General features: G+C 62.2%; 107 protein-coding genes, 1 tRNA gene and 5 pseudogenes (2 of these 113 running past the window's edge). 37 read left to right on the top strand and 76 right to left on the bottom strand.

The genetic code is table 11. The annotated features are described in order from the left end of the window. The 6 genes from O4H62_RS20530 to O4H62_RS20505 form a co-directional block, all read left to right on the top strand. On the top strand, positions 1-597 hold the 3' portion of the coding sequence (locus O4H62_RS20530) for an IclR family transcriptional regulator domain-containing protein (protein ID WP_269390680.1). 255 nt of this gene lie to the left of the window's left edge; only the last 597 of its 852 coding nucleotides appear in the window; its start codon lies beyond the left edge, outside the window; it ends in the stop codon at positions 595-597. A gap of 34 nt (positions 598-631) precedes the next feature. Further along, positions 632-2,143, top strand: a complete 1,512-nt coding sequence (locus O4H62_RS20525) for an amidohydrolase family protein (RefSeq protein ID WP_269390678.1) — start codon at positions 632-634, stop codon at positions 2,141-2,143. A gap of 96 nt (positions 2,144-2,239) precedes the next feature. Continuing rightward, positions 2,240-3,100 carry an extradiol ring-cleavage dioxygenase gene (locus O4H62_RS20520; RefSeq protein WP_269390676.1) on the top strand — a complete coding sequence of 287 codons (861 nt, stop codon included), beginning with the start codon at positions 2,240-2,242 and terminating at the stop codon, positions 3,098-3,100. Continuing rightward, on the top strand, positions 3,097-3,462 hold the full coding sequence (locus O4H62_RS20515; RefSeq protein WP_269390675.1) for a hypothetical protein: 366 nt from the start codon (positions 3,097-3,099) through the stop codon (positions 3,460-3,462). The genes O4H62_RS20520 and O4H62_RS20515 overlap by 4 nt, the downstream gene beginning before the upstream one ends. 540 nt (positions 3,463-4,002) lie before the next feature. Further along, a complete protein-coding gene (locus tag O4H62_RS20510; RefSeq protein ID WP_269390674.1) occupies positions 4,003-4,197 on the top strand; it encodes a hypothetical protein in 195 nt (64 codons plus the stop codon). Between the two features lie 182 nt (positions 4,198-4,379). Then, positions 4,380-5,282 carry a hypothetical protein gene (locus O4H62_RS20505; RefSeq protein WP_269390672.1) on the top strand — a complete coding sequence of 301 codons (903 nt, stop codon included), beginning with the start codon at positions 4,380-4,382 and terminating at the stop codon, positions 5,280-5,282. Positions 5,283-5,388: 106 nt separating this feature from the next. On the opposite strand, the gene O4H62_RS20500 is transcribed toward O4H62_RS20505, so the two are convergent. The 4 genes from O4H62_RS20500 to O4H62_RS20485 all read right to left on the bottom strand — a co-directional run bounded on the left by O4H62_RS20500 (position 5,389) and on the right by O4H62_RS20485 (position 11,361). Beyond that, the gene (locus O4H62_RS20500) at positions 5,389-5,961 is read right to left on the bottom strand and encodes a hypothetical protein (protein WP_269390670.1); all 573 of its coding nucleotides are present in this window, start codon (positions 5,959-5,961) and stop codon (positions 5,389-5,391) included. Between the two features lie 76 nt (positions 5,962-6,037). Further along, on the bottom strand, positions 6,038-7,210 hold the full coding sequence (locus O4H62_RS20495; protein ID WP_269390668.1) for a hypothetical protein: 1,173 nt from the start codon (positions 7,208-7,210) through the stop codon (positions 6,038-6,040). Positions 7,211-7,263: 53 nt separating this feature from the next. Further along, complete coding sequence (locus O4H62_RS20490) at positions 7,264-8,058, bottom strand: RICIN domain-containing protein (protein WP_269390666.1); 795 nt, start codon at positions 8,056-8,058, stop codon at positions 7,264-7,266. A gap of 33 nt (positions 8,059-8,091) precedes the next feature. Next, complete coding sequence (locus tag O4H62_RS20485) at positions 8,092-11,361, bottom strand: hypothetical protein (RefSeq protein WP_269390665.1); 3,270 nt, start codon at positions 11,359-11,361, stop codon at positions 8,092-8,094. Positions 11,362-12,028: 667 nt separating this feature from the next. Here O4H62_RS20485 and O4H62_RS20480 point away from each other — a divergent pair. Further along, positions 12,029-13,201 carry a hypothetical protein gene (locus O4H62_RS20480; RefSeq protein ID WP_269390663.1) on the top strand — a complete coding sequence of 391 codons (1,173 nt, stop codon included), beginning with the start codon at positions 12,029-12,031 and terminating at the stop codon, positions 13,199-13,201. A gap of 49 nt (positions 13,202-13,250) precedes the next feature. Next, positions 13,251-14,054, top strand: a complete 804-nt coding sequence (locus O4H62_RS20475; RefSeq protein WP_269390661.1) for an SH3 domain-containing protein — start codon at positions 13,251-13,253, stop codon at positions 14,052-14,054. A 323-nt stretch (positions 14,055-14,377) separates the two neighbouring features. Here O4H62_RS20475 and O4H62_RS20470 read toward each other — a convergent pair whose 3' ends face one another. Genes O4H62_RS20470 through O4H62_RS20430 form a run of 9 tightly spaced genes read right to left on the bottom strand, consistent with a single transcriptional unit; the run spans position 14,378 to position 22,644 of the window. Next, on the bottom strand, positions 14,378-15,145 hold the full coding sequence (locus O4H62_RS20470) for an SDR family NAD(P)-dependent oxidoreductase (RefSeq protein WP_269390659.1): 768 nt from the start codon (positions 15,143-15,145) through the stop codon (positions 14,378-14,380). Beyond that, the gene (locus O4H62_RS20465) at positions 15,142-16,647 is read right to left on the bottom strand and encodes an amidase (protein ID WP_269390657.1); all 1,506 of its coding nucleotides are present in this window, start codon (positions 16,645-16,647) and stop codon (positions 15,142-15,144) included. The genes O4H62_RS20470 and O4H62_RS20465 overlap by 4 nt, the downstream gene beginning before the upstream one ends. Then, the gene (locus O4H62_RS20460; RefSeq protein ID WP_269390654.1) at positions 16,605-17,444 is read right to left on the bottom strand and encodes a polysaccharide deacetylase family protein; all 840 of its coding nucleotides are present in this window, start codon (positions 17,442-17,444) and stop codon (positions 16,605-16,607) included. The genes O4H62_RS20465 and O4H62_RS20460 overlap by 43 nt, the downstream gene beginning before the upstream one ends. A 19-nt stretch (positions 17,445-17,463) precedes the next feature. Beyond that, entirely contained in the window at positions 17,464-18,204 is a 741-nt protein-coding gene (locus O4H62_RS20455) for an SDR family NAD(P)-dependent oxidoreductase (protein WP_269390652.1), read from the bottom strand. After that, a complete protein-coding gene (locus tag O4H62_RS20450) occupies positions 18,201-18,914 on the bottom strand; it encodes an ABC transporter ATP-binding protein (protein ID WP_269390651.1) in 714 nt (237 codons plus the stop codon). Before O4H62_RS20450 ends, O4H62_RS20455 begins: the two co-directional genes overlap by 4 nt. Further along, positions 18,907-19,689 carry an ABC transporter ATP-binding protein gene (locus O4H62_RS20445; protein ID WP_269390650.1) on the bottom strand — a complete coding sequence of 261 codons (783 nt, stop codon included), beginning with the start codon at positions 19,687-19,689 and terminating at the stop codon, positions 18,907-18,909. Before O4H62_RS20445 ends, O4H62_RS20450 begins: the two co-directional genes overlap by 8 nt. Beyond that, on the bottom strand, positions 19,686-20,594 hold the full coding sequence (locus tag O4H62_RS20440; RefSeq protein WP_269390649.1) for a branched-chain amino acid ABC transporter permease: 909 nt from the start codon (positions 20,592-20,594) through the stop codon (positions 19,686-19,688). The genes O4H62_RS20445 and O4H62_RS20440 overlap by 4 nt, the downstream gene beginning before the upstream one ends. Before the next feature lies 1 nt (position 20,595). Beyond that, complete coding sequence (locus tag O4H62_RS20435; protein ID WP_269390648.1) at positions 20,596-21,477, bottom strand: branched-chain amino acid ABC transporter permease; 882 nt, start codon at positions 21,475-21,477, stop codon at positions 20,596-20,598. A 15-nt stretch (positions 21,478-21,492) separates the two neighbouring features. Continuing rightward, entirely contained in the window at positions 21,493-22,644 is a 1,152-nt protein-coding gene (locus O4H62_RS20430; protein WP_269390647.1) for an ABC transporter substrate-binding protein, read from the bottom strand. Between the two features lie 110 nt (positions 22,645-22,754). Between O4H62_RS20430 and O4H62_RS20425 the strand changes: the two genes are divergently transcribed. Continuing rightward, positions 22,755-23,516, top strand: coding sequence for an IclR family transcriptional regulator (locus tag O4H62_RS20425; protein WP_269390645.1), 762 nt, complete (start codon positions 22,755-22,757; stop codon positions 23,514-23,516). A 287-nt stretch (positions 23,517-23,803) separates the two neighbouring features. On the opposite strand, the gene O4H62_RS20420 is transcribed toward O4H62_RS20425, so the two are convergent. Next, positions 23,804-24,202 (bottom strand): hypothetical protein, encoded by a 399-nt coding sequence (locus O4H62_RS20420; protein ID WP_269390930.1) that lies wholly within the window; start codon positions 24,200-24,202, stop codon positions 23,804-23,806. Between O4H62_RS20420 and O4H62_RS20415 the strand changes: the two are divergent. Continuing rightward, positions 24,144-24,315, top strand: a pseudogene (locus O4H62_RS20415) (ATP-binding protein); the annotation flags it as partial. The gene O4H62_RS20420 and the pseudogene O4H62_RS20415 overlap by 59 nt on opposite strands. 145 nt (positions 24,316-24,460) lie before the next feature. Here the strand turns inward: O4H62_RS20415 and O4H62_RS20410 are convergent. The 6 genes from O4H62_RS20410 to O4H62_RS20385 form a co-directional block, all read right to left on the bottom strand. Then, entirely contained in the window at positions 24,461-25,219 is a 759-nt protein-coding gene (locus tag O4H62_RS20410; RefSeq protein ID WP_430538495.1) for an ATP-binding cassette domain-containing protein, read from the bottom strand. 61 nt (positions 25,220-25,280) lie between these two features. After that, positions 25,281-26,378, bottom strand: coding sequence for an ABC transporter permease (locus tag O4H62_RS20405; protein WP_269390642.1), 1,098 nt, complete (start codon positions 26,376-26,378; stop codon positions 25,281-25,283). A gap of 65 nt (positions 26,379-26,443) precedes the next feature. Beyond that, positions 26,444-27,388, bottom strand: coding sequence for a sugar ABC transporter substrate-binding protein (locus tag O4H62_RS20400; protein WP_269390639.1), 945 nt, complete (start codon positions 27,386-27,388; stop codon positions 26,444-26,446). Positions 27,389-27,644: 256 nt separating this feature from the next. Continuing rightward, a complete protein-coding gene (locus O4H62_RS20395; RefSeq protein WP_269390638.1) occupies positions 27,645-28,484 on the bottom strand; it encodes an intradiol ring-cleavage dioxygenase in 840 nt (279 codons plus the stop codon). Positions 28,485-28,872: 388 nt separating this feature from the next. Next, entirely contained in the window at positions 28,873-29,160 is a 288-nt protein-coding gene (locus O4H62_RS20390; RefSeq protein ID WP_269390636.1) for a YciI family protein, read from the bottom strand. 393 nt (positions 29,161-29,553) lie between these two features. Further along, a complete protein-coding gene (locus O4H62_RS20385) occupies positions 29,554-30,222 on the bottom strand; it encodes a GntR family transcriptional regulator (RefSeq protein ID WP_269390634.1) in 669 nt (222 codons plus the stop codon). Between the two features lie 567 nt (positions 30,223-30,789). Here O4H62_RS20385 and O4H62_RS20380 point away from each other — a divergent pair. From O4H62_RS20380 to O4H62_RS20365, 4 genes and pseudogenes are all read left to right on the top strand, one after another. Further along, positions 30,790-31,575, top strand: coding sequence for an SDR family NAD(P)-dependent oxidoreductase (locus O4H62_RS20380; RefSeq protein ID WP_269390633.1), 786 nt, complete (start codon positions 30,790-30,792; stop codon positions 31,573-31,575). Continuing rightward, a complete protein-coding gene (locus O4H62_RS20375) occupies positions 31,572-32,345 on the top strand; it encodes an SDR family NAD(P)-dependent oxidoreductase (RefSeq protein WP_269390631.1) in 774 nt (257 codons plus the stop codon). The genes O4H62_RS20380 and O4H62_RS20375 overlap by 4 nt, the downstream gene beginning before the upstream one ends. A 121-nt stretch (positions 32,346-32,466) precedes the next feature. Then, positions 32,467-33,528 (top strand): ketopantoate reductase family protein, encoded by a 1,062-nt coding sequence (locus tag O4H62_RS20370; protein WP_269390629.1) that lies wholly within the window; start codon positions 32,467-32,469, stop codon positions 33,526-33,528. Positions 33,529-33,696: 168 nt separating this feature from the next. Further along, a pseudogene (locus O4H62_RS20365) lies at positions 33,697-34,592 on the top strand (IS630 family transposase). A 205-nt stretch (positions 34,593-34,797) separates the two neighbouring features. On the opposite strand, the gene O4H62_RS20360 reads toward O4H62_RS20365, so the two are convergent. The 13 genes from O4H62_RS20360 to O4H62_RS20300 all read right to left on the bottom strand — a co-directional run bounded on the left by O4H62_RS20360 (position 34,798) and on the right by O4H62_RS20300 (position 50,771). Next, on the bottom strand, positions 34,798-36,249 hold the full coding sequence (locus tag O4H62_RS20360; protein WP_269390628.1) for an NAD-dependent succinate-semialdehyde dehydrogenase: 1,452 nt from the start codon (positions 36,247-36,249) through the stop codon (positions 34,798-34,800). 26 nt (positions 36,250-36,275) lie between these two features. Beyond that, positions 36,276-37,433 (bottom strand): iron-containing alcohol dehydrogenase, encoded by a 1,158-nt coding sequence (locus O4H62_RS20355; RefSeq protein ID WP_269390627.1) that lies wholly within the window; start codon positions 37,431-37,433, stop codon positions 36,276-36,278. Positions 37,434-37,458: 25 nt separating this feature from the next. Then, positions 37,459-39,408 (bottom strand): sodium:solute symporter family transporter, encoded by a 1,950-nt coding sequence (locus O4H62_RS20350; protein ID WP_269390625.1) that lies wholly within the window; start codon positions 39,406-39,408, stop codon positions 37,459-37,461. Beyond that, entirely contained in the window at positions 39,405-39,830 is a 426-nt protein-coding gene (locus O4H62_RS20345) for a hypothetical protein (RefSeq protein WP_269390624.1), read from the bottom strand. The genes O4H62_RS20350 and O4H62_RS20345 overlap by 4 nt, the downstream gene beginning before the upstream one ends. 58 nt (positions 39,831-39,888) lie before the next feature. Continuing rightward, positions 39,889-41,595 (bottom strand): flotillin family protein, encoded by a 1,707-nt coding sequence (locus O4H62_RS20340; protein ID WP_269390623.1) that lies wholly within the window; start codon positions 41,593-41,595, stop codon positions 39,889-39,891. A gap of 69 nt (positions 41,596-41,664) precedes the next feature. Beyond that, positions 41,665-42,366, bottom strand: a complete 702-nt coding sequence (locus O4H62_RS20335; RefSeq protein WP_269390622.1) for a bacteriorhodopsin — start codon at positions 42,364-42,366, stop codon at positions 41,665-41,667. A gap of 63 nt (positions 42,367-42,429) precedes the next feature. Then, a complete protein-coding gene (locus tag O4H62_RS20330) occupies positions 42,430-43,797 on the bottom strand; it encodes an ABC transporter permease (protein ID WP_269390916.1) in 1,368 nt (455 codons plus the stop codon). 2 nt (positions 43,798-43,799) lie between these two features. Further along, positions 43,800-45,230: an ABC transporter permease gene (locus O4H62_RS20325; protein ID WP_269390621.1), complete on the bottom strand. Its 1,431-nt coding sequence runs from the start codon at positions 45,228-45,230 to the stop codon at positions 43,800-43,802. Then, positions 45,227-47,104, bottom strand: a complete 1,878-nt coding sequence (locus tag O4H62_RS20320) for a sugar ABC transporter ATP-binding protein (RefSeq protein ID WP_269390620.1) — start codon at positions 47,102-47,104, stop codon at positions 45,227-45,229. Before O4H62_RS20320 ends, O4H62_RS20325 begins: the two co-directional genes overlap by 4 nt. An 86-nt stretch (positions 47,105-47,190) precedes the next feature. Further along, positions 47,191-48,360 (bottom strand): ABC transporter substrate-binding protein, encoded by a 1,170-nt coding sequence (locus O4H62_RS20315; protein ID WP_269390618.1) that lies wholly within the window; start codon positions 48,358-48,360, stop codon positions 47,191-47,193. A 128-nt stretch (positions 48,361-48,488) separates the two neighbouring features. After that, positions 48,489-49,319, bottom strand: coding sequence for an AttM family quorum-quenching N-acyl homoserine lactonase (gene attM / locus O4H62_RS20310; RefSeq protein ID WP_430538494.1), 831 nt, complete (start codon positions 49,317-49,319; stop codon positions 48,489-48,491). Between the two features lie 152 nt (positions 49,320-49,471). Then, the gene (locus tag O4H62_RS20305) at positions 49,472-50,320 is read right to left on the bottom strand and encodes an alpha/beta fold hydrolase (protein WP_269390615.1); all 849 of its coding nucleotides are present in this window, start codon (positions 50,318-50,320) and stop codon (positions 49,472-49,474) included. A 61-nt stretch (positions 50,321-50,381) separates the two neighbouring features. Further along, on the bottom strand, positions 50,382-50,771 hold the full coding sequence (locus O4H62_RS20300; protein ID WP_269390614.1) for a hypothetical protein: 390 nt from the start codon (positions 50,769-50,771) through the stop codon (positions 50,382-50,384). 157 nt (positions 50,772-50,928) lie between these two features. On the opposite strand from O4H62_RS20300, the gene O4H62_RS20295 reads away from it, so the two are divergent. Continuing rightward, a complete protein-coding gene (locus O4H62_RS20295; RefSeq protein WP_269390613.1) occupies positions 50,929-51,750 on the top strand; it encodes an IclR family transcriptional regulator in 822 nt (273 codons plus the stop codon). 459 nt (positions 51,751-52,209) lie between these two features. Here O4H62_RS20295 and O4H62_RS20290 read toward each other — a convergent pair. The 15 genes and pseudogenes from O4H62_RS20290 to O4H62_RS20220 all read right to left on the bottom strand — a co-directional run. After that, a pseudogene (locus O4H62_RS20290) lies at positions 52,210-52,862 on the bottom strand (IS5 family transposase); the annotation flags it as partial. A 218-nt stretch (positions 52,863-53,080) separates the two neighbouring features. Next, entirely contained in the window at positions 53,081-53,776 is a 696-nt protein-coding gene (locus O4H62_RS20285; protein ID WP_269390914.1) for an ABC transporter ATP-binding protein, read from the bottom strand. Continuing rightward, positions 53,776-54,528, bottom strand: a complete 753-nt coding sequence (locus O4H62_RS20280; protein WP_269390611.1) for an ABC transporter ATP-binding protein — start codon at positions 54,526-54,528, stop codon at positions 53,776-53,778. The genes O4H62_RS20285 and O4H62_RS20280 overlap by 1 nt, the downstream gene beginning before the upstream one ends. Then, the gene (locus O4H62_RS20275; RefSeq protein ID WP_331284476.1) at positions 54,525-55,820 is read right to left on the bottom strand and encodes a branched-chain amino acid ABC transporter permease; all 1,296 of its coding nucleotides are present in this window, start codon (positions 55,818-55,820) and stop codon (positions 54,525-54,527) included. Before O4H62_RS20275 ends, O4H62_RS20280 begins: the two co-directional genes overlap by 4 nt. Positions 55,821-55,825: 5 nt before the next feature. After that, positions 55,826-56,776 carry a branched-chain amino acid ABC transporter permease gene (locus tag O4H62_RS20270; protein ID WP_269390608.1) on the bottom strand — a complete coding sequence of 317 codons (951 nt, stop codon included), beginning with the start codon at positions 56,774-56,776 and terminating at the stop codon, positions 55,826-55,828. A 99-nt stretch (positions 56,777-56,875) separates the two neighbouring features. Continuing rightward, complete coding sequence (locus O4H62_RS20265; RefSeq protein ID WP_269390607.1) at positions 56,876-58,126, bottom strand: branched-chain amino acid ABC transporter substrate-binding protein; 1,251 nt, start codon at positions 58,124-58,126, stop codon at positions 56,876-56,878. 82 nt (positions 58,127-58,208) lie between these two features. Further along, on the bottom strand, positions 58,209-59,102 hold the full coding sequence (locus O4H62_RS20260; protein WP_269390606.1) for an SDR family NAD(P)-dependent oxidoreductase: 894 nt from the start codon (positions 59,100-59,102) through the stop codon (positions 58,209-58,211). A 40-nt stretch (positions 59,103-59,142) separates the two neighbouring features. Further along, positions 59,143-59,509: pseudogene (locus O4H62_RS20255) on the bottom strand (hypothetical protein). Positions 59,510-59,528: 19 nt separating this feature from the next. Then, positions 59,529-61,133: a carboxylesterase/lipase family protein gene (locus O4H62_RS20250; RefSeq protein ID WP_269390603.1), complete on the bottom strand. Its 1,605-nt coding sequence runs from the start codon at positions 61,131-61,133 to the stop codon at positions 59,529-59,531. Beyond that, entirely contained in the window at positions 61,117-62,613 is a 1,497-nt protein-coding gene (locus tag O4H62_RS20245) for a sugar ABC transporter ATP-binding protein (protein WP_269390601.1), read from the bottom strand. The genes O4H62_RS20250 and O4H62_RS20245 overlap by 17 nt, the downstream gene beginning before the upstream one ends. Continuing rightward, the gene (locus O4H62_RS20240) at positions 62,610-63,653 is read right to left on the bottom strand and encodes a hypothetical protein (protein WP_269390600.1); all 1,044 of its coding nucleotides are present in this window, start codon (positions 63,651-63,653) and stop codon (positions 62,610-62,612) included. Before O4H62_RS20240 ends, O4H62_RS20245 begins: the two co-directional genes overlap by 4 nt. Positions 63,654-63,655: 2 nt before the next feature. After that, on the bottom strand, positions 63,656-65,785 hold the full coding sequence (locus tag O4H62_RS20235; RefSeq protein ID WP_269390599.1) for an ABC transporter permease: 2,130 nt from the start codon (positions 65,783-65,785) through the stop codon (positions 63,656-63,658). Between the two features lie 77 nt (positions 65,786-65,862). Further along, positions 65,863-66,852, bottom strand: a complete 990-nt coding sequence (locus O4H62_RS20230) for a sugar ABC transporter substrate-binding protein (protein ID WP_269390598.1) — start codon at positions 66,850-66,852, stop codon at positions 65,863-65,865. A 28-nt stretch (positions 66,853-66,880) separates the two neighbouring features. Further along, on the bottom strand, positions 66,881-67,888 hold the full coding sequence (locus O4H62_RS20225) for an ABC transporter permease (RefSeq protein WP_269390597.1): 1,008 nt from the start codon (positions 67,886-67,888) through the stop codon (positions 66,881-66,883). A 4-nt stretch (positions 67,889-67,892) separates the two neighbouring features. Continuing rightward, positions 67,893-68,840 (bottom strand): 3-keto-5-aminohexanoate cleavage protein, encoded by a 948-nt coding sequence (locus O4H62_RS20220; RefSeq protein WP_269390595.1) that lies wholly within the window; start codon positions 68,838-68,840, stop codon positions 67,893-67,895. A 239-nt stretch (positions 68,841-69,079) separates the two neighbouring features. On the opposite strand from O4H62_RS20220, the gene O4H62_RS20215 reads away from it, so the two are divergent. Beyond that, positions 69,080-71,017, top strand: coding sequence for a helix-turn-helix domain-containing protein (locus O4H62_RS20215; protein WP_269390593.1), 1,938 nt, complete (start codon positions 69,080-69,082; stop codon positions 71,015-71,017). Between the two features lie 168 nt (positions 71,018-71,185). On the opposite strand, the gene O4H62_RS20210 is transcribed toward O4H62_RS20215, so the two are convergent. The 5 genes from O4H62_RS20210 to O4H62_RS20190 all read right to left on the bottom strand — a co-directional run bounded on the left by O4H62_RS20210 (position 71,186) and on the right by O4H62_RS20190 (position 76,255). Further along, positions 71,186-71,262 (bottom strand) — tRNA-Arg (locus tag O4H62_RS20210). 212 nt (positions 71,263-71,474) lie between these two features. Beyond that, positions 71,475-72,953: a sensor histidine kinase gene (locus O4H62_RS20205; RefSeq protein ID WP_430538484.1), complete on the bottom strand. Its 1,479-nt coding sequence runs from the start codon at positions 72,951-72,953 to the stop codon at positions 71,475-71,477. A 26-nt stretch (positions 72,954-72,979) separates the two neighbouring features. Next, the gene (locus O4H62_RS20200) at positions 72,980-74,410 is read right to left on the bottom strand and encodes a dihydrolipoyl dehydrogenase family protein (RefSeq protein WP_269390592.1); all 1,431 of its coding nucleotides are present in this window, start codon (positions 74,408-74,410) and stop codon (positions 72,980-72,982) included. Between the two features lie 52 nt (positions 74,411-74,462). Continuing rightward, entirely contained in the window at positions 74,463-75,242 is a 780-nt protein-coding gene (locus O4H62_RS20195; RefSeq protein ID WP_269390591.1) for a TVP38/TMEM64 family protein, read from the bottom strand. A gap of 203 nt (positions 75,243-75,445) precedes the next feature. Further along, positions 75,446-76,255, bottom strand: coding sequence for a DUF547 domain-containing protein (locus O4H62_RS20190; RefSeq protein ID WP_269390590.1), 810 nt, complete (start codon positions 76,253-76,255; stop codon positions 75,446-75,448). Between the two features lie 361 nt (positions 76,256-76,616). Between O4H62_RS20190 and rpmH the strand changes: the two genes are divergently transcribed. The 4 genes from rpmH to yihA are packed head-to-tail and all read left to right on the top strand — an operon-like array spanning position 76,617 to position 79,756. Next, the gene (rpmH, locus tag O4H62_RS20185; protein ID WP_007199880.1) at positions 76,617-76,754 is read left to right on the top strand and encodes a 50S ribosomal protein L34; all 138 of its coding nucleotides are present in this window, start codon (positions 76,617-76,619) and stop codon (positions 76,752-76,754) included. Positions 76,755-76,788: 34 nt separating this feature from the next. Then, complete coding sequence (rnpA, locus tag O4H62_RS20180; RefSeq protein ID WP_269390589.1) at positions 76,789-77,232, top strand: ribonuclease P protein component; 444 nt, start codon at positions 76,789-76,791, stop codon at positions 77,230-77,232. A 3-nt stretch (positions 77,233-77,235) separates the two neighbouring features. Continuing rightward, a complete protein-coding gene (yidC, locus tag O4H62_RS20175; RefSeq protein ID WP_269390588.1) occupies positions 77,236-79,056 on the top strand; it encodes a membrane protein insertase YidC in 1,821 nt (606 codons plus the stop codon). A 22-nt stretch (positions 79,057-79,078) separates the two neighbouring features. Then, positions 79,079-79,756, top strand: a complete 678-nt coding sequence (gene yihA, locus O4H62_RS20170) for a ribosome biogenesis GTP-binding protein YihA/YsxC (RefSeq protein WP_269390586.1) — start codon at positions 79,079-79,081, stop codon at positions 79,754-79,756. A gap of 19 nt (positions 79,757-79,775) precedes the next feature. Here the strand turns inward: yihA and msrB are convergent, their stop codons facing one another. The 4 genes from msrB to O4H62_RS20150 form a co-directional block, all read right to left on the bottom strand. Continuing rightward, positions 79,776-80,282: a peptide-methionine (R)-S-oxide reductase MsrB gene (msrB, locus tag O4H62_RS20165; protein ID WP_430538483.1), complete on the bottom strand. Its 507-nt coding sequence runs from the start codon at positions 80,280-80,282 to the stop codon at positions 79,776-79,778. A gap of 193 nt (positions 80,283-80,475) precedes the next feature. Next, positions 80,476-81,042 (bottom strand): fasciclin domain-containing protein, encoded by a 567-nt coding sequence (locus O4H62_RS20160; protein WP_269390584.1) that lies wholly within the window; start codon positions 81,040-81,042, stop codon positions 80,476-80,478. 124 nt (positions 81,043-81,166) lie between these two features. Next, complete coding sequence (locus tag O4H62_RS20155) at positions 81,167-81,868, bottom strand: anti-sigma factor (RefSeq protein ID WP_269390582.1); 702 nt, start codon at positions 81,866-81,868, stop codon at positions 81,167-81,169. Further along, on the bottom strand, positions 81,865-82,404 hold the full coding sequence (locus O4H62_RS20150; protein WP_269390580.1) for a sigma-70 family RNA polymerase sigma factor: 540 nt from the start codon (positions 82,402-82,404) through the stop codon (positions 81,865-81,867). The genes O4H62_RS20155 and O4H62_RS20150 overlap by 4 nt, the downstream gene beginning before the upstream one ends. A gap of 211 nt (positions 82,405-82,615) precedes the next feature. Between O4H62_RS20150 and argB the strand changes: the two genes are divergently transcribed. Then, complete coding sequence (gene argB, locus O4H62_RS20145; RefSeq protein WP_269390579.1) at positions 82,616-83,512, top strand: acetylglutamate kinase; 897 nt, start codon at positions 82,616-82,618, stop codon at positions 83,510-83,512. Between the two features lie 28 nt (positions 83,513-83,540). Here the strand turns inward: argB and O4H62_RS20140 are convergent. Further along, positions 83,541-84,020: pseudogene (locus O4H62_RS20140) on the bottom strand (methylated-DNA--[protein]-cysteine S-methyltransferase); the annotation flags it as partial. A gap of 275 nt (positions 84,021-84,295) precedes the next feature. Here O4H62_RS20140 and O4H62_RS20135 point away from each other — a divergent pair. After that, positions 84,296-84,682: a MerR family transcriptional regulator gene (locus O4H62_RS20135; RefSeq protein ID WP_269390578.1), complete on the top strand. Its 387-nt coding sequence runs from the start codon at positions 84,296-84,298 to the stop codon at positions 84,680-84,682. Continuing rightward, the gene (locus O4H62_RS20130) at positions 84,679-85,098 is read left to right on the top strand and encodes a carboxymuconolactone decarboxylase family protein (RefSeq protein ID WP_269390577.1); all 420 of its coding nucleotides are present in this window, start codon (positions 84,679-84,681) and stop codon (positions 85,096-85,098) included. The genes O4H62_RS20135 and O4H62_RS20130 overlap by 4 nt, the downstream gene beginning before the upstream one ends. 49 nt (positions 85,099-85,147) lie before the next feature. On the opposite strand, the gene O4H62_RS20125 is transcribed toward O4H62_RS20130, so the two are convergent. From O4H62_RS20125 to O4H62_RS20115, 3 genes are all read right to left on the bottom strand, one after another. Continuing rightward, on the bottom strand, positions 85,148-86,419 hold the full coding sequence (locus O4H62_RS20125; RefSeq protein WP_269390911.1) for an alpha/beta hydrolase: 1,272 nt from the start codon (positions 86,417-86,419) through the stop codon (positions 85,148-85,150). Positions 86,420-86,503: 84 nt separating this feature from the next. Then, positions 86,504-87,406, bottom strand: a complete 903-nt coding sequence (locus O4H62_RS20120; RefSeq protein ID WP_269390574.1) for a DMT family transporter — start codon at positions 87,404-87,406, stop codon at positions 86,504-86,506. Positions 87,407-87,564: 158 nt separating this feature from the next. Next, entirely contained in the window at positions 87,565-88,380 is an 816-nt protein-coding gene (locus tag O4H62_RS20115; RefSeq protein ID WP_269390573.1) for a GGDEF domain-containing protein, read from the bottom strand. Between the two features lie 150 nt (positions 88,381-88,530). Between O4H62_RS20115 and O4H62_RS20110 the strand changes: the two genes are divergently transcribed. Next, a complete protein-coding gene (locus O4H62_RS20110; protein WP_269390571.1) occupies positions 88,531-89,238 on the top strand; it encodes a pyrimidine 5'-nucleotidase in 708 nt (235 codons plus the stop codon). Between the two features lie 141 nt (positions 89,239-89,379). Further along, positions 89,380-89,997: a hypothetical protein gene (locus O4H62_RS20105; RefSeq protein ID WP_269390570.1), complete on the top strand. Its 618-nt coding sequence runs from the start codon at positions 89,380-89,382 to the stop codon at positions 89,995-89,997. Positions 89,998-90,064: 67 nt separating this feature from the next. Here the strand turns inward: O4H62_RS20105 and O4H62_RS20100 are convergent, their stop codons facing one another. Next, positions 90,065-90,919 carry an LOG family protein gene (locus tag O4H62_RS20100; protein WP_269390569.1) on the bottom strand — a complete coding sequence of 285 codons (855 nt, stop codon included), beginning with the start codon at positions 90,917-90,919 and terminating at the stop codon, positions 90,065-90,067. Positions 90,920-91,066: 147 nt separating this feature from the next. Between O4H62_RS20100 and dapD the strand changes: the two genes are divergently transcribed. From dapD to O4H62_RS20075, 5 genes are all read left to right on the top strand, one after another. Continuing rightward, the gene (gene dapD / locus O4H62_RS20095) at positions 91,067-91,921 is read left to right on the top strand and encodes a 2,3,4,5-tetrahydropyridine-2,6-dicarboxylate N-succinyltransferase (RefSeq protein WP_269390568.1); all 855 of its coding nucleotides are present in this window, start codon (positions 91,067-91,069) and stop codon (positions 91,919-91,921) included. Between the two features lie 6 nt (positions 91,922-91,927). Continuing rightward, positions 91,928-92,308: a DUF805 domain-containing protein gene (locus tag O4H62_RS20090; RefSeq protein WP_269390567.1), complete on the top strand. Its 381-nt coding sequence runs from the start codon at positions 91,928-91,930 to the stop codon at positions 92,306-92,308. 201 nt (positions 92,309-92,509) lie between these two features. Then, a complete protein-coding gene (locus tag O4H62_RS20085) occupies positions 92,510-92,749 on the top strand; it encodes a hypothetical protein (RefSeq protein WP_269390566.1) in 240 nt (79 codons plus the stop codon). Between the two features lie 94 nt (positions 92,750-92,843). After that, positions 92,844-94,052: a succinyl-diaminopimelate desuccinylase gene (dapE, locus tag O4H62_RS20080; protein ID WP_269390564.1), complete on the top strand. Its 1,209-nt coding sequence runs from the start codon at positions 92,844-92,846 to the stop codon at positions 94,050-94,052. 2 nt (positions 94,053-94,054) lie between these two features. Continuing rightward, positions 94,055-94,657 (top strand): hypothetical protein, encoded by a 603-nt coding sequence (locus O4H62_RS20075; RefSeq protein ID WP_269390563.1) that lies wholly within the window; start codon positions 94,055-94,057, stop codon positions 94,655-94,657. A 95-nt stretch (positions 94,658-94,752) separates the two neighbouring features. On the opposite strand, the gene O4H62_RS20070 is transcribed toward O4H62_RS20075, so the two are convergent. The 5 genes from O4H62_RS20070 to def all read right to left on the bottom strand — a co-directional run bounded on the left by O4H62_RS20070 (position 94,753) and on the right by def (position 100,305). After that, positions 94,753-95,229 carry a chemotaxis protein CheW gene (locus O4H62_RS20070; protein ID WP_269390562.1) on the bottom strand — a complete coding sequence of 159 codons (477 nt, stop codon included), beginning with the start codon at positions 95,227-95,229 and terminating at the stop codon, positions 94,753-94,755. After that, entirely contained in the window at positions 95,229-97,712 is a 2,484-nt protein-coding gene (locus O4H62_RS20065; protein ID WP_269390560.1) for a methyl-accepting chemotaxis protein, read from the bottom strand. The genes O4H62_RS20070 and O4H62_RS20065 overlap by 1 nt, the downstream gene beginning before the upstream one ends. A gap of 305 nt (positions 97,713-98,017) precedes the next feature. Further along, on the bottom strand, positions 98,018-98,782 hold the full coding sequence (truA, locus tag O4H62_RS20060) for a tRNA pseudouridine(38-40) synthase TruA (RefSeq protein ID WP_269390559.1): 765 nt from the start codon (positions 98,780-98,782) through the stop codon (positions 98,018-98,020). Then, positions 98,782-99,720 carry a methionyl-tRNA formyltransferase gene (fmt, locus tag O4H62_RS20055; RefSeq protein ID WP_269390557.1) on the bottom strand — a complete coding sequence of 313 codons (939 nt, stop codon included), beginning with the start codon at positions 99,718-99,720 and terminating at the stop codon, positions 98,782-98,784. The genes truA and fmt overlap by 1 nt, the downstream gene beginning before the upstream one ends. A gap of 66 nt (positions 99,721-99,786) precedes the next feature. Beyond that, complete coding sequence (gene def / locus O4H62_RS20050) at positions 99,787-100,305, bottom strand: peptide deformylase (RefSeq protein WP_269390556.1); 519 nt, start codon at positions 100,303-100,305, stop codon at positions 99,787-99,789. A gap of 112 nt (positions 100,306-100,417) precedes the next feature. Here def and O4H62_RS20045 point away from each other — a divergent pair, with 112 nt between their 5' ends. Both O4H62_RS20045 and O4H62_RS20040 read left to right on the top strand, forming a co-directional pair. Beyond that, positions 100,418-101,695: a DNA recombination protein RmuC gene (locus O4H62_RS20045; RefSeq protein ID WP_269390910.1), complete on the top strand. Its 1,278-nt coding sequence runs from the start codon at positions 100,418-100,420 to the stop codon at positions 101,693-101,695. A gap of 102 nt (positions 101,696-101,797) precedes the next feature. Beyond that, complete coding sequence (locus O4H62_RS20040; RefSeq protein ID WP_269390555.1) at positions 101,798-102,697, top strand: ribokinase; 900 nt, start codon at positions 101,798-101,800, stop codon at positions 102,695-102,697. A 5-nt stretch (positions 102,698-102,702) separates the two neighbouring features. Here the strand turns inward: O4H62_RS20040 and O4H62_RS20035 are convergent, their stop codons facing one another. After that, positions 102,703-103,641, bottom strand: coding sequence for a nucleoside hydrolase (locus O4H62_RS20035; protein WP_269390553.1), 939 nt, complete (start codon positions 103,639-103,641; stop codon positions 102,703-102,705). A gap of 164 nt (positions 103,642-103,805) precedes the next feature. On the opposite strand from O4H62_RS20035, the gene O4H62_RS20030 reads away from it, so the two are divergent. Next, positions 103,806-104,237, top strand: coding sequence for an Hsp20 family protein (locus O4H62_RS20030; protein ID WP_269390551.1), 432 nt, complete (start codon positions 103,806-103,808; stop codon positions 104,235-104,237). Positions 104,238-104,292: 55 nt separating this feature from the next. Then, complete coding sequence (locus O4H62_RS20025; RefSeq protein ID WP_152010663.1) at positions 104,293-104,550, top strand: DUF1150 family protein; 258 nt, start codon at positions 104,293-104,295, stop codon at positions 104,548-104,550. A gap of 190 nt (positions 104,551-104,740) precedes the next feature. Here the strand turns inward: O4H62_RS20025 and ptsN are convergent, their stop codons facing one another. The 6 genes from ptsN to lptC all read right to left on the bottom strand — a co-directional run bounded on the left by ptsN (position 104,741) and on the right by lptC (position 109,979). Next, positions 104,741-105,205, bottom strand: coding sequence for a PTS IIA-like nitrogen regulatory protein PtsN (gene ptsN, locus O4H62_RS20020; RefSeq protein WP_269390548.1), 465 nt, complete (start codon positions 105,203-105,205; stop codon positions 104,741-104,743). A 124-nt stretch (positions 105,206-105,329) separates the two neighbouring features. Further along, positions 105,330-105,902 carry a ribosome hibernation-promoting factor, HPF/YfiA family gene (hpf, locus tag O4H62_RS20015; RefSeq protein WP_269390547.1) on the bottom strand — a complete coding sequence of 191 codons (573 nt, stop codon included), beginning with the start codon at positions 105,900-105,902 and terminating at the stop codon, positions 105,330-105,332. 246 nt (positions 105,903-106,148) lie between these two features. Next, a complete protein-coding gene (gene rpoN, locus O4H62_RS20010) occupies positions 106,149-107,702 on the bottom strand; it encodes an RNA polymerase factor sigma-54 (protein WP_269390546.1) in 1,554 nt (517 codons plus the stop codon). 237 nt (positions 107,703-107,939) lie between these two features. Further along, a complete protein-coding gene (gene lptB, locus O4H62_RS20005) occupies positions 107,940-108,719 on the bottom strand; it encodes an LPS export ABC transporter ATP-binding protein (RefSeq protein ID WP_269390909.1) in 780 nt (259 codons plus the stop codon). A gap of 23 nt (positions 108,720-108,742) precedes the next feature. After that, positions 108,743-109,297 (bottom strand): LptA/OstA family protein, encoded by a 555-nt coding sequence (locus tag O4H62_RS20000; RefSeq protein ID WP_269390545.1) that lies wholly within the window; start codon positions 109,295-109,297, stop codon positions 108,743-108,745. A 1-nt stretch (position 109,298) separates the two neighbouring features. Continuing rightward, positions 109,299-109,979, bottom strand: coding sequence for an LPS export ABC transporter periplasmic protein LptC (lptC, locus tag O4H62_RS19995; protein ID WP_269390543.1), 681 nt, complete (start codon positions 109,977-109,979; stop codon positions 109,299-109,301). Between the two features lie 260 nt (positions 109,980-110,239). Here lptC and sppA point away from each other — a divergent pair, with 260 nt between their 5' ends. From sppA to O4H62_RS19980, 3 genes are all read left to right on the top strand, one after another. Beyond that, positions 110,240-111,223 (top strand): signal peptide peptidase SppA, encoded by a 984-nt coding sequence (gene sppA, locus O4H62_RS19990; protein ID WP_269390542.1) that lies wholly within the window; start codon positions 110,240-110,242, stop codon positions 111,221-111,223. After that, positions 111,220-111,510 carry an integration host factor subunit beta gene (locus O4H62_RS19985; protein WP_269390540.1) on the top strand — a complete coding sequence of 97 codons (291 nt, stop codon included), beginning with the start codon at positions 111,220-111,222 and terminating at the stop codon, positions 111,508-111,510. The genes sppA and O4H62_RS19985 overlap by 4 nt, the downstream gene beginning before the upstream one ends. A gap of 169 nt (positions 111,511-111,679) precedes the next feature. Next, positions 111,680-112,030 carry a LapA family protein gene (locus O4H62_RS19980; RefSeq protein ID WP_269390539.1) on the top strand — a complete coding sequence of 117 codons (351 nt, stop codon included), beginning with the start codon at positions 111,680-111,682 and terminating at the stop codon, positions 112,028-112,030. Positions 112,031-112,085: 55 nt separating this feature from the next. Here the strand turns inward: O4H62_RS19980 and O4H62_RS19975 are convergent, their stop codons facing one another. Together O4H62_RS19975 and O4H62_RS19970 are read right to left on the bottom strand one after the other, a co-directional pair. Continuing rightward, complete coding sequence (locus tag O4H62_RS19975) at positions 112,086-112,775, bottom strand: glutathione S-transferase family protein (RefSeq protein ID WP_269390537.1); 690 nt, start codon at positions 112,773-112,775, stop codon at positions 112,086-112,088. A 147-nt stretch (positions 112,776-112,922) separates the two neighbouring features. Further along, on the bottom strand, positions 112,923-113,336 hold the 3' portion of the coding sequence (locus tag O4H62_RS19970) for a cation transporter (protein ID WP_269390535.1). Its footprint extends 291 nt past the window's final position; the window shows 414 of its 705 coding nt (coding positions 292-705); its start codon lies off the right edge, out of view; its stop codon occupies positions 112,923-112,925.

Genomic DNA, 113,336 nt, shown 5'->3' with positions numbered 1-113,336 from the left:
CTGCGCCCGAAAATTATGGCGCTGAGTTCCGGGTTCTATTATTCCGCCCAGATCGACGAGGTTCTCCAGCCGCATCTGCGCGAACTGGTGGCGAAATTCGGCGACGCCTCCTCGGTCGGCACGCTCGAGCAGCGCGACGTCATCTACATCGCCCACAATTCGGTGCAGCGCGCGCGCCGTGCCGCAGCCGTGGTCGGTGCCCGCTATCCGGCTTGCGCGACATCGCTCGGACGCGTGCTGCTTGCCGGGCTGAGCGATGGCGAGCTCGACCGCTATTTCGACGGTCTCGTCATCGAGCCGCTGACATCCAAGACGATCGTCGACCCCGTGCAGCTGCGTGAGGAAATCGAGCAGGTGCGCCGGGACGGCTATTCGACCACCGTCGATCAGCTCGATTACGGCATCACCGCGCTGGCCGTGCCGATACGGGCGCTCGATGGCCGCACGATCGCGGCGCTCAACACGTCAGGCTACAGCGGCATGGTCGACGCCGATTTCCTGATCGCCAACCGCCTGCCCGAACTGCGGGCCACAGCATCCCGAATTGCCAATGCACTGACGCGATATCCGATGCTCGTTTCCATCATCGGATCCTGAATCCACGAGAATACTCACGGGAGGAGAAACCAGAATGTGCCGACTTTGCGATCCGAAACGACCTCAGCTGCCCTGCCCCACGCGGCGGGATTTTCTCACCGTGAGCGCCGTCGGCGGAGCCGCCGCAACCTTGGGGATGGGATCGACCGCAACGGCACGGGCTCAGGAAGCGGCGGCAGCCACGCTGCCCGAAGGCCTCGGCACGCCGGGGCGCCGGGTTCTGATCAAGGGCGGGGCTGTTCTTTCCGTCGATGATGCCGTCGGCAACTTCCCGGTGGGCGACGTGCTCATTGACGGAAAGACCATCGTCGAGGTGGGTGCGAACATCGATGCACCCGACGCGGTTTTGATAGATGCAACCGGCAAGATTGTGATGCCGGGCTTTGTCGACACCCATCACCACCAGTTCGAAACGGCGCTGCGCAGCCAGCTCGCCAACGGCATCCTGATCAATGACGGTCGCCCGGCCAACGCCTCGAACTATTACGAGACGGTGCTGCAGGGCTTCTCGATGGTCTACCGGCCCGAGGACGTCTACATCAACGAACTCTATGGCGGCATCGCGCAACTGGATGCGGGCGTCACCACGGTGATGGATGTGAGCCAGATCCACCATTCGCCGGAGCATTCGGATGCCGCGATCGAGGGGCTTCGGGATGCGGGACGCCGCGGCGTCTTCGGCTATTTCGAGGGCTGGGGCGACCGGGCCAAGTACCCGCAGGATGCCGCACGCATCAAGAGCCAGTATTTCTCCTCGGACGACCAGCTGACCACGATGGTCATGGGCGGCGAGATCTATCTTCCCGGTTACGAGGAAGCGTGGAAGATTGGGCGCGAACTGGGCCTGCCGATCGCGCTTCACGTCGTGGGCACTTTCGGCATGCAACCGACCTTCGACGAGCTGGGTGCGGCCGGCATGTTTGGCGAAGACAACATCTTCATTCACATGACCGGCATGTCGGATGCCGGCTGGAAATATGCCTCGGATGCCGGCGCCCATGTTTCCCTGTCGGTGCCGATCGAAATGCAGATGCGCCACGGCACGCCGCCGATCCAGAAGGCCATCGATCTCGGCATGGAGATGTCGCTGTCCACCGACGTCGAATGCACCATGACCGCCGACTTCTTCACGCAGATGCGCAGCCTTGTGACTCTGCAGCGGATGTTCGTGAACGAAAAGGCCCTTGCCGGCCAGGAGTACCCGGAACTGATGACCACCATGCAGGCGATCCGCCAGGCAACCATAGGCGGCGCCAGGGGGCTGAAGCTCGACCGCAAGATCGGATCGCTGACCCCGGGCAAGGAGGCGGACATCATCCTTCTCGACGCCGAGGCCATCAACGTCGCGCCGCTCAACAACGTGCCCGGCGCGGTGGTCACGCTGATGGAGCGGACCAATGTCGACACGGTCATGGTCGCCGGCCAGGTGAAGAAATGGCGGGGCCAGATCATGGGCTTCGACATGGACCGCCTGCGCAGCGAGCTCGAAGCAAGCCGCGACTACATTTTCGAAGCCGCCAAGATCGAACGCAACCTGTTCGCCTGAGGCTGATCAAATCCCGGTCCCGGCAGCCTGCCGGGACCGCAGCAAGACAACCACGCCTGCGGGCTTACCGCAAAGATCAAGAAGAGGAGTAGGACCTTGGCTCAGCTCGTTGCCACTTTGGCCTCCACACATCACCCGTTCTACCTCAAGGCGACAACCATGCCGCCCGAGCAGCAGATGCCGCAGGCGCCGGAGTGGAAGCGCAAGGTCGAGGCCTACCGGGAAACCCTGGCCAAGACCAAGCCGGACATACTGGTGATGATCGGGTCGGACCATTTCCACCAGATCTTTCTCGACAACTGCCCGCAGTTCCTGATCGGCAAGGCGCCGCGCTACGACGCCACCTTCTACAACGAGGAGCGCGAGTTCGGCATTCCGAAATACGTGCTCGAGGGTGACGAGGCGATGTCGCGCTTCATGCACCAGCACCTGATGGACCAGGATTTCGACTTCGCCTTTTCCAACGAGCTGAAGATCGACCATTCAATCATCTGCCCGATCATCACGGTCAGGCCGCAGAACGACCTGCCGGTGGTGCCGATCTACACCAACATCTTCGCCCCGCCGCTGCCGAGCCCGCGCCGTTTCTACAATCTCGGCCGCGCCATCCGGAAGGCGATCGACGATTACCCGTCCGACAGCCGCGTCGCCGCGATCGGAACCGGCCACCTGTCGCTCGAGCTCGGCGGACCGCGCCAGTTCATGGAGACCGGCCCGGACCCGGTCTTCGACCGTCAGGCGATCGAGTGGCTGCGCAACGGCGACATTGAGGCGATCCTCGACAACGTCACCCACGAGAGCATGATCAAGAGCGGCAACGCCACCCAGGGCTTCCTCAACTTCATCCTGATGCTGGGCGTGGCCGGGCCGGAAAATGCAGACTATGTCGACAATCTCGACCTTTTCCACACCATGGAAGCCTATTTCACCTGGTATCCGAAGGAGCAGGCCGCATGAGCAAGTATTATGTCAACAAGTTCCTCTTCACCGTCGACCGGGACCCGGAATACCTCAAGCGCTACATCGAGGATCCGAAGTCCTTCGTCGCCACGTGGGAACAGTCGATCGGGCCCAAGCTCAACGATGCGGAGCGTTCCACCGTCAACAGCCTGACCGATGCCGAGCGGGAAGCGCTGGTCAATCACGACTATGTCGCCCTGTTCGAAATGGGCGCACATTTCTTCCTCAACCTGACCATGTATATCGGCATCTATGACGAACCCTATATGACCCGGTCGGGGCCGCTGTCGTTCCAGCGGGAGTTTGCCGCCAAGCTGCAGCACTGGCGCGACAAGGATTATCCGAGCGTGGAAACCTGAACGACCGGCCCAACGCCTCCGGCTCGCCCCCCGGACAAAATCCGCGGGGGGGGGGGGCGAGCGCATTTGCATGAACCGGACCAATCTCCCTCACCCCTGTCGGCAGACCCGGAACCCCTTGGTTCTCAGACAATCCCGGCTGCCGGCGTCCCTGCAAACGCCAATCCCGGTCGCTGCCTCCGGTCGGTTGTTGCCGTCATCTCAACCAGCATCTGCAGCGCGTGAGGGGCCGGCGAACACCGGGAAAGGGGCAGAGAAGCGTTTGAATGGCGCCGCATTCGGCAATGCGTTTTCGTCCCCCATGATCACTGCCCCGCCCGCGGCCAGCCCTTACCCCGCAAGCACGCTTCGAACCCGCACAAGCACCCGCCCGACCGCAGGTGGACGCGGGATGTGAATGCCATGCAGATTGCAGGAAGCTGTGCACCCGGAACGGGCAGGAAAAAATGGCGCACTTCTGAGGATAAATACACGAACATTTATGTCATTGACATATATCGATAATATCGCAGGCAATAGATCAATCAAGGCGGCTCTCTGATGAGCATTTCTTTCCGAATTCACTCCATCCGTTCAGCCTGCATCGCCGAAATCTACGTCCAATCCGAAGCCGTGCCAATTGCATGCCGTTTACGTGACAACGCCCTGCCAAGCGACAGCACATCACCTTGGCACATCGCCATGCCTTTAGGGATGGACGGCGACGCCCCATCCGCCAAGGGACATAACTCTTGAGAACATCACAACAATAGGCAATTATATGTTCAGTGGCTTTCCAGATACGGCAAGCTGATCTGCCGTCGGTTGCGCCAGATATTCTTGGCTTCCGCAGAGTCCACGTGTTGCTTTCGAGCGTATTCCCGGCGTTGTCACGTATCGGGAAGACAAATCAGCCTGAACGTAAACGGGAGAGAAAAATGCCTGTTCGAAAACGCAAATCCGCACTCATGGTCTTGGCATTGCTCTTGTCAGGTGGAACCGCGCCCGCCTCCGCCAGTAGCAGCAGCACGATCTGGAACGTCTATGTTTCGTCCGAAGGGGCCCGGCTCAACTATATCCATTCCGCCTCGTTTCTCGGCAGCGAGGAGGTCAGCCGCAAGCAATTGTTTTCCGCCATTTGCAACCCCAACCAACCCACGCCTTACATAACCACGGTTATCCAGCCCCGCGGCGGCGAAACGCTCTATCCCAGCCAGAACCTGAAAGTCCGCCTCGAGGACGGAAACTACATGTTTCTTCTTGGCAACATCGATCAGATCGCGACCGTCAACGCCGGCGATCAATTGACCCGATACGGCGTTTCAATCCCAGTGGATTCGGTCTTTTTCCGGACCCTGATGCAACCTGGCTCACGCTACGAACTGCGCATCGACGCGGATCCGGGAAATGGCGGAGTTCCGTTGCGGGTAACCGACAGAGATCGGGAGAGGATTGGCGCATTCCTGCAAACCTGCACCAACTACGGCGCGGGCAGTTCCCAGACCGTCATGAACGCCGAGCCACCCTACGCCTGTCGAGATTTCCTGAACGGTCCCAACCAGTATGCGGGAAACCAGTCCGTGACCTATGAGCCGGGCATCATTGACAGGGTGTGCGGCGACATGCGCATGGATGTTCGGCCGGCGAACTGCATGCACTACGTGATGAGCGGCAATGTCGCCTGGGACCGCCAGGGCAATGCGGCCTGGCAGCCCGCCAATGCGGCCGATCTGTGCAGCCAGAGCACGGATATCGGCGCGCGCATTCAATGCTTCAACATCCAGATTGCCCACGGCGCCGATTGGTACAGCAGCATCCAGGCATGCAGAAGCGTGAATTGACTGTTCTGATTGGAAAGAGATAGCCCGAGGTCGCTTTGAAAACGGGTTGACGGATGCAGACCAGATTGGCTGTGGCGCTCACGCAGGGCTTGCCGCCGTCACTTCATCACTGCGTGTCGGTCCGCGCCACCGGCGCAGCGTCTTCAACCGGATAGATTTGCTCGATGATTTCACCCGGGACAATTCCCAGTGCGAACATCGATCCGGAGATGGCCAAGTCCTTCATGAGTTCCCGCGGATTTGGCCGTAACCTTGCGGCCGCGGTTGTCAGCTTCTTGTAGGATGGCTTCGGTAATTTGCGAAGTCCCTTGGGCAGCAGGTTGAAGCTGGCCGCCTTGGGGCCGACCTTCGCAAGGGCGCCCGGCCTGGGGGGCGGAACAGCCTTGAGCGCTGTGGTCACACTGCCCAGTCTCGGGAACGCGGAGGGCTTGGGCATCCTGAGACGCGGCGTCGGAACATTGCGCAGGAATTTGAGCGCGCTTGCCTGGGCGACCTGATAGCCGCCCTGGCCACCAAGCGCGAGGCGCGGTCCCATCGCGGGCACATCGACCGACAATGTAGAAACATGCGTTTGCGTTGCAGCCGTGTCCGCCGGGCCGATCTTTGGCAACGCAGCCGAAGCAATCGAAGGGCCGCCAATCAGTGGCAGCAGCACGAACAGGAGATATCTCGATCGCATTCTGGCCCTTTCAAATGTTCCGCCCGGGATGCCGGTCAAATCGGGAGGCGCTACCGGCGTGATGCCGTACTGCTTCTCAGTTTCCGTTCACAAGGCCCATGATGCTCGACTCGACTTCGTCGAACGCGTTCTTGACGTCATCGCCCATATCGACCACCTCGCCGCGTTCCAGCCCGAAAACAGTGCCCGCTCCGGCCAAGAGAACGAGCGTCGTCGCAGCGGTCCCGACGACGACCTTGAGCGCCTTGGGGGTGCTCTTTTTCGGACGCATCTGCGCGCGTTCGGGAACGTAGAAATCACCTTCCACGACGATGGCGTCGTCATTGCGCCGGAGAGGAACACCGCCTTGCGCGCCGGCATTCGCCTGCCTGGCAGGTGGCAACTGGTTGCCGCCCAGATTGTTCTGGTTACGTGGCGGAAGCCGGCCGCCATTGACGCCGGCCTGCAGGCCGTTGCCGTTATTTCCCACGCCCCCGAACGGCGGCAGGGTGCCAGGCGGCGGCATATCGACCCGGTCGTAGATATTCGCATTCTGGTTCCTGGGCGGCAAAACACCGGGATCGTTCGGCCTGAGGCCGCCTCCATTGTTGCCCACGCCCCCGAACGGCACGGCATTGCCGTCCAATGGCTGGTTCGCGCTCTCGTAGATGCCATTGTTGTTGGGCGCCGGATTTGCCGGGCCACCGGGCGGAGGCAGGGCGCCCGCGTTCTGATTGGGGCCGACCGGGCGGCCAACTCCCGGCGCGCCCGGCGCGAGATCATAATTGCCGCCGGGCGGAGGCAAATTCGCCCCCCCGACAGGCGCTGGCCCGTATACGCCGCCCGGAGGCGGCAATCCGCCTCCCACAGGCGCGGCAGGCGCGGCCGTGTACTGTCCCGGCGCAGGCAGGTTCGGCCCACTTGGCGCAGGGGCCGGTCCGTACTGGCCAGTGGGTGCAGGCAGCGCCTGGGCCGGCGGCAGCGCGTTAGGACCCAGATTCGGCGCGGGGCCATAGGTGTTGTTGCGCAACGGGATACCCGGTTGCGGCAATTGCCCCGGCGCGGAGGGCTTCTTTCTGAAGACATTCCTGATCTTCTTGCCCAGACCGTCGGCTACCATGTAGCTGCCGTCGTCGGTCAGGCTTGATATGGACGGCTCCCGATCCACTGCCGCGCCTGCGGGATCACCCGGCAGCATGGCGTGGGACGCGCCGGAATGGAGCGCAACGAGAATGATGGCGCTCGCAGTGTAAAGAACCCGATCAATCATGCCTTCTGTTCCTTCTCGTTGTCTTGCCCAGCGGTCGCGGTTTTCGCCAGCGATCAGCGCCCGTCGGGATATCTTATCACCTGCAGGTTCTGCCCCGACAACTGGTAATCCCCGACCCACTGGTCGTTCTGAGCCAGGCTCCATGTCGCTCCGGCCGGTGACTTCTGGCGAAGCTGCTGGCCCGGTCCAACAGTCTGCACATAGGCGGGATCATTGCCCGGAATGTCGATGAACACATCCAGTGGCGCCGCCGAGAAATTCTGCACGTAAAGCTCGACGGCTGGCTGACCTGTCGCCTGCTCGATCGTGACCGAGGCCGGCTGCGTGTTGGACGGGGGCAAAGTCGTTGGCGCGTTGACCACCGGCAGCGAGCGCTGTGCCGCCTGGGTCGCCTGAAACGACCACATCGCCGACCACCAACCCGGTTCGATCGATCCAACGGAAACGCGCCCGGCCTCATCGGTCATGATGTACTGATCCGGCTTCCAACGGTTCTGCAAGCGATAGAACTGTCCCTCGACGTTCTCCAGCGCCCACATCGCCGACCACCAGCCCGGTTCGATCTGGCCTTCCTGCAAGGGGCCGTTTTCGACATGCAGGTATTGCCCGGTCGCAAGGCTGCGAAGGCGTACGAATGGCTCACCGGGGAGTTGCTCGAAGTCCCAGCCCGAATTGGGAGACGCGACATCCGGCGACAGCTGGAATCCGTTCCCCGCCAACAGGTAGCCGGAGGTCCATCGATTCTGGATCGTCGCGGCGTCGGACCAGGCCTGCGCCACGGTCGCCAGGAGCACGAGCGCTATTGCCATGCCTCTCTTGAGCCAGTCGAGCGGATCAATCATCTTCATACTCCTTCCAGAACCTGCGAGAGGTTCCACCCATTATTTTACGTCCGAGCAGATCGGATGATTGTACGCCACCACGATGTCTGCCACGCCTGTCGGGTCGAGCGACGTCCAGGGGAAATCTTCAGCCGGATTGCTCTGTTCGGCCCCCTCGATCGCTGCGGCGACAGCGGCATCGATGACCTTCGGGTCGATTTCACCGCCGACTGTATAGGATCCATCGAATGCATCCCTTACCTGCTGGCGCATGGCTGCCTTCGCTTCGGCGGAGTAATCGGCGTAGATCGCGCCGGAAATCACAGCCGAAAGGGCGATGTCAAGCGTAAGGTCCTTGACCACTGCCTTGGTCGCGGCGTTCGTCGCAGCCTTGGACAGGGCCGCGACCACCTGTTGCCTGAATGCCGCCTGCGCTGCGACACGGCTCGTGGATTTGGCCGCCAACTGTCCGCCTGCCTTGCCTGCGGTCGTGGCGGCCGTCTTGGCAGAGTTCGCGGCAGCCGTCGCGCCGGAGGCGGCACCCGCGGTGACGGCAATCAGCGCCACACTTGCAGCGGTCATGATCGGGCCTGTCACCTGGTCGGTAACAGTCAAAGCGCAGTCATTGGACGAGGCAGCGCAGGCCGCGCCGCAATTGACCGGCAACTTGGCCGGGCAGCTGTTCCAGCACACAGGGCCGACGCCGGTATAACCGGCCTCGCACTTGTCGTAGCAAAGTCCGGCGTCGCGCTCCTTTCCGCCGCTGCAGGACATCAGGTTGCCGACGCCGCGGTCATAGGTGACCTTCTGGCAGGAAACGCCGATATCGATCATGGAAGGCGGGCAGACGGGCGTGCACAGGTTGGTGAGAAGCGGCGCCGTCTTGTAGCCGCTCGGGCATTTCGAATAGACGATGGTGTTGGAATTGTATGTCCCGCATCCGTATTTCTTGCCGTAGCTGCTCTTGCGGCACCGCGCGCGCGCATCGTCAAGGCTGAACGGCGTATCACCCAATTTCCAGGGAAACGCAGCGCGCTCCACGGGCGCGGGCTTGAGGCAGTGCAAGCCGGTATCGGTAAAACCGGCCGGACACGCATTCGGAATGCACATCGTGACGAAGGGCTTGTAGCCGGGCTTGCAATTGTCGTAGCAAAGGCCGGCGGTGTCTTCCGACTGACCAGGAGGGCAGTTTCGCGGCACCGTGCCGACGCCGCGTCCATAGGTCGCTTTCCAGCAGAACCGGGTCTTCGATTTTTCCTCTTCAGCGAGGCGGACGTTTTCTACCGCGATCTTTGCCATGACCGCCTGCAACTGCGCATTTGTCAGCAGCATGCATTTTCCGGGATCGCTGTCCGCGCCTGTCGGAGCGCGGACGGATTGCTGCGCATCGCGGGACGTCTGGAACATGCCGCCGACCCATTCGCGTGTCTCCGGCGACGAGAAGCCGAGCATTGTGCAGGGCGGGGATTGAAAGACAATCGTTTCACCGGCGGCGACCCCGCCGATCACCGAGGCGCTGCTGGAATCCACGACGCTGATTTCGAGCGGCTCGCCGCTGGTGTTGGTGATGCGCGTGGTCACTGCTCCATTGGTTTCGCCATAGATCAGCGGCAGCGGCGCCGAGATCTGCTGCCCGTTCTGAGCCAGAACGGTGTAACTGCCGCCGACGATCAGGCCATTCTCATCCGAAAAGCCGATCTTGTTTCCGGCACCCGCCAGCACATCCACCGAACCGCCCGCTGGCAGGGTTCCAAGGAATTCCGGAGGCTGCGACACGTCGTGCGACAAGGCAAGCACTGCGAGGGATCGCCCTGACTGGTTGGCGACGCGCACCGTGAATTGCCCGTTTCCGGTCCTCAACGGCAGCGGCACCTGAAACGACTGCCCCGAGGTTTGCGATATGGTCAGATTGCCGCCGACATAGGGGCCGCCCGGCGAGAATGCGAAGATCATTCCCGGATCCGCATCGAGCCGCACCGTTTCGCCGGACGTTACCGAGCCGACTGCTTCGGACTGACCATCCGCGATCCTGTAGATGCCGAGCTCTACCGCGCCGGAATTGGTGATGCTGGACGCAATCGCGCCATTTCCGGCACGGAAGCTCTTTTGCAGCGGCAGGGAAATGCTCTGGTTGGCAGCGGACCCGATCGTATACAGTCCGCCGTACCAGTCACCGCCCGGTGAGAAGCCGATCTGGTATCCGCTCTGGGCCGGCAGAACCAAGGTTTCGCCAGGCTCGATCGCGGCAACCAGCTGGCTTTCGACGCCGTCAGGGGGGACGATGTAGACCCCCATCGCCTCATTTGCCGGATTGGCGATGTTAACCAGGATCGATCCGTTCCCTACCTGCCCCGCCAAGGCGACCTGACTGACCGGCAACGGCAGAGACAGGGTTTCCGAACCACTCCCGTTCACCACGTATTGGCCGCCGGTCCAGTCGTTTCCGTCCGACACGCCGATGATGGCGCCAGCCTGCGCCCGGATGTCAAGAGCCGAGCCTGACGCGATTTCCGCAACCAGCGGCGCATCGCTGCCGTCGTCCAGAATATAGTGAATGAACAGGGTCGTCGGCGTCGGGTTCTCAAGCCGCACCACGGCCGATCCGTCGCCGATCTGCGGCGGTTGCTCAGCCGTACCGTCAGCATTCTGTCGCGCGGCCGCAACGGGTAGGCTCACCACTTCCGGGGCGATGCCGGTGACCTGATAGGTTTCCCCCACCCAGCCGGTGTCATCGGCGATGCCGATCTCCGCGCCAGCCTGGGCCGGGATGTCGATGAAGAAACCGGAATCGACTTCTGCAACCAGAGGCGCGCTGCTTCGGTCGGGCAGGATGTGATGGATGCGCAAGACCCGGTCGGACGGATTTTCAAAGCGGACAATCACCGACCCGTCGCCGATCCGCGGCGCCTGGGAGACCGCACCGCCTTCCTGGTCAGCGCCATCGTTCGTGATCTGCCCGTCGCTCTGGACAGGCAAGCTCACCACTTCCGGGGCGACGCCGGTGACCTGATAGGTTTCCCCCACCCAGCCGGTGTCATCGGCGATGCCGATCTCCGCGCCAGCCTGGGCCGGGATGTCGATGAAGAAACCGGAATCGACTTCTGCAACCAGAGGCGCACCGCTTCGGTCGGGCAGGATGTGATGGATGCGCAATACCCGGTCGGACGGGTTTTCAAAGCGGACAATCACCGAGCCGTCGCCGATCTGCGGCGCCTGCTGAGCATCGTCGCCAGCGACCTGTGAGTTGTCCGGACCCGAGTTGCCGTTGTCCGCGATTGAAGGAGAGAGCACTTGTTCCGGGGCGTCGGTTACATCGTAGGGGCTTCCCACCCATTCATTCTGGTTTGCCAGTTGGATACGCCACCCTTGCCTGACCTCAACATTAACAAAATAACCGCTATCAACCTGCCCTATCTGATCTGGCTGCCTGTCCACCGAGCTGAATGCGAAAATACGCAGGGATTGCGCTGTCGGGTTTTCCACGCGCAACACACGGTCTTGCTGCTGCGCGAAAGACTGCGGAGCCACAATGAGGAAAGTTGCAAGAAGCGAGAGGCAAAGGGCCACAAGGCGCTTGGAAAACCAGTTTATCACGCAGACCAACCTTTTCCAGTTATCAGTCGTTCGGCTCCGAAAGCTTGCTGCGCCGCAGACTTATGATGATCCTATGTCCCTGGTCCAGCTACAGAAAGCCCACTGAGCCATGAGATTTCAATCCAGATCAAGCCGCAGCAATATCGGAACACAAGCATGCAGCTTCTAAATGCAAGTGAAAGTAGAGGGGAGTTTCCGTCTTGAGTCAAATAGTTTTCCCGCGGAGTATTGCTTGCGTGATATTCGCTTGACGAATGCTTATTGATGGCTTTTCATCTTCGCTCATCCATCAAATTCGGCGGTTCCGTTCACGGACCGCACCGCGCTGGATTGCGAATGACACATCAAATCGGGGCCGTGGCCGTTCCGTAATCTTCGTCTCGGGAGCCCTATGCAAATGCGCATGTTCATACTGGCCGTTTTCCTTGGGTTCACTTCATTACTTCCCGCGAAGCCGTCAATGGCGTTGTCGATTGTCAGGCCGGAACTGGTGAGCGTGCGGTTCATCAACGCTACCGGGCAACCTGTGGATTACTATCTGATCGATCCTGCCGATGGCTCGATCAAGCCTTACTCCACGATAGTCGCCGGCGGCTCGGTTGATCAGGAATCCTGGGAGGGACAGGTCTGGGTCTTCGGACAGAACCAAGCGGAAATAACCCGGTACCAGACAACCGCCGACGCCCGGCAAGCATTCACCATTGGTGCGAACGGCGGCGCTGTCACACCGGTAGAAGACGCTGGCGGCCGCGGCCCGCCCGGTGCGGACCCGATGCTGCAGCCGACATCGCTGTCAAGCCCTGCGTTCGGTGATGGCTTCAGTTGGACATATGCCCGGTATATCGACGATTATACCAATTTCGGCCCCACCGCGACGCTGTCATTTTCGGTTCCCGAAACCGACAATGCGCAGTTTGGCGCCACCTGCAGCCGCGGCAGCGGCGGAATGATCGATATGACGATCGCCGCCCGGGTCAACCCCGCCACCGCAGGGTCCGAGGTCAGCGTGGCATTCTCCTCCGACAAACGATCCACGACTGTGAACGGAGTTATCCTCGTCCCAGAATCAAGCGAAGCTTTCACCGGCTACGGGTTCCAGTCCGATACTCGGGCGCCGGTCTGGAACCTTTTCCGCGAAGCGGCCGAGGTACGGTACGGGATTCAAGGCGGCGAACTCGTCAACATCCGAACCACGGGCATTGTGCAGCCTCTCGACGCCTTCATTCGCGATTGCGCGACATTTGCGGACGAAGCTGCCGATCCGGCGCGCGCCGCCCAGTTGGATCCGTTCTGCGGCTATCAGGGCACCCGGCGCTCGACCGGAGGGCAACCCCTGACGCTCAGGCTCATCAATGCGACGGGCGAGTACCGGGCTCTATACTGGGTGGATGGCAATGGGCAATTCGTGCAGATTTCACAACTCAATGACGGCGAGTATCTGGAAGTGCAGACATCGACCGGCCATGTCTGGGATTTCACCGATGGTCCGGGGAACTGCATCGAGGCGTTCAGGCCCAAGCAGGGTCAAGCCACTTACACCATGACACGGCAAAGTCCTGGCTTTGGGCCGGAATGACCGTGCCTGAGCGCTTGACGTCCCGCAGGGAAAGGCAAGGAAACCAATTATGATGTACCTTCGTATCCCATGCATGATCCTGGCAGCGTTTGCCATTGCGCTTCCGGCCGACGCCCAGCAGCAACCGCTGGGAACCCAGCAGCCGCTTGGCAAGCAGCAACCGCTCGGCCACGGGCAACCAGGCGTGGTTGGAGGACAAATCGGAACATCGCAATCCCAGAGGTTGTCGCAGGGCGGCTCGTCAACCCCGGCCATGCAGCCGGTCGGAGCGGCAAAGCTGCGAGTGACAAACTCGCTCGCTCAACCGGTCGACAGCTACCGTTTCGACGACACGGCCCAGCAGATGGTGTCGGTCGCCACAATTGCGCCGGGCGCATCCCAGGAATACGATGTCCGGCAGAATCAGGTCTGGGTATTCGGCGTCAATCAGAGCGAAGTCCAGCGCTATGTCGCTAGCGCGGCCCCGCAACAGACCGTGACGATCGGCAGCGCGTCCCAGGTGCAGCAACCCGACCAGTCCGGTCAGCCAGCCATGGCCAACTCCGGTCCTGTTATCGCACCCGTGATTGTCACGCAGCCGACGCCACTCAATCCGCGGCAAGGCGACAGAGGATCATTCCCGCCGGCAAAATCATGGGGTGGTATCGTCCGCTCGGGACCCGGTCTCGAATACGACAAGCTGGGAAGCGTGGCCGAACGTACTCCAATCGAAATTCTCGCCAGAACCGGCGATATCATGAATGGGTATCCGTGGTTTCAGATCAGGTTCGGCGACGGTGTCGGATACCAGTGGGGCGGGATCATCTGCGGCGTCAATCAACCGATAGACGGCGCCTACGAGGTTTGCAACTGAACGCTTCCGCATGCACGATGGGCGGTGGATTGCCCCAAGGAGTATTGCGGCAGTCTTCCACAACGGCGACGGTATGAGCCCGTCGGCGGCGGCCGAGGTCGGTTTAGTTATCTTTTATGGCAATGCACCGAATGGGGATCGACATAAGCAACTTCGATTTTTCCCGCCTAAAGAAACCGGGCAGACACACCATCAGGATTAACAGGTCTTATGCTCACAACACCAAATTCTCTTGAGAGGTCCATTGCATAGTGATGCTGCTGAAGCGTCGGACAGCCAATCCTTAGGAAAACGCCCAAGCGTTGGCCGAAATTTATCGAAGCTTACGCTAGGCGACCGCCATCCACCGGCAACGCGACACCGGTGGTAAAACGCGCCATGTCGCTCAGTAAGAAGACAATACTTTGCGCAACTTCTTCCGGTGTGCCCAGCCGCCCCATCGGATGGGCCGCAATGACGTTCTTCCGCCGATCTTGCCGGGCCTTCTCATCAAGGCCGGGCAGTGCAATCGACCGGTCCGTCATGGGGCCTTCTATGGTCCCGGGGCAGATGCTGTTGATTCGTATGTTGTCGGCTGCGTGATTAAGCGCCAGGTTCCGCGAGAGCATTATCACCGCCGCCTTCGTAACGGAGTAGAGATTGAGGCTGCGTGAAGCTTCCAGTCCTGCCGTGGATGACAAGAGGACCACGGAGCCCTCTTTGGCGGCCTGCATTTGCGGCAGAACCGCGCGGCACAGAAGCCAGAGGGCCCGGGTGTTGAGAGAAAACGTCATGTCGTATTCCTCCTCTGTGACATCCATCAGCTTCTTTACAGGCCCCAGCATCCCGGCGGCCCCGACGAGCCCGTAGACCGGACGTTCGAACGCTTCGCGCGCATAATCGGCCAGGGCTTGGACTTCAGTGGCGACGGTCACATCAAGACATCGGCCTCGTGAGCGCGGACAAAGGGCAAGCGTCCGATCGAGGCTTTCCTGATCGATGTCGGCCAGAACTAGATCCGCGCCCTGTTTCGCCAACACCACGGCAGTGGCCCTCGCCAGTGCCCCTCCTGCTCCCGTGATGAGCACGGTTCTGCCGGCAAAATCCATCATGCACCCCTGCTTGTTCTCTCCATTTCCGCCAATCGCGGGAATTGTGCGGCGTCCTTCCACAGGCGGCTTTTCTCCAATTGGCCCGAAAGCGCCAGGACGATGTCATCGCGGCCGAAATGCCCGATCAGTTGAACCCCGACCGGCAGCCCCTCATGACGCCACATTGGCAGGCTCGCTGCCGGCTGGCCGGAGGCGTTTATAATCGCCAGAAAAGCGGTCAGCTTGCCGGCATTTTCACGGAACTCCTTGAAGCTCCGTACTTCGGTCGAAATAGTCCCGAGCTTCACCGGCAAGGACGTGAGCGTGGGGCTTATGATGATGTCGCATTCCGACATCATCTCCACCATCATTCGTCCAGTGGCATGAAGCAGGTTTATCGCCTGGACATAGCTTCCTCCCAAGGTGGAACGGCCTAGATTATAGCCGTCGAGGATCGCAGGCTCCAAGTCATCTTCCGTCACCATACGCCCGCTGCCGGCCAATTTCTTGTCCACCGAGGCAGCAATATTCACCGACATGATCGTGATGATTGCCGCAATGAAGGCGGGATAATCAAAAACGGGGGGCTGCAGCCGGACAACATAATGACCGAGCGAACGACAAGCCTCGGCGGTTGCCTCCGCCGCGGCCAGACAAGGCGCGTCCACATCCAGTCCCCACGGGTCAGTCCAGAGCCCGATACGCAGGGGTGGTACGGAACCATTCCGAACGGCATCTTCAAAGCCGCCGCGAAATGACGGACTGGCATAAGGCGCGCCAGGTTCCATGCCGCCGACGAGATCCATGACGCGCGCTGTATCCCGAACACTGCGGGACAGAACGCCGTCGCATGCCAGCCCCCCCCAGCCCTCTCCACGGAATGGACCCATGGGCACAAGGCCGCGGGACGGTTTGAGGCCGAAGATTCCGCAGCTGGCTGCGGGAACCCGTATAGAGCCGCCACCGTCGCTGCCATGGGCAATCGGTACTACGCCAGCTGCAACCGCGACCGCTGCCCCGCCTGACGACCCGCCTGAGGAACGGGTCAGATCAAACGGATTTCTGGTCGGCCCGCCATTGCAGAGCGCCTCCGTGGTCGGAGCCATGCAGAATTCGGGCACGGCGGTTCGCGCAAAGCTGATGAATCCAGCCTTCCGGAAACGCTCTGTCAGCGTAGCGTCTCGGGCAAAGCTTGTGTTTTTAAGCAAGCGAGAGCCCGTGCTCGACTGCAGGTCCGTAGAGGCAAGTCCCGAATCCTTCAACAGGAAGGGCACCCCGTCGAAGCGTTCCCCGCCGGGGGTGCATTTTTCCGCGTCGACCATCGCCGCCGCGTACCTGCGATAAGTGATCGCATTGCAGACGCGGTCCACGACTTCGGCCGCATCCTGCGCCAGCCGCATGGCGTCCTTAGGAAGCAGTTCGCCCTTGGACAGCGCAGCCGCGAGGGCGATGCCATCCATGCTCCGGTATTCCGAGAAGTTCATTCCGAGGCCGCCAGTGCCGAGCCGCTGCTGCTCAGCCATGCATCACATACTTCATGACCACGGGCAAACCAGACATCGGGGAACTGCTGGAGCCATTCGATCATTTCCCGCAAAAGCCGTATCCGCGAAGGACGACCAGTAAACTGGGGGTGCATCGTGAGATTGAACACACCGCCCCACTCACGGATTTCCTCAAATTCCGCCTGCCAGATCTCCAATAGGTGGGAATTGGTCATGATTGTCCGGGGAGTCCGGGTGGAAAACATGGTGAACGGGGCGTCGTCCAGGCTCCAGTGCACGGGTATCTCAACCACCGACCTGCCGGTTGTCGAATGCAGATAGGGGTGCACCGTGTCCATTAAGGAACTGTCGTAGTGAAGCCCGTATTTTGCCAGGAGCGAGATCATGTTGGGGCTGGTTTCCCAGGCCGGCGAGCGAAATCCCCGGGGCTCGATTCCCTTGGCCCGCAGCGCCTCGAGCCCGCGCACGAACGCTTCTTCTTCCTTTTCCGGTTCCCGCGGATCGATCCATTCGTGGAGATAGCCGTGATGGCCGATCTCATGGCCGTCCTTCAGGATGGCGTCGGTTCGATCCGGATAGGTTTCAGCCGTCCAGCCCGGGACGAAGAACGTCGCCGGAACACCGGCCGCCTTGAGGGTTTCGAGGATTTTCGGAACGCCCACCTTCGCGCCATACTGGCCCTGGGACAACGTCCCGGGCCGCAACGCATTTTCAGGGTCGCGGGACAACCAAAGCGTATCGGCGTCGAAATCGAAAGTGAGCATGACGGCGACCCGTTTGCCGCCGGGCCACGTAACTGGAGCGAATTCGTGCATGGTAGTCCCTTTCATGAATTCAGTTGGGTCCGCGGACCGCCAGCCATCCGCCATCGACCGCGAGAATCTGGCCCGAGACGAAGCGCGCGCGATCCGAGGCAAGAAAGAGGATAACGTCGGCCACGTCCTCGGCCGATCCGATCCGCTTGAGCGGTGTTCCGCCGATCATTGTGCGCTGGTATTCCTCGTCATTCTCGATCTTGTCGCGCGTCATGGCCGTCAGGATCACGCCTGGCGCCACGGCATTCACCCGAATGCCGTGCGGGCCGAGATCGGCGCACAATTGGCGGGTGAGTTGCGACACTGCGCCTTTGCTTGCCGCATAGGCGGCGGTGCCGGCACGGCCGACATGGCCAAAGACCGAAGTCACGTTGACCACTGATGAACCGGAACGCATATGAGGAATCAGGTCCCGAGTAATCCGCATCACCGATCGGAGGTTGACCCCGAGGATCCGGTCGATCAAGGCGTCATCGCTATCGGCCAGCGAGCGGGAGCCGCCGATGCCCGCGCAATTGGCCAGTATATCCAGGCCGTTCATTCGCTCGGCGGCATCCCTGATCACAGATGGCGCTTCCTGCGATGCCACATCCAGCCGGATTGCGGTGCACTTGCGGGTCGACATGACATCGTCATTGAGGTCAACGGCAAGCACATGCGCGCCGGCAGCGACAAAACCATCCAGCGTCGCCAATCCGATCCCGCTGTTTGCGCCGGTCAAGACCACAGACCGGCCCTCAAAGTCATCGCTCCAGCTCATGCCCCGCTTCCCAGGTAATAGGCCTTGAGGTCACTTGTATCGAAATCAGGCCCATTGAGGCGAGAATGGGCAATGCGGCCTTCCCTGAGTATGTGAATCTCCTCGGCGAGTTCCACGGCCATGGACACGTTCTGCTCCACCAGCAGCATGGTCAGGCCTGTCTCCCGGAGACCACGAAGGATGTCCGAAATCTCACCCACGACCTTTGGGGCCAGAGCGGCGGATGGCTCGTCCAACAGCAGAAGCTTGGGGCGCGACATCAGAGCCCTGCCCAGGGAGAGCATCTGGCGTTCGCCACCCGACAAGACGCCCGCCGCGGCCTTGCGGCGAACCTTGAGTCGCGGAAACTGGGAGTAGACCCGGTCCAGGTCCTCTGCGATTCCGCTCTTGTCCTTGCGCCGGTGAAAGGCGCCGATGAGGATGTTCTCCTCGACCGACATCCCCGCCAGGACTTCCTTGCCTTGCGGCACAAGGCACATTCCGTGCTCGGTCATTGCATTCGCCGGCAGTCCGTCGATCCTCTTGCCGTCGAGGGTGATCTGGCCTTTGACAGGGGTGACGAGGCCCGCCAAGGTCTTCAACGCGGTCGACTTGCCCGAGCCGTTACTGCCCAGGATGGCGCTGAGCTGGCCTTGCCGCACCGTGAGATTGAGATCGTGCAGGATCATGACTTTGCCGTAGCCCGCGTCCACATTCGTGCATTCAAGCATTTTTTCCGCGCCCCAATCCGATGTAAGCTTCAATGACCTCGGGCTGGTTGACAACCTCCGCCGGGGGGCCGTCCGCAATCTTCTGGCCGTAATCGAGCACCACCACCCGGTCACAGACCGATTGGACGACGCGCATGACGTGCTCGACCAGGAGAATGGTGACGCCGAACTCATCCCGCATGCGGCGTATCATCTCGATGAGGCGGTCGACATTGTGGGGCGCAAGCCCAGCCGCGGGCTCGTCCAGAATGAAAACCGTCGGTTCGGAGGCCAGGCCGCGGGCCAGTTCGACCATGCGACGCTGTCCGATTGACAGGTCCGCGGCCAAATCTGAGGCTTTCTCCTCCAGATCAAAGAGTTTCAGCATTTCGCGTGCCGTAACGCCCGCTGCGGCGCGCTGCCGCCGCGCGGCTGGCGTTCGAAAGAACGAGGAAACGTAACCTGGCCCCTCCTTCTGCTGCAGGGCCAACGCGATGTTGTCTTCGACGGAGAGAGTTCCGAACAGCCGGATCATCTGGAAGGTGCGGGCGACACCCCGGCGGGCCATCTGGTGGGCAGGCGCACCCGTGACATCCTGTCCGCGCATCACCACCTGGCCGGAAGTGGGAACCAGGACCCCGGAAATCAGATTGACCACCGTCGACTTGCCCGACCCGTTCGGGCCAATCAGTCCTGCGATCTCTCCCTCGTTCACCGAGAACGACAGATTGTCGAGAGCCACCATGCCGGCGAACGACTTGCTCAGCCCTCTCGCCTCAAGAATCGGCGGGGTCATTTCGCTTTCCTTCCAGTCAGGGCTCCGACTACGCCTTGCGGCATAACCATGATCATGAAGATCAGGAGAGCGCCGTACATAATGTGCTTGTATTCGGCGAGGTCAGACAGCACCTCGGGGAGGATGGTCAGGATCAGTGCCCCCACGATGGGTCCCCAGAACTTGCCGCGCCCGCCGAGCACGACCATGGCAACGATGGTGGCCGAAGTCATGACGGTGTAATCGTTGGGCGTGACGCCACGGATGTGGTGCGCCATGAGGACGCCTGCGCCACCGGCCAGGGCCGAGGAAATCGCGAAGGCGACGATCTTGATGACATTCGTGTCCATGCCGATGGTGCGGGCGAGTGTCTCGTCGTCGCGGATCGCGGTCAGAGTATCGCCGAACCGGGACTGGGTCAGGAACCAGACGAACAGGCAAGCGACAAGGGTGCAGCCTAGCGTCACGAAGTAGAAGGTCGAGACATTGCCAAGCTCCGGGCTCACCTCGACGGGCAGGCCGTAATGCCCCCCGGTGAGGTCCGTCCATTGCGCCAGCACCAGATAGACAACCGTCTGGAATGCTATGGACATGATTGCCAGAAAATGTCCCTGGAGGCGGAGTGATGGCAGCCCGAGAAGCACGCCGAACAATGCGGCCGCGGCCATGCCCGCCGGCAGGTGCGCCCATAGGTCAGTGCCGAAGCTGCGTTGCATCATCGCCGCGGTGTAGGCGCCTATCCCGAAAAAGGCCGCGTGGGCGAAGGAGAACTTGCCGGTCCAGCCCATCATGATGTCAAGGCTGGATGCCAGGATCACGTAGATCAAGGCGATGATCGCGACGTTGATGAAGTAACCGCTTTCCAGGACGGCGGGCAGCGCACAGGCGATCGCCGTTGTCAGCAGAAGGATCAGAGGAGTTCGCATGTCAGGATCTTTCAGTCTTCAGACCGAATAGTCCTTGCGGGCGGACCGCCAGAACAAGGATCACGATCAGGAAGCCAACTATGTCGCGGAGTTCGTTGCCCATGTATCCCGCCACGAGCGACTCGATGAGCCCGAGCGCAAGCCCCACGATGATGGCGCCCTCTATGCTTCCCATGCCAGCAACAACCACGATGATGAAGGCCTTCATCACAATCAGGGCCCCTGAATTGGGCTGCACCATGAAGACGGTCGACATCAACGCGCCCGAAAGGCCCGCCAGAACGCTTCCTATCACGAAGGTGATCAGCGAGACGCGGCGGACATTCACTCCGCTGATGAGAGCTACGGTCGGGTTTTCAGACAGGGACCGCAAGGCCCTGCCGGTCCAGGTGTAGCGCAGGACCAACAGCAGGGCGGCCACGATGACGGCCATCGCAGCCACGATGGCGATCCGTTCGGCGGTGATGAAGACATTGCCGATCTGGATCGCCCCGGGAGCAAATCCGCTTTTTACGGCCATGGGCTCTGCGCCCACAGTCTTCAGCATCAGGTTTTGAAGCAGGACGGAAAGGCCGAACGATGCAATGATTGCATTGGTCGGGTCCTTTCCGCCCAGGGGTCTGAAAACCACTCGTTCCACAACCAGTCCGAATGCCGCCATCACTACCGCGACGACCAGAAGGGTGGGGAGGGCAGGCAAGCCAAGCAGCTGCGAGCCGAGAACCGCTGCGAAGCCCCCCAGCATGTAGAACTCGCCGTGGGCAAAGTTCACGATGTGAAGAATTCCGAAGATAAGGGTCAGCCCCACCGCGACGAGCACATAGCCCGATCCGATGACCAGCCCGTTCGTCAGAAATTGTGGCAATAATACGAGATCAGACACCATGTGCTCCGGGCCTTAGTCGAAAGGAAGCCATTCGCGCTTGCCGTTGCGGACGATCGCGAGACCGATCTTGAAGGGCACGCTGCCTTGCTCGTCAAAGTCGGCGACGGTGCCCTGCGGCCCCTGCACCAGCGGGACGTCGTCCATGCCTTTCAGTGCGGCCTGGATGGCGGCGCCGTCGGCAACGCCGGCCCGGCGCACGGCCTCGATCAGGACGTTCATGGAGTCATAGCCAAGCGCGCTGTAGACGTCCGGCTCCTTGTTGAACTTGGCGCGGAAGCGTTCGGTAAAGGCAGCGCCGAATTCGTTGGGCGTGCTGGGTTCAAACATTGAGGAGACAGCAAAGCCCTCCGATGCGGGACCGGCGAGTTCAATCAGCTTGTCGCTCATCATCGAGCCGGAGCCCATGATCTGCGTCTCGACACCCAGTTCCGCTGACTGCTTGATGATCTGCGCACCTGCATCCATCAGCCCGGCGATGTAGACCGCGTCCGGCTGGGCCGCGCGCACCTTCGTCAGGACCGAAAAGAAATCGCGCTCATCGGGGTTGTAGGTTTCGGTGAGGATGATAGCTCCCCCCACTTCCGCAAGGTTGGCGGCAAGCGAGTCGGACAGCGACTTTCCGTAAACCGAATTTTCGTGCAGCACGGCGACCTTGGTCGCATCCAACTTTTTCACCATGTCGACGGCCGACTGACGCGCCTGTTCGCGGCTGCCGGGGAAGGCGCGGAAGAACCAGGGATCGCCTGCCTCGTTGTAATCGGTCACGTCGGACGACGTCGAGCCTGCGGAGATCATCGGAACCTTGAATTCCCGCGCGACCTTCGTCGCAGCAAGCGCCACGCCGCTGACATAGGTTCCGCTGATGGCGGCCACGCCCTCCTGCTCGATCAGCTTGCGGACAGCCGTCACGCCCTTGGTCGCATTACCTTCGTCGTCCTCAATGACAAGTTCGACTTGTTGTCCGAGGACGCCGCCCTTGGCGTTGTTCTCTTCTGCCGCGAACTGGATGCCCTCGAGGATGGAGGTCCCTGCCAGCGCCGCGGGGCCCGAGAGCGGAAGCATGACTCCCAGCTTGACCGGTTTGTCCTGCGCGAACGAGGACCCTGCAAAGACGGAAACGGAGATAGCCACAGCCATTGCGCTCAGTGAAACGATGGATCGCATTACAAACTCCTAGTTGATCTTTTATATTGCATTGTAATATGATAAATCTTAATTTGATATTGTGTATCATGTCAAGACCGGCGGACGGGCGCCGGTGAGGAGGACAAATCATGAATGAAAACAATTCTCTCTATATGAAATCGCTGGAGAAGGCATTCGTGCTGCTTCAGGCTTTCAACGACCATTCCAATGGCGGACACATGACGCACAAGGAGATGCAGAAGGCCTCCGGCCTAGATTCCAGCACGGTCCAGCGGCTCTCCTACACCCTGGTCCAGCTGGGCTATCTCGAGCGGGGCTCGAACCGGACCTATGGGATCGGACGTAAGTTCCTGGAACACGCCTTCGAGTTCCTGCGCAATTCGCCGGTAGTCCAGCGCGCCAGCCCGGTCCTGATGCAGCTTCAGGCCGAGACAGGCGAGCGAGTGGACGTAAGCCTCTTCAACGACCTGACGATGATCTACGTGCTGCGGCGTCAGACGAAACGTCAGACCTTCTACGCAACTCTGATCGGCCGGCAGGTTCCCACCTTCGCCAGCACCGGCGGACGGGTCGTGCTGGCCCATCTCGACCGCCAGCAGCGTGAAGATATCCTGGAGCGCTCGAACCTGAGGAAGATCACCCCAAAGACGATCATCGATAAAGCCGAAATCCTTGAGCGAGTCGATCAGGCCCGCGAGAAGGGCTATGCGCTGTGCATGGAGGAAATGATGCTGGGCGAAATCGTTCTGGCCTCCCCAATTCTGCAAAGCGACGGCACGCCACTCGGCGCAATCCACATCTCCGGATCCCTCGCCGACTGGACTGTTGAGGCGTTCGAAGAACGCAATGCTCCTCTGGCCATCCAGGCGGCGCGCTCAATATCGACATAACGCATCAGGGGCACTTCATGATGCCTCCAACGTGGCGCGAGTTCTACCAGTGGGGATTATGTGTGTTCGGTCAATCGACGGCATATACCATACTCCTGATGCAGATACGGCACGAGAACACTTGGTGAAGGGGCTCCTGACGCTTGCCGATGCAGCCGATCGAATAGCCGCAAATTCTGATATCTTAAATAGAAATACGTTTGTGTCGCGCCTATCCGAATATCCGGGGGTTTACTTCGCTTGCCCTGAGATAGTTATCTGCTGCCGTGTAAGTATATTCAGACGCATTAACGCGAATTCTCAGTAGGCCGTAGTCTCATAATGGCGCATACGGAGCCTGAGGCATGCGAGCTTGGGCATTGCGAGGAATGGTAAGCCGAGCTTGTCTTATCACCTGGCATGCGGACGTCGCGGATGTCGACATTGGTATCAAGCGTCCATAGGCCGATTTCGATTCTGGCCTGCCCGGCAGAAGTCACTACTCCATCGACGGCGGTGAATGAATGGGCTTTTTCGAGGTGTTCTTGACCGTTTTCATGTTGATCCGGGACATGTCCGCGTTCAACCCTTTCGCGCTCCAGCAGGACGGTATGGCCGCGTCTGGAGTAGACGTCGGCGGTTGTCAGCGGTGCTTTGCTGTTCCATCTGCAGAGCAAGCTCCATGAGCGCACCAGCAGCATCATCACCACCAATCTCCGCTTCAGCGCGTGGGCCAGCGGGTTTGGCGACCGCCAAGATGAGCACTGCGCTCCTCGATCGGCTCACCCGTCACTGCCGCATCCTCGAAACTGGAACTTGACTGCAACACCAGACCAGAAACAAAGACGGGCCATTTCTCAGTGGAAATCACCACGCAGATCTTCGCCCTGGACCCGATCAAGACGATGCCATCCAGCGCATTCCGGTGGCGACCTTCGCGGGCGGCGCCCGCGGAGGTCGCGCGCTCAGACGGTGCCGCCGAGGCTACCCTCAAGCTCGACAAGCTCCTGGCCACCGGCCATCAGGTCCTGCAGTTCCCCGGCGGTGATCTCGTCGCGAACCGCGGTACCCAGCGTCTTGCCCCGGTTCAGAACAGTGAACCTGTCACCAACCGCCATGGAATGGCGCACATTGTGTGTGATGAAGACAACCCCGATGCCCTGGCTGCGCACCTTGTCGATGGTCGCCAGCACCTTGGCTGTCTGGCGCACGCCAAGCGCCGAAGTCGGCTCATCGAGGATGAGCACCTTGGCGCCGAAATAGACGGCTCGTGCAATCGCGACGGTTTGGCGCTCGCCGCCTGACAGGGTGCCGACCGCCTGATCCGGGCCGCGAAGATTGATGCCCATCTTCCGCATCTCTTCCATAGTGATCTCGTTTGCATGCTTGAAGTCCATTGACTTGAAGATGCCACGACCGCGTTCCGGTTCGCGTCCCATCCAGAAGTTTCGGGTCACCGACATCAGTGGAATCATGGCAAGGTCCTGATAGACAGTGGCGATTCCGGCCTCCATCGCATCGCGCGGGGACTCGAACTTCATCTCCTTTCCCTCGAACCGGATCGAACCGTGCGTCGGCTTGTGGACGCCGGCCATCGTCTTGATGAAAGTCGACTTGCCAGCGCCATTGTCACCCAGAAGACAATGGCACTCGCCGGGATGGATGTCGAAACTCACGCCGGCCAGGGCGATGACCGGACCGAAGTGCTTTTCGATGTCCGTCATTTCGAGGAGCGGTTGCCTGCTGGTCGCATGGCCATGGTGGAACCTGGTATCCTGGGTCATCTCAACGCTCCCCCGTGATCATGCGTCGAATATAGGTGTTCAGGACAACCGCCAAGATCAGGATTGTGCCGAGGAACACCCGGAACAGCGAACTCTCGGCGCCCGAGAAGAACAGCCCCTGCTGCACGACGCCGAAGATCAGCGCGCCCAGCGCCGCGCCGACGACGGATCCGTACCCGCCGGTAAGCAACGCGCCGCCGATGACCACGCAGATGATCGCCTCGAATTCCTTGAGGATGCCGCGGTCGGCGGCGGCGGATCCGAACTCCATTACCTGGCTGGTGGCCAGGACTGTTGCGCAGAATGCCGAAAATACGAACATGGTGATCTTGACGCGATTGACGGGTACACCGACGTAACGCGCCGCGACCGGGTCGCCCCCGGAAGCAAAGATCCAGTTGCCGAACCTGGTTCTCGACAGAAGCCAGTGCCCGAAAACAATCAGCCCGATGGCCCAGACCATCAGCATTGGCAGCCCCTCGACAACCGGTTGCCCGATCTTGGTGCCCCGCACATAGGTGTCGATCAGGCCGATATCGGCAAGGAACTGAAACACCGGCTTCAGGATGACGCCGCCGAAAATGAAAGCGATCCAGTCGCCTTCGCTTGCATCGCGCACGCCGCCGATAATCGTCTGGCGGGTGGTGGCGACGGCGAGAAAGATCGTCATGCCGCGAAGGATATACAGAAATGCCAGCGTCACGATGAACGACGGAAGCCCGGTCTTGATGACAAGGATGCCGTTGAGTGCGCCGATAGACATGCAAACGACAAAGGCGGCGATTATAGACAACCACATCGGCCAACCGAGCTGAACCGACAGGATGGCGATGATGATCCCCGCGAAGCCGATCATCGACCCCACCGAGAGATCAAATTCGCCCGCAATCATCAGCAAGCACGCGCCGACCGCAATGATGGCAAATTGCGCGGAAACGATCCCCCAGTTCATGATGCCGTCGGCAGCGAACATGCCGCTGTCTCCGGCGACGATCAGGAAAAAGGCGAACACCAGGACCACCCCGGCAAGCGCGCCGAGCTCCGGCCGGATCATGGCCTTTCGAAGTGCCGAGGTCTTTTTAAGCCTCTCGTCAGTCATGAAAACGTTACCTCCAATGCGAGGAGTCCGAGGCAACGGGATTCGTTGCCGCGGACAATCCTTGGTTAGCGATATTTACCCGCAAATTGGGCGATCTGATCGATGTTGTCCTTGGTGATGAAGCCGGGTCCCGAGTTCACATTGTGCGGGATCCGGATCCCATAGCGGACATAATTTGCAAGCGCGATGACCGGAATCTGGCCCTGAAGGAAGGGTTGCTGGTCGATCGCGTAGTTGATCGTCCCGCTCTTGATTGCGCCGGCGATTGCTTGCGAGTTGTCGAAGGTGCCGAAATTGATTTCGCCAGCCAGCCCCATTTCTTCCAGCGCGAGAATGGTCGGTTCCGCGGCATTCGGGCCGACGGCAAGAATGGCGTCGATATCCTGGTTGACGCGAAGATAGGCTTCAACGCGGCTCTTCACTTCGGCGGGATCGGACCCGACATCGATCATCTGATCCGTGAACTCCTGTCCCATGCCCTCGGCGAACCCACGGCAACGTTCAGTCAGCGGAGCATTGTTGATCTGATGGTTCACGCAGACGAAGTTGGTGGCGCCCTCGCCGGCCGCACGCTTGCCGGCGGCAAAGCCCGCATCATATTCGGGCTGCCCCACATGCATGAGCGCGCCCAGTTCCGCCGATTGCTCCTGTGTGCCGGAGTTTACCGTGATCGTTGGGATGCCCTTGGCAATGGCGTCCTTGATCGGGCCTGAGACCACGTCATAATCCGGAATGGTGACGACAATTCCGTCGGGGTTCGAGGCTGCGCTCTGTTCGATAATGCGGGCCATGTCGCCGAGGTCGCCGTTGGGGGGATTGCGAATGTCGACCGTCACGCCCATCTGGGCCTCGGTATCGCTGATCGCGTTCTTGATGACGTTCCACCACGAGTCCGAATCAGGCGAATGATAGATGAACACGAAGTGTTCGCCCTCGGCGGATGCGGGTGCTGCAGTAAGGGTGAATGCCGCAGCTGCGGCTAGTACCATCTTTCTCAAGTTCAGTTTCAATGTCTTCTCCTCCGTAAATGTCTTCCCCACTTCGACACCGCCGGGGAAATTGCGGTCGTCTCCATCCGGGTTACGGACAAAGAAGCTGCGCCAATTGAGCCACAGGCACGCCTGGGATGGTCAAGCTGTGGGATTGGGGCCTGTTTGCTGCGGGCCAGACAGACCCGCTTCGGACCGAAGCGCGGGACTTCCGGCCATTCCCGGTGTTTGAGCTGTCCGTGTGTGAGCCCGTATCGATCCGGCAAAATCGTCTCCCTCAGAGTGGCGCGAGCACGAAATCGAAGGTCGACCGCCATGCGGCATCTTCGGCATCGGTGCGTTCGTATCGGGCAATCAGGGATTCCTTGACGCCGAAAACGGCATCCGACTCGAGATATGGGTCCGCCTCAACAAAGGTGTGCGTTACCAGCCGCTGATACCCTGGTTTGGTGACGAGGAAATGCATGTGGGCGGGCCGATAGGGGTGCCGTCCCATGCTTTCGAGCATCTTGCCGACAGGGCCATCGTCGGGAATCGGGTAGGATGTCGGCTTGATGCCCCTGAACGCATAGCGCCCGTCCTCGTTCGTCAAGAACCGGCCGCGATTGTTCCACTTCGGTTGAATTCCGGGCTGCTGAACATCGTAGAAGCCCTCAGCATTGTCCGACCAAACGTCGACACAGGCGCCCTGAATCGGCTGCCCATCCAGATCGAGCACTTTGCCCTCGAAGAGACAAGGCTCGCCTTTGCCGTCAAGGCAAATGGTGTCGCCCATAGCGCGAACCGGAGCGTCCGCCACGTGGAACGGTCCGAAGACCGTATTCTCGGTCGCGCCTTCGGGACGTCGGTTGTTCACCGCGTCGACCAACATCGACACGCCGAGCACGTCCGACAGGAGTATGTATTCCTGGCGTTCCTGGGAGCAGATCTGCCCGGTCTTCGTGAGGAAGTCGACGCCGATTTCCCATTCCTCCGGCGTCAACTCGGTTTCCTTCACAAAGGCATGCATGTGGCGCACGAGACTGGACATCACCTCGACAAGGCGGGGGGGTGCATCCGGACCCATGCGCTCGATGGCGATCTCAGCCGAACGGGCTTCCGAGAAGTGGGACTTCATGTGGCTATCTCCTTTTCCTTGTCCGGCAACAGGGGAGCCGGGCTATCCACGATAAGCGCGCGGAAAAGCGCGTTTGGCCGCTATTCTGCGAAAGAAAGGGCGCGGATTGCAGCATGGTGTTGCGAGCCCGGTCGCGATTGCGCGCCGGATATCGACTTCATCGTGGCCGAATGACGTCAGTGCCGCGTGAACACCGATACACCACGAAAACACGCGGCGAAGTCCCGAATAGTCGAACTTCTCCCCGGCCTGACAGCGGTTCGACAGGCCGAACACAGCGTGTCCCCGCGAACCCTGGTATCTGGAAGCTGGGCTGAAAACACATTTTTGATTTCCTTGTTGCTTATCGCCCCGATCCGGCGTTCGCCAGAACAGGTGCTTTGGCGCATCATCCGCGATTGTCGACACGTTTCTCAAAGGAATGGATGTTGACCGTCTTCCAGACATTCGCCTGGCTGAAAGGATCGGCCCGGTTGAATGCAACCGCAGCCTCCCTGTGATCGGCCTCGAGCAGGAACATCGAGCCGATCATGGTTTTATTGTCGTCAGCGAGCAGTGGGCCGGAAATCACCGTCCTGACAGAGGCTGCGGCAAGATAGGCCTTGTGCGCATCATAGTGAGCGAGACGCTTGTCAGCGGCATTCTCATGATCGAGGCAATGCACAACAAAATACATGTCCGGAGTCCCCCTTGTTCTCATTCGCGGACCCGCCGCCTCGGCGTCGGAACCTTGTGACGAGGTAGCGCCAGAATAGTCCGTTTGGATAGCTTATCGGGGCGCGTCACCTATAATTTCCAAAAATGTACCATCCATATTTTATTTTGGAAAGTCTGATTTTCATATTGTGGGAATTTTTCGGAAAACTCAGGCGCCCCACCCAAGCCTGCGGTGGTATGGAGGAAGGATCAGTGCAGCCCGGAGCGCCGACATTACCGGCCACGGGGACCCATCAGGAATGCCGGGTCCAGCACACGTGAAAACTGTGTATCCCGAGAGCTTTAAGCATGAGGACTTGTGTAATACGGCTGGCGGAGTACACGCGTCGACCGGCGCCTTGGCAGCAGAACGTTACCGGCCTCGCTGGAGCCCGCTTTCGAGTATCATGTCGACGGTCACCTGATAGTGCGCGGACAGCAATTCGGTTGTGCGAGCCGCATCGCCATCGACGAACGCGTTGAAAATCCTGGCGTGCTCGTCTCGTTCATTGCGCTCTGGATAAGTCGAGGCGCAAAGAATCCGATAGCGCTCCGCCCGATCGAACAACTTCGAGCAGAAAGCGGTGACCGGCGCCAGTCCGCCGGACTCTATCAGTGACATGTGAAAGTTCTTGTGCAGCTTTTCCCATAAAATAGAGAGTTTACCATCGGTAAAACGCCTCTCCTTGCTGAGCCGGTGATAGGCTAGAACAATCCGTTCTTCCGCCTCGACATCCTTTCGCTCTATACCCGCCGCGATGGCTGCGCCCTCAATCAGGATACGCGACCGCACGATCTCGCGCAGTTCCGCCTCGGAAATCGGCGCGGCACGAAAGCCCTTGCGTTCTTCGCGCAATACCCAGCCCTCCGAGTCGAGCCGGTTCAACGCTTCCCTGAGCGGGCTGATTCCGATGTCATACTTCGCCCTCAGATTGTCGAACAACAGCTTGCCGCCGGGCGGAATCTCTCCGTTCATGATGTCCCGACGGATCGTTTCATAAACCGAACTGGCGCGTGTCAGAGCTGTTTCACTGTCTTTCAATCTATCTACTCCGGAAACTGTAATCGGGCGCGGCAGACCAATCCGAGGAAACCTCAAGCATTGCCCGGTCGCGCTTGCGCCGCAAGATCAGCCGCATCCACACGGTGCGCAATAGCATCACGATAGGTAGGAATCATCAAATAGGCAAATATTTTGGAAAGTTTCTACCTACTTTGTTTGAGGTTCAGGAGTTCCGGGCCATTCCCGATCGGCGCTTGGTTCACCCCCTCCCTTCGTTGGAAGGAGTCCGTTCTTCACATCAGCGAAGTCCAGGGATTGCAACGAATGGACGCAATAGCCGAACGATTTTTTGTGGAAAATATATTGACTACGATTATTTTATGGAAAATAACTATGCGAGAGCGGTCTCGCCATAGCCGGTGAAGCCAGACAGATGCGGGGAATTGCTGGTTTAAACTGACCATCTCGGTGGAGCCGCAATCGCAAGGCGTCGGACGCGCCTAGCGCCGGAAAAGCTTCAGCTTGATTCACCTGCGCCCTATTGTCCACGAGAGAAACAGCCGCAGTACATGCGATGATTGTTAGATTTCAAACGAGGGAGCGAACATGAGTTCTGAAAATCTTGGCGGAGTGATCATCACAGGGTCGGCGCGCGGCATCGGCCGTGCGATCGCGGATCATCTTGCCCAAACCGGCTACGGTATCGTCATTGCAGATCTGGATGAATCGGCGGGGACCAGAGCCGCCGCTGAAATCCAAAAAGCCGGCGGCAATGCGTTATTCCGCCATGTGAACGTGGCGGACCGCAAATCGGTCGCTGCGGCGGTCATGGCCTGCGAAGAGGCATTCGGCTTCATTCACGCCATCGTCAACAATGCCGGCTTCAACCGGCCACAGCATTTTCTGGAGACTACCGAGGACAACTGGAACAAAATCATGACGATCAACGGCCTCGGCGTATTGATCGGGATGCAGGAAGCGGCCAAGGCCATGATCGCGGCCGGCCACAAGGGCAAGATCGTCAATACCGCCTCCATCGCCAGCCGCAGCGGTGACGCGGAATGGGTACCCTACTGCGCAAGCAAAGCCGCCGTCGTGAGCATGACGCAGGCGGGCGCCAAGGCGCTGGCGCAGCACGGAATCAACGTCAACGCTTTCGCCCCCGGCGTCGTGCAGACCGATTTGTGGACACAGCTCGACAAGGACCTGATGGACATGGGCATTTCCTCCAGACCGGGTGAAGCGATGCAAAACTTCTCCCAGAACATTCCTCTCGGTCGCACCTCGACGCCGCAAGACGTGGTGGGAACCGTCGCATTCCTGATTTCTCCGGCTTCCAACTACATGACCGGTCAGTGCCTGATGATCGATGGCGGGATGATCATGCAATGAGTGGGGCGAGGCTTGCAATATTGACAGGCGCCGCCGGCCATATCGGGCGTGCGACCGTGGAAAAATTCGCTGCGACCGGATGGTCGCTGGTGATCACGGACGTGTCGGCGGCGGTGGACGAGATCGCCAGCACAGCGGCCGGGAAACACGGGACCACCGTCATCGGCGTCCAGGCGGACATTGCAGCTGAAGAGGGCGTCATGGAGGTGACGGCTGCTGCAGAGGGAACCGGGGTGCCAGTCACCTTCCTCGGCTTGATCGCGGGTATCAATCACGAAGCGGCCCCGGTTGACCAGATCGATATGAATGTTTGGGATCGGGTCCTTTCGATAAATCTCAGGGCCAACGTCCTGATGATGAAGCACTGCGTGCCGTTGCTGCGCAAGTCGGGGGGAGGCGCGATCGCTACAACTTCGAGCTGGTGGGGGCGGGCCGCGCACCCATATTTCAGCGCCTATTGCGCCTCCAAGGCGGGTGTCATCGCACTAACCCAGAGCGCCGCCGGAGAACTGGCGCCGCACATCAGGGTAAACTCGGTCGCCCCGGGCAATGTCGGCACCCCGATGCACTACGATGCGCTTGAAGTCGAAGCCAGGGAACGCCGTATCCCGGTCGCGGAGATGCAGGAAATCGAATGGGCCAAGATCCCGCTCGGGCGCCCCGCCGAACCCGCCGAAATCGCGGCCGCGTTTCATTTTCTTGCTTCACCGGAATCCTCCTATCTCACCGGAGCGGTGCTCGATGTGAACGGAGGCTGCGGATTCTACTAGGGATTCTACAAAAGAACGTAAATTCAAAAGCTTGAAACAGTATGGGCAGGCGCTTGCAGCGACCTGAGCGGAGGATTCCGTCCGTTTGCTGCGCCCCGCTCCACAGAAAGGAAAAGAAAGCATGACCCCGGAAACGACCCAAAGGCCCCGGATCGCATTCCTCGGAACGGGCGCGCAGGGAGCATCGATCGCCGCCGACTTCGCCCTTGCCGGGCTCGATGTCACATTCATCGATCAATGGCCGGCCCATGTCGAAGCGATTCGCGAGAAGGGGATCACGGTCAATCTTCCCACCCGCACGATCAATGCCAAAGTGCCAGCCTTGCATCTCTGCGAAGTCGCCGAGATAAGGGAGAAATTCGATATCGTGTTTCTCGTGGTCAAGGCCTATGACACGCGCTGGGCCTGCGAACTGATCAAGCCGGTCCTGGCGCCGGATGGTCTTGTCGTCGGGCTTCAGAACGGAATGAGTCACCAGGATATCGCCGCCGTCATTGGCCGCGACCGCACCATCGGCGCCGTGATACAGATCGCCTCTAACATGTGGACGCCCGGCGTTACCACCCGTCAGAACGACCATGATGAGTCCTGGTTCGCGCTCGGCGCGCTGGATCCAGAGACGCAGAAACGCGTCGAAGGCCTCGCCGAGCTTCTCAGGCATTCGGGAACCGTCGAGGTGCATGAGGACATCCACTCCGCCAAGTGGATGAAGCTTGTCGTCAACGCCGCCGAGCTGATCCCCTCCGCCATAATCAACACCGAGCTCCGGGGCGCGGCCAAGGTTCCCGGCATGCTCGAAGTGATGCGGGCGGCCGGCTACGAGGCCATGGAGGCCGCGCTGGCGGACGGGGCGACCATCATGCCGATCATCGGCATGCCGCCGGTGATGAGCAACCATCCCGAGCGTTATGTCGACGAGATCTTCGAAAAAGTCCTGAGCACCTATTCCGAGGATGACACGCTCACCACTTCGCTCCAGGACTGGCGCAAGGGACGTCGCGCCGAGGTTGACGATGTCAATGGCCGGGTTGTCGAGACATTGCGCGAGAAAGGGCGCGATGCTCCGGTAAACCGGCGCGTTGTGGAGATCGCCATGGAGATCGAGGCGGGAAAGCTTGACGTGAAAAGCGAAAACGTCGCCCTTCTGGTCGAGGCGTACCATGCGGCGGTGAAAGGGGATTGATGCAGCGCCACTTCCAAGGATATCGATAAAACATCAATCTAGAGCATTTCCGTCCTTTTCTTAGTCGGACCGGATTCCCAGATCAGCTTTGTACTGATTGACCGATGCTGGCTGGATGGAGGCCAGCATCTCATGACCGCACCTTGATCGAATGATCTTCGTGAGCGTGTGGTTGCAGCGGTGTTGAACGACGAAAGCAGTCGAGCTGTCGCGGCTCGTTTCAATATTGCCGTCTCTTCGGTGGTGAAATGGTCGCGGCGCTATCGCGCGACCGGATCGGTTTGCCCTGGCAAGATGGGAGGCCATCGCAGGCGCATTCTTGAGCCGCACCGCGGCTTCATTGCCGAGCGGCTCAATCAAAACCCGCATCTGACGCTGCATGGCCTGAAGACTGAGCTGGCATCACGGGGCATTGCCGTCTCCCGCAACACGATCTGGGACTTCATCCTCAGCGAGGGGCTGCGCTTCGAAAAACACTGTTCGCCCTTGAACAGGCGCGCGCCGACGAGAGTGATGGAAGGCCTTGCAACATCATCTTGATCCTAACGCCTCGTCTTTATCGATGAGACCTGGATCAAGACCAACATGACGCCCATCAGGGGCTGGGGACCAAAAGGCAAGCGTCTGCGGGCGTGTGCGCCGCACGGCCACAGGTGCACGCTGACATTTCTCGGGGCGCTGAGGAACGATCGGCTGACGGCGCCGTGCGTCTTCGACGGGCCGATCAACGGCCAGTGCTTTCGAGCCTATGTCGAGCAGCAACTCGTCCCCATCCTCAAGCCGGGCGACATCGCCGTCATGGACAATCTCGGCAGCCACAAGGCGCGGCTGTCCAACAGAGCATCAAAGCCGCCGGTGCGAGGCTGTGGCTCCTGGCGCCGTACTCACCCGATCTCAATCCGATCGAACAGGCCTTTTCCAGGATCAAGCACTGGATGCGCCTCGCACAAAAGCGAACCATCGACGAGACGTGGCCTCATATCGGCAGGCTGGTCGAAACAATCCAACCACACGAATGTGCCAATTATCTCACCAACGCTGGGTATGCTTCCGTTAGAACATGAATTGCTCTAAGCCAAATTCGGGCAGAAACTCCATTTACCCCCTGCTATACCGTTTCCCCGGGCCACGTCTTTCTCAAGCGCCACGATAACGCTTGCTGAACAACTCCACACTCTGGCAGCAGCCTTCTGTCAACGTATCCGAAACGGCTCTTTCTCAACCATATCCCAAATATGCAACTTAACCGCTTCGGGCAGCCTTTAACCATCAGACACTCATGCAGAGATACTTGATCTCAAGGAAGTCCTCGATGCCGTATTTCGAGCCCTCGCGTCCGAGACCGGAGGACTTGATGCCGCCAAACGGCGCCTCGGCGGTCGAAACCAGACCGGTGTTGATGCCGACCATGCCGCTTTCGATCTCTTCCGCCACCTTCCAGACGGTGGAGATATCGCGCGCGTAGAAATAGGCGGCGAGACCGAACTCGGTGTCATTGGCGAGCGCGATGCCCTCGTCGATCGTGTCGAAGGTGATGATCGGCGCCACCGGTCCGAAAGTCTCTTCAGAGAGAACCTTCATCCCCTTGGCCACCCCGGTCAGCACAGTTGGCTGGAAGAAGGTGCCGCCCAGGTCCGAGCGCTTGCCGCCGACAATCACCTTGGCTCCCTTGCTGACCGCATCCTGGACGTGATCCTCGACCTTCTCGAGTCCCGCCGCGTCGATCAGCGGGCCGATCTGAACACCATCGTCCATGCCGTCTCCGACCTTGAGCTTCGCGGTGGCGGCAGCGAGCTTCTCGGCGAAGGCGGCGGCCACGCCGCTTTGGACGAAGATGCGATTGGCGCAAACGCAGGTCTGGCCTGAATTGCGGTATTTGGCGATCATCGCTCCCTCGACCGCCTTGTCGAGATCGGCATCGTCGAAGACGAGGAACGGGGCGTTGCCGCCGAGTTCCAGCGACAGTTTCTTGATGTCGTGGGCGCACTGTTTCATCAGGATGCGGCCCACTTCGGTCGAACCGGTGAAGGTGAGCTTGCGCACTTTCGGGTTCGAGCACATCTCGCCGCCGATACCCTTGGAATCGGTGCCCGGGATCATCGACAGGACCCCCTTGGGGATGCCGGCGCGCTCGCCGAGCACCGCCATGGCGATGGCCGAAAGGGGCGTTTCCTTGGCCGGCCGCGCCACGAAGGTGCACCCCGAGGCGAGCGCTGGCGCCACCTTGCGGGCAATCATGGCGTTGGGGAAGTTCCATGGCGTGATCGAGGCGACGACACCGATCGGCTGCTTGATGACAACGATACGCTTGTCGGCCTGATGGCCGGGGATGACATCGCCATAGACGCGGCGGCCTTCCTCGGCAAACCACTGGATGAACGACGCGCCATAGGCGATCTCGCCCTTGGCCTCGGCCAGCGGCTTGCCCATCTCGGCGGTCAGGATCTTGCCCAGATCGTCCTGATTTTCCAGCATCAGGTCGTTCCACTTGAGCAAGATCGCGCAGCGCTCCTTGGCAATCTTCGCCCGCCAGGCCTTCTGCGCCTCATAGGCAATGTCGATCGCCTTCCTGGTGTCCTCTGCGGTCAGGTCCGCGACATCGGCGATTGTCTCGCCGGTCGCCGGATTGGTGACCGCGAAGGTCTTCGATCCCGAGACCCACTCCCCGCCGAGAAGACCGCGGGTTTCGAGCAGGGACGGATCGGACAGGTTGAGTGTCATGACTGGGTCCTTTCTTCAGCCGTCTGTCAGTAGGCGGCGCGGTAGATTGCCAATGCGTCTGCTTCGGTCACCGGGCGGGGATTGTTGACCAGAAGCCGGGTCTGGTTCATCGCATCCGATGCTAGTTTGGGGAGAATGTCCTCGGGAATGTTCATCGCCCGCAGATTGGGCTGAAGGCCGCAGTCGCGCGAGAGCTCCGCAAGCTTCTCGCAGAAAGCGGCCGCGCGCTCCTGACCCTCGAATTTCGACAGTTCCGGAAAGGCGTAAGGGGCCAGTTCGGCATAGGGTTGCGGCGACGTGACGATGTTGAAGCGCAGCACATGCGGCAGAACCAGCGCGTTCGACAAACCATGCGGGATATGGAAATGCCCGCCCAGCGGATAGGCGAGCGCATGGACGGCCGCCACCGGGGAATTGGCGAAGGCCTGCCCGGCGAGCATGGAGCCGAGCAGCATGTCCGACCGCGCTTCGGTGTCCGACCCCTCATGCACCGCCCTAAGGATCGATCGCCCCATCAGCGTCAGCGCCTGGGTGGCCAGCATGCGCGAAAGCGGATTGTTGTTGGCGCTCGCCGACGCATAGGCCTCGATGGCATGCACCATGGCGTCGATGCCGGTTGCTGCCGTCACATGGGCCGGCAGCCCGTAGGTGAGTTCCGGATCGAGAAGCGCGATATCGGGCAGGATCACCGGCGAGACCACGCCCATTTTCTCGTTGGTTCCGGTCGTAACGATAGATATCGGCGTGACTTCGGATCCGGTGCCGGACGTTGTCGGCACCAGGATGAGCGGCAGACGCGGCCCCTTGGCATTTCCGACACCGTAGACATCCTTGATGCTTTCCCTGCCGAGCGCCAGAAGCGACACCAGCTTGGCAACATCCAGCGAAGACCCGCCGCCCAGACCGATAACCCCGGCGATATCAGCAGCCTTGGCCTGCTCGACCGCTTTCAGGATGACAGATTCCGGCGGATCGGCCTCGACATCCTTGAACAGTTCCACCGAAATCCCCGCCGAGGCGAGAATCTGCAGCGCACGGTCGACGATGCCGGTCGACATCATGCCGGGGTCGGTGACGAGCATCACCCGCTCGCCGATCTGCGCCTTGACCAGATCGCCGATCCTGTCGAGGGCGCCAGCGCCGAACTGGATCGACTTCGAGGTGTTGAAGGTGAATGGATTCATCGTCTTCTCCGATATTGCGGGCCCGTCAGCCCCCGAAACTGAATGCGATCAGCACCGCCAGCGCAAAGCCGACAGCGCCCGTGAGAATGAGAACGCGCAGCCGCTCCTGCTCCTCGGCGGACGTGTCCTTCTTCAGCCGCAACGGTGGCTCGTAAGGTGGAATGGTGACATGGAGGGGGCTCGCCATTTCCATCTTGTAGGAGAGAAACCAGATCAGTCCGAGACCTGAGACCCAGGCGGCGAGTGACCAGGCCCAGAGCGAGGGCATGCCGAGAAGCCAGATCGGCCCGCTTTCGCCCGTCGCTACAAAGGCGGAATTGCCAAAGATCAGTCCCGGGCCGACGGCAAGGAAGAACCAGGCGAGCGTCACCGACCAGGCGGTGGACCGTAATTTCTGCGCCTTGCCCGACGTCGAAAGCAGGCCGGAAAAGAGCCGGCGGATTTCGCGCGCTTCGGTGCCCAGCGCATTGCGGTTGGTGATCGCGGAGATGATCAGGACAGCCGCTACGTTGGCGGCCATGCCCCAGAGCGCCGAATGAATCGTCCAGGGCCAGCGGCCCCAGGGAAGTTCCAGACCGAAGAATGACAAGACCTGGTATCCGAGCGGCTCGGTAAGCAACACGCCGGCGAGGCCGAATCCGACGCCGGCAGCCGCCGCCGGACGGGTGATCCAGGACAGCCACGTCACCCCCAGAAGCGGAGTCCAGAGTTGAAAGGCCATCGGCAAGGCAAGCGCCGACAGCGCCGACAGCGCGACCGGAGCCAGGTTCTCCATCAACATGGCAACCGCCGCTAGAACCGCAATGATGATGCGGGTCAACGTCACAGCGCCATGCTTGCTCAGGCGCGAATTGAAATAGGGCCGGTAAATGTGCCTCACCAGGCCTTCGCCGGCGACAAAGAGCGCCAGACCCGCCAACAGTTGCACACCGGCGGCGATCCCGATGAAGATCCATGCGGCAAACCAGGGCGAACCGGTCTGCAGTGCCGATAGCAAACCGTCAAGCGCGAGGTCGCGGTCAACGAGGCCTGCGGCCCCGGTGAGTGCGATACAGAAGGCTATGACTGCGCCGAAGAAACCGGCTGTCACCCATGTCTGCCCCGCCGCGATGCCGTTGGGGCTGCGGGTAGAGAGGACAAGCTTGATGATGAGCGGGCTGGCCTGGAAGCCCATAAGCGCGAAGGCGAAGCTGAGATTGGCGAGCGCGGTATTGGCGTCCGCCAGCTCCCCGCCGCGGCCGAGACCGGATGTAAAGTGGATGACGCCATTGACGGTGAACAGCCCGGCTGACCCCTCAATCGCCGACAATTGGAGGAGGCCCGCATTGAGCGCCGCGAAACCACCGCTCCAGATCAGTGCGAAACCGGACAACGCCACGATGCCGGCAAAGGCGAGAACCGTCTGGACAACGCCGAAATATCCAATCGCGCGCATGCCGCCGATCCCGGCCCCCGCAAACAGGACGAAGCCAAGCACCACGCTGGCGGTGAATCTGGATACCGCCCCGCCGGTCATCAGCTCGGTCAGGTCGGAAATCGCCCGGATCTGCAATCCGCAGAACCCGATCGCAAACAGAAGCGCGACCGTTACCGAGGCCGTGACGAGGAACGGGCTGCCATAATAGACACGGAATATGTCGGCCTGCGAAGAAACCCGCATCCGTTCGGCCACGAACCAGAGCCGCTTGAAGAACAGTGTTCCGGGCAAGGCCAGAAGCACGCCGCCGACGATCAATGCAGGCATCTGGAAACCCTGGGCGACGATCTGCTGACTGCCACCGAGCACGAACCAACTGCTCATACTGGCGCCGCCGATGACCAGCGCAGTTATCCAGGGGGCGAGTGCATGGCCGGCGGAAAAGAAACCGTCGTCCGCCCCGGTCTCGCTGGCTGCCACACGCACCCAGTAGAGCATCACCGCGACATAGAAGAGCGCGAAGAGCGGGAGCCAGACCGAATACGCCATGCCTGTCATGCCCCGGGCTTTCCATCGTCTACATGCCGGACATGGAAACTCGAGAAAGCGCCCCTCATGCCGTAGCGGGTGGAAAGGTAGATCGGCAGTCCGAAGCCGAGCGCCGCCAGCAGCGTCAATCCCGACCAGTAATCAGCCGCCGACAAGCCACCCATAGCCCAACCGATGATGAAAGCGAGGGCCACAGCACCGAAAGCCGAGATGCCGAGCGCCGTCTCGCCGGGCTTGAAGCCGCAATCAAACACGGCATTGACCACGATGTGGGCGATGAAACCCAAAATGATCGTGAGTGTCGCCGCAAGCGAGATGACATAGGAATCCCGCGAGAAACCTTCCACTAGCAGGGCCAGTCCCCCAAAGCCGAGCACCGCCCAGATCGAGAAGACAAGCAGGTCGCGCTCGACCATCGCTGGCTTGGACATTCAACGCTCTCCGGTTCAAGACAACAGGGCATGCTGCGCCCCGTTGTCCGGTTGCTTGTTATTCCGCCGGTGATTTGCCGGCCGACTTACCTTTGCCCGCAGACGTGCCCTTGGCGGGTTTCGTGTCCGGAGCGTTCGGTTCGCTGTAGACGATCTTGGAGAGATCCTGGAGCGTGTGTGTGCGATGCACATTGTCCGCGCTCATGCCGATCTCGCCAAGAAGCTGGTCAACGAAAGGTGCCTGCGAACGGTACCTCAGCGCCGAAGAAACCACCTGGTCGGCCAGGTTTCCATCCCGTGGGCCTGCCCCGTCGCCATCGCCGCCCGGACCTGACGAGAAGCCACCGCCGGAGAATCCCGGCATGCCGTCGACATGCAGGATCTTGATGCCTTCGATCTTCTCCATCGGCTTGACGCTTTCGCGGATGATTGCCGGCAGGTTCTCGACCAGCGCCTTGTGCAGACCGCTGCGACGGCTGGCGTCGGAGCGGATGTTCTCGGCCTCGTTGAGCTTTTGCTTGCCCTCGGCCTCGACCTTGTAACGTTCAGCCAGAGCCGCAACCGCTATCCTGTCGGCATCGGCGCGATCCTGCGCCGCGTCCTTCTCGGCCTCTGCCAGGATCCGGGTGCGCGCCCCCTCGGCCTCTGCGACCTTCTGGGCTTCGAGCAACTCGATGGCCTTCTGGCGTGTGGCGATCTCGGTGTCGCGGATGGTCTGGACCTTCTCCTGCGCCTCGATCATCTTGGCGCGGGCGCCCTCGGCGACAGCCTGGGCTTCCGAACGCTCCTTCGATTTTCCGGCTACGGCGATCTCGCGGATCTGCTCTTCGATCTGCAGGGCTTCCTTGCGCTTGATGTCGATGCGCTCGATCTCCTGCTCCATCTCGATGCGCGCGCGCTCGACGGATTCACGCTCTTTCAGCTTGATGATCTCGATCTCGCGTTCGCGTGTGGCGTTCTCATTGGCGATCTCGGCCTTGCGCTGGGCACGCTGGATGGCGACTTCCGCCTCGTGCGACAACTTCGCATATTCGGTATCGCGCTGGATCTCGAGCGAGCGCTTTTCGGCTTCCAGGTTTTTCACCCGTACCGCAATCATCGTGTCCTTTTCGATGTCGTTGCGTTTTTTCTTGCGGCTCTCGATCTGTTCCGTGAGGATCGTCAGACCCTCCGCATCGAAGGTGTTGGATGGGTTGAACAGCGAAATGTCGGTCTGATCCAGCGATGTCAGCGACACCGATTCAAGCTCAAGGCCATCGAGCGCCAGACTGTCCGCCACCTCCTTGCGGACTTCCTTGACGAAATCCTGACGGTGTTCGTGGATTTGCTCCAGGGTCATCGTTGCAGCCGCACCGCCCATCGCGTCGACAAACCGGCCCTGGATGAGATCCTTGAGCTGCTCGGCATGCATGGTGCGGTTGCCGAGCGACCGGGCGGCTGTCGCCACCGCTTCATCATTGGGCTGAACCCGGACATAAAACTCGACGGTCAACTCGACACGCATCCGGTCCTTGGTAATCAGGGATTTTTCCCGGGCCCGGAGGATCTCCAGCCGCAGGGTATTCATGTTCACCTCGGTGATGTCATGCAGGATCGGCAACACAAAGGCGCCGCCGCCCATGACCACCTTCTCGCCACCAAAGCCTGTGCGCACGAAGGAGATGTCCTTCGTCGAACGGCGATAGAGCCAATGCAACAGATAGGCGCAGACGGCGATGACGATCGCCGCCAGAATGATGATGGCAATGAAATCTGCACCCTTCATTGGAATGTTCCCTTACTTTTGAATTCGTTGGTTCGGATTGTCGGCAAGGCCGCCGGGAGGCAACGCAGGTCAGTCATGCCGCTTTGCCTCGCTGTCGAGCATGGCGGTCGCGAGCACCGCGACGCCGAATGCCATCCGGTTGAGAAAATCTGCAATATTGTAGGCAACCGACAGGGCCCCGTCGTCGACATAGCCGCCGAATGAGGTGATGAAGTTGCCCAAAGGATAGATCGCCCAGCCGATGGTGACGATCAGCCGAAGCCAGAAATAGCCGTGCTGAACCGGTTCGTTGAGCGAGCCGCGCACCGCCTCGTCCATCTGGCCGAAGAACAGTTCACCGAGAATGTAGAGCCAGAAGACGAGCCCGATCAGGAAGGCGAGTGTCGCATGCATGAAGCCCGCCTCGCCAAGATACCGGACAAAGACCATCAGGATCGACACCACGACGAGCCGCCAGAACAGCCCCATGCCGAGCTTGCCGAACAGGCTGGCGAAGAAGAACAGCGCCAGCACCTGCAATGGCATAGAGATCGCCCAGCCGACATAATGATAGACCACCGGAACCGACTGTTTGACTGCCCAGGCCTCGCGCGCCTCATAGACCGCGCCGACACCGACAAGGGCAGCCAGCGCGCAGAGTGTCACCGGCAGTTTCCAGCCGTTTTTCACCCAACTTGTGCCAAGCAGAAGCAGCACGCTTGTCGCAACCAGTCCCAGCAGGGCTGTGGAATAGCTCGCCGCTGTCAGATCAGCTGTTTGGAACACCGCCATGCTACTCTCTCCCGCCGTCGATATTGAACCTGAAGAAACCCAAGCCGTTCATGTCTGACCTTTCTAGATTTGCGTCCTGATGTGCGGCGAGCGCGCATACAGCGCCACCATGGGCAGGATCAGCAGACCGAAAATGAATTGTTGCCATTCGAAATCGAGGCCGATGCCGATGAGAAAGGAGGACAGGACCTGCAGCACCAAGACGCCGATGACGGTAAACCCGTAGCCGCCCTGACCGCCCAGAAGCGATGTCCCGCCGACCACGACAGCCGCCAGCGTAAGAAAGAGGTACTGGTCACCAACTCCGATGAAACCTCCGCCAGACCAGCCGAGCAGCAGACTGCCGGTCAACGCCGCGAAAAACCCGGAGATCGCGTACATCATCACCCAATAGGTGAGCTCGGAGATCATAACCCGCTTGGCCGAGGTCCGGTTGACCCCGAGCGCGTAAAGATAACGTCCATAGACCGTCAACCGCATGCCAGCGATCAGCACGATGACGATCAGACCCCAGATGACGATCACCGGCGGAACCGGCAGGCCAAAGGTCGAGCCGTTCATGGCAGCCAGATTGGACAGCCAGTCCGGCACCGTTCCGAAGACATTGCCGCCATAGGCGGTGCCGATTGAAGTGACGATCTGCACCCCGCCGGAGATGGCAAACCCCGTCCCCAACGTGACGATCAGCGCCTGTCCCTGCAGCCGGTAACTCAGCAAACCGTTGATCACGCCAAGCAGGGCGCCGATGCCGAGCACGATGAGGGTGGCAAGCCAGGGCGGTACGCCAAGGCTGATGAGATAGAGAAGCCCGACATTGGCGGCGCCGATAATGAAGGGGATCGACAGGTCAAGCCCGCCGAGCAGCGCCACCAGCGTCTGTCCGACGGAAGCTATCCCGAGGAAGGCCGCAAACAGCAGCATGGACTTGATGTTGTTGGCCGAGGCAAAACCTTCAATGTTCATCGAGCCGATCGAGAACAAGCCGCACAGAACCATGATGCCGATGAAGGCCGACCGGTTTTCCTGAAAGTGTCGGCCAAGCGTCCGGGTGAGAACGATGATGGTCAGGATGATCAGCAACGAGACGATGTTCCAGACGTTGAAGAACCCCTCAATTGTCAGCGACAGAACCAGGAACAGCGCCAGGATCGCGATCAGCCCGTAGATTGCCGGACGGAACTGCTGCCAGGTCTTCCGGCCTTCGCCGATCTCGCCTTCCGCCCGCGCCGGCGTGTCCGACACGAACTGGCCAAGCACAAAGCGCCATCCCCAGACGAAGGCGGCAAGTGTGGCAATTGCCGAGAGGATGATCAGCTGGATCGAAAGCCCCTGGAGGAAGCCGAAGACAACACCGATGGCGGTAAGAATGACCCCGACGGCAAGTCCGATGATCGTGGCAGGCAATCCAAGTTTCGGCGGTTCGGCGAGCATGGTCACTGGCTCTCCTCCGTATCGCTTGGACTGCTGACTGCTGCGGGCGCGAGCGGACCCTGGGCGCGCATCAGATAGGCGCCGAGAAGCACCAGCGCCGCGATGACCACGACCACGGCCGGCGCAATCGTCTTGCGGTCGGACTGGCTGACAGCGACGCGGACGAAGACCGCAATCACGATCAGCAGCAGCGCCGAAAGCACCAGCGGGCCGGCCTCGGCGCTCAATTGCCGATCCGCAGCATCGGCAACACCCACTTCGAGTGGTGCGACATAGAGTGTTTCGGACGCGATCGGTTCGAGCGGCTGCATCACGACCACTTCCTCCGCCGGTACCGAACGCGCCCGCGGGTCGCGGTCATTGGTGGCGTGCAGGATCACGCCCATCGCAACCGCGCCAAGAACGACAAAGTAAAGAACCGGCGAGAAGTTGTGGATGTGGCGCTGGATGAAGGGGATGATCAGCGTCAGCAACAGCGAGATCACCAGGATCGAACCGTAGGCGAGATTGGTCACAAAACTCTGCACCGCGCCGAAGTTGAACGTCGCCAGCACGAAGGTGATCAGGTAGAGGTTGCTCGCTCCCAGGAAGGAGCCGAACACGCCGCCGCGTCCACCGGCAAGCGAGGCTCCACCGAGAACCAGCGCGGTAACCGCGATCAATGTGTAGGTCGTGCCCTGCGAAGGGTCCCCCGACGAGATCAGTGCAGTGAAGGTAATCGCCGCCAGTCCGGCGAAAGCACCCGAAATCAGATGCGCACCGGTGCGCACGATATAGATCGGCACGCCGCTGGTGTAGGCCGCGCGCTCGTCCGATCCCATCAGGCGGAGATGCGTGTAGAAGGCGGTCCGGGTGAACAGCAACCAGGCAATGGAAGCGATTACCAGAATGGCGAAGACCGGCGAGAAGATCGAGGTTCCAAGGCCCCAGTCGGCCATGAACTGCGGCGCCACGCCGCCCGGCCGCGGCAGGATGACAAGATTCATCCCCGACAAGGCCAGGTAGCCCGACAGCGAGACGATGATCGGCTGCACGCGGACATAGATCACGATCAGCGAGAACAGGAACTGGTAGAGAGCGCCGATGAGGATCGCATAGGCGAAAATGGCGATCGGATTGGTGAGGATGCCGGCGCCATGGAGCTGGATCAGCGTCACGTTGATGAACCCAATCAGCGGACCGATCGAGAGATCCACCGTGCCGCGGCCGGACATCACCGAAGCCATCAGCGCGTAGGTGGCGAGGATCAGCGGCGTCGCCACGATGATGGCGCTGCCGATGCCGGCGCTCGACATCAGGCTGGGCGAGCGCAGGACGGCGAGCCCGAGCAGCAGGAAGAACAGCGTGATCGGAACGAGAAGGAACGGGTTCGCACGACCGCCCTGTCCCGGGCGGGCGGTATCGAGACCGGCATTGGTGGCTGCATCGCTCATCGTCCGCCGCCCCCCTGCCCGATCTCCCGCGCCTCGCCCTTTTCACGGTCGAACTCCACAATGCGGATCGATTTCGGCATCGACGGCACCGCGGGCCGCGAGTCCTTCCGGTGAGCGGCAACAGGCCGTTCGGTCTCCGCGACGTCTGTCGCACGAGCGATAGCGGCCGCGCGGTTGCGCCGCTCCATTGCCTCGCGGATGTCTTTCGGCACCTCGACGGCAACCTTGACGCCATCGCTTTCGGTTCTGGCGCCGCGCGGCTCGCCTTGCGCGGAGGAAGTGCCGGTAACGGGCTTCAGCCCCCAGGCGCTTTCCAGCCCGCTGCCGTCGGTCTGGCCGAACATGGCTTCCAGCACCCGTTTCGGATCGAGCGAGCGGCCGTCGAAGGCATCGAAGGGCTTGCCGTCGCGGAAGACGATCACCCGGGTGGCAAAGCCGATGAATTCCTCGAGTTCAGAGGACATGTAGACCACCGACTTGCCCTCGCCGGCAAATGTCCGCAGATGCTTGTAGAGTTCGGTCTTGGCGCCGACGTCGATGCCGCGCGCGGGATCGTTGAGAACGATGACGTCGGGCCGCATCGCGAAACCGCGGCCAATCAGCACTTTCTGCTGGTTGCCGCCCGACAGCGAGGTGATGCGGTCCTCGCGCATGCCGAACTTGATGAGAAGATTGTCAGCCTCGCGCTTGAAAATGGTCCCGAGCGTCGGCCAGTCGATGATCGAGAGGATGCCGGCGCGCTTCTTTTCGCGATAGAGCGGCATGACCATGTTCTCGAAGATCGACATCGAGGCGAAGATGCCCTCGCGCTTCCGGTCGCCGGAGACATAGGAAATCTTGCCTTCCACCGCGTCGGCAAGATTGCGCACTGCGTGATATTCTCCGTGGCGGTCCGTCACCTGGATCAGCCCGGATCTGGCCGGTTCGACACCGGCAACGGCGCGGACGAAGGCATCCTGTCCCTGGCCATCGAGACCGGCGATGCCGACGATCTCGCCGCGCCGGATTTCGAAGTCGAACGGCTCGGTATCCGCCCACACCGTCACCTTCTCGCCGCGCAGGGCGATGCTGCCGTCACGCGGCTGCGGCGCCTCGTTGCTGTGTGACTTTCCGGCATTCTCGTCGCCGGTCATCAGCGCCAGGAGGTTCTTCTCGGTGATCTGTTCCTTCTCCAGCACGCCGACGTCGCGGCCGTCGCGCAACACCGTGGCGCGGTCGGAGATCCTGATCAGTTCGGCGATGCGGTGGGTAACAATCAGGATGGTCGTGCCCTGATCGCGCAGGCTGCGCATCTTGGCAAACAGCCGCTCGGTGGAATCGAAGTCGAGCGCGGCGGAGCTTTCGTCGAGGATGAGAATGCGCGGATCGCTGACCAGCGCACGGGCGATCGTGATCCACTGCTTGAGGCCGAGCGGCAGCGTGCCGGCGATGGCAAAGGGATCGACCGGTTCTCCGGCCAGTTCCCGCATCAGTTCCGCGGCACGGACGACCTTGTGCTCCTGCGACATGGATTTGGAAAACAGGGCGTCAGAGCCCATGAAAATGTTGTCGACCACGGTGCTCTCGTCGGCGACGAGGACTTCCTGATAGACCGTGGAAATGCCGATGGCCTTGCTTTCCGCGGGCGTCGAGGGGGTTTCGCCGAGGATGGAGACCGTTCCGCCGTCAACCGGCAGGATGCCTGATACCACCTTGGCCATGGTGCTCTTGCCGCACCCGTTTCCGCCGACAACCGCGTGGATCTCGCCGGCGCGCGCGGTGAAGTTCACGCCATCGAGCGCCCGGGTCGGCCCGAAGAACTTCTTCACATTGCGCACGATGATCGTCTCGCGACCCTGCGCTGTCTGTGAATTTTCTGCGGTTGCGGTCGACATTCTCGGCTCGGATCCTGGCAAGATATTGTGTTGAAGGGTGTCTCCGGGCCACCCGTGAGCGGCCCGGAGCAGTTTCCTTGGGGGGATTACCGCTTGTACTGGGTCGGGTCTGCCGGGTTGACGAAGAACTGGTTGAGGTACTCCGTCGAGCCCCACTTCTCCTGGCCGACATTGTACCAGTTCTGGGCGTTCTCATCGCAATCCTCGGGGACGATGTCCTTCAGATCGTCATAGGTGATGACCACCGGATCGACGAGAACCGACTGCACCTTGGGACCCTGGCCCTGAAGCGTACGCATCATGATGCGCCAGATCAGGTTGATGTCGTCGGCGGGCGGCCAGGTCTGGACGGCGGCCGAGATCAGGTCCGGGTTCTTGCGCCAGGTGCAGAGCGCACCCAGCTCGCCGCCAACGGCAACCTTGACGCCTTCACGGCCGGACTGCTTGAGCGCACGCAGCACGCCCATTTCGGCCGCCGACTGGACGACGATGCCGTCGAGCTTGCCAGGGTGAGTGGCAAGCCACTTCTGCACTTCGCCCTGAGCCACCTGGTCGGTCCACATACCAGCGATCGAGCCGACAATCTTGATGCCGGGTGCTGTGGCCAGACCGGCCTTCACGCCACGATCCTGGCTGTCCGAACCGGACGTGCCGGGAATGCCCTCGACAACGAGAACATTGCCTTCGCCGCCAAGTTCCTCGGCCATGCGCTTGCCGATTTCGAAGCCGGCCACCTGATAGTTGACCGAGGAGTTCACCGCGGTCGGCGCCGTGAGGTAACCGGTCATCGAGAAGACCGGGACACCCTTGTCATAGGCGTACTGGACCGTCTGGTTCAGCGCCGTCGGGTTCGAGCAGCACACGAAGATCGCGTCAACGCCCTGATCGACAAGCTGGCGCATCTGCTGGATCTGCGTCGAATCGTTGAGGTTCGACTGCGTGACGATGACCTCGCTGATCAGGCCGAGTTCCTTCCACTTGGGAATGATCTCGTTCTGCAGCGGATCCATGGCGTTGGCGCGCCAGGTGTTGCCGGCATAGGACGACGCATAGCCGATCTTCCACGGCGGCGGGTTCTTCGCCTTGAAGTCGCGCAAGGGGCTCGGCCCGACCGGCTGTGACGGATCGAGCATTTCGGGATTGTAGAGACGCTTGGCGACGTCCGGATTGATCTCGTCCACGCCTTCGGCCTGGGCGGCGATCGCGCCGAAGGCAATCATGCCCGCGGCCAGTGCCATTGATTTAAGATACTTCATTTCCTGTCTCCTCTCGATGGAAATTCAACCTTCAAGCGGCTTGTCGCCGCGGGGCGTCGCAATGTTGCCGGCGCCCGTTCCTCCCACATTCGCCTTTCCTCCCCTTCTCGCGGTCCCCCGGGGACCGGTCAGTCGTAGAAATCGCCGGGAGCCTTGCGGAAGGTCTCCCAGTTGACCGGATCGTGACCGGTCACGACCATGGCGTTGGTGTCGCTGGCAATGCGTCGCAGCTTGGCGACCGAATTGGCGGCATCAGCCGACGAATGGACGAGTCCCGGCAGAGCCTTGTTCTCCCAGTGATCGATTGTATATGCGGCATCGATGGTCAGGAGCACCGGGCCCGTGCGCGGCAGCGTGACAAGGAAGGACTGGTGCCCCGGCGCATGGCCCGGCGTGAAGATCATCCGGATGACGCCGTCGCCGAAGAGATCGTAATTGTCGGTGTACTCGCCACCGAGGAACTTCCAGTCGAGCCCCGGCCGGTCGAAGTCGGCGCGGATATAGGCGCCGGCGGAGAACCAGTGCGGCTTGAAGGCATATTCGTATTCGGCGCGCTGACAGATGATCTGCGCCTTCGGGAAATGGCCGATGGCGCCGGTATGATCGAGATGCAGATGCGACTGCAGAACATAGCGCACGGAATGCGGGTCGACCCCCACCGACTTGAGCTGGTCGACACAGTTCTCAGAAACCTGCATCACCGGATCATAGGCATCGACGACCGCTCCCCAATGACCGCGCTTGTCGATGGCGGCTTCCACGGCGTTGCCGCCGTCGATCACCACGTTCCCGGCGGGATGTTTGATCAGGAACCACGGCACCGGGATCTCGAAGTCGCTCTCGCCCTGGTTCATCTTGATGTATTTGAGCTTGGTTCTCAGCGTTCCGGTCTGGAACATGTGAAGCTCGATACCGGAGGAGTTGCCGCGCTTGCGGCGCACCGGCTCCTCGCGGGCCATCGAGAACCGGGGGCGCTGCGCCAGGCTGCTGGTACCCGAATCGGAGCGGACCGATTTCGAGTCCGATTCAACGCGTTGTCCCTTGTCGTCGAATTCGATGATCTTCATTCAAATATCCCCGGTTCCCATTTCCCGCATCCCGTCGGCAAGCGTCATGTCCGTTCGTCGATGAGACGGAGGGCTTCCTTCAGATAGACGGCGAAGAGCGGATAGTTTTCGGACATCGGGAAGTGGCCGATGTCCTCCATTTCGATGTAGATGCCGCCCGGTATCTGCCGGGCGGTTGCCTCGGTCGCTTCCGGCGGCGTCAGGTAGTCGTAGGTACCGGTCATCATGATGACAGGGCAGCGGCTGGTATCGATGTTGCCGAGCTTGCCGCGCAGATCGTGGTCGACAGAATAGAAATAGAGGTCGCCTTTGAACACTTCCGAACCTTGCGTGTAGTAGTGCCAGGTCAGCCAGCGATCCTTGTCCGGGCTCTGCGGCGCCATCAAATCCCAGACGCCTGAGGCGCAGACCTGGGCCGCATTGGCATGGGGATGACGCCACCAGTCGAGAAAGAAACCGGGTGCATGCTCGGCGGCTTCCACCGGAATCACGGCGCGGTAGCGGTCCGGATAGTGCAGCGCCAGCTGCAGCGCGACATTGCCGCCGAAGGAGGATCCCATGAAGATCGGATCGTCGAGCTCGAGCGCTTCGCAGAAAGCATTGATGAAGTTCATGTAATGCTCGGCGGTCAGCCGGTACTCTTCCTTCCACCATTCCTTGTTGAGCGGCGGGTCGGACTTGCCGTGGCGGGCAAGGTCATAGGCGATCACGTCGTAATTGGCAGTGATTTCCGGATCCTCGAGCAAATCGCGCCACTGATGGTTATGGCAGCCTGCGGTGTGCTGGCAGACCAGCGGAATGCCCTCGCCGTTGCGCAGATAGAAGACCTTGTACTCGTAGCCATCGACTTCGATGGTGACATAACGCCCGATTACCGGCGAATGCTTGGCCATGGGGAACTCCGTGACATTTGCGGGGGCGCCTCATCGACGCCGAACATTCAAACGCGCCGGATCAGACCGGCACGCCGACCTTGCGAAGCAGTTCAAACTGGACGGTGAAATTTCGGAGATTCTGCATCAGCACGAGGTGGTTGCCCTCGAGCTTGAGGTCGCGGCGGAAGCTCGCCGACCAGATTCCGTGATACATCGGCTCCGGAACGGGGCGCGCGAATTCGCGCCACGTCTCGGGGCTCGCCCGCAATGCGAAGTCGTAGGAGTCCATCGGGCCCGGATCGATGTTGATCTCGTGGACCTTGCCGTCGACCATGCGGACGATGACCTTCGCCAGCCCCATGTCCCACAGATAGGTGCACGTGAAATAGCGGGCCATGGCGCCAATCGTCGGGTCACGATCAGAGGCTTCGCTGAACCTGACGGCCCAGTCCCTCACACTCATAACCATGCGTCTCCTCCCAAGCCACATGTTATTCGGAGAACTGCGTTTCGCTTGAGTCTCAGCCTTGAAACCAATTCAGTTTTCTGGCAGGTGTTCTATATGCTGAACGCAATTCAGTATGTGAAACCGTATCTATGTGAGCTCCAGACTGTCAAGGTGATTTTTGAAAAAGCTGGCCGATCCCGATACTCAAGCGAAGCCGTCCGGTTCGAAACTTGTACCTGCGGTTGAAAGAGCGACACGCATCCTCGATTACGTCGCACGAACAAAAACCTATCCGGGCCTGTCCGATCTGGCCCGGGAACTCGGAATTGCGAAGAGTTCGGTCCATACTTTGTGCCGCACACTCGTCGAACTCGACCTCTTGATCCGCAGACCGGACCAGACCTACCAACTCGGCCCGCACCTGATGCGTTGGTCAAATGCATTCGCGCAACAATCGGACGTTGCAACAGAATTCGCATCGCTTTGGGACAAGGAAACCGGCATGCCGGGGGCCACGATCACCCTCACGGTCCTGGATGGCGGTGAAGTCGTCTACATCGCTGCCCGAAATTCGGAAGTCAGCCACTCTCTCATCGACTTCCGCGCCGGCATGCGTCTGCCCGCCGCCTTCACCGCAACGGGCAAATCGTTCCTCAGTTACTTGAGCGACTTCGAGGTCAAGCGGCTCTATTCAAAAGGGCTGCCGCAGCCGAGGACGCCCCATTCCGTGGGAACTGTCGATGACCTCCTAAAGCAGCTGCACGACACCCGTCAGCGCGGCTACTCTATCGACAACCAGGAGGTCGCGGAGGGGATCATCTGCTTCGGCGCTTCTGTGCTGGATTCACGCAATATGCCTATCGCCGGCGTCGCCGTCAGCCTGCTGGCGGAGGAGGTGACCCAGAGCGAACGCGAGGAGATCATCGCCAATATCCGGCGGATTGCCACCCGTCTGTCTGCCCGCATGGGCGCAGACCTGGATCGCGCCCGCATGCCATAAGGATTAACTTCCAAGCTTTCAGAGCTTAGCCCCAAGTTCTATCCGGCTGGGAATTCGTTACCGGCGTGGGTTTTTCCTGACAGGCGGGCGGTGACGCGGAGCAACCCATATTGCTTGGTGCCGATATCCGTCGTCGTGCGAAGACTGATACAAACTCTGTCGGCGTTAGCGACCGGATGATGAGTGCGGCCACTCGCCATTGTACACATCGATTGGCCTTGGGTGCTTCCTCAGCCTGGCATGTCAGTGCAGTTGAGTGTTGTATTGGCTGCTTGCGCCGTGCGGCGGACTACTGACGAACGTCCGCTTCAGTTGAACGGCAAGCTGGAACCTGCCGGACAACAATCGGCCCCAAACCGACAAGGCGGCAATGCGTCCCCAAGTCCGTCGTTCGCGATCAACAGCATTCTTCCCGACAGCAGCCGTTTGTTCAGACTGAGCAAAAGCCCACAAAGGGTGGAGTTTGTTGAAGAACCGCTCAGTCAGATTGCGCCGCTTGCAGAGCCATGGCGAGAAACGGATCGGGCTTGCGCGGTTGGATTTCGGCGGGATGTTTGCCCAGCCGCCTTGTCTGGAAACCAGATCGCTCAGCCAGCCGGCATCATCGGCCTTGTCGGCGAGCACCATCCAACCCTTGCTGATACCCTCAAGCAATCCGGGTCGCGGCCTGGATATTATGGGTCTGGCCTGGTGTGATGGTGAGCTTTACCGGCAGGCCGTCGCCGTCGGTCAGAGCATGAATTCTTGTAGCAAGACCACCCAAGCTTCGTCCAAGACATCGATCCCCGGGTGGTTTTTAAAGTCGCTGCAGCATGATGGACACGCACGGAGGTGCCATCGCTCATCCGCACGCCGTCATCGTAAGCCTCTGTAACCGCATCCATGATCCGGTCCCAGACGCCAGCCTTGGTCCAGCGCCGGATGCGGCTGCAGCAGGTTGTGTGCGACTCATAGCGCTCCGTCAGGTTGCGTCATGGCGCCCCGGAACGCAACACCCAGAAGATGCCGTTCAGCACGCGCCGGTCATCTACACGCGGCACACCGCGAGGTTTGTTGGGGAGAAGCGGTGCGATCACACGCCATTCGAATTCGGTCAGACCATAACGGCTCATCAATACCTCCGGCCCGGAGGTTGAATCATGCCGCTGAAACCTGTGAGCCCTGCTTATGGGTTCACGGCCTGGAGCGTTTCCGGTGAAAACGGAGCCCCCGAAAGGGCTATATCTTATTGTTTTCACGCAATTCCGGACGCGAAACCGGTTCCCACTTTCGCTGGAATTGCTCTAGATTGCCGCCATCTTCAACTGGTGGGCTTGATTGAACCTCGCCCCTAAACCTCCAGCCACTCCTGCCTGATCTTCTCATTGGCCAGCAATTCATCCGGCGTTCCCTCGAAGACCATCTGCCCATGTCCCATGACATAGACCCGGTGCGACACCCGCATCGCGATCATCAGCCTTTGCTCGACGAGCAGGATCGAGATGCCGCGCCTGGCGATTTCCTGCAGCAGCTCGCCGATCCGCGCGACCATCTGCGGCGCCAGGCCTTCGGTGGGTTCGTCGATCATGATCAGGTCGGGATCGCCCATCAGGGTCCGGCAGATGGTCAGCATCTGCTGCTCGCCGCCCGATAGCGCCCCGCCGGGCGCATCTGCCCGCTCGCGCAATTGCGGAAACAGCCGCCAGGTCTCCTCGATGCTCCAGCGCCCGGTCTTCTGACCCGGCTTCAGGCCCAGGAGCAGGTTCTGCTCAACCGTCAGCGACGGAAAGATCGTCCGTTCCTCGGGCACGTAGCCGATCCCCGTCCGGGCGATGGCGTGCGGCTTCAGCCCGGCGATCGGCCGGTCCCTGAAGACGACCTCGCCCTGAGGTGCCGGATCGCCCATGATCGCCTTGAGCGTGGTCGAGCGTCCGACGCCATTGCGTCCGAGAATGGAGACGATTTCGTTGTCGCCGACCGTCAGGTTGACGCCATGCAGGATGTGGCTCTTGCCGTAATAGGCGTGAAGATCGCGTACCGTCAGCATCATTCCGCCTCCTCGCCAAGATAAGCCTGTTGCACCGCGGCGCTGGCCTTGACCCGCTCCGGCGTATCGGAGGCGATGACCTCGCCATAGACCAGCACCGTGATGCGGTCGGCGAGGTCGAAGACGACGCCCATGTCATGCTCGATCATCACCAGCGTCCGGCCCTCGGTCACCCGCCGGATCAGATCCACCATGTGATCGGTTTCGGCGCGGCTCATCCCCGCCGTCGGCTCATCGAGAAGCAGGATGTCGGCATTGCCGGCGATCGTCAGCCCGATCTCCAGAGCCCGCTGCTCGGCATAGCTCAGCATGCCGGCCGGCATTTGCCAGCGGTCGAGCAGGTTGATCTCCCTGAGGATCTGCTCGGTGCGGTCGCGGACATCGGCAAGGCGCTCGATGCCGAGCCAGAAGGCGTAACGGTATCCAAGCGCCCACAGCGTCGCGCACCGCACGTTCTCCCAGACGCTCAGTTTCGGGAAGACGTTGGTGATCTGGAAGCTGCGCGACAGGCCGCGGCGGTTGATCAGCTGTGGCGCCATGCCGGCGATCTCCTCGCCGCGCATCCGGATACTGCCGGCGTTGGGGCGGTAGCGGCCGCTGATCAGATGGAACAGCGTCGATTTCCCGGCGCCGTTCGGCCCGATGATGGCATGCCGCTCCCCGGCGGGAACCGCCAGGTCGACGCCCTTGATGATCTCCAGGGGGCCAAAACTCTTGCGAAGCCCAGTCAGTTCGAACGCGGGCGTAGTCATTGTGCACTCCTTGGCGAGCGGATCGCCTCCAGCGCGGAGCCATAGGCGTCAAGCGCCCTGCGCCCCGCGATCCTGAAACCCCAGAAACCGGCAATCATCAGCACCCCGGCGACGAGCCACGGAACCGGCGACGTCGCGTTGAATGCAATGCCGGCCAGCGACATTTGCGGGCCTTCCGGCGCGTTGACCGTCAGCTGAAAGCACATCTCGATCACCAGGCTGAGGCCGGCCAGCGCGACCAGACCCGGCGCCAGCGCCAGCACATACCAGGGCAGCACGCGGTGGAACTGCCCTGCCCGCACCAGCGGCGCCTGCATTGCCAGCAGGCCGGCGATGCCGGTCGGCGCAAACATCACCATGCCGATGAACAGCAGGCCGAAATAAAGCTGCCAGGCCCCGGTGATGTCGCTGAGCATCACCTGCAGATAGGTGACCAGAATCGCGCCGATGATCGGGCCGGCGAAATTGCCTACCCCGCCGATGAAGGTCATCAGCACGACTGTGCCCGATTGCGCGGCACCCATGGCCGACGACGTCACGATCTCGAAATTGAGCGCAACCAGTCCGCCGGCTATTCCCGCGAACAGCCCGGCCATGGCAAACGCAATGAAGCGGACGGTCGTGGTATCGTAGCCGATGAAGCTCGCACGGTCGGGGTTGTCGCGCACCGCGTTGCAGATGCGCCCGAATGGCGTGCGGGTGATCGCGTACATCGCCGCCGCCGAGATAAAGCCCCATCCGGCGATCAGGTAATAGACCTGTTCCTGCGGGCCGAACGTCACGCCGAACAGGTGCAGCGCCCGGGTGCGGTCGAGAGAGATGCCCTCCTCGCCGCCGAAGACGTGGTGCAGCAACAGCGCGCTCGACGAGACCAGTTCGCCGATGCCCAGCGTGATCATCGCGAAGGCGGTGCCCGAGCGCCGCGTCGCCACCGCGCCGAAGATAAGCCCGAAGACCAGGCCTGTCGCGCCACCCGCGAGCGGGAAGACTTCGAGCGGCAGCGGCGCATGCGCGGCCCGTGCAGCATTCATGGCATGCGCCGTCAGGTAACCGCCGAGACCGAAGAACACCGCGTGCCCGAACGACAACAGTCCGGTCTGGCCGAGCAGCATGTTGTAGGACAGCGCAAAGATGATCATGATCCCCATCAGGCACATGGTGGAGATCAGGAGCCCCGAACTGAACACCTGCGGCAGCAGCGCAAGCACGATGGCGGCGAGGATCCAGACGCCGTAGGTCGCAACGAAGCCGCCGCCACCCGAAGGCGGCCCGGCAGGGCGTGTATGTGTCATGTCGCTCATGTTTCCCGGGTCCCCATCAGTCCACGCGGCCTGAAGATCAGGATCAGCACCAGCAGCAGGTAAGGCATGACGGCGGACAGCTGCGCCACCGTGACGTTCCAGATGTCGCCCAGGTAGGCCGCAAGCGGGCCGGTGCCGGTCAGCTCGCCGAAGGCATCGGCCAGCGAGGCATTGGAGGCGACGGCGAAGGTCTGCAAAAGCCCGATCAGCAACGAGGCGATAAAGGCGCCGCCAAGCGACCCGAGCCCGCCTACCACGACGACCACGAACAGGATCGGCCCGAGCGAGTGCGCCATGTTGGACTGCGTGACCAGCGCGGGTCCGGCGATCACGCCTGCGACCGCCGCCAGCCCGGCGCCGACGCCGAAGACCAGCATGAAGACGCGGTCGACATTGTGCCCGAGCATGCCCACCATCTCGGGATGGCTCAGCGAGGCCTGGACGACGAGGCCGATGCGAGTGCGCTTGATGACGAGCAGCAACGCCAGGAAGATCGCGATCGCCGTCAGCAATTCAAAAATCTTGTAGGCGGGATATTCCGTCGAGAAGATCGTGAAGGCGGGAAAGTCCAGGATCGGCGGCACCCGGTAGTCGACCGCCAGCTTGCCCCAGATCATCTGCACCAGCTCCTGGATGATGAAGGTCAGCCCGAAGGTGAACAGCAGTTCGGCAACGTGGCCGTGCTTGTGCACGGTGCGCAGCCCGTAGCGCTCGACCAGCATGCCGATCATCCCGACCAGAACCGGCGCCACCACCAGACCCGGCCAGAACCCGACATGGCGGCTGATCTCGAAGCCGAAAAAGGCGCCAAGCATGTAGAAGCTGGCATGGGCGAAATTGAGAACGCCCATCATCGAGAAGATGACCGTCAGGCCGCTGGCCATGAGAAACAGCAGCATCCCGAACAGGACGCCGTTGAGACTAGAAATGAGAACGATCTCGAGCATGAAGGTCTCCCCCTTCCCGCATGATTGAGTTTATGCGGGTCAAACACCGATAGCGAGGGACGGCGCCGGATGACCCCGGCGCCGTCTTGTAGCCGTCTGTCAGTTCGGCCGTTCCATGTCGCAGGTCGTCGGAACGATGGTTTCGTCGACGGGAACCGTCGCCGCCACCTTCCAGCCCCAGCCCGTGCCTTCCTCGTCGAAGGGCTGGTTGGCGCCGAGCGCGCCGAGACCGGAAATATACATCGTCTGGAAGTACTGGTGGTCGTCCTTGCGCATGAAGCCTTCCTTGCCGTCGATGAAGTCGGCGTAGCGCATGCCTTCAAGCTTGGGCACGAACTTGACCGGATCCTCGGAGTTGGCTTCCTCGACCGCCTTGAAGACCATGCCCATCGCGTTGAACAGGCGCGGATAGTAGATCGGCGCATCCTTGTGCTTGGAGATGTAGTCCTTCACCTTCTCCTGCATCGGCTGGTAGTCGATGTTGTTCACACCTTCGGTGATCTGGAAAACCTTGTCTTCCAGTCCCGCCTGCTTGATCGCGGTCGGCGTGCCGGCGAGGCCCGCGTAGAAGGTATACCAGTTGACGCCAAGCCCGGCGTCGCCGGCGGCCTTGATCAGCAATTGGAGATCATTGCCCCAGTTGGCGGTCATCACCGAGTCCGCCCCGGACGCCTGGATCTTGGCGATGTAGGGCGAGAAATCAGTCACTTTCTGCAGCGGTACGAACTCGTTGCCCACAACCTCGATGCCCGACCCTTCCGCGCCGAGCTTCTTGGCGGCCGCATCTGCCACCGAATGGCCGAACGAGTAGTCCTGGCTGATCAGGTAGACCTTCTTGATGGCGTCGTTGGCCTTCATGAAGTTGGTCATCGCCTCGACCTTGATGTTGACATTGGCGTCGAAGGCGAAGTGCCAGTAGCTGCAATTGTCGTTGGTCAGCGACGGGTCGATGGCGGCGTGGTTGATATGCACCACCTCCTTGCCGGGATTGCGCGAGTTGAACTTGGTCACGAAACTCTCGACAGCCGCTGCCACGGAGGAGCCGTTGCCCTGCACGATGACGCGCACGCCCTGGTCGATGGCCTTCTGTACCTGCAGCAGGCTGACCTGAGGATCGAGCTTGTTGTCGTAGGGAATGATCTCGACTTGCTTGCCGAGCACCCCGCCTTTGCCGTTGATCTCGTCGGCGATGTATTTGAGCTGATTGAGACCGATCTGGCCGGCGGCCGCGCCACCGCCCGAGAGCGGATCGACATAACCGATCTTGAAAGTGTCCTCGGCCACCGCGTGCATCGCGGTTGCTCCCAGTAGCGACAACGCGATGGCTGTCGAAAACAGATGCTTCTTCATGATCTTCCTCCCGATCACGACAGCGGATCATCCGCTGCCTTCAACTTGGCGTTTCCGCCCTTCAAACCGGCCACACGGCCGGCTATGGCTTCGCCCCGGCCGCCGGGGCATTCTCCCCCGCGCCGGCAAGCTCTTGTTCGGACTGCGCGAAACAGTTCTCCGGGACCGTTTCCCCGGTCCGGTCGCCGATCCTCTCCCAGGCATCCACGACCCGGTGGGCGGCCCCCTCGCCGCTGCCGATATGAATGCCCTTGGTCAGGGTAATGTTGGCCCGCGCGAAATGCCCGGCGCCGGCGCACAGGATCGCCCGCGTCGGCGCGTCGGCGCCGACCAGCGCCAGCAACCCCTCCGAGACGAAATCCGGCGAGAGATCCCGCATCGCATCGGGCGACAGCACGCCTTCCGTCATCTGCGTCGCCGCCGTCGGCGCCAGGCAATTGACCCGGATGTCGTACTTGCGGCCCTCGATTGCCAGCGTCTGCATCAGGCCTACCAGCGCCATCTTCGCCGCGCTGTAATTCGACTGGCCGAAATTGCCGTAAAGGCCGGATGAGGACGTCGTCATGACGATACGGCCGTAGCCCTGGTCGCGCATGATGTCCCAGACGGCCTTGGTGCAGATCACCGAGCCCATGAGGTGGGTCTCTACGACAAGACGGAAATCATCGAGATCCATCTTGGCGAAGGTCTTGTCACGCAGGATGCCGGCATTGTTGACCAGGATGTCGACGCTGCCGAAGACCTTCGTCGCGGCGGCGACCATTTCGCCCATGCGCGCCGGGTCCGTGACCGAGCCGCCGAATGCCAGCGCCTTGCCACCCACAACCTCGATCTCTTGGGCGACGCTGGTCGCATTCTCCGCGCTCATGTCATTGACGACGACGCGGGCGCCAAGCCGGGCGAGCGCCAGCGCGTGGCTTCTGCCCAGCCCCCTGCCGGCGCCGGTGACGATCGCGGTTCGATTGCCCAGTTCCATCACATCCAGTCTCCTTGCCTCATGGGGTTCCACTTGCCCATCAGTGAACCTCGAACAGCCCGGCCGCGCCCATGCCGCCGCCGATGCACATGGTCACCACCACGTATTTCGCGCCGCGGCGGCGGCCTTCGATCAGCGCATGGCCAGTCCATGGTCTGGCCGGAGACGGTCGACGGCGCTCCCGCCGCGAACACCGCGTTGCGCGCCAGATTCATGCCTGCAGTGCCCGCGCCCAGCACTGTGCCGAGCACGAAATCCTCGATCTCGCCGGCATCGATCCCGGCGCGTATTATCGCGTGCCCGAGGACATGCCCGGCAAGCGTCGGCGACTTGATGGCGTTGAGGCTGCCGCGATAGGCCTTGCCGATCCCGGTGCGCGCGGTGCTGACGATGACTGCTTCTCTCATTTTCCTGTCTTTCCTGTCTTCAATTCGAACTCTTCGGAGGAAGCGGCGGCGATGCGATGCCAACATTCCAGTTCCACGGAATGCCACCCGCGGCGCGGCGCCGACGCACCACCTCGTCATGCAAGACGCATGCGCCCGGGAACCGATCCGTACCCGGCTTCGGCGCTTCGTCGAACCGCATCCAAAACGCGCTCTCCGCATGCGCCGGCCACTGCGGCCGGCCGGCCGATGCCGGCACGCCCGAAGCGGCAAAAGATGCCCAATAGTCCATCATTGCATCCGACAGCCCCCGTTCCGCCGCGGTCGCCGGAATTTCGGGCCAGTGCGGCGGCGTCCGGTCCAGCGTGCCGAACATGTAGGGGATCTCGCCTGCGTGAAAGGCGTGAAGTCCGGCCTGCGCGGCCACCGGATAACCGTGATCGAACAGGTAGAGAAAGGCCGGAACGCCAGCCTTCGCCTGGCCGGCTGCCGCCATGCCCGCCGTCCAACCGTAGAGCCCGTCGCGCAGCGCCGCCAGCATGCTCTCCCGCATGTCGCCGGAGGGATAAAGGGCAAGGAACCGGTCCGCCAGGTCGCCGTAGCGGGCCCGGATTTCGCCTTCGTAGGTCTCCGCGCTGTCGGGAGCCGGGGGTATCAGGAAAGGCAGCGACCGGACCTCGCCGCTGTTGAACCCGGCGAGCAACGGCACCGGGGCCTGTTCGCCGCGCTCGAAGGTCTCGACGATCTGGCGCGGCAGCACATGCCCGTCAACGATCCCGCTGGGCATATATCCGGCCTCCAGCGCCGCCGCGGCAAGCTCCGCACTGTCCCTCGACCGCAGCTCCGCGATGGAGCGCGCGCCGAGCGCCGCCAGAAGCCGGACCCCGCGCGCTTCCGCCGGTTCCTCGCCAAAGCGGGACTGCGTGAGCTCCGGCATCGAGACCGCATAGCTGCTTTGCGCGATCGCCTTGTGGAACAGGCCGCGCGCGCGCGGCGCGCACATCAGGTACAGCACGCTCAGCGCGCCCGCGGATTCGCCCGCGAGCGTGACATTGTCCGGATCACCGCCGAAGCTGGCGATATTGTCCCGCACCCATTCGAGTGCGGCGATCTGGTCGAGCAGCCCGTAATTGCCCGAAACGCCGTCGGCAGACTCCGCGCTGAGTTCCGGGTGGGCGAGATACCCGAAAACGCCGAGCCGGTAATTAATCGAGACGACCACGACTGCTCGGCTGGCCAGGTGCATGCCGTCATAAAGCGGCTCCGAACTGCCACCCCAGATCAGCGAGCCGCCATGCAGCCAGACGAGCACAGGCATGGCTTTGGCGTCGTCCGGAGCCCAGACATTGAGAGTGAGGCAGTCCTCGCCCATCCCCGCCATGTCGCCCGCATAAATGCTCCCGCGCCGCCGCGGCGGCTGCGGGCAGGCACGACCGAAATCCGCCGCCTCGCGGATACCGGACCATTGCGGATGCGGCCGCGGCGGCATCCATCGGTTCGCACCCGCGGGCGGCAGCGCGTAGGCGATGCCCTTGAAGACACGGATCCCGTCACGCGCCGTACCGCAGAGCGCGCCGGCGGGGCAGCGGACCAGGGGCCTGTCTGCCCCGTCTTTCAGCACGGCCGTGTCAGTGGATCGCGGCATGGAGTATTCTTTCCGCTGTTGCTTCGTTGCGGGCGAATTCGGCGACGATCGTGCCGCTTTTGGCGACGAGAATGCGGTCCGACAAATCCAGGATTTCCGGCAGGTAGGACGAGATCAGGATAACGCCGGCGCCGCTTTCGGCAAAGTTGCGGACGATCTGGCGGATTTCCGCGATCGCCCCGACATCGACACCTCGCGTCGGCTCGTCGAAGATCACCAGCTTCGGCTCCTGTGCCAGCGACTTGGCGATCACCACCTTCTGCTGGTTGCCGCCCGAAAGATGAAGCACCAGCTGGTCGACGTCGGTGCAGCGGATCGACAGCCGCTTTTCCCAGTCCTGCGAAATCTGCCGCATCCGGCTGAGCGGCGCCAGCCGGCGGCGGCGTCCGAACTTGGCGAGCCAGCCGAGTCCGATATTGTCGGCGATGCTCATTGTCTCGAAGAAACCGTCGAATTTCCGATCCTCGCTGACATAGGCGATGCCGTCGGCAATCGCCTGCGCGGGCACGTTGTAACGCACCTCGCGCCCTTCGAACCAGATCCGTCCGCCGCCGAAATTGCGCTTGGTGTGGCCCATGATCACCTTGGCGACCTCGCTGCGGCCGGAGCCGATCAGCCCCGCGATACCGGTGACCTGCCCTGGAAATACCGAGAAGGACATGTTGTTGACCATGCTGCCCATGCGGATGTTTTCCACCCGCAGCACCGGCAGCGCCGAGTGCACGGCCCGCACCGCCTTCGCCGCGCTCGTATCCTGCTTGAGTTCCGAGCCGATCATCGAGCTGATCAGCCGGTTGCGGTCGAAGTCCCGCGCCGGTCCTGTCACCGTCAGGCGACCGTTGCGCAGCACCGAGATCCGGTCGGCGTGGTTGAGCGCCTCCTCCAACGCGTGGCTGATGAAGATCATCGCCACGCCGCTGCGCTGCAGCGACTTCATCAGATCGAACAGGTGATCGGTCTCTTCGGGCGTCAGCGCGGCGGTCGGCTCGTCCAGAATGATCACCCGCGCCTCGTTGAGCACGGCACGCGCGATTTCCACCATCTGCCGCTTGGCGGTCGACAACGAACCGGCAAGCTGTGACGGGTCGACCTTGAAGTTCAGCCGCTGCAAAACCTGGCGCGCGGCATTGCGCACCTTGCGCACCGAGTTGAACATGCGCTCGCGGCCGAGCACCATGTTCTGCGCCACGGTCAATTGCGGCACCAGGCTGGTCTCCTGGTAAACCATGGAAATGCCGAGCCGGCTGGCGTCCTTCGGCGCCGACAGGGTGACCTGCCTGCCGTCGATCCACACCGCGCCGGCGGTTGGCGCGATGACACCGGCGATCAGTTTGCACAGTGTCGATTTGCCCGCCCCGTTCTCTCCGGCCAGCGCGTGAATCTCGCCCGGAAACAGCTCGAAATCGGCCTCCTCCAGCGCGTTGATGCCGCCATAGCTCTTGGCCACCTTCTCAAGGCGGATGATCGGATCGGCGCTCATTGGACCGTGCCCCCCGCACCGATGCGCAGCACTTCGCCGCTGGCCCGGCTGACGGCAATGATGTCGCCGTTCCAGCACACCGCGTCACTGATCGCATGGCGCAGGCCGTTGGCGCGCGAATGGGCAGACGCGGTCGGGACAAGCCGCTCGTCGGTCTCGATCACCAGCCCGTAGGAAAACGACGGCGCCCACGGCTTGATCTCGCCGAACAGCCGCGTCGCGCCGGCCTCGATCGGGAAATCATGGCTGAACTCCGGATGCATCCGCGGCGAAATCCAGTAGCGGGGCTCGATCGATTGTTTCATCTCGGCGACGAAGTCCCTCTCGGTCTTGAGGAACTCGATCAGCGGGTCGCGGCGGGCCAGGCAGGCGATCAGGTAGCCGGTGTCCGTCCTTCGGATGCGGCCGGGATAGGCGGGATAGCCGGATTGCCTGAGCTGGCCGGAAAGCTCGGCGACCGCCGCCCTTTCGAACAGCGTCACCAGCGGCGCGCCGGAGCCATCGAGCGCGATCCCGGTCGGGCAATGCAGCCCGGACGCGAGCTGCCGCGTTGCGCCGTCCCTGCGCACCGAGGTGACGCTGCCCCGCGCCCGGTCGTCCCACGGCGCCCGCGCGAACATGTCGTCGCCAGGCCCGTAGCCGCTGTCAACGGCCGCTACGGCGCCATCCGGCAGGAAGGCGAGATCGGCAATGGCCGCCGGACCGGCAGCTGGCGCCGTCCATCCAGCCGCGGCGCCATTGCGGTCACACACTGCGAGACCGCCACCAGCGAGGCCGACGGCGACCAGGCCGTCCGGTCCGCCACCGATCGCGGTGACCGTGTCATCGAACACCGCCCACGGCGTCGGCCGGGCGTCCCAGGCCTCGATCGCCAGCACCGCGCTCCCCGAGCTGAACAGCAGCCCCAGCCCCTCGATCACGCACACGGCGTTGGGTGCATCCACCGCGATGCCCGCCGCATCGTCAAGCCGCGTATTGGGTCCGAGCACGCCTTCCAGCGTCATCGCCGGCGGGTCGCTCCGTCGGGTCGCAAACAGCATCGCTATCCCTCCCCCCAGTAGCTTTTCGGGCCCGTCCAGCCGTTGTCGGCGTTCTCCAGTCGCAGCCGACCGATCTTGTTGTTGGTGACGCCGCCCATGAAGAGCGATCCCTCGTGCTCGCGCATCGAGGTGATCATGTAGAGCGGACCGCCCGGCGCGTCCCACAGTGCGTCGGCGATCCTGCCGTCGCCATCGAGCTTCAGGACGCCGCCGATGTTGAGATTGCCGAACAGCCAATTGGTCGGCGGCACCCGTCGCGTCATCCGCCGCCGCAACGCCGGATATTTCATCGACTGGTCGATGATCGGGTTGCGCATGCCGGCGAGCGCCACCCAGTAGCCGCCGTCCGATGCCCGGTTGATGTTGTCGGGATAGCCAGGCAGCCCGCTCAGAAACACGCGCGGGCCGGCGGCGGCATTGGCAAGGTCGAAGATCAGGATCGAGCAGCTCCAGGTGCTCGCGACCAGCAGGAACTTGCCGTCATGCGTCACGCAGACGCCGTTGGGAAAGACCAGGTTGTCGCAGACCGTTCGCGTTTTCCGCGTCCTCGGATCGTAGCTGAGCAGCCGCCCGTTGGGACGCCCCTCGAGCAGGTCCAGTCCCCAGTTCTCGATGTCGTAGCGCTTGGTGGCGTCGGTGAAATAGATGGTTCCGTCCGGCGCGATGTCGAGGTCGTCGGCCATCCGGATCGTGGTGTCGTCCTGCACGCTCAACAGGCTGCGCCCGGTCTGGTCGGTAAGAAGCTCAACCGCACCGTCCATCGTCACCCTGAGCAGGCCCATGCCGGCGACGCAGGTGACGATCCGGCCCTCCGGATCGAAGGCCAGACCGAGCGGCCGTCCGCCGATCTTGGCGACCACCTCGACCCGCGAATAGTCCGGCGGTCGCAGCCGCAGCAGACGCCCGTCGCGGTTGCCGCAATAAAGATTGCCGTCGGCGTCGAGGATGACGTCCTCCGGACCGTCGAGCTTGCCCGGCGCGAGGATCTCGGCCTCGCGCAGTTTCGGCCGGATCTCGTGCGGCATCAGGCCGTCCATGCCCTTGACCCCGTCGATGTCGACGCGCACCGGATCGAGGTAGGTTGATGCCAGCAGCCGGTGACGGTTCTTGCGGAACTTCACGTCGGCGGCGAGGATCACGATCAGGATCGCACCCATGCTGAGTTGGACGAAATCGCCCCGGTAGCCGGCGTTGATCATCGCATTGTTGAATAGATAGACCGTCGCGAAGCCGACCAGCACCGAGAGCACCGCGCCGCGGCCGGGCACGAAGCCGCCGAGGCCGACGACCAGCGCGGTCAGCGCGAAGAACTCCATGCCGACGCCGGTGTCAGAGCCGACGCTGTTCTGCCGCGCGGCATAAAGAAAGCCGGCAAGCCCCACGACCAGGCCGCCCAGCAGATAGGCCAGGAAGATCGTCAGCTTGACCTGGATGCCGCCGTGACGCGCCGCCTTGCGGTTGCCGCCGACGGCGAGGATGTGCCAGCCGAAGCGCGACTGGCGGAACATGACGAAGACACAGGCGGCCACGATCAGCAGCGCCCAGAATCCGACAGGCAGCCCGAGCCACCGTTCGAAGCCGATCCAGTCCCACAGATCGTCCACCCGCGCGCTGGTCGAGATTTCCACCAGCCGCGCTTGCGAAGCCAGGGTGTAGAGCCCGCGCACGGTGATCATGGTTCCGAGCGTCGCCAGCAGCGCACCGCAACCGATCAGGCCAGCCAGCACGCCGTTGACCGCGCCGGTCAGCCCGCCGGCTGCAAGGCTTGCCGCGAGGATAACGGGCGTCGGCAGGCCGAGAATGTGAAAGCAGTAGAGCGCCACGAACGCCGACATGGCAAAGTTCGAGCCCACCGACAGGTCGATGCCGCCCACCGCGACGACGATCAGCAACGCCAGCACCAGCAGACCGCCGTCGGTCGCGTATTGCGCCAGGTTCAGAAGGTTAGTCGCGCCGAAATAGTCCCGCGTGGTCAGCATTATGCCGCCAGCCACCAGCACGAAAGCGATGAACGGGATCGCATTTTCCACCCATCCCTTCGACAGCAGGTCGGCCAGGATCCGCCGCGGCGAAACCACGACGAGCGGCACCGGCTGCTTGGGCAGGCTGGAAAAGGTGAAGGAACCAGGCATGACGCTCGCAATTGTTGGGGGTGGAGCTCCGCGGCGGGCCGCGGAGCCGTTTTCCTGGACGCCGGGCGCCCGGCCGGTCACATCTTCCAGCACAGGCCCGGATCGTAGGTTTCGCCGGCCTTGATGATCTTCATCGGCGATTCGATCGTCAGCATCGAACCGTCCGAGGCCGCCGCTCCCTGCAGCATAAGGTCGATCACGGTGCCGGCGTCGCGGCCCTGGCCGTCGGCGTCATAGCTCCAGATCCGGTCCTGGATGCCGTCCTCGACGGCCTTGCACGCCACCTCGCCGCCGCCGCCGGTCGAATAGACCAGAACGCCATCGGCCTTGCCGGCGTCCTTGACAGCGTTGCCGGCACCCATGGTGTGAACGTCCCAGTGGCCGAAGATCGCGCAGAGATCCGGGTGTTGCTGCAGCACCGTCGCGGTAATCTGGCGGGCCTTTTCCGGCTCCCAGTCCGAGGCCTGGTTGGATACCACCTGGATCTCCGGATGCGCGTCGAACACCTTGAACGCGGCATCGTTCATCATCACGCTGTCGGCCGCGGTGAGCTGGCCGGGGATGATCGCCACCTTGCCCGACTTGCCGCTGCCTTCGCCGCATTCCTTGACGATGTCCTCGGCGATTTCCCGGCCGATCCGCTCCCAGTTGGCGCCGACAAAGGCCGTCGACAGCTGGTTGGACTGCAGATTGATCTGCAGCACTTTGATGCCCTGGGATTCGGCTTGCTTGATCTGTCGCGCCAGCAGCTGGACCGTCGGATTGTGCACGACCAGCACGTCGGGCTTGTCGCTGATCGCCTTGGCCAGCAGCTCCGCCATCACGCCCGTGTTGAAGGCGGCGTCGCGGATCTCCAGCGTGTAGCCGTAGATATCGGCATGCTGCTTCATCCGCCGCGCCCAGCCCTCCGTGAGCGAAATACCCATCGAGATCGGCACGAAGATCACCTTCTTGCCGGCGATGTCGGACTCCGCCTGCGCCGTTGGCGCGAAGCCGGTGGCGATGCACATGCCGATAGCGGCTGCGGCGATGGCGCGTCCCGTTTCCATTCCAAGCCTGAACATCATTTTCTCCTCCTGTGTTGCTTGTGTCTTCTCAAAGATCCCCGATTGTGTCGGTCTCGGCGTCGCGCGGGTTGAAGTATTTGTCGGCGACGATCGCGGTCAGCAGCACCAGCCCCTTGATCACGTCCTGCATCTGCGTGGTGACGTTCATGAGCGTCATGCCGTTGCGCAGGACCGCAATCAGCGCGATGCCGATGACGATGTTGCGGATGCCACCATGCCCGCCGCGCAACGGAATGCCGCCGAGCACGACCACCAAAATGACGTCAAACAGCAGCGTTCCATTGGTGACGGTGCGGAAGTCCACAGTGCCGCTCGCCGCGGACATGACGAGGCCGGCAAGCAGCGCCGTCAGCGCGGCAAAGACATAGACGACGATGGTCGTCGTGCGCACCGGCAGACCCGTGAGCCTCGCGGCCTGAAAATTGTCGCCCATCGCCTGGATGGTCCTGCCGGCGGTCGAATAGCGCATCAGGATCCAGCTGGCCGCCACGGTCACGAGCATCAGCACCACCGGGGTCGGGACGCCCGGCATCAGTTCGCCTGACAGGAACACCACCGCAGGGTTGGATTTCGGCAACAGCAGCAGGTACTCGCCGCGCAGGATGGCGAAGCGGAACAGCCCGGTGATGAACATCGCCGAGGCGAGTGTCGCCAGAAGTGCGGGGATCTCGACATAGGCGATCAGCCATGCGTTCGCCAGGCCGATGGCGATCATGACTGCGATCGTCACGAGAAGCGCGACCGGGGCCGGGACGCCGGCGGCAATCAATGTGCTGAAGGTGGTCGCGCCGGCGATCATCGCCGCGATCAGCGACAGGTCAAGCCCGCGCGAGATGATCACCACCGCCATGCCGCAGCTCAGGATCACCAGCGATGCCGAATTCGACAGCATGACCCCGAGGTTACCGGCCGTGGCGAAGCCGTCGACCGCGACCGAGAAGATGATGATGAGCGCCGCTGCGGCACCCACCACGATCATCTCCAGCAGCCTGCCGCGCGGCCCAGGCACGCCCGCTCTTGCCACAACCTCAGCCATGGGGTCAGGCCTCCCCTGTCATTCGTTCCGGGTTCGCGGACCGGTGTGCCCCCAGGATTTCCCGTGCCTCGCTGGCGCTCGCGACAGCGAACGAAAGATCCTCCAGGATGCGGCGGATTTTCAGCACTTGCGCGGCGCAGGACTCGGCGAGCAGGCCCTTGCCCAGATACAGGCTGTCGGCCAGCCCGACACGGACATGTCCGCCGGCGATCGCCGCGAGCGCCGCCAACGGGATCTGCCGCCTGCCATGGGCGGCGACGGAAAACGCGTAATTCTCGCGGCCGAACAGCCGGTCGGCCGTGCTCCGCATCAGCGAGACGTTCTCCGGGTCGGAGCCAAGGCCGCCGACCATCCCGATATGGAACTGGATGAAGAACGGCCCGCTCGCCAGCCCTTCTTCGGCGCAATAGGCAAGGTTGTAGAGATGGCTCGGATCGTGACACTCATAGAGAAAGGGCGCGCCGCGACCGTCGCTGACCGGTCGCGCGAGAATGGCCTTGATGGCGCCGAGCGTGTTGCCCAGAAACAGGTTTTCCGACTCGTCGACGAAACTTTTCTCCCAGTCGAATTTCCAGTCCGAGATGCCGCGGAAAGCCTTGCGGTAGGAGTGGCTGACCGCGCCCATGCTGAGGGTCTGGATGTCCCCTGCCGGCTCGCCCGCAGGCGCTGCGATGATCGCGTCGGTCTGCTGGCGGATCGACGCGGCGATCCCCTCGAGGATGCCCGTGCTCGGCGCCGGGCTTCCGTCGGCCGGGTTGCGCGCGTCGAGATGCAGCACGGCGGCGCCCGCCCGTGCCGCCTCCACGGCCTGCTCTGCGATCCGCTCCGGCGTAAAGGGCAGAAAGTCCGACATGGACGGGGTGTGTGCGCGCCCTGTCACGGCGCAGGAAATGATGACCTTGCGCGCCCCACCCGTCATGGCGCTGACCGGCGGCCGGACAAAACGCGCCACGGCATCTTCACGGCCAAGCCGACATCATTCCGGGATCCGGACGCAGGCACTCCTGCCTCCGGGCAACGCGACCCATCGACGCTTTTCATGATTTCCTCCCACGGACTGCCCTCTTCTGCAGGCCCGCTGAAAAGACGCTAGTCGGTCAGAAATGGCTTAGCTATGTGGATAATGTCCATAAAATCAAAAATTATATGTATTATCCAAACTAGCGGAGGCAAACTGGGAGGATGGGAGTGATGGACGACATGTTTCGCGCGACGGTAGAGCTGCTGGTCAAGATCGGCCATGACGCCGCCGAACCGGAAATCGAGGCCTTGCTCGGCGAGATCGCCGCTGCTGCCGCGCGCGCCGGCCGCGCCCACGACTTCGGCGCGCTGCAGTCGGCTCTCGCCCTGATCCGGCAGTCGCTGCGCGACAGCGTGCTGTCGGAGAAGGGCTTGAGCCTCTTCATCGACACCACGCACGACCTGTCCAAGACACTCGAACTCAAAGGCCTGTTCCGGACCATCGTCAGCCGCGCGCGCAACCTCGTCGGCGCCAATCTCGCCTGGGTGACGATCCTCGACGACGAGGTCGGGATCTTTCGCACCGTCGCCGCCGAAGGCCACCTGTCGCCGATGACCCCGCAGATGACCAGCCGCTTCGAATACGGCGCAGTCAGCCTGATCATGGAGACCAAGACCTTCTTCGACACCCAGGACTATCTCAACGACAAACGTTTCCGCCACCTGCCGGAACTCGACCGAACCTTCGAGACCGAGAACATCGTGTCACTCGCCGGGTTCCCGATCCTGTCCGACGGCGAGGTGCACGGCTTTCTTTTCATCGCCGACCGCTACGCCCGCAAGCTCAGCGGGCGCGAGATCTCCGTGCTCGGCTCCTTCGCGCTGCATGCCGGCATCGCCATGCGCAACGCCAACGCCTTCCGGCTTCTGTCGGAAGCGCTCAACGAGGCCCAGCGAAACCGCAATGCGCTGATCGAGCACATCCAGCATGTCGAAGCCTCGGCGGCGGCCCATGACGAAATGACCTCGCTGCTCGCCTCGGGCGGCGAGATGCAGAAATTTCTGCAACGCGTGGCCAATCAGATCGGCGGCGCGGTCTTCCTCCTTGTCGACGATCTCAACGTCGCCGACGAATTCGTCGCCACCGCCTATCGCGGCCGGATAGCCGGCGACATCCGGGCCGGGGATCTGGATGTCGCCCCGCTTATTACGGCGCTGTCACAGTCGCGCCACACCGGCCGGTCGGTGATCGTGACCACCACGCAGGAAGAACAGTGCCGGGTTATTGCCCTGCATGGCGGCGGCGGCCGCGGCCGCGGCGAATGTCTCGTCATCTGCCACGAGGGCGAGCTCGACCCCATCGAGATCCGCAACCTGGAACGCAGCGCCGTGGCCCTGTCAATCGCCCGGCTGTGGAACGAGAAGCATGAAACCGAAAAGCTGATCGCCTCGTCGACGCTGCTGCGTCATCTGGTTCTGGTCACGCCGCCTGATCCGTCGACGCTGTCGGCGGTGCGCGAGCGGCTCGGCCTGCACGCCGACAAGCCCGTGGTGCTCGCGCTGATCGCCGTCGCCGGTCTCGACCGCGCCTCCCAGACCACTGTGATCCGCGAGGCGGCGAGGCGGTCCAATGTCCTTGTCGACCTGTTTGACGACGCCTATGTCGGCTTCGGCGCGCGTGACGCGGTGGACGAATTCCTGCATCACCTGACGGCAGGCGGCAAGGACTGGCAGGTCGGCGGAATCGTTTCAGGCCCGCTTCTCGATCTCTCGGAGATCTCGGCCGAATACGTCCGCGTGAACCGCGCGCTGCAGGTCGTCCGCAAGATCAGGCCGCTGCACCGTTTCATCGCCTGTTCGGACCTGGACTTCATAGCCAAATTGTTCGAGACCGGAGACACCGCACGGCTCGCGCGCTACATGCAGGATGTGCTGAGCCCGATCGCGGCCAGGGCGCCGCGCCAGAGCGCGGAGCTGAAGAAAACCCTGCTGTGCTACCTTGAGAGCCAGTACAGCATCAGCAAGACCGCGGCAGCACTCGGCGTGCATGTCAACACCGTCCGCCAGCGGCTCGACTCGCTGCAGCAATTGACAGGCGGCTGGGACGATCCGGCCAGGGCGCTGGAGATGCATATAGCCCTCAGACTCGAAGCGCTCTTTGCCGACTGAAGCACGCCGCGACACCGGAATGCGTGAGCATGGGTTTGGCCGCGCCGCATTCGACAAAGCATGGGCAAACGCCGTCACGGCGACCGGAGCGGAGGACTCGTCGATGGCTGGACGATAAGGGAAGCCGCCTACCCAATCTCGGGCAGCTCATCATGCATGCAGAACAAATGGCGCGCCCGAAAGGATTCGAACCTCTGACCCCCAGATTCGTAGTCTGGTGCTCTATCCAGCTGAGCTACGGGCGCGCGCTGCAGGTGTCTTTCGCCTGCGAGGCGTTCTCCTAAAACGGACTGCGGGGGATTGCAAGCGGATTTGGCGAAAAAAGCGATTGTCGCACAATTGTCGCACGGCCGGCAAAAACCGGACCCGCATCCGGTGGTCTTCCAGAGCATCACGCAGTCATCCGCGCCACCCTGCCGCTGCCGCCGGCGGACCGTCTCCGGCCCGCCGGCGGGACTCAGGCCCTTGCGCGATATCCGTCGAGCGGCACCGGCTGATCGGGCAGTTCGATGCAGAAGGACGTGCCCTGCGAAACCGCCTCGTCGAGGGCAATCGAGCCACCATGGGCAAGCACCAGCTCGCGGGCAATCGCCAGCCCGAGACCGGTGCCGCCGGAGCGGGCCGAGCCGCGGAACGGCTGGAACAGGTTCTCGCGCGCCCTGGCCGGCAGGCCCGGCCCGGTGTCGGTCACCCGGATCTCCACCACCGAACCGGTGCGGCGCGCCGACAGGGTGATGCGGCGGACAAGCACCGGGTCATCCGACGGATCGGCGGCGAAGGCCTGCACGGCGTTGCGCACCAGATTGTAGATCACCCGGAACAGCTGGTCGCTGTCGGCCTCGATCTCGAGGGCCTCATCGATATCAAGCACGTAGTTGATGTCGGCCTCGGTTTCCTCGGCGACGATCTCGGTGACCTCCCGGGCAAGAGCCGCGAAATTGAGGAAACGGCGGCGCGGCTTGGCCTCGCGCGCCTTGCCATAGGCCAGAACCTCGCTGGAATAGCTCACCGCCCGGTCGATGGTGCGCAAGAGCTTGGGCGCGAAGCGCTTGACCATCGGATCGTCGATCATTGCCAGGCGATCGGACATCAGCTGCGCCGAGGTGAGGATGTTGCGCATGTCGTGGTTGATCTTGGAAACGGCGAGACCGAGATCGGCCAGATGGCGCTGCTCCTTGAGCGTCTGCTGAAGCCGCGTCTGCATGTCGGCAAGGTGACCTTCGGCGGCGCTCAGCTCATCGACAGCCGGGCTCGGCACGATGATCTTGCTGGGGTTTTCGGGATCCTCGGCGAAGGCCTTCATGTTCTCGGTCACCCGGTGGACCGGGCGGATCAGCATGCGGGAGATGGAAAAGAACACAAGGCTCGCGGTGATCAGCGAGATCAGCACCGACAGCAGGAACACGTTGCGCCCGTAAATCAGCATGGCATGACGCAGCTGCGTATCCTCGAGCACCAGCTCGATGATCATGCCCGGGTCGTCGGCGACCAGCCCCTCGACGCGGATCACCCGGTCGCCGCCAAACAGTATGGTGTCGAAAGCGTCGCGTACCGCACTGAGCGGCGTGACAGCCGAGAGATCGTAATAATGGGTGACGACCGGAGGCATGTCGGCGCTGGCGATCATGCGCGCAGAGCCGGCCTTGTGCAGCACGATGGCCTTGGTGCCGGTGGCCATCAGGGCGTCGTTCTGGATCGACTGGGGCAGTTCCATCTCGTTGACGCCGTCAATGACAACGGCGGCGGCGGCGGCGGTGTTGAGCCGGTCCTGCAGCCAGCGGACCCTGGTGTTGGCCACCGACGGCACGAAGATCAGCACTTCGGCGATCATCACGAACAGGATGGTCAGCCACAACAGCCGCGAGGAAAGACTCATACCGCGGCGGACATGCACGGCGCAGGCCGGATCGGTTTGCGATGGATCGGTGTCCGCCATGTTCCTGCCCCTGATCTCGATATCCCTTAGCCGAACCGCCTCAAAAAGCGCACGAGCCAGCGCACAAGCGGCTTGCGGGTCAAAGGTGTATAATAGGAAACCGCAGCGCGTTTTCCAATCTCAGCCATCGTCGGATAGGGCGGAACATAGCCGCGCACATCCTTGAGCGTCATCTGGTTGGTGACGGCCAGCGCCCACATGTTGATCATTTCGCCGGCCCCAGCGCCGGCGATGGAGACGCCGAGAATGCGGGCCTTGCGGTCGACCACCAGCTTGATCAGCCCGGTGGTCTTGCGCTCGGCCTGGGCGCGGTCGTTTTCGGCGTAGGGCCAGCGCAGGATCGAGATCCTGCCGCCATGCCGCTTCGCCGCCTCTTCCTCGGTCAGTCCGACATGGGCGAGTTCGGGATCGGTGTAGGTCACCCAGGGAATGATGTCGCGGTTTTCCCTGGCAGGCACACGGAACAGGATCTGCTGCACCACGAGACCGGCATGGTAGCCCGCGACATGGGTGAATTGCAGCCCGCCGGCGACATCGCCGATGGCATAGATGCGCTTGTTGCTTGATCTGAGATTGGCGCCGACCTTGATGCCGCGGCGGTCATGCTCGACACCGGCGGCATCGAGCCCCAGCCCCTCGACATTGGCGAGGCGGCCGACGGCAACCAGCAGATCGGTGCCGTCGACGAAGCCTTCACCGGACTGGGTTTCATAATTGACCCGGATGCCGGTTTTGCCGCGCTTTTCGACCGAGGTCACCTTCGAGCCCTCGTGAATGGTCACGCCTTCGGCCCGGATGTTCTCGAGCACGATCGCGGCGAGCTCCGGATCGTCCTTGCCGAGCGCCTTCATACCCTCGACCACGGTGACCTCGGCGCCAAGCCTGCGGTGCGCCTGCGCCATTTCCATGCCGATCGGACCACCGCCGATGACGATGAGGTGCCTGGGCGCGCGGGTGCGCTCGAACAGGGTTTCATTGGTCAGGTAATCGACCGTATCCAGGCCCGGAATCGGCGGCACGAAGGCCGAAGATCCGGTGGCAATGACATAACGCCGGGCGCGGATCTCGGTGCCGCCGGCCATCAGCGTGGACTTGTCGACAAAGCGGGCCTCGGCCTCGATCACGTTGACGCCCATGGCGCGGAACCGTTCAACGGAATCGTTGGGGGCGATAGCACCGATCACCGAATGGACGTGATCACGGACCTTGCGGAAATTGACCTTGGCCTCGCCCGCCGTCACACCGAATTCAGGCGCTTCGGCAATGGCATGGGCGTGTTTTCCGGCGGCGATCATCGCCTTGGACGGCACACAGCCGTAATTGAGGCAGTCTCCACCCATCTTGCCCTTTTCGACAAGCACCACATCGACGCCGAAGGCGGCGGCGGCGGCGGCGACCGAGAGCCCGCCGGAGCCCCCGCCAATGATGCAGATATCAGGTGTCAATGGGCTGCTCATGGGCTGTCTTCCGTATGCTTTGACCGCTGGCGGGCGATGATTCCGGTTCTTTTCAGGATCGCGCGCGAAACTTGCGCACTATGGTGGGGATTGCCGCGACGATTGCAAGTCCCAGAAATGCGATGGTGATCTCGGGCGTCACAAGGTCTGAAATCGAGATCTCGCGCCCGGCGGCAGCGACAATGACGCTGTCCAGCCCCTGCCCCAGCCATGTGTAAGCAAAGGTACCGGGGATGATGCCGAGGAAGGTCGCGGCGACATAGGTGCGCAGCCTGATGTCGAAAAAGGCCGGTGCGATGTTGATGATGAAGAACGGAAATACCGGGGCCAGGCGCAAGACCAGCAGATAGCTGAACGCATCCTTTGAAAAACCGTCGGCGAGCCTGGCGGCGAAGGGTCCGGCGCGCCTGCGCAGCACATCGCCAAAGGCGGACCTCGCGGCAAGGAAGATGGCGGCGGCGCCGGTGGTGGCGGCAAAGACCGTCAGGGTGCCGGCGATGAACCATCCGAACACGAAGCCCGCGAAGATCGTCAGGATCGAGGCCGCGGGAAAGGCAAAGGCGACGGCCAGTGCATAGAGCACGAAATAGCCCAGGGCCGAAGCAACACGGTGCTCGGCGACGAATTGCTTGAGCGTATCGCGATGCTCGGCCAGAACCGTAAGCGAAATGTAGTCCTGAAGGCCCGCCGCATAGGCGGCCGCCAGACCGGTGGCAATGATCGCCAGCGGCAGATAGCGCCGCCACGCCGGTTTCCTGCCCGCGTCTGGGTCCTGCTCCGCATTGCATGCCATGGCTTTTTCCATCTGCCCTGTCGGGAATTGCGAGGTCATGCCGGATCTCCAGATTGGTTGCAGCCGTTCGGCCGCCGCAGTATCGCTCCGAAGAATGAATAGAAGGATGCGCCTCCCGACGCCAATGACAATCCCTCGCTATTTCCCAAACTCGCGTGAACCCCGAGTACACAAAGCTCACGGCGGCGTGAGGACGGTGTCATCAGCCCTACAGCCGCGCATCCAGTTGAGCGCGACATGCATTAGAGCGCGTTGATGCTCCAGTCGTATTCATAACCTGAAATCGAAGCGGAGGCGATCCGCCCAGCCTTGCCAGGTTCGGCAAGCGACATCCAGTGGTCCTTGAGCCTGCCCTTGCCGCCGAAATCACCGGCATACCAGGAATAGATCGTCGAGGCGGTGATGCGGCCGTTCTCCACTTTGACGCCGCGAGGATGGTGGACATATTCGACGCCGTTCTGGCGGAGAAGGGCGTCGACATTGGCGCCGGTGAAGGCGCGGGCGGCGAGATTGGGGCAGGAATAGGAGGCGCAGTTGAGCCCGTAATGGGACATCGGGTCCTTGAAAAGGGCGCGGACGATCTCGTGCTCGACATCGTCAAGCGACAGCTCGGTGCCGTTGACGCGCATGATCTTCGCTTTCCACGGGCCGGCGCCAAACAGGAAGGAGCCTCCAAGATTGATCTTCTTGATCGAAGTCACCGGATAGGCTTCGGCCACGACCTCAAGTGTCCTGGCGTTGTAGAGGTTGATCCAGTAGGCGTGGGCCTCGTTGCGCGACAACGAGACCGGATCGGCTGCTTCAAGGGAGGCAATGTAGGCGCGCAGCGACCCCAGATTTGCCTTCACGCCGCGATAATCGACCCTGTTGTAGCCCTCGGCGTCCGGCCTGACATGAGCCTTGAGAAGCGCGTCATAGGCGGAATGATCGAAGCCGGCCCCGCCCTTGGGACGAAAGCTGCTCAAGGCGGCGACTGCGGGCAGAGGCCGGAGCGCTGTTGCGGCTGCAAAGCCGAAGGATCCGGCGACAAGGGTACGGCGGTCAAATTTCATGGCTTCTGCTATCCTCGGCTCGATGTGTCTTTGCCTGTCGAACCAGGAATTGGCGCAGGGCGGCGCTCGCGGCAACCGTCGCGCAGGCGATGTCACCGGCTTGTGAACGGACGTGACCGGACTTTCCCGTTCCGGGCCGTTTGAGTGGGGCAAAGGAGCCTGGCAAAGCAGGGCCCCGGCCGCGCGCCGACCGCTGATCCGGCTCAAGGCGAGGCAGTCTGGCTCATTGACTTTTGACCGGGATCGCGCCTATAAGCCGCTCGTCCGTGGAAGCTTCCGGTTTCCGGGAGTGTGTTTTGACGGACTGAACACCCAAACCAAGATGTTCCAAGAAGGGCCGCACACCGCGGTATTAAAATAAATGCCAAAGCGTACTTACCAACCATCCAAGCTTGTTCGCAAGCGGCGTCACGGCTTCCGTGCACGTATGGCTACCAAGGGCGGCCGCAAGGTCATCCAGGCTCGCCGCGCCCGCGGGCGCAATCGTTTGTCGGCTTAAGCGCTGACGACGGCCCGCGAAGGACTACGATCGCGTGGCACAGGACGATACCATCAAGAAACCCGGGCGGCTTAAAAACCGGCCGGATTTCCTCGCCGTGCAGAAGGGAAAACGTCTGCGCGGACCATATTTCTTACTCGAAACCCTCGACCGGGGCGAACCCGACCAGGCCCCGCGCATCGGCTTCACGGTGACGAAAAAGCAGGGAAATTCGGTCGAGCGCAACCGGATGCGCCGACGCCTCAGGGAAGTCGTGCGTCAAATGGCAGGGGTTCCATTCAAGCCCGGACATGACTATGTGGTGGTCGCGCGCAGGGATACGCTGAGCGCGCCGTTTGACGGACTGATCGCCGCGCTCACCGAGCGGGTGAAAGATGCCGACAGACAGAAACGGCCCCAACACACGCGTCCCGAGACCGATCGGCGCACCGGACAACACCAGAACACCAGGCAATCGGCGCCTGAACATCAGGATTGAGTGATGGAAAACAATCGCAATTATTTCGTCGCAATTCTCTTGTCGGTGCTTGTGCTTGTCGCCTGGCAATTCCTCTATGTCAGCCCGAAGATCGAGCGGGAACGCGTGGCCGCCGAAGCACTGCAGGCCCAGCAGGCTGCGCAGGCGCCTGCGGCCGCGACCGGCGATGCCGCGGCTCCAGGCGCGGTGAGTGGATCGGCGCCCGGCGGCGATTCGGCGCTTCCCGGCGCTGCCGTTGCGCCGGCGGGCAGCCTTTCGCGCGAAGACGCCGTCGCCCAGACTGGCCGGATCACCATCGATACCCCGTCGCTTTCCGGGTCCATCAATCTTTCCGGCGCTCGCATCGACGACCTCCTCCTGAAGGAATATCGCGAGACCATAGACCCGGCGAGCGCCAACATCACGTTGTTCAGCCCCGCGGCAATGGCCAATGGTTATTTCGCGGAAGTCGGTTTCATCGCCGATGCGCAATCCGGCCCGGCTCCCGGCCCCAACACCGTCTGGACTGCCGCCCCGGGCCAGACCCTCACTCCAACAACTCCGGTCACGCTGACCTTCGACAATGGCCAGGGCCTGATCTTCACCCGCGTCATCTCCGTTGATGAGCATTACATGTTCAGCTTCGAGGACACGATCGCCAATTCCGGCGACGCGGCCGCATCCGTCGCCGGCTACGGCCGCGTTACCCGGTTCTTCAAGCCCAAGACCCAGGGCATCTACGTGCTGCACGAAGGACTGATCGGTGTGATCGGCGAGGACGGCCTGCAGGAGGTCGATTACTCCGATGTCGAGGACACTCCCGTCATCAGCGTCGCCAAGGCGACCGCGGGCTGGATGGGAATTACCGACAAATACTGGGCTGCCGCGCTTGTGCCGCCACAGGGCGCGGGCTTTGAGACCCGCTTTGCCCATTTCACCGATGGCCGGGCGCGCTACCAGTCCGACTTCAAGACCGACGCAATGGCGATCGCGCCGGGCGGCAGCGTGACATCCAAGACCCTGGTGTTTGCCGGCGCCAAGGAAGTTCCGGTCATTGGCGAATACAAGGATCAGTACAACATTCTCAATTTCGACCTAATGATCGACTGGGGATGGTTCTACTTCCTGACCAAGCCGATGTTCTGGCTGATCGACTATCTCTACAAGATGTTCGGCAATTTCGGTGTTTCGATCCTGGTCACCACCGTGATCGTCAAGCTGATCTTCTTCCCGCTGGCCAACAAGTCCTACGTGTCGATGGCCAACATGAAGAAGGTGCAGCCCAAGCTTGAGGAGCTTAAGGCCAAGCATGGCGACGACAAGATGGCGCTGCAGCAGGGCATGATGGAACTCTACAAGAAAGAGAAGATCAACCCTGTGGCCGGCTGCTGGCCGGTGCTGTTGCAGATCCCGGTGTTCTTCTCGCTCTACAAGGTGCTCTACATCACCATCGAAATGCGCCACGCGCCGTTCTTCGGCTGGATCCAGGACCTTTCGGCGCCGGATCCGACCTCGCTTTTCAACCTGTTCGGCCTGTTGCCCTATGACGTGCCTTCATTCCTGATGATCGGCGTCTGGCCGTTGATCATGGGCATCACCATGTTCATCCAGATGCGCATGAACCCGACCCCTCCGGACCCGACCCAGGCGATGATCTTCACCTGGATGCCGGTTGTCTTCACCTTCATGCTGGCGACCTTCCCGGCCGGTCTGGTGATCTACTGGGCCTGGAACAACACGCTTTCGGTACTCCAGCAGGGCGTGATCATGAAACGCCAGGGCGCGAAGATCGAGTTGTGGGACAATCTCGCAGCCCTGTTCAAGCCCAAAGCCAAGAAAACCTGACCGGCAAACTGGAGGCGGCACAATGACCCAACTGTCCGCGGATCCGGCCGAGCAGGCCGCCAAGGAACTGGCGGCGGCGCTGTTTTCCAAGCCGTGGGTGTTTATCCGCGGTGTGCCGTCGTTGAAGTTCCTGCCACCGGAAGGGCCGCCGGAAATCGCCTTTGCCGGCCGCTCGAATGTCGGCAAATCCTCGCTGATCAACGCGCTTGTCGGATCCCATGGCCTGGCGCGGACCTCGAACACGCCGGGACGAACCCAGGAACTGAACTATTTCGTGCCGTCGGGTTATTCAGGCGACGAAGGCGATCTGCCGCCGATGGCGCTGGTCGACATGCCGGGTTACGGCTATGCCAAGGCGCCGAAGGACCAGGTCGATCTGTGGACCAAGCTGGTGTTCGACTACATGCGCGGGCGCTCGACGCTGAAGCGGGTCTATCTGCTGATCGACAGCCGGCACGGCATCAAGAAGAATGACGAAGACGTCATGGACCTGCTGGACAAGGCTGCGATGTCCTACCAGGTGGTGCTGACCAAGACCGACAAGATCAAGGAAGCGGGCGTGCCGCGGCTGATGTCGGAGACCGTGGCCGCGCTGAAGCGCCGGCCGGCTGCCTATCCGGAGATCATTGCGACGTCTTCGGAAAAAGGTTCGGGGATCGCAGACCTGAGGGTTGCGATCGCACTGGCCATCACGCTGTAACGGCCAGGCAATCCGCTGATCAGGCGTTTTCCGCCGGCTTGAAAGTCAAGGCAACGCCGTTGAGGCAATGACGCTTGCCCGTGGGCGGCGGGCCATCATCGAAAATGTGACCGAAGTGACCGCCGCAGCGGCGGCAATGGACTTCCGTGCGCGTGGAGAACAACGACCTGTCCTCCTTGGTGCGGACGGCATTGTCTTCGGCCTGCCAGAAGCTCGGCCATCCGGTGCCGCTGTCGAACTTCGCTTCCGACGAATAGACCGGCAGGTCGCAGCCGGCGCAATGGAACATGCCCTTGCGCTTTTCCTCGTTGAGCGGGCTGGTGAACGCACGCTCGGTGGCTTCCTGGCGCAGAACCGCAAACTGCTTCGGTGAAAGCTTCGCCTTCCATTCCGCTTCGCTCAGCATGATTTCAAACGTTCCTTCCGATGCACGGGCGGGCGCCAGGCGGCCAAACACCGACAGGGCCACGCCGGCAACACCGGCAGTCAAAAGCGCGCGGCGGCTCATTTCTGTCCTGGTTGTCATCGTGTGTCTCCTTTTGGTTGTTGGAATCTAGGTGATCGGGCGGCAAAGCGCCAAGCACATGTCTTCACTTGCCCGTGAGCGCCCCCCGCCCATAGAGAGCGGGAGGCTGTCCGATACGGCACGCCGGCATTTCGATGCAGGGGGCGCGGCGTGCCCGGACATGATGCCAGTCACGGGGGACCGGCTGTCAGGCTCAGCCCTTGGGCAGGAGCACCTTGTCGATGACGTGAATGACGCCATTGGACTGGTCGACATCGGCGATGGTGACGTTGGCCACGCCGCCGGTCTCGTCCTCGATCATGATCTTGTCGCCCTTGTAGGTGACGTTGAGCATGCAGCCGCCAACGGTCTTGACCGGGTGCGCGCCGCCATCATCGTCAACCATCTTCATGATTGCATCCGACATCGCGTCCGCGGCGACGACATGGCAGGTCAGGACCTTGGTCAGCTGGTCCTTGTTCTCAGGCTTGAGCAGTGTGTCGACGGTGCCATCCGGCAAGGCCGCGAAAGCTGCGTTGGTCGGCGCGAACACGGTGAACGGACCTTCACCCGACAGCGTGTCGACAAGGCCGGCAGCCTGGACGGCCGCGACAAGCGTGGTGTGGTCGGCGGAATTGACGGCGTTCTCGACGATGTTCTTGTCGGGGAACATTTCGGCGCCACCGACCATCTTGTTGCCACCATGGCTTGCGGCGAAAGCCAGGCTTGCGCCCGAAAGAAGAACAGCGGCGGCGGCAATGGAGCGAAGAGTATTTTTCATAGTCAGCCTCTTTGTTGTGTTGTCAGGCCGGATCATCCGGGCCCTTCGTCACCCGCCGCGTTTGTTCTGCGGCGGTTAAAGAGGAAGACGGGTGCGTTGCGGGATTAGTTTCAGATTTTCGAAATTATTTTTTGGTCAGCGCGCCGGACAACACCACGGGGCCCGTGGCGACGCCGGTGGGCGAGCCGCCGAGAGGCTCGACGCTGACGGCAAGCAGGGCGCCGTCGGAGACCTTCCTGACGAGGTCCTTGTCCAGCTTGAGCTGCCCGCCGTCGCCGGGAACGAGGCCCAGCGACACCGGTACGCCGTCACCCGGTACCAGCCACAATTCAAGCGACTTGCCGTCATCTGGCGAGAATGCCGCCGGCGTGATGGTGAAGGCGCCCTCCTCCGGGTTGAGCGCCGCGATCAGCCCAACGGAACTGCCCGGAGCGCCCAACTCTGCGACAAGGGAGGGTGCGGGGCCTGTACCCGACGGACCGCGCAGATCGCTCGTATAGATGCCGAAGGCGGCGGCGGCGGCAACCGAGGCAAGCGCCAGCCCGCGCCAGAAGACCAGCGATCCCCAAAGCCCGCCCGCCGGTCTTGCCGCTTCGGCAAACAATCGGGCGTCGATCCGCGCCTTGACGCCTTTGTGCGGCGTTTCGGGTTGATAGGCCTCATCGAGATTTGAGAGATCGGCCTGCCAGGAGGCAACCAGCGCTGCGAAATCGCTGTCGCGGGTCATTCGCTCCTCGACCCTGCGGCGCTCGGCAAGCGGCAGCACGCCGAGCACGTATTCGCCGGCCAGGGCCTCGTCGTCGGGAATTTGCGCACCGGTACTCATCGGTTCAGGCACTCTCTCAGTTTGATCAGGCTGCGCCGCAGCCAGGTTCGCATCGTGTTGAGCGGCACAGCATTCCTGTCGGCCAGCTCCTGGTAACTCAATCCCTCCACATAGGCCGCCACAACTGCCGCGGCCTTGTTCTCCTCCAGTTCACCCAGGCACCGGTCGATGCGCCGGGCTTCGCCGCTCATCAATGCCTGCGCCTCCGGGTCTGGCGACGCATCGGCGACGTCAGGCGCATCGTCATATTCCAGCGTCGCCGGCTGGCGGCTGCGGATCAGGTCGATTGCCTGGTTGCGGGCAATCGTTACCAGCCAGGCCATGGCTGAGGCCTGGTCCACCCTGAAACTGCCGGCGCGACGCCAGATGCGGACATAAACCTCCTGGATTGCATCCTCGGCCTGGGCCCTGTCCTTGAGAATACGGAGCGCCACGCCGAATAGTTTCGCGTTGGTCTGGTCATAAAGTGCGGAAAACGCCTTGCGGTCCCCCAGCGCGGTGCGCGCGATCAGTCCAGAGAGTAATTCTTGACTCATAATGGCTTCGGTTTCTCCGCAAGTTCACCCAACAGATATCATCTTCCGCGATGACTGAAACCCTTTACGAAGAAATTGCCCAAACGGTTGCATGCTTCGCCGGTCCGTCCGGGCAATGTTTGAAGGAGTTATTGAAGCCGGTGCGGATTGCCGCTAAACAGCGCCGGACCTTTTGCCGCTTGTGCGCAATCAAAACCGGGATGCCACGCCAATGTCAGAGACTTCCAGCGACGACGCCGCCACACAGGCCCGCCTGCTCGCCGAAGCGCTGCCTTTCATGCAGCGCTACGAGAACAAGACGGTGGTGGTCAAATATGGCGGTCACGCCATGGGCAACGCCGCGCTCGGCAAGGCGTTCGCGCAGGACATCGCGCTGCTGAAGCAATCGGGCGTCAACCCGATCGTCGTACATGGCGGCGGCCCGCAAATCGGCGCGATGCTGGCGAAGATGGGCATTGAATCGAAATTCGAGGGCGGCTTGCGCGTCACCGACGAGAAGACCGTCGAGATCGTCGAGATGGTGCTGGCCGGATCGATCAACAAGGAAATCGTCGCGCTGATCAATGCCGAGGGCGAGTGGGCGATCGGGCTCTGCGGCAAGGACGGCAACATGGTCTACGCCGAGAAGGCGCAAAAGACCTTCGTCGATCCCGATTCCAATATCGAGCGCGTGCTCGATCTCGGCTTTGTCGGCGAACCGGTGGAAGTCGACCGCACGCTTTTGGACCTTCTGGCCAAGTCGGAAATGATCCCGGTGCTGGCGCCGGTGGCGCCGGGCCGCGACGGCCACACCTACAACATCAACGCCGACACTTTCGCCGGCGCCATCGCGGGTGCCTGCGAGGCATCGCGGCTGCTGTTCCTGACCGACGTTCCGGGCGTGCTCGACAAGGACAAGAACCTGATCGACGAGTTGACGGTCAGCGAAGCCAGGGCGCTGATCGCCGATGGCACGATCTCCGGCGGCATGATCCCCAAGGTCGAGACCTGCATCGAGGCGATCGAGCGGGGAGTGAAAGGCGTGGTCATCCTCAACGGCAAGACGCCGCATGCGGTGCTGCTGGAGCTGTTCACCGCCCACGGTGCGGGAACCCTGCTGGTTCCGTAAGCCCGGCCAATCCGGAGCCGTTCCGGAGTCAGAGCGCGAACAGACCGACAGGCCGCATCCGGCCTTCGTGCCTGAGCAGCCATTTCTTGCGCCACAGCCCGCCGCCGAAGCCGGTGAGAGATCCGTCCGAACCGATGCAGCGGTGGCAGGGAATGACCACCGGAATGGGATTGGTGCCGCAATATTTGGCGACCACGCGTACCGCCTCGATGGTGGCCGTATCGCGGGCAATATCGCCATAGGAGCAGGTCTCGCCGAGCGGCACCTGCATCAGCCGCTCCCAGACCTTGCGTTCGAGCGCATTGCCCTCGATCCTGAGTGGGGTCCGGAATTCGGCGCTCTCGCCGGCAAAATAGGCTTTCAACTCGGCCTCGATTTGCATCAGCGGCGCGTTTCCGACCGGACGCCTCGGCATTTCAGGCTTGTCGCTATCGTCATGAAATTCCAACCCGAGCAGATGGGTCTCGTCGGCAACCGCCCGCATCGGGCCGATCGGCGTTTCAATCCACAGCACAGAATGCTCCGGGCGATGTTCGTCCATGGCGTCTCTCCTGAAGCCACACGGAATCGTTGAATGCTAGCCGCATCCGCCACGGCGCTCAATCCGGCCCGATGCGTCCGATCCTTCGCAAGCACGGAATTTGTCCCGCGGGAAATCTGCGCGTTGCGAGAAAAGATGCAGAAAGGCGCTTGACCTGAACCGCACTCCAGCCCGTAGGCTTTGTCCACACTGGCAATCGGAGAACAGCTGATGATGAAAAAAATGCAAGGCGGCGCGGCGGCATGAAGATCGGAAAGCTGTCCGAGCTGACCGGACTGAGCATCGATACGCTGCGATACTATGAAAAGATCGGGTTGATCGATCCGCCGTTCCGCAAGGGCGGACAACGGCTATACGACCCCGACGCCGTGCGCTGGATCGATTTCCTGAAGGCGCTCAAGGCGACCGGCATGAGCCTAGATGACATGAAGCGCTACGCGCTGATGCGAGCCAAGGGCAATGCCACGTCCGCCAACCGCCGCGTCATGCTGGAAAATCAGCATGCGCTGGTGCTTGAGCGGATCGAGGAGCTCACCGCCTGCGCGGCGCTGCTTGAGTACAAGATTGCCAATTACCACGAGATCGAAGCCAGGCATGAGCTTGATGATAAAAAGAGGTATTTGAAATGACCCTGGAAAACGCCCCCACCGAACTCAAGCCCGAAACCGCGCTCGAGCGCGGCCGCGCTATCGTCGCCCAAATCAATCCCGGCCTCGAAGCAGCGCTGGCCGGCAAATACGATGCGCTGTTTCCGGACTTCGCCGAAACCCTGGTCGAGTTTGCCTATGGCCGGCTTTATGCCCGCGAAGGGCTGGATCTGAAAACCCGTCAGATCGCCACGGTCGCGGCTCTGACAGCGCTTGGCGGACAGACCGGCCCGCAATTGCGCGTCAATCTCGAACACGCGTTGGCGGCGGGCGCGAACCGGCGCGAACTGCTCGAGGTCATCTTGCAGATGTCGGTTTACGGCGGCATGCCGGCGGCCATCAACGGCATGAACGTGGCCATGCAATTGTTCGAAGAGCAGGACGCTCTGGCCTCCTGACCTTGCCTTGCCGGCAGGTTTCGCCTGTCCGGGCCCATCGCGGCCGAAGCTACCTCGGCCTGACGCTCAGACCGGTCGTCACGCCGAGGATGGTGTCGCCGAGGCCGGTTCCGAAGCGCCGGGACTGCGCATCGAACGTATCGCGGGCTTTGGGATCGAGAATGGCGATCGGGGCCGAAATCGCCATGCCTGCGGCCGAGCCCACCGTATTGGACACGGACATGGCTGTGGCGCCAAGTTCAGCGCCAAGGCCGAGATCCTGCTCCGTCACGGCCTGACCATCGATCAGCCGCTGTCCCAGAAGTTTGACGACCTCCGGGCTTTCGGCGAACTTGGAATGATTGAGACTGTCGCCGACCTGCAAGGCGGACAGATCGAGAACCGTGATGCCTCCGCTTTCGAACTCGTCGCGATAGACGGGATTGGAAATGTCGATCTGTCCAAGCCGGTCGACATTGCCGGATATCCGGCGCGACAGTGTCAGGGCCCGGTCATCCTTGGAGACAAAGACGGTGAATTTCGGCCGCTTCGGCCCCATGTCGGCCAATTGCTGGCGGAAGACATCCACGTCGAGGTCGGGCGATGCGAGGATGACATTGCTGATCTTGGAGGGCACGCCCTTGTTTCGGATCGCCATCTGGCGCAGCGATTCCATGGTCAGCCAGGTGCCCATGGAATGGGCGAGGATAGTGATGTCCCTGATTTCCGGCGCTTCGGCAGCGCCGGCCAGAAGCGCCTCCAGCGCCGAGCGGGAATAGTTGGTGCTTTCCTTGTCATATCCGTAATCGAACACGGAGCCGCGCGACGGCCAGGTGAACATCACCGGAGCGGCGTCGGTGTTGCTGTCATGGGCGATCTGGGCAAAGCGGTAGACGGCGCTTTCATAGCGGGTGTTGAAGCCGTGCACGAAGATCAGCAGACGCCCGGTCGATGATCTGTTGCGCTGATACCAGGCCTTCACACTTTCGATGGTGGTGAAGGGCTTTGCCGACAGCGTGGCAAACTCGCGCGACGGGTTGGCCGGCAGCTTCTTCGGCCATTGCACCTCGCCGACCTTGCGGTTGGCTTCGGGCGGGATCGAGATCACCAGTTCATTGAAGTCGATCGCATCACCGCGCTCACCGGTGTAGAGCAGGCCGGGATTTTCTGACGGCGCACGGGTGGTGGCGACCATGATCGAGACCGCTGTCGCGTCCGCATCCGTCTGCGCAATGGGTGACAACACCCCTTCCGGCGGGCTGGCGCAACTCATCAGAAACCCCGCAAGCAGCAAGGAGCCGACGCGCGCCGGTTGCCGCAATCGCAGGACCGGGAGTTTCATCATCTGCAGGCACCGTGCGGGCATAGAGTTTCCGTTCCCGTTCCATGGCCGGCTTCAGACCGTGCGCCGCCGCCATCCCGCGGTTCAGACCATCAACAGCACAAGGATCCCCGCTACAATAAGGATGCAGCCGGCAATCTCGAGCCTGTTGACGTGTTCCTTGAAGACTAACACCGACGAGGCGAATGTGAAAATCATTTCGACCTGCGCCAGGGCCTTGACCGCGGCCGCCGATTGCAGCGTCATCGCCATGAACCAGCCGAACGAGGCGGTGGCGCCAACCAGACCGACCATCGCCGAGATCTTCCAGGCCGCGCGGACCCTCGCCAGTTCGCCCGGGGATTTCAGTCCCATCCAGACCAGCATGATGACCGTCTGCAGCACGATCGCCACAAGCAGTGTGACCGCGGCCTGCATCATGAAATTCGGCCCGCCCAGCGACAGCGAGGCTGCACGGTAGCCGACGGCCGCGATCCCGAAGACCGTTCCCGACGCCAGGCCGAGAGCCGCCGTTCGGGAGAACACCGAGCGCAGCAATGCCGGTGCGCCCGAGGCCGAACGCGCAATCGAAATCAGCACCACGCCGACCAGGCTGATGGCGATGGCTGCCAGCGTTCCGGCGCTGACGCGGTCACCCAGGAAGATCAGTCCGAACAGCGCCGCCTGTGCCGGTTCGGTGCGCGAATAGGCAGTGCCCACCGTGAAATTGCGGTGGCTGAACATCTGGATCAGTAGCGCCTGGGCGGTGATCTGGGCCACTGCCGCAAGGACAACCCATCCGAAAAACGGAAGATTGAGCCTGGGCAACGGATATCCGACGCCAAAGGCAAGCAGTGCCACGAAGGCGAGCGCGAACGGCACCCCGAAGCCGAAGCGGACAAAGGTCGCGCCGCTGGTGCCCATCACACCCTTGAGGTGCTTCTGCAACACCGAGCGGATGTTCTGCAGGAACGCAGCGCCAATGGTTATGAGAACCCAGGTTTCCATCTTGATGCGGCAGGTCCTGTTTCAGGGAGCAGATACGGCACGTCCCGCCTTCCTGGCTATCAAAGCCGGGCCGGCCGAAACAAGATCAACGGTCTAGCAGCCCGGAACGCGGCGCGACAAGCCTGGTGAAGGGGAAATCCGGTGACAGGAACCGCGCGCTATGCCGCGCGGGTCGCCTTGTCGCCCATGACCACGCGATTGCGCCCGCCACGCTTGGCAAGGTAAAGCTGGCTGTCGGCCTCGCGCATGATTTCCTTGGAGCGCGACTGCGGCCCGAAGGCGGTCCCGCCAATGCTGACGGTCACCTTGAGCGGGCTGCCGTCAGCGGTGGAGAGAGAGATGTTCTCGACATTGGCGCGTACGCGCTCGGCGATCAGCGCCGCTCCTTCAGCGCTGGAATCCCTAAGGACGATGGCAAATTCCTCTCCGCCAATGCGGGCGCCGAGATCCGTGCTCCTGATCGATCCGGCGATCGCCTGTCCCACGGCAAGCAGGGCGCGGTCTCCCGCGTCGTGGCCATGCAGATCGTTGATCTGCTTGAAATGATCGGCATCGATCATCAGCAGGAAGCCCGAGTCCGACTGGCGCTTGAGTTCCGACAGGTGGGCAAGAAACCGTTCGCGGTTGGCAAGCCCGGTCATCGCGTCGTGACTTGCCCGATGCTCGAGGTCCTCGTGCGCCGCCTTCAGCCTGGTGTGAATTTCGGACAGGTTGCGGTGTGCTTCGCCCAGCGCCCTGTGCGCGGCCTGGAGCTCCAGGGTCTGCCGGCAAAACACATAGGTTGCCGGCGGGGTTACCAGCAGCGGGCAAAAGCCGGCAATGGCAAGCGCCAGGGTCATGGCCCCCGTCTGGCCGGTCAACACCATGATGAAAGCCGTTATCGACAGGGACAGAACAACAGAACAGGCGGTGAGCAGGGTCATCTTCCTGAACAGGGCAAGGGAAATCGTCGGCGGCTTGCCGGTAGGCTGCATGGATCGCTCTTCCTGGTGTTGTGACGCGCGATGCATCGCAGGATAGTTTTGACAGCAGGTATACAGAGTAGGTAAATCTGCTGTTTACAATTGACGGCGATGTTCCAGATTGAACCATACCGACCGTTCCAGGACAGGATTGAAGTTTTCATGCCCCATAAATCGGCCCTGCCCGATCCCCAGGCCTTTGCCCATGTCAGCGAATGGGTGTTCGATCTCGACAACACGCTCTACCCGCGTCACATCGACCTGTTCTCGCAGATCGACAAGAAAATGACCGAGTATGTCCGCAATCTTCTCGGCCTCGATCATGACGCCGCACGCGGAATCCAGAAGAAGTATTACCGCGAGCACGGCACCACGCTGCAGGGCCTGATGCTGCATCACGGCATCGACCCGAACGATTTCCTCGAGAAGGTGCACGACATCGACTACACGTGGATCAAGCCGGATCCGGCGCTGGGCGAGGCGATCAAGGCGCTGCCGGGCAGAAAATTCATCTTCACCAATGGCGACACGCCGCATGCCGAGCGGACGGCGCGGGCGCTGGGGATTCTCGATCATTTCGACGATATCTTCGATATCATCGCCGCGGACCTTCTGCCCAAGCCGGCGCCCGAAACCTATGACCGGTTTCTCTCAAGGCATGGCGTACACAAGGACAAGGCGGCGATGTTCGAGGACCTGCCGCGCAATCTGCTGGCGCCGCATGCGCTGGGAATGCGGACCGTGCTTATCGTGCCCAACAATCTGGATGTGGTGCTGGACGAGGTCTGGGAACACGAGGGCAAGGACGGCGCACATATCGATCATGTCACCGACGACCTTGCGGCCTTCCTGAGCCGGGTCGTTGCCTGACGAGGCAAATCCGGCGGGATCGGAACAGGTCCCTTCCTTTCCAAAATTTAATCTACATTACAGGGCTTTAAGTGGTGATTGGCGGCGGACACGGCCACATTGGGGTGGAAAGCAACGCAACCCCGACAAAGGACACCGCACATGAAAAAGACACTTCTCGCCACACTCGCCGCCGCCCTGATCGCCTCAACCGCAGCGCCGGTGCTGGCCGCGCAGGGCGGTGGACAAGGCAAGGGCGACGGCCCGCGCCATGGTCCGCGCATCGAACGGATGATGGAACGCTTTGACGCCGACCGCGACGGCGCCGTTCTGCTCGAGGAGGTTTCCGCCCATCGCCTTGCGATGTTCGAAAGCGCCGACACCGACAAGAACGGTTCGCTGAGCAAGGATGAGCTCAAGGCCTTCGGCGACATGCGCAAGGAAATGCGCCAGCAGAACCGCGAAGAGCGCCGCGCCGAACGCCAAGGCAAGATGGACGGCCAGCGCATGGGCAAGCACGGCGATCGTGACGGCCGGATGGCCGGCAAGCATGACGGCAAGCGTCAGGGCGAAGGCCGGGGTGACGGTTGGGGCAAAGGCCGCGGCGATCATCGCGGCGGACCGCGCATGGAACGGCTGGACACCGACAAGAACGGTGAAATCAGCCTCGAGGAATTCACCTCGCTCGACACCAGGATGTTCGAGCGCTTCGACCGCAACGGCGACAAGAAGATCGATATCACCGATTTCTACCGCCCGGCCTCTGCCGATAACAACTGATCCTGCCGGATCGCCCCGTCGCCCACATCAGAAGCCAGGCCGGATTTGCTTCCGGCCTGGCTTTTTTTTACGGGGCGGCGGCGATGCCATAGTGAGCGGCGATGACCGACCAGGCTTCGTCGGCGGTATCGACGAAATTGAGCAGATCGAGGTCACCCGGCGAGATGGTGCCGAAATCAGCCAGCGCCTGAAAATCCACGATCGAGTGCCAGAATTCCGAACCGAACAGGATCAGCGGCACATGTTCCATGCGGCCGGTCTGGATCAGGGTCAGCGATTCGAACAGCTCGTCCATGGTTCCAAAACCGCCGGGAAAAATGGTGACCGCCTTGGCGCGCATCAGGAAATGCATCTTGCGGATGGCGAAGTAGTGGAAATTCAGGCTGAACTCGGGCGTCACATATTCATTCGGCGCCTGCTCGTGCGGCAACACGACGTTGAGCCCGATCGAGGCCGCGCCGACATCGTGAGCGCCACGGTTTCCTGCCTCCATCACGCCCGGTCCGCCGCCGGTGCAGATCACGAATTCCTGGCCTTTCGTCGCCAGGGAATGGGTCGAGCACAGCCGGGCGAAGGCACGAGCCTCGTCATAGTAGCGGGATGCGGCAGTCAGGTTCTTCGCCTGGGTCTCGTTCTTGGCGGCCCATGGCTCCTTGCCGGGTTCGGGAATGCGGGCGCCGCCGAACATCACCACGGTGGAGCGGATCCCCGCCTCCATCAGAATCATTTCCGGCTTGAGCAGCTCCAGCTGCAGGCGAACGGGCCTCAGTTCCTCGCGGCACAGAAAATCATCGTCGGCATAGGCCAGCCGGTAGGACGGCGACGTGCTTTGCGGGGTCTTCGGCTGGCGGTCGGCCCGAAGCTTGTCCTGACGGCTGTCGGCAAGCGGATCCCAGACCTGGTTTGTACGTTTGGCATTCATCAGTATGTCCCCGTTTGGCGTTGGCGAAACGACCGGAATTGACCCCGCGCCCAGCCTCGCTTAGGAGAAGTGCAACGGCGCTGGCGGCCCGGCTCGATATCGCCATGACCGAACAGACTAGACGTTGAACCTTAAGGAATCGCCACGATGAAACATGATTTGGCCGCCCTCGCCAGCACGATCGAAACCGCATTCGACAACCGCGATGCCGTCTCCACCTCGACCCGCGGAGAAATCCGCGATGCGGTTGAAACGGCGCTCAATCTGCTCGATCTCGGTGAAGCTCGCGTGGCAACTCGCGGCGACGACGGCACATGGACCGTCAATCAGTGGCTCAAGAAGGCGGTGCTATTGTCGTTCCGGCTGAACCCGATGGAAGTGATCAAGGGCGGCCCCGGCGATGCAGTGTGGTGGGACAAGGTGCCATCGAAATTCGAAGGCTGGAGCGCCAATGAATTCGAACGCGCCGGCTTTCGCGCGGTTCCCGGCTCGATCGTGCGGCGCGGCTCGTTCATCGGCAAGAACGTCGTGCTGATGCCCTCCTTCGTCAATCTCGGCGCCTATGTCGATGAAGGCTCGATGGTCGACGGATGGGCCACGGTCGGCTCATGCGCCCAGATCGGCAAGAACGTGCACCTTTCGGGCGGCGTCGGCATCGGTGGCGTACTGGAGCCGCTGCAGGCCGGCCCGACGATCATCGAGGACAATTGCTTCATCGGCGCCCGCTCGGAGGTGGTCGAAGGCTGCATCATCCGCGAAGGGTCGGTGCTCGGCATGGGCGTCTACATCGGCAAGTCGACCAGGATCGTCAATCGGATGACCGGCGAAGTGAGCTACGGCGAAGTGCCGCCCTATTCGGTGGTGGTCGCTGGCTCGATGCCGTCGTCGGGCACAATGGGCAACGGTGCTGCCGCGCCGAACCTCTATTGCGCCGTGATCGTCAAGACGGTCGACGCGCAGACCCGGTCGAAGACCGGCATCAACGAACTGCTCAGGGACTAGAACTGAATGGCGCGGCGGCCCGGCTCCGGCATGCGCTGGCTTCTGTTCAGCGTGTCCGGCCGGTTGTCGCGCCGGACCTATGCCTGGGCCCTGCTGTTCTGGATGGCGGTGGTGTCGGTCCCGGTTTCGGCCGCGGTCGGCGCCGAACCCGACAGCAATGCCATGACCATGGCCGGTTTCGGCATCATCCTGACCGTTCTGGCGGCTACATGGTCGATTGCAGTGATGAGCATCAAGCGGCTGCATGATGCCGGCCTGCCCGGCATTCTGGTGGGCGTTCTGGTCATTCCCGCCGCGTCCTTCTTCATGCTGCTGATCATCATGCTGTGGCCGCCCACCAAAGGCCCGAACAAGCACGGACCGGCGCCAGACGAGGCCGGCTACTAGCGCGCCTCCTTCGGACTGTATCCGAGCGACAGCCGCGGCCCTTGGCCGTGGCCTACGCGGCAATCGGCGCGGCAGTCACTGCATGCTTTAGTTGTTTCTTTGCGGCAATCATCATTATCCGTGGCTGCGGTTTCATCGGCTCTTTCGGTGTGCTCTTGGTGGTTGCGTCTGTTCCAGACCGAGCAACCAGGAGAGAACGAGATGAACGATTTCTGGGTAAAATTCAAAACAGGCACCACTGCCGACCAGGTTACCAATGGGCTGAAGGCGGTGCCCGCAAGCAACATAAGCTTTGAGAATGATTGCTGGCTGTTCCGCGCCAAATGGGGAACCACACAGCGAAATCTGAACAATCTTCAGGGACGAATAGAGACCGGATCGGGCAGCGGCAGCGTTTTGGCAATCGGGGTTCAGGAGGACGACGACTCCGACAGCGAGTAGAGGCCTCCCGGATCGGCACCTTGCCGCGGTCAACAAGCGGTGGCGATGCTTCAGAACAGTCGACAGCCTCGGGGCAATCGTCTAATCACGACGCATGAAGCTTACCGATCCGACCCAGACACTTGCCGCGTTGATCCGCTGTCCTTCCGTGACCCCCGATGAGGGCGGCGCACTGACGGCGCTTGCAGAAATGCTGAGTCAGCTGGGCTTTGCCAACGACCGTGTGACCTTCTCCGAGGAGGGTACGCCGGATGTGGAAAATCTCTACTCGCGGCTGGGGTCCAGCGGCCCGCACCTGATGTTTGCCGGGCACACCGACGTGGTGCCGGTGGGCGACGAGGCCGCATGGACGCAAGGGCCGTTCGGCGCCGAGATCGTCGATGGCGAGATGTATGGCCGCGGCGCGGTCGACATGAAGGGCGGCATCGCCTGTTTCGTCTCCGCCCTGGCGCGGCTGATCGAACGCCGCGGCGCGCCCGAAGGCTCGGTGTCGCTGCTGATCACCGGCGACGAGGAAGGCCCGTCGATCAATGGCACCGAGAAGCTTCTCGCCTATGCCACGGCCAAGGGAGAGCGCTGGGATGCGGCGGTGGTCGGCGAACCGACCAACCCGGACCGGATGGGGGACATGATCAAGATCGGACGGCGCGGCTCGCTGTCGGGCACGCTGAAGGTCGAGGGCGTGCAGGGCCATGTCGCCTATCCGCATCTTGCCGACAATCCGCTGCGCGGACTGGTCGCGCTTGCCGGCGCATTGCTGGATCCACCGCTTGATGCCGGCAACGAACGTTTTCCGCCGTCCAATCTCGAGATCACCAGCATCGATACCGGCAACGTGGCGACAAACGTCATCCCGGCGCGGACGACCGCGCGCTTCAACATCCGCTTCAACGACTTCTGGACGGCCGAAACCCTGGCAAACGAGTTGCGCTCCCGGCTGGAGCGGGCGGCTGGGGATGCTGGACTGCGGCCCGGGCGCGGCCCGGTGCGTTACAGCGTGGAATTCGATGCGCGATCCTCGCCCTCCTTCCTGACACGGGACACCGCGCTGATCGATGCGCTGTCGGAAGCGGTCACGGAGGCAACCGGGAAAACACCGGTGCTTTCGACCACCGGCGGCACCTCTGACGCACGCTTCATCAAGGATTACTGTCCCGTCGTCGAGTTCGGGCTTGTCGGCAAGACCATGCACATGGTCGATGAGCGGGTTGCGCTCAGCGACCTGGAAAGCCTGACCGGCATCTACGAGCTGTTCCTCGAGCGCTGGTTCGAGCGCCGGGCCTCCGGCACGGAGGCGCGCTGATCTTGGCGGGTAACGTCGTCCCGACACGGCTGGAGGCCGGCCGGTCCCTGGCCGGGCTGTTCTACCTGATCCTTGGGAACCGCGACGGCCTGCGCCTGTTCGACACCTCTCCGGATGGGTTCTGGCGGTCGTTCGGTGCTTTTTTCTGGGCCTGGCCGGTGCAATGCTTCCTGTGGACCGGGATGTGGCGCGCGGCGGCGGAAACGCGGCCCGATACGGCCCAGGGCCTGTTCAGGTTCTTTTTCGTCTCAACCGGGTTCGACGTCGCGGCATGGGTGCTGCCGGCGTTGCTGCTCTTCGGCGTCTGCCAGCTTTTCGGCCTCTCGGCCAAAGCTTCGCGGCTGGTGGTCGTCAACAACTGGTTCGGGCTTCTGTCGGCCTATATCGGCTTTTTTCCCGCGGCCCTGCGCTACTTGACCCCGGTCTCCGACACCGCCAGCGCCTTCATATCGCTGGGCGTCTATGCGGTGGTCATCTGGCTTTACTACAGGGTGGTCCGGATGTGCCTCGACGGTGATCTGATGATTTCTATCTTCATCACCCTGATGATGGTAATGGCCGGACTGACGATCTCTGAAATCGCCTTCGGTGCCCTGACCAGCTAACCGTTCCGGGTATGGCCGGACATGCAAAAGCCACCCCAGCGCCGTTCATCCGAACGGTACCGGGATGGCTTGATGCAAGAACCAGCCGCAGATGATCAGGCGGCGAGATCATCATCGGCTGTCGAGAACAGCGCATCAAGATCGAGATAACAGATCATCTGCTGGTCCACCGGGATGATCGCCTTGGTCAAAGCACGTTCGGCGGCAGGCAGCACATCAGGCGCTGGCTGCAAATCGGCATTGTTGACGGTGATCATGTCGGACACGTTCTCGACCAGCAGGCCAACCAGCTTGCCGGCGATGTTGGTCACGATGATCGCCGAGCGCTCGGTCGGCTTAATCGCCGGCAGGCCGAGGCGGATGGCCATGTCGATGACCGGGATTACCGATCCGCGCAGGTTGATCACGCCCAGCACATGCGGCGGCGAGTGCGGCAGGGTGGTCGACGGCGCCCAGCCGCGGATTTCGCGGACTGACATGATGTTGACGCAGAACACCTGCTTGCCCAGATGGAACGAGATGATTTCAAGATAGCCGTTGTTGGCCACGTTGTTGTTTGCGGATTCTTGCATCAGAATTCCTCCCAGTCGTCCTGTGACGCTGCGGTTGAGTTGTTGGACTTGCCGGCACCAAAGGCATTGGCGACGGTTTTCAGCATGTTTCGGGCCGGCGATTGTACGGGACGCGACCCGGACGTGGAGCCGCTGACGGCTGCCGGACGCTTGGCGCGCGGGGCTGGTTCAGCGGCCGGAGCCTGCCTGGCCGGGCCCGGCATGGCCGTGCGGACCGGCACGGAGACCGGACGGCTGTCAGACAGCCTGAACTGGCTGACGAGGCTTTCAAGCGATGCCGCGCCGCTCGTGAGGCGGTGGGTGACGGCTGTGGTTTCCTCGACCATGGCGGCGTTCTGCTGGGTTACCTGGTCCATCTGGTTGACCGCGGAGTTGATCTCGGTGAGCCCGCCCGCCTGCTCGCGTGCAGCCGTCGCGATCGAATTGATCTGATCGTTGATGGCGCTGACATGCTCCGCGATCAGGCCGAGCGCTTCGCCGGTCTCGCGGACCAGCGTCACGCCGGACTTGACCTCGTCGCCTGACTTGTTGATCAGGACCTTGATGTCCTTCGCCGCGGTTGCGGAGCGCTGTGCCAGTTCGCGCACTTCCTGGGCGACAACGGCAAAGCCTTTCCCGGCCTCGCCGGCGCGTGCCGCCTCGACACCGGCGTTGAGCGCCAGCAGATTGGTCTGGAAGGCGATCTCATCGATGACGTTGATGATCTTGGAAATCTCGACGGAGGCATCCTCGATCCGGCCCATGGCGCTGATTGCCTCGCCCACCACCTTGCTTGAGGTCTCAGTCGACTGCTTGGCCTCGGCGACCTTGGTTGTCGCCTCATCGGCACGCTGGGAAGAGCTCTTGACCGTGGCGGTGATCTCGTCGAGCGCCGCGGAGGTTTCCTCGAGCGAAGCAGCCTGCTGCTCGGTGCGCCGCGACAAGTCGTCAGCGGCGGCGCGCAGCTCTCCGGTGTCGCCATTGATGCCAAGGATGTTCTCGCTGACATCGCTCAGCGTTGAATTGAGCTTTTCAACCGACGCATTGAAATCGACCCGCAGCCTGTCGAGGCTTTCCATGAACGGCCGCTCGAGCCGGATCGTCAGGTCGCCATCGGCCAGCTTGTGCAGGGCGTCGGCCAGTTCGTCGACCGCCTGCTGCATCTGCGCGGTTTCCTCGGCCTTTGCCACCTCGCGGTCATGGCGTCTTTTGTCGGTCTGAACGCGGGTTTCGTCAGCCTCGCGCTCGAGCTGGGCCTTGTCGAGGGCGGCATTCTGGAACACTCCAACCGAACGCACCATTTCACCGATCTCGTCCTTGCGGTTTTCGCCGGCCAGTTCGATCGTGGTGTCGCCTTCGGCAAGGCGACGCATGTTTTCGACCAGCGCCTCGATCGGCTTGGTCATCGACCGCGAGAACCAGGTGGAGACGGCGATGGCGCCAAGCAGAAGCAGCAGCGAAATGCCAAGGATCGCATTGCGCATCATCACCATGCTGGCGCCGGCTTCGCTCTTGTCGATCAGGGCTGCGACGGACCACTCTGCACCATCGAACTTGACGCCCGTCATGGCAACGTCGGCCTGCATGTTGCGGTAGCCGTCGAGTGTGCCGGTGATCACGGCGCTGCCCTTGGCTTCCTGCAGAAGGTCGCTGTCAATCTTGACGCTGAGCATGTCGTTTTCGGGAGACCTGATCGAATCGCTGATCAGGTACCCCTCTGAATTGAGCAGAACCGTCTCGCCGGTTTCGCCGAGACCCGAGGTGTTGGACATGATGTCGGCGATCTTGCCGCTCGGCACACGGATGATGATGACCCCGACCGGGCCCATCTGCGAATTCAGCGCATGGCCCATAAAAGCCGCCGGCTGGTCGCCGATCGGTGGATAGGCCGCATAATCAGCGAACACGGTCTTGTCCAAGATGTTGGCGCCGACGACGCCTTCGTAGACCTTGCCTATGCCGGTGTCCTTGAAAGCGTCGGACCGAAGGTTGGACGCATAATCGTCGTATTTGTTGACCGAATAAATAACGTTGCCGTTCATGTCGACAAGGAAGAAATCCTCCCAACCGCGGCTTTCCGCCATCTCGCGCAGCTGTGCGTTGTAACGCTCATGCGTCTGGTCGTAGGAACTGATCTTGGCATCATCCGGCTTTTGCGCCGTATCGTATTTCTGGCGCTCGCCCTCGGGGAACGGATTTTCGGTGATGTAACGCCGCTTCAACTCGTTGGTTGCATCGGCTCCAAGGAAGCCCCAATCGTACTTGAAGCCTTCCAGCGCGATGCGCATCAGGTTGTTCTGCGAGGTCGCGGCGAGATCCTGCTGCAGGTTGGCGAGGAAGGTCTCGAGCTGATTGCGCCGGCCGTCAACGACGGCCTCAAGCTTCTCGACGATCTTTTCGTTGACCGCGCTGGATCCGATCTGAAGGCTGACGACGCTGGAAACACCGATTGAGACGATCGTCAGCAAGGCGGCCGCCAGCGGCAGTTTTCGCGAAATCAGCATCAGGAATCCCTAGTTCGAGCAAACTCGTCGACATGTCTCGCAGAATCAAAGACGTCCAGAACGGCATCATGCGGTCCACGCGAACGTGGATACTGGCGCATTAAGCTTTCCGTGGTTTGCGTTACCTTTCGGTTAAAAACCGATTCCTAATTCTCGAAATCGCGCGGATCTGCGGCTTCGCACGCTCCGGTTCACTTCGGAAATAACGAGATCGCAGCCTTGCAAGGAATCCTGCCTTCCGTCCCGGCAGCGGTTCGGGCAAACCCAAAACAATTCAGCAACGGATCCGGCCGGGAGCTCAGGCTTCAGATTTCCGGATCCGGATACTCGACGGCGCGGAAATACAAACCCTCGGGTGCCGCAACCGGGCCGCAGGCCTTGCGGTCCCGTGCTGCCAGGGCCGCCTCGACATCATCGGCGGACCACTTGCCCTCGCCGACCAGCCGCAGCGTTCCGGCAAAGGAACGGATCTGGTTGTGCAGGAAGCTGCGCGCGGAGGCGTGGATCTCGATGAGACCATCCGCATCGCCCCTGACCACGTCGAGGCGCTCGAGGCTGCGCACGGGCGAGTTGGCCTGGCAGCTCATCGAGCGGAAGGTGGTGAAATCGTGCCGGCCGACAAGGCGCTGCGCCGCCTCGTGCATGGCGGCGGCATCCAGCGGCTTGGGCGACCAGAGCGCGCGGTTCTTCTCGATCACCAGCGGCGCACGGCGGCAGACGATGCGGTAGACATAGTGCCGCTTCAGCGCCGAAAAACGGGCATCGAACGCCTCGTCGACCTGGCGGGCGGCAAGGATGACCACCCGCTCCCTGGCCATCAGCAGGTGCGCGTTGATGGCGTCGCGCACCGTGTCGTCCGGCCAGGCCTTGTCGAGATCGACATGGGCGACCTGCCCAAGCGCGTGAACGCCTGCATCGGTCCGCCCGGCGCCACGGATGCTGACGGTTTCGCCGCAAAACCCCAGGATCGCGGTCTCGATCGCCTGCTGGATCGATGGATGGTCATCCTGGCGCTGCCAGCCGGCATAGCCGGTGCCGTCATATTCGATGTCGAGCCGGTAACGTGGCATCAGCCGATCACCGTCCCTTTGGCAACCGGCGTTCCGCGCAGGAAATCCCCGGCTGCAAGCGGCTTGCCGCCGGCCTTCTGCAAGGTGAGCAGCCGGATGGCGCCCTCGCCGCAGGCGATCGTCAGCCCGTCGTCGAGCGCGGTCCCGGCTGCAGCCGGATGTGCGCCGATGTCGGCGAGCTCGGTTGCCAGCAGCTTGACCCGCTCGCTGCGGTCACCGGATTTGAGCTCGAACCAGGCGCCGGGCGATGGCGCCAGTCCGCGCACATGGTCGTGCACTTGCGATGCCGGCCGGCTGAAATCGACGCGGGTTTCGGCCTTGTCGATCTTGGCGGCATAGATGACGCCGTCTTCCGGTTGCGGGGTGGCCGGCAATCCCTCGGCTTCGAGCCGCGCCATGGCCTCGACCATCAGCACCGCCGTCACGTCGGCCAGCCTGTCGTGCAGCTCGCCGGTGGTCATCGACGGCGTGATGGCGATGGTCCGCGTCAGCGCCACAGGTCCGGTGTCGAGGCCCCGATCCATCTTCATGATCATCACGCCGGTCTCGGTGTCGCCAGCCATGATGGCGCGCTGGATCGGCGCCGCGCCGCGCCAGCGCGGCAGCAGCGAGGCATGGCCATTCCAGGCGCCAAGCCGCGGCGCATCGAGAATGGCCTTGGGCAGGATCAGGCCGTAGGCGACGACCACCGCCGCATCGGCCTCGAGTGCCCGGAATGCCGCCTGTTCCTCTTCGCTTTTCAGGCTTTTGGGCGTGAACACCGGGATGCCCAGCCGCTCGGCGGCGCGGTGCACCGGTGACGGCAGTACTTCCAGACCGCGGCGGCCTGCCGGCCTCGGCGGCTGGGAGTAGACAGCGACGATCTCGTGACCGGCCGCATGCAGCGCCTCGAGCGTCGGCACGGAGTAATCCGGCGTTCCCATGAAGATGATGCGCATGGCGGCTCCTCAAAACACATTCGCGGCAGGCGAACGGCCGCCAAACGGCATATTCCAGGCCTGGCCTCAGGCCGTCACCCGCTGTTTGGCGAGCTTGGTGAACTTGCGCACCACCATGTCCCGCTTGAGCTTGGAGATGTGGTCGATGAACAGCACGCCGTTCAGATGATCCATCTCGTGCTGCAGGCAGGTGGCGAGCAGGCCGCCGGCCTCCGTCACCTGCTCCTTGCCAGCGCGGTCGAGATGCCTGACAGTGATCGTCGCAGGCCGTTCAACCTCGGCATAGTAATCCGGGATCGACAGGCAGCCCTCTTCATAGACGCTGGTGTCGTCGCCGGTCGCCACCAGTTCCGGATTGATGAAGACCTGCGGATTGGGTTCCTCATCCTTGCCGGCGATGTCGATCACCAACAGCCGCCGCGGCACACCGACCTGAATGGCCGCCAGGCCAATGCCGGGCGCGTCATACATGGTCTCGAGCATGTCATCGATGAAACTGTTCATTTCCGAATCGACACGCTCCACCGCCACGCTTTGCTGGCGGAGGACAGGGTCGGGCAAGTAGATGATCGGCTTGATGGTCATGGCGCTGAAATAGTCATTGATCCGCGCGGCGTCAATCTGTGCCCGGCATGGCCGGGGTCCAATGTTCTCGTTTTGATCTGACAAAAGCCGGAGAATCAGCTAGGCCATGATCATGCAGACTGGCGCGACGCTGTTTTCAATTCCGCTTTTCGAGCTCAATGGCCACATGGTCACGCTGGGTGAAAGCCTTGCGGGCGGGCTTGCCGCGCTGCTGCTGCTTGCCGTCTGGGTGATGTTGAGCCTGGCGCGCGCCGGCCGCAGACGGGCCGCTGCGGAAGCCGAAACAGCGGCACGGGCGGCTCAGGCGGAAGCACGGCTTGCCGAGATCCTCAAGGCGCAGGCGGAAATGCAGGGCCGCATGGGCACCATGGCGGAGTTGTTCGGCGCGCGGCAGGCAGAGCTGAACCAGGCGATCGGCCAACGCATCGACGGCATGACCCAGCGGCTGGGGTCCTCGATCACCGAGCAGACCAAGTCAACGCACGAGAACCTTTCGAAGCTGCAGGAGCGGCTGGCGGTGATCGACACGGCGCAGAACAACATCCAGTCGCTGGCCCGCGACGTGGTCGGGCTCCAGGCAATCCTGTCGAACAAGCAGACCCGCGGCGCCTTCGGCCAGTCGCGGATGGAAACCATCATCAAGGACGGGCTGCCGATGGGGGCGTTCCGGTTTCAGCCGACGCTCACGAACGGGATGCGGCCGGACTGCACCATCGCCATGCCGAACGGCGCGCCGGATCTGGTGATCGACGCCAAGTTCCCGCTGGAAGCCTGGAACGCCATGCGCGAGGCGGAGGCCGAAGGCAGCGGCGAACCGGCGGCGCAGAGCGCGCAGCAGCGCTTCCGCCGCGACATCGAGGTGCATATCCGCGATATTGCCGACAAGTACCTGATTGCCGGCGAGACCCAGGACACAGCCTTCCTGTTCGTGCCGTCGGAATCGATCTTTGCGGAGATCCACGAAAAGTTCGAGGCGATCGTTCACAAGGCGCAGCGGTCACGCGTGGTGATCGTCTCGCCGTCGCTCTTGATGCTGTCGATCCAGGTGATCCAGGCGCTGCTCAAGGATGCCCGGATGCGGGAACAGGCGCACCTGATCCAGGGCGAGGTTGTCCGGCTGATGGAGGATGTCTCGCGGCTCGATGACAGGGTGCGCAAACTGCAGGCGCACTTCTCGATGGCGCAGAAGGATGTCGACCTGATCCTGACCTCTTCGGACAAGGTGACCAAGCGCGGCGCCAGGATCGAGGCGCTGGAGTTCGCGCAGTTGACCGACGACACGCCGGCCGCGCGCCCAAACCAGACCGATGCCGCCACATCGCGGGACACCCCGAAATTCGAACCGCGCTCCTCGACGCTCAAGCTGCGTGTTGTCGATGAAGACGACTGACCCCTTTTCTCGCTCCCGATAAACTGACAGAAAGCCCATGATACGATTGCGAGCGTAGCCGGGCTGCCAGATGGCGGATGCCGGGGAGCAAAGGAGGCCGCCATGATTACCGTCATCGGATCCGTCAACATGGACCTGATCGCCACCACGCCGCGGCTGCCCGAGCCGGGGGAGACCGTGGCAGGAACCGATTTCACCACGGCGCAGGGCGGCAAGGGCGCCAACCAGGCGCTGGCGGCGCAACGGGCGGGCGCATCGGTGAAGATGTGCGGCGCGGTCGGCAATGACGCCTTTGCCGGCGAGGCGCTGGCGCTGCTTGATGACGCAGGGGCTGACCTGAGCCTCGTCCGCCACATCGACGGCCCCACCGGCACGGCGCTGATCCTTGTCGGCGGCGATGGCGAGAACATGATCGCCGTCATTCCCGGCGCCAACGGCCATGTGACGGCTGAAGACGCCGAACAGGCCGTGGCGGCAATGGCGGCGAGCGACACGCTGGTGCTGCAGATGGAGATCCCCGAGGCGGCGATAGAGGCGGCGCTCAAGGTGGCAAAGGCCAGGGGCGTCAGAAGCGTGCTCAACATCGCGCCGCTGACCGATGCGGTCGAACGGCTTGCGCCGCTTGCCGACATCGTCATTGCCAATGAAACCGAATTCGCCCGGCTGTCCGGCCGCCCGGCGGAAACGCTTGAGGCGGCGCGGGCCGAAGTCGAGGCGCTGCATGGCCGAACCGGCCAGTGCCTGATCGTCACGCTTGGCGGCGACGGCGTCCTCTGGGCCAGGGACGGCAAGGCGGAGCACGTACCATCGATCAAGATCAAGCCTGTCGACACGGTCGGCGCCGGCGACACGTTCTGCGGCTACCTGGCCCAAGGGCTCGATGCCGGGATGGAGTTTGCCGCATCCGTCCGGCGCGCGACCGTCGCCGGTGCGCTGGCTTGTCTCAAACCCGGGGCACAACCGTCAATTCCGCTCTCAGCCGATGTCGATGCCCGTCTCTGATCCCGTCAGAGCCGGCCGACCCGCTCGATAAACAGATCGAAGAAACGGTCGGCGTCGACGTCCCTGACAACGAAGGCGTTTTCAGCGCGATTGGTGACCTTCCACCAGTCGACCACCGTGGCGCCGAGGGTGAGGTCCGAGCCGGTCTCGATCTCGACATTGCACGCGCGGCCGGCGAACATGCCCGGATCGATCAGCCAGGCGATGACCGTCGGGTCGTGCAGCGGGCCGCCATCGGTGCCGTATTTCTCCTCGTCGAAGCGTTCGAAGAACTCGAGCATGTCGGCCATCGCCACCGAAGGCCGGTTGCCGTTGGCGCGCAGGCGCTCCACCCGCACCTTCATGGTCAGCACCTTGTGGGTGACGTCGAGCGGCAGCATGGTCAGCGCCACGCCGGAGCCGAAGACGATTTTCGCGGCTTCTGGATCGACGAAGATGTTGAACTCGGCGGAGGGCGTGATGTTGCCGCCTTCGAAGAAGCCGCCGCCCATCAGCACGATTTCCCTGATCCGGGAAACGACGTCCGGAGCGCGCTCGATTACTGTGGCGATGTTGGTCAGCGGCCCGAGCGGGCAAAGCGTGACGGTCCCGGCCGGTTCGTTGCGCAGCGTCTCGATGATGAAGTCGACGGCGTGCCGTGTCTCCAGGGGGCGTGCGGGCTCGAACAGTTCGATACCGTCGAGGCCGGTCTTGCCGTGCACGTGTTCGGCGGTCACCAGCTTGCGGGAGAGCGGCTTGTCGGCCCCCGCATAGACCGCGATATCGCCTCTGCCGCAGATCTCGGTGACGATGCCGGCGTTGCGCGCCGTCAGCTTGAGCGGCACGTTGCCCGCGACCGCCGTCACCCCCAGCACTTCGAGCTCCGGACTGGCAAGCGCCAGCATGATCGCAGCGGCATCGTCCTGGCCCGGGTCTGTGTCGATGATGATCTTGCGCGGCGTCATGGTCGGTCCTTCGGAATATGCGATTCGGTTGGGGCGACATTAAGAGTGTGAACGGTGCAGGAGCAAGGTTCTTGCGAAGCCGCAATGAAGTTCCCATATTAGCTGCATGCCGGATGCCAATGATACAGGGTCCGGCGCCTGTCGCTTGAGAACGAGGACAAGCCATGTCTCGCATGACGCCCTTTTCGAGCCCGCTGCTGCTGGGCTTCGACACCATGGAAAAGACCCTTGAGCGGATCGCCAAGGGATCTGAGGGCTACCCGCCCTACAATATCGAACGGATCCGTGCCTCGGCCGATGGATGCAAGTCCGAGCGGCTGAGGATCACACTCGCCGTTGCGGGCTTCTGCGACGAGGATCTCGAGGTGACGACGGAAGAGAACCAGCTCGTCATCCGCGGACGCCAGTCCGACAATGACGGCCGGGAATATCTACACCGTGGCATAGCCGCACGGCAGTTCCAGCGCATGTTCGTGCTGGCCGACGGGATGCAGGTTGTCAGCGCCGAATTGAAGAACGGATTGCTTTCCGTCGATCTAATTCGACCCGAACCGGAGCGCATGGTGCGAAAAATTAACATTTCGGTTCGAGACTGAAGATTACAGTTCGAGCCAACAGGATGTTTCCTGCCACCTACAGGAGGAAATCGACGTGATTGCAAAATCGGGAAAAACCCAATTGTCCGCCAATGATCTGGCCCTGCTGGGCGCCGGCAAGATCGGCTATATCCGCAAGATGCGCTCCGAGGACGTCAGCGCCCGCTTCCCTGAAGCGCCAGTGCTTGATCCCGGCCTCGAGCTCTGGGCGTTGTTTGGCGCCGACGGCACGCCGATCCTTCTGACCGACAACCGATCCAGCACGTTCTATCGCGCCGCCGAAGACGAACTCAAGACCGTCGCCCTGCACTGATGCAGGCCGCGTCCATAGATAGTCTTCAGCACTAGGGCGCCGGTTGCATCGTTTGAGGCCCGCAGACTGCCGAACGGCAGCCTGAGAACACCAAAAAAGCCCGAAAACCTCATGGATTTTCGGGCTTTTGCGTATCACAAACTGAAATCTTCGAGCGAACCATCTCCCGGCGGACGCCGCCTGGCAGGGTTCAAGCCGCGTTGGAGGCGGGCTCCTCGGTCAGGAAGGCATGCAGCGAGGCGGCGTTGTCGGTGGCGCGCAACTTGGCCACCATCTCGCTGTCACGCATGACACGGGCGATGCGCGAGAGCGCCTTGAGGTGATCGGCGCCGGCGCCTTCGGGAGCCAGCAGCAGGAACACCAGGTCAACCGGCTGGTCGTCCAGCGCCTCGAAATCGACGGGCTGGTCCAGGCGCGCAAACACGCCGACGATCTTGTCGAGCGAGGCCAGCTTGCCGTGCGGGATGGCAATGCCATTGCCAACGCCGGTGGAACCGAGCCGCTCGCGCTGCAGGATGACGTCGAACACTTCGCGCTCGGGAAGTCCGGTGACTTCCGAGGCCTTGGCCGCCAGTTCCTGCAACAGCTGTTTCTTGGAGTTTGCCTTGAGCGCAGGCAGAACGGAGTTCTGCGCAATCAGATCAGCAAGCGCCATGTTGAATTCCTTGTTTTGGGTCCGCGTTCCGGACCTCATTGTTCGCTTCATGTGAAAGGTTGCAGGCCATTGCCGGTTCAGGCGACCCGTGGCCTGCAGCCCTATTTCATATCAGCCAACGCCGTCAGGACTTGATCCCGCCTGCGTCAATCCAGCCAATGTTGCCATCGTCACGACGGTAGACAACATTGAGGGCATCATTGCCCGCATTGCGGAACATCAGGATCCGCTCATCCGTCATATCGAGGGCCATCACTGCATTGGCGACGCTCATGGTCACCAGCTGCTTGGTGCTTTCGGCGATGATCGCCGGTGCATAATCCTCGGGCACTTCGGCCGCATCATCGCTCGCCGAATCCACCACAGCATAGGCCAGTTCGGCCTGTGCCTGCTGGTTGTTGGCATGATGATCCTTGAGGCGGCGCTTGTAGCGGCGCAGGCGCTTTTCCACGCGTTCCGCCGCGGCGTCGAAAGCAAGCTGGGGATCCTGAGCTTCACCGGTCGCGTGCAGCACCACACCGGTATCAAGATGGATCTTGCAATCAGCTGTAAAACGCGACCCGGACTTTTCGACGATCACGTGGCTTGAAAAGCCGCCATCGTAATATTTCCGGACCGCACCTGTAACCTGGTCCTCGATGCGGGTCATGAAAGACTCGCCGATTTCCATATGCTTACCCGACACTCGCACGCTCATGGGTCATCCCTTCTTGTTATGACTTGGGAATTTAGTCTAAGCCATGCGCGGCGCTCATCCAAGCGTCCGGCGGCGGTCAATTGGCCCGGTCCAAGCAATTTTTCGCTTGACATATCCGGGTTGAGGCGCGCCAACAAACCGCGTCACCCAATGCGGCGGGCTTCTACGCCGATGCACTCCGCCTGTCAAGTTTGGCACATCTCTTGCTTAAATAGAGAGCAATTTCAAACCATTGTACGACGGTGATCAGACCGCTGCCGCACGGGCCCGGGCGCGTTTTTCCCGACGCCGCTGAACGGACGACGGAATGGCCATGGCTTCGCGGTATTTGGCGACCGTGCGCCGGGCAATCTCGACGCCGGATTTCTTCAGCAAATCCACCAGATCGTCATCGGAAAGCACCGCTTCGGGGGATTCCTGATCGACCAGAACCCGGATGCGATGGCGCACTGATTCGGCGGAATGGGCGTCGCCGCCGGCCTCCGCCGAAGCGATGGAGACAGTGAAAAAATATTTCAACTCGAACACGCCGCGCGGCGTGATCATGTACTTGTTGGAGGTCACCCGGCTGACGGTGGATTCATGCATGCCGATGGCCTCGGCCACGGCCTTGAGGTTGAGCGGCCGCAGATGATCGACGCCGTGCAGCAGGAAGGCGTCCTGCTGGCGGACGATCTCGGTGGCCACCTTCATGATGGTCCGCGCGCGCTGGTCGAGCGAGCGGGCGAGCCAGTTGGCCGTCTGCAGGCATTCGCTGAGAAACTCCTGTCCCGCGGCATTTTTCGGCATCTTGCCGGTCACTGTGGCAAAATAGGTCTGGTTGACAAGCACCCTGGGCAGAGTGTCCGGGTTGAGTTCGACGTTCCAGCCGCCATCGGATGACGGGCGCACCGACACATCCGGGACGATCATCTCGCTCGATCCGGTTTCAAACCGGGTTCCGGGCTTCGGATCCAGCGCCCGGATCTCGGCCATCATGTCGAGCAGATCTTCTTCATCAACGCCGCAGATCCGTGTCAGCGCGCCGAAATCGCGGCGGGCCAGCAGTTCAAGATTGTCGACCAGCGCCGCCATTGCCGGATCGAGCCGGTCCTTGCGCGCCAGTTGCAGGGCAAGGCATTCGGACAGCGAGCGGGCAAACAGGCCGGCAGGTTCGAACTCCTGCAATCGCGTCAGAACCGCCTCGACCTGCCGGGGATCGGCGCCCAGCCGCTCGACGGTTTCGGCCATGTCGCCAACCATGTAGCCGGCGGCATCGAGCTGATCGGCAAGCTCGGTGGCGATCAGCCGTTCGGCGGGATCGGAGAAGGCGAAGGCGATCTGTTCGGCCACGTGATCGCGCAGGGTCGGGGCACGGGAGGCAAAATCATCGAGATCATAGCCCTCGCCCGCATGGCCGCCCTCGCTGCCCGGCATGGATTTCCAGTTGTCGATGAATTCGGGCTGGTCCATACGCTCCGTGCCGTGATCGTCGGGGAAGACGTTCTCGTAGCGGGCATCGATCTCGGAGGTCATGCGCTCGGCCTGGCTTTCGGTCGAGCCGGTCCAGGCGGCGTCATCGCCCATGTCGCTGGAGGCGGTTTGCGCCGATGGCGCCTCGACCGGCGCTTCCGCGCCGGTATCCGCCTGATCGTTTTCGGAGCTCACCAGTTCGAGCAGCGGATTGCGTTCCACCTCCTGCTCGATGAACCGGGTCAACTCGACATGACTGAACTGCAGAAGACGGATCGACTGCATCAGTTGGGGCGTCATGACCAGCGACTGGCTTTGACGCAATTGAAGACCGGCTGACAAGGCCATGGCGACGCACTACTCCCCGCTCGGGCCGCCGTCAGCCTGGATGGCAGCCCTGCCGTGTCCATTCTGTCCGGATTCGGGATGCCTCCAGCGACACCCCATCGACCCATCTGGCCCGAAAATTGCTTTTTTCTCCCTTCGGGTCAAGTGCGACCTATGGACAGGGTAAAAATGCCTCGCATTCGCGCTCGAATGCCCTGGAAGATGGCAGCAGCGGGGCATGCAGCCGGGTTCAGGCCGTTACAGCGAGAACTGCTCGCCGAGGTAAAGCCGGCGGACATCGGGATTGGCGACGATATCCTGCGGCCGTCCGTGGGTCAGCAGCACGCCTGCATTCATGATGTAGGCGCGATCGATGAGGCCCAGGGTTTCGCGGACGTTGTGATCGGTGATCAGCACGCCGATGCCGCGGCGGGTGAGATGGCGGACAAGATCCTGAATGTCGGCGACCGCGATCGGGTCGACACCGGCAAAGGGCTCGTCGAGAAGCATGAAGGTCGGATCGGAGGCCAGCGCGCGGGCGATTTCCAGCCGCCGGCGCTCACCGCCGGACAGGGCGATGGAGGGCGATTTGCGCAGATGCGAGATGTGGAATTCCTCAAGCAGGCTGTCGAGCTTGGCCTCGCGCTTGGCGCGATCCTTTTCCACCACCTCGAGGACGGCGCGGATATTGGCTTCGACGCTCAGGCCGCGGAAGATCGAGGCTTCCTGCGGCAGGTAGCCGACACCGAGCCGGGCACGCCGGTACATCGGCAGGCTCGAGACGTCATGCCCGTCGATCTCGATCGAGCCGGCATCCACCGGCACCAGACCAGTGATCATGTAGAAGCAGGTGGTCTTGCCGGCGCCGTTCGGACCGAGAAGCCCCACCGCCTCGCCGCGGCGGACGCCGAGCGAGACACCGTCCACCACCCGGCGCGATTTGTAGGACTTGGTCAGGTTGCGGGCAATCAGCGTCCCGTCATAGCGCGCCGGATCGCCGGATGTCTGCGCAACGTCCGTGCCTGTATTTCCGTCTATGAGGGATGAGAAGAGCGCCCGGATCACTGCTTGGGTCGCGATTTGGGGTCAAGCTGAATCATGACGCGGCGACCGCAGCTGTCGAGCTTGGCCTGGCCGTTCTTCATCTGCACAGTGAGCTTGCACCCAATGAAGACGTTGTCGGCATCGGTGAGCACGACCTTCTCGCCGGAAAGCACGAGCACCTCTTCGGCCATGTTGAAATTGCCGGTATCGGCGGTGGCGGTCTGGGTGCCAGAGCGGATCAGCACCTTCTTGTAGAGCTCGATCTCGCGAATATCGGCGGAACCCGAGGCGACAGAACCGCCGCCCTTGGAGTAGTTGACGATCATCTCGCCCGCCTGCAGCACGGTGTCGCCCTGCACCACCTTGACGTTGCCGGTGAAGGTGGCCTGGCTGGTTTCCTCGTTGATCTTGAGCAGGTCGCTCTCGATCTGGATCGGCTCGTCACTCGACAGGGCCAGGCCGGACATCCGGCTTTCGGTGGTCTGGGCCAGGACGCCGGAGACAGGCGCAAGCACGCCGGCCGCGATCACGACCACGGCAATCCTGATGAAATGCAAAGGCGTTGTTGCCATGTCAGTTCGTCGCTCCAGCCTTCGGTTTTAGTGCCGAGGGGTTGATCGTCATGCGGACCTGGTCCTGAAAGATGATGACGCGGCCCTTATCTGTCATCTGCATGGATTGCGCAACCACGGAGGCTTCGCCCGAACTTATCGAGACAGGTGCATCCGAGGTCAGGGCACCGTTGGCCAGATCGATGCTGGCGGACTGGAGGTTCGCCGACATGCCGCTCTGGCTGGTCACCGAGAAAGGCTTGTCGAACACAAGCGTCTGGGCCGTCCGGTTGTAGGTGCCGTTGGCCGCGTTGAGAACCGCCTGGTCGCCATCGGAAACCGGCAGGTCGGCGAAGATATCCTCGAGCACGATGATCTCGGGCGACGTCAGGTCCTGCACTGCGCGTGCGGCGCGCATCGTGTAGGGCCGCGCACCCGGGCCCTGGCCGCTCATCACCGGGCTCTGCATGACGAGCTTGCCGTCCTTGATCACCACGGATTCGATCCCCACCCCTTCGGGCACCAGATTGTCGAGCCAGGAAACGATGACGAATGCCACGACAGTGAAGGCAGCGGCCAGCGGCAACAGGATCTTGAGCACTCTGACCAGCCGCGAATGGGCCTGCGCGCGCTGGTACTCGGCATGCGAACGCCCGGCATAGCTGCCGCTGTCTGGCATTTCGGAGACTGGCGATGCGGTCATTCGTTCCTGCAGTCCTGGTGGCTGTCGGCACCAGATAGGGTCAGATCGGGTCCCGGTCGAGCATGGGGCTGCTGCCTGCCCGGGTGTCGGTTGCGGTCGGCTTCGCATGCCAATATGGTGACAATGCGAAGCAGTTGCCAGAGATTGCCACGCCGCGCCGACAATGGCAAAAGCAAAGCTGAGGCGGGACAGGACCGAAGCCGCCGACCCTGCCAAGCTGCGGTAGACCTGTGCCCCAACCCACCATCGGAGGACCACGCGTGACCGACCCGGACATTCTTGCCGATCGACGCCGGATCCGGCGCAAGCTGAGTTTCTGGCGGTTCATGACCATTGTCGTGGCAATCGCCCTGGCGGCAGGACTGTTTGCCCGCTTTCAGGGGACAGGGCGGCACGGCGATCACATCGCCCGCATCGACATCAGCGGCGTCATCACCGACGATCAGCCGCTGCTCGACCTGATCGCGGACGCCGCGGAGAACGATGCGGCGAAGGCGCTGGTGGTGTCCATTTCGTCGCCCGGCGGCACCACCTATGGCGGCGAGCGCATCCACAAGGCTCTGGTCAAGGCCGGCCAGTCGAAACCGGTGGTGGCCGACATCCGCACGCTGGCGGCCTCGGCCGGCTACATGATCGCCGCATCGACCGATCACATCGTTGCCGGCGAGAGCTCGATCGTCGGCTCGATCGGGGTGATTTTCCAGTATGCGCAGGCCCGCGAACTGCTCGACAAGATCGGCGTGCGACTGGAAGAGATCAAGTCCTCGCCGCTGAAGGCCGAACCCTCGCCCTTCCACGAGGCGAGCGAGGAGGCCAAGGCGATGATCCGGTCGATGGTGCTCGACAGCTATGACTGGTTTGTCGACCTGGTGGCGGCGCGGCGCGAGATGGATCGCACCCAGGTGCTGGCGCTGGCGGACGGCTCGATCTTCACCGGCCGGCAGGCGCTGACCAACGGACTTGTCGACGCGCTCGGCGGCGAGACGGAAATCCGCGCCTACCTGAAGAGCCGCGATATCGACGACACACTCGACTTCGTCGACTGGAAACCCACGGACGAAACCGCGAACCTGTTGCTCGGCACCCGCCTGGCGAGTATCGTGCGGCAGTTCCTGGGCTTTCCCGTGTCGCTGTCCAGTGAGATCGACCGGCTGTCGGGCGGCAAGTTGTTCCTTGACGGCCTTGTGTCTGTTTGGCAGGTTGGCGGCCAGTCGGAGAGTTTCGAGTTGGGGCGAGGAAAATGATCAAATCGGAATTGGTTCAAGCGGTTGCGGCGCGCAACCCGCATCTCTATCACCGGGATGTCGAGAATATCGTCAATGCCGTACTGGATGAGATCACGGATGCGCTGTCGGAGGGGAACCGCGTCGAATTGCGCGGGTTCGGCGCATTTTCGGTGAAGAACCGTCCGCCGCGCTCGGGCCGCAATCCGCGCACCGGCGAACCGGTGTTCGTCGAGGAGAAGTGGGTGCCGTTCTTCAAGACCGGCAAGGAGCTGCGCGAGCGGCTCAACCCTGACGACAAGGACTGAGACCGAACGACGAGGGCCGCGCTTGCGCCGGTTGCAGCACACACCTATCTGAGGGGGATCAGCCAGGCGGCCTGGGCGGTGACGCCGTCACCCCGCTTGCCGCCATCAATTGCATGAACGCGCGGGCACGCCTCAGGCACCCCGGGCTCTTGAAAGACTGGATCAAGACATGATCAAGCGCATCATCGCACTGGCCGTTTTCGTGCCGCTCGGCATCGTTCTCATCATGCTGTCGGTGGCCAACCGCCAGGCCGTGACGCTGGCGCTCAACCCGTTCGATCCGGCGGACAAGCTCTTGTCGGTGACCTTGCCGTTCTTCGTGTTCCTGTTCGCGGCCCTGATCGTCGGCATGATCATCGGATCGCTGGCGACCTGGTTCAAGCAGGGCAAGCACCGCAAACAGGTGCGGGCCAAGACCAGTGAAGCGGTGAAATGGCGCACCGAGGCCGATCGCGAAAAGGCCAAGGCCCAGCAGATCGCCGCCGCCCTGCCGGCGCCGGAAAAGCGCTCAGCTGCCTGAGAGGCGTGGCTCAGGCCGGCAAAAGGCCGGAAGCGCCGGTCAATGCCGGCGCGGTTTACGTCATGTCGGGATAGGCACCGTCCACCGGCTTCGAGAGCTGCAGGTCGGCCTGCCGTATCTCATCCCGAATTGCCCGAAAGGCCGGGCGGAGCGAGAGCTCTGCAAACCAGGCCATCAGGTTCGGCGTGGCCTGCAGCGACGGGCCGCCGAGCCGCTGGTTGAACAGCAGCATCATGAAGATCGCGATGTCGGCGGTGCTCAGGGCGTCGAAGAAACGGCCGCGCTCACCGAGCACCTGCCCGAGCCTGGCGCATTGGGCGGCGATTTCCCTTCCGGCCTCTGCAGCGCCGCGTTCAAGCTCCGCCCAGTGCTGCTCGTCGTCGGGCCGCGGACCGGTTCTGTACATCAGGGCGCGCAGCGGCACGATCATGACTTCATCGGCGTAAAGCTCCAGCTGGCGGCAGCGGGCGCGTTCGGCCGGGGTTGCGGGCATCAGCGCGGGTCCGGGACAGGCGTCCTCGAGATACTCGAGGATGACGGTCGAATCGTAGAGCGTCAGGTCGCCGTCCTGCAGCACAGGAACCTGCCCCTTCGGATTGGCCACCATCACAACCGGGTTTCGGGGCCGGTAGCCGGCCTCCTGGGTGAACGAGACCATGATCCTCTCGAATGCGATCGCCTTCTCGCGCAGCGCGATCTCGACCTTGCGGGCATAGAGGCTCAGCGGACCGGAATAGAGTTTCATGGCGGTTCCTTGTCAGACGGGTTCGCAGGGTCGGATGACAGCGGGACATCCGCCATTCACACCCGGCCTGCCTACCATTGCCATGGTGACAGGAAGTGACAGCAGACTGCCCCTTGCCGCCCGACAGGCCCTGCATCCGCCATTCGATCAGTGCGCATGGTCGTGGCCATGGCTTGCCAGAGCGCCCAGATCCTCGCCGGAGCGGTATTCCCGCCAGGCCTGGACCAGAATGAGCTGGGCGGAGCGCAGGAACAGTCCGGCCATGATGATGGCGACGACGAGGTCGGGCCAGGCGGATGCGGTGACCCAGACGGCGGCGCTCGCCAGCATGACCGCGACATTGCCGATGGCGTCGTTGCGCGAACACAGCCAGACCGAGCGCACATTGGCGTCGCCGTCCTTGTAGCGCATCAGAAGCAACACGCTGGCCAGGTTGGCGGCAAGCGCGAGAATGCCGATCACTCCCATGATCTCGGCCTTGGGAACGCCGAGGATGAGGATCTGGTAGGCGGTGGAGCCGAACACCCAGAACCCCATCAGCAGCAGGCTGACACCCTTGAG

This window comes from Parahoeflea alexandrii, assembly GCF_027214025.1.
Classification (GTDB): Bacteria; Pseudomonadota; Alphaproteobacteria; order Rhizobiales; family Rhizobiaceae; genus Hoeflea; species Hoeflea alexandrii_A.
The sequence above is the reverse complement of the archived record's forward strand: the minus strand, read 5'-3'. Positions and strand labels throughout refer to the sequence as shown.

What these genes read in the sequence shown, in the direction of transcription:
- O4H62_RS20525 (WP_269390678.1), top strand. Translation starts at nt 632, where the DNA reads ATGTGCCGACTTTGCGATCCGAAACGACCTCAGCTGCCCTGCCCCACG.
- O4H62_RS20515 (WP_269390675.1), top strand. Translation starts at nt 3,097, where the DNA reads ATGAGCAAGTATTATGTCAACAAGTTCCTCTTCACCGTCGACCGGGAC.
- O4H62_RS20510 (WP_269390674.1), top strand. Translation starts at nt 4,003, where the DNA reads ATGAGCATTTCTTTCCGAATTCACTCCATCCGTTCAGCCTGCATCGCC.
- O4H62_RS20505 (WP_269390672.1), top strand. Translation starts at nt 4,380, where the DNA reads ATGCCTGTTCGAAAACGCAAATCCGCACTCATGGTCTTGGCATTGCTC.
- O4H62_RS20500 (WP_269390670.1), bottom strand. Translation starts at nt 5,961, where the DNA reads ATGCGATCGAGATATCTCCTGTTCGTGCTGCTGCCACTGATTGGCGGC.
- O4H62_RS20495 (WP_269390668.1), bottom strand. Translation starts at nt 7,210, where the DNA reads ATGATTGATCGGGTTCTTTACACTGCGAGCGCCATCATTCTCGTTGCG.
- O4H62_RS20490 (WP_269390666.1), bottom strand. Translation starts at nt 8,058, where the DNA reads ATGAAGATGATTGATCCGCTCGACTGGCTCAAGAGAGGCATGGCAATA.
- O4H62_RS20480 (WP_269390663.1), top strand. Translation starts at nt 12,029, where the DNA reads ATGTTCATACTGGCCGTTTTCCTTGGGTTCACTTCATTACTTCCCGCG.
- O4H62_RS20475 (WP_269390661.1), top strand. Translation starts at nt 13,251, where the DNA reads ATGATGTACCTTCGTATCCCATGCATGATCCTGGCAGCGTTTGCCATT.
- O4H62_RS20470 (WP_269390659.1), bottom strand. Translation starts at nt 15,145, where the DNA reads ATGATGGATTTTGCCGGCAGAACCGTGCTCATCACGGGAGCAGGAGGG.
- O4H62_RS20465 (WP_269390657.1), bottom strand. Translation starts at nt 16,647, where the DNA reads ATGGCTGAGCAGCAGCGGCTCGGCACTGGCGGCCTCGGAATGAACTTC.
- O4H62_RS20460 (WP_269390654.1), bottom strand. Translation starts at nt 17,444, where the DNA reads ATGCACGAATTCGCTCCAGTTACGTGGCCCGGCGGCAAACGGGTCGCC.
- O4H62_RS20455 (WP_269390652.1), bottom strand. Translation starts at nt 18,204, where the DNA reads ATGAGCTGGAGCGATGACTTTGAGGGCCGGTCTGTGGTCTTGACCGGC.
- O4H62_RS20450 (WP_269390651.1), bottom strand. Translation starts at nt 18,914, where the DNA reads ATGCTTGAATGCACGAATGTGGACGCGGGCTACGGCAAAGTCATGATC.
- O4H62_RS20445 (WP_269390650.1), bottom strand. Translation starts at nt 19,689, where the DNA reads ATGACCCCGCCGATTCTTGAGGCGAGAGGGCTGAGCAAGTCGTTCGCC.
- O4H62_RS20440 (WP_269390649.1), bottom strand. Translation starts at nt 20,594, where the DNA reads ATGCGAACTCCTCTGATCCTTCTGCTGACAACGGCGATCGCCTGTGCG.
- O4H62_RS20430 (WP_269390647.1), bottom strand. Translation starts at nt 22,644, where the DNA reads ATGCGATCCATCGTTTCACTGAGCGCAATGGCTGTGGCTATCTCCGTT.
- O4H62_RS20425 (WP_269390645.1), top strand. Translation starts at nt 22,755, where the DNA reads ATGAATGAAAACAATTCTCTCTATATGAAATCGCTGGAGAAGGCATTC.
- O4H62_RS20410 (WP_430538495.1), bottom strand. Translation starts at nt 25,219, where the DNA reads ATGACGGACATCGAAAAGCACTTCGGTCCGGTCATCGCCCTGGCCGGC.
- O4H62_RS20405 (WP_269390642.1), bottom strand. Translation starts at nt 26,378, where the DNA reads ATGACTGACGAGAGGCTTAAAAAGACCTCGGCACTTCGAAAGGCCATG.
- O4H62_RS20395 (WP_269390638.1), bottom strand. Translation starts at nt 28,484, where the DNA reads ATGAAGTCCCACTTCTCGGAAGCCCGTTCGGCTGAGATCGCCATCGAG.
- O4H62_RS20390 (WP_269390636.1), bottom strand. Translation starts at nt 29,160, where the DNA reads ATGTATTTTGTTGTGCATTGCCTCGATCATGAGAATGCCGCTGACAAG.
- O4H62_RS20380 (WP_269390633.1), top strand. Translation starts at nt 30,790, where the DNA reads ATGAGTTCTGAAAATCTTGGCGGAGTGATCATCACAGGGTCGGCGCGC.
- O4H62_RS20375 (WP_269390631.1), top strand. Translation starts at nt 31,572, where the DNA reads ATGAGTGGGGCGAGGCTTGCAATATTGACAGGCGCCGCCGGCCATATC.
- O4H62_RS20370 (WP_269390629.1), top strand. Translation starts at nt 32,467, where the DNA reads ATGACCCCGGAAACGACCCAAAGGCCCCGGATCGCATTCCTCGGAACG.
- O4H62_RS20360 (WP_269390628.1), bottom strand. Translation starts at nt 36,249, where the DNA reads ATGACACTCAACCTGTCCGATCCGTCCCTGCTCGAAACCCGCGGTCTT.
- O4H62_RS20355 (WP_269390627.1), bottom strand. Translation starts at nt 37,433, where the DNA reads ATGAATCCATTCACCTTCAACACCTCGAAGTCGATCCAGTTCGGCGCT.
- O4H62_RS20350 (WP_269390625.1), bottom strand. Translation starts at nt 39,408, where the DNA reads ATGACAGGCATGGCGTATTCGGTCTGGCTCCCGCTCTTCGCGCTCTTC.
- O4H62_RS20345 (WP_269390624.1), bottom strand. Translation starts at nt 39,830, where the DNA reads ATGTCCAAGCCAGCGATGGTCGAGCGCGACCTGCTTGTCTTCTCGATC.
- O4H62_RS20340 (WP_269390623.1), bottom strand. Translation starts at nt 41,595, where the DNA reads ATGAAGGGTGCAGATTTCATTGCCATCATCATTCTGGCGGCGATCGTC.
- O4H62_RS20335 (WP_269390622.1), bottom strand. Translation starts at nt 42,366, where the DNA reads ATGGCGGTGTTCCAAACAGCTGATCTGACAGCGGCGAGCTATTCCACA.
- O4H62_RS20330 (WP_269390916.1), bottom strand. Translation starts at nt 43,797, where the DNA reads ATGCTCGCCGAACCGCCGAAACTTGGATTGCCTGCCACGATCATCGGA.
- O4H62_RS20325 (WP_269390621.1), bottom strand. Translation starts at nt 45,230, where the DNA reads ATGAGCGATGCAGCCACCAATGCCGGTCTCGATACCGCCCGCCCGGGA.
- O4H62_RS20320 (WP_269390620.1), bottom strand. Translation starts at nt 47,104, where the DNA reads ATGTCGACCGCAACCGCAGAAAATTCACAGACAGCGCAGGGTCGCGAG.
- O4H62_RS20315 (WP_269390618.1), bottom strand. Translation starts at nt 48,360, where the DNA reads ATGAAGTATCTTAAATCAATGGCACTGGCCGCGGGCATGATTGCCTTC.
- attM (WP_430538494.1), bottom strand. Translation starts at nt 49,319, where the DNA reads ATGGCCCGCGAGGAGCCGGTGCGCCGCAAGCGCGGCAACTCCTCCGGT.
- O4H62_RS20305 (WP_269390615.1), bottom strand. Translation starts at nt 50,320, where the DNA reads ATGGCCAAGCATTCGCCGGTAATCGGGCGTTATGTCACCATCGAAGTC.
- O4H62_RS20300 (WP_269390614.1), bottom strand. Translation starts at nt 50,771, where the DNA reads ATGGTTATGAGTGTGAGGGACTGGGCCGTCAGGTTCAGCGAAGCCTCT.
- O4H62_RS20285 (WP_269390914.1), bottom strand. Translation starts at nt 53,776, where the DNA reads ATGCTGACGGTACGCGATCTTCACGCCTATTACGGCAAGAGCCACATC.
- O4H62_RS20280 (WP_269390611.1), bottom strand. Translation starts at nt 54,528, where the DNA reads ATGACTACGCCCGCGTTCGAACTGACTGGGCTTCGCAAGAGTTTTGGC.
- O4H62_RS20275 (WP_331284476.1), bottom strand. Translation starts at nt 55,820, where the DNA reads ATGACACATACACGCCCTGCCGGGCCGCCTTCGGGTGGCGGCGGCTTC.
- O4H62_RS20270 (WP_269390608.1), bottom strand. Translation starts at nt 56,776, where the DNA reads ATGCTCGAGATCGTTCTCATTTCTAGTCTCAACGGCGTCCTGTTCGGG.
- O4H62_RS20265 (WP_269390607.1), bottom strand. Translation starts at nt 58,126, where the DNA reads ATGAAGAAGCATCTGTTTTCGACAGCCATCGCGTTGTCGCTACTGGGA.
- O4H62_RS20260 (WP_269390606.1), bottom strand. Translation starts at nt 59,102, where the DNA reads ATGGAACTGGGCAATCGAACCGCGATCGTCACCGGCGCCGGCAGGGGG.
- O4H62_RS20250 (WP_269390603.1), bottom strand. Translation starts at nt 61,133, where the DNA reads ATGCCGCGATCCACTGACACGGCCGTGCTGAAAGACGGGGCAGACAGG.
- O4H62_RS20245 (WP_269390601.1), bottom strand. Translation starts at nt 62,613, where the DNA reads ATGAGCGCCGATCCGATCATCCGCCTTGAGAAGGTGGCCAAGAGCTAT.
- O4H62_RS20240 (WP_269390600.1), bottom strand. Translation starts at nt 63,653, where the DNA reads ATGCTGTTTGCGACCCGACGGAGCGACCCGCCGGCGATGACGCTGGAA.
- O4H62_RS20235 (WP_269390599.1), bottom strand. Translation starts at nt 65,785, where the DNA reads ATGCCTGGTTCCTTCACCTTTTCCAGCCTGCCCAAGCAGCCGGTGCCG.
- O4H62_RS20230 (WP_269390598.1), bottom strand. Translation starts at nt 66,852, where the DNA reads ATGATGTTCAGGCTTGGAATGGAAACGGGACGCGCCATCGCCGCAGCC.
- O4H62_RS20225 (WP_269390597.1), bottom strand. Translation starts at nt 67,888, where the DNA reads ATGGCTGAGGTTGTGGCAAGAGCGGGCGTGCCTGGGCCGCGCGGCAGG.
- O4H62_RS20215 (WP_269390593.1), top strand. Translation starts at nt 69,080, where the DNA reads ATGGACGACATGTTTCGCGCGACGGTAGAGCTGCTGGTCAAGATCGGC.
- O4H62_RS20205 (WP_430538484.1), bottom strand. Translation starts at nt 72,953, where the DNA reads ATGGCGGACACCGATCCATCGCAAACCGATCCGGCCTGCGCCGTGCAT.
- O4H62_RS20200 (WP_269390592.1), bottom strand. Translation starts at nt 74,410, where the DNA reads ATGAGCAGCCCATTGACACCTGATATCTGCATCATTGGCGGGGGCTCC.
- O4H62_RS20195 (WP_269390591.1), bottom strand. Translation starts at nt 75,242, where the DNA reads ATGACCTCGCAATTCCCGACAGGGCAGATGGAAAAAGCCATGGCATGC.
- O4H62_RS20190 (WP_269390590.1), bottom strand. Translation starts at nt 76,255, where the DNA reads ATGAAATTTGACCGCCGTACCCTTGTCGCCGGATCCTTCGGCTTTGCA.
- rpmH (WP_007199880.1), top strand. Translation starts at nt 76,617, where the DNA reads ATGCCAAAGCGTACTTACCAACCATCCAAGCTTGTTCGCAAGCGGCGT.
- yidC (WP_269390588.1), top strand. Translation starts at nt 77,236, where the DNA reads ATGGAAAACAATCGCAATTATTTCGTCGCAATTCTCTTGTCGGTGCTT.
- yihA (WP_269390586.1), top strand. Translation starts at nt 79,079, where the DNA reads ATGACCCAACTGTCCGCGGATCCGGCCGAGCAGGCCGCCAAGGAACTG.
- msrB (WP_430538483.1), bottom strand. Translation starts at nt 80,282, where the DNA reads ATGACAACCAGGACAGAAATGAGCCGCCGCGCGCTTTTGACTGCCGGT.
- O4H62_RS20160 (WP_269390584.1), bottom strand. Translation starts at nt 81,042, where the DNA reads ATGAAAAATACTCTTCGCTCCATTGCCGCCGCCGCTGTTCTTCTTTCG.
- O4H62_RS20155 (WP_269390582.1), bottom strand. Translation starts at nt 81,868, where the DNA reads ATGAGTACCGGTGCGCAAATTCCCGACGACGAGGCCCTGGCCGGCGAA.
- O4H62_RS20150 (WP_269390580.1), bottom strand. Translation starts at nt 82,404, where the DNA reads ATGAGTCAAGAATTACTCTCTGGACTGATCGCGCGCACCGCGCTGGGG.
- argB (WP_269390579.1), top strand. Translation starts at nt 82,616, where the DNA reads ATGTCAGAGACTTCCAGCGACGACGCCGCCACACAGGCCCGCCTGCTC.
- O4H62_RS20135 (WP_269390578.1), top strand. Translation starts at nt 84,296, where the DNA reads ATGAAGATCGGAAAGCTGTCCGAGCTGACCGGACTGAGCATCGATACG.
- O4H62_RS20130 (WP_269390577.1), top strand. Translation starts at nt 84,679, where the DNA reads ATGACCCTGGAAAACGCCCCCACCGAACTCAAGCCCGAAACCGCGCTC.
- O4H62_RS20125 (WP_269390911.1), bottom strand. Translation starts at nt 86,419, where the DNA reads ATGAAACTCCCGGTCCTGCGATTGCGGCAACCGGCGCGCGTCGGCTCC.
- O4H62_RS20120 (WP_269390574.1), bottom strand. Translation starts at nt 87,406, where the DNA reads ATGGAAACCTGGGTTCTCATAACCATTGGCGCTGCGTTCCTGCAGAAC.
- O4H62_RS20115 (WP_269390573.1), bottom strand. Translation starts at nt 88,380, where the DNA reads ATGCAGCCTACCGGCAAGCCGCCGACGATTTCCCTTGCCCTGTTCAGG.
- O4H62_RS20110 (WP_269390571.1), top strand. Translation starts at nt 88,531, where the DNA reads ATGCCCCATAAATCGGCCCTGCCCGATCCCCAGGCCTTTGCCCATGTC.
- O4H62_RS20105 (WP_269390570.1), top strand. Translation starts at nt 89,380, where the DNA reads ATGAAAAAGACACTTCTCGCCACACTCGCCGCCGCCCTGATCGCCTCA.
- O4H62_RS20100 (WP_269390569.1), bottom strand. Translation starts at nt 90,919, where the DNA reads ATGAATGCCAAACGTACAAACCAGGTCTGGGATCCGCTTGCCGACAGC.
- dapD (WP_269390568.1), top strand. Translation starts at nt 91,067, where the DNA reads ATGAAACATGATTTGGCCGCCCTCGCCAGCACGATCGAAACCGCATTC.
- O4H62_RS20090 (WP_269390567.1), top strand. Translation starts at nt 91,928, where the DNA reads ATGGCGCGGCGGCCCGGCTCCGGCATGCGCTGGCTTCTGTTCAGCGTG.
- O4H62_RS20085 (WP_269390566.1), top strand. Translation starts at nt 92,510, where the DNA reads ATGAACGATTTCTGGGTAAAATTCAAAACAGGCACCACTGCCGACCAG.
- dapE (WP_269390564.1), top strand. Translation starts at nt 92,844, where the DNA reads ATGAAGCTTACCGATCCGACCCAGACACTTGCCGCGTTGATCCGCTGT.
- O4H62_RS20070 (WP_269390562.1), bottom strand. Translation starts at nt 95,229, where the DNA reads ATGCAAGAATCCGCAAACAACAACGTGGCCAACAACGGCTATCTTGAA.
- O4H62_RS20065 (WP_269390560.1), bottom strand. Translation starts at nt 97,712, where the DNA reads ATGCTGATTTCGCGAAAACTGCCGCTGGCGGCCGCCTTGCTGACGATC.
- truA (WP_269390559.1), bottom strand. Translation starts at nt 98,782, where the DNA reads ATGCCACGTTACCGGCTCGACATCGAATATGACGGCACCGGCTATGCC.
- fmt (WP_269390557.1), bottom strand. Translation starts at nt 99,720, where the DNA reads ATGCGCATCATCTTCATGGGAACGCCGGATTACTCCGTGCCGACGCTC.
- def (WP_269390556.1), bottom strand. Translation starts at nt 100,305, where the DNA reads ATGACCATCAAGCCGATCATCTACTTGCCCGACCCTGTCCTCCGCCAG.
- O4H62_RS20045 (WP_269390910.1), top strand. Translation starts at nt 100,418, where the DNA reads ATGCAGACTGGCGCGACGCTGTTTTCAATTCCGCTTTTCGAGCTCAAT.
- O4H62_RS20040 (WP_269390555.1), top strand. Translation starts at nt 101,798, where the DNA reads ATGATTACCGTCATCGGATCCGTCAACATGGACCTGATCGCCACCACG.
- O4H62_RS20035 (WP_269390553.1), bottom strand. Translation starts at nt 103,641, where the DNA reads ATGACGCCGCGCAAGATCATCATCGACACAGACCCGGGCCAGGACGAT.
- O4H62_RS20030 (WP_269390551.1), top strand. Translation starts at nt 103,806, where the DNA reads ATGTCTCGCATGACGCCCTTTTCGAGCCCGCTGCTGCTGGGCTTCGAC.
- ptsN (WP_269390548.1), bottom strand. Translation starts at nt 105,205, where the DNA reads ATGGCGCTTGCTGATCTGATTGCGCAGAACTCCGTTCTGCCTGCGCTC.
- hpf (WP_269390547.1), bottom strand. Translation starts at nt 105,902, where the DNA reads ATGAGCGTGCGAGTGTCGGGTAAGCATATGGAAATCGGCGAGTCTTTC.
- rpoN (WP_269390546.1), bottom strand. Translation starts at nt 107,702, where the DNA reads ATGGCCTTGTCAGCCGGTCTTCAATTGCGTCAAAGCCAGTCGCTGGTC.
- O4H62_RS20000 (WP_269390545.1), bottom strand. Translation starts at nt 109,297, where the DNA reads ATGGCAACAACGCCTTTGCATTTCATCAGGATTGCCGTGGTCGTGATC.
- lptC (WP_269390543.1), bottom strand. Translation starts at nt 109,979, where the DNA reads ATGACCGCATCGCCAGTCTCCGAAATGCCAGACAGCGGCAGCTATGCC.
- O4H62_RS19985 (WP_269390540.1), top strand. Translation starts at nt 111,220, where the DNA reads ATGATCAAATCGGAATTGGTTCAAGCGGTTGCGGCGCGCAACCCGCAT.
- O4H62_RS19980 (WP_269390539.1), top strand. Translation starts at nt 111,680, where the DNA reads ATGATCAAGCGCATCATCGCACTGGCCGTTTTCGTGCCGCTCGGCATC.
- O4H62_RS19975 (WP_269390537.1), bottom strand. Translation starts at nt 112,775, where the DNA reads ATGAAACTCTATTCCGGTCCGCTGAGCCTCTATGCCCGCAAGGTCGAG.